The following is a 114300-nucleotide window of genomic DNA, read 5'->3' on the forward strand; positions in this document are numbered from 1 at the left end:
ACGTTCGCCGCCGTCGCGACCCGGCTGCTCCCCGACTACCGCGTCATCGGCCCCGATCTGCGCGGGCACGGGCTGTCGGACCGCGGTGGTGACTTCAGCCGGGAGGCGTTCGTACGGGATGTGGCCGATTTCATCCAGGAGCGCGAGCTGGCGCCGGCGCTGGTGATCGGGCATTCGCTCGGCGGCGTCACGGCGTACCAACTGGCCGCGCGCCATCCTGACCTCGTGCGGGCGGTGGTGGTCGAGGACATCGGCGCGGTCACCGACACGACGCAGGTCGAGCAGCCGGTCCTCGATGTGACCGGCTGGCCGCGCCGGTTCGTTCGTCGTGCCGACGCGATCGGGTTCTTCGCGGCGACCCCGGCACCCGAGTACTTCCTGGAGAGTGTGGCCGGCAACGGCGAACTGTTGTTCGACCTCGACGACATGATGGCCGTGCAGCACGGCAACGCCGGCAGCTGGTGGGACGACTGGCAGTCGGTCTCGTGCCCCGTCTTGTTGCTCAGGGCAGCCAACAGCTTCCTGCTCAGCACGGACCTGGCGGCGGAGATGGTCCGTCGCCGGCCGGGGACGGAGCTGGTCGCGTTCGCAGGGGCTGGGCACTGGATACACCGAGAAGCCCCGGACGACTATGCGGAGGTCGTCCGGGGCTTCTTCGCAAGGGTGTGACTACTTCGCGACGACCCGCAGGCTGAACTCGGCCTGACCGTCGCCGGTGGAGCGGGTGACGATACCGGCCGAGCGGAGCGCGGCCAGATCCTTGTCGGAGCTGAACCTCGGGCTCACCGCACCGACCGCGCCGAAGTCGACGTACCCGATCATGACGGCGCCCTTGGTGTCGGGCAGCGCCTGCTTGAAGTTGTCGGTCTGGCCGAGGTTGCCGCCCTTCAGCACCTGCTCGGCGTAGTCCTTGGTGGTCCCGAGGACGAGCGTGTCGTTGTCCTTCGCGCTCTCGATCGGGATGTTGGCCGAGCTGCGCTCGTGCAGCAGCGTGGTCAGCTTCTGCACCACCGGCTCCGCCTTCGCCGGGTCGGTCTCCATCCGGGCCGCGATCTTCGGGCCGTTCGAGGTGTCCTTGTCGATGGCGACCGCAAGGTTCTTGCCCAGCAGGCTCTTCAGGTCGTCCGGCAGGTTCAGGCCGGTCTCCTCGCTGATCTTGCCGGTCAGCTCCTTGATGTTGCCGCTGGCGGACTTCTCCAACTGCTTCCACATCGTGTCGACCAGGTTGTCGCCACCCGAGATCGCGACCGCACCCGCCGTACTGTCCGGCAGCTTGGTGATCAGGTCGGCGGCGTCGGCCGAGTCGACCTTGATGCTCTGGTCGCCCTGCGCGATGCCCTTCAGCTCGAGGTACGACGAGTCGAACCGCAGCGCCGCCGCCATACTCGCGTCGCTGACCCCGGCGATCGCGCCCGAGTCGACCCGGCCGGAGATCGAGGCGATGCCCTTCATGTCGGCCCAGCCGGACATGAAGCCCTGCTCGCCGAGCTTGTCCATGTCCGCGCTGAACTTGGCGTTCTTGGTCAGCGGGTTGTCCTTCGCGGTCGCGACGGCCGCGTCGACGGTGGCCTGGTCGTCGGACAGCAGCACGTAGCCGTTGCTGAACGCGCGGCCCGGCTTCTTGTCCTGGTTGGCCATCAGCTTGTCGAGGCCCTTGGTGGCCTCGCCCTCGTTCTTCACCTGGACGGCGAGGACGACGACCGGCTCCCGCTTGCCGTCAGCCGGCGGCAGCGCGGCGATACCGGCGCGATCACCCAGCCACGGCTTGATGTCCTTGTCGAAGTCGACGTCGGCCAGGTCGTCACCGGCGTACTTCTTGATCTGCTCGAACAGCTTCTGGCGCAGATCGTCCTTCTCGCCGGTCAGGCCGAGCCTGTCCTTGACGGTCGGGAACTTCAGCAGGAACCGGATCGCGGCGACCTTCTGGCCGGCCGACGGGTTCAGGTCGACGCGGGCGTAGGCGACGGCCGTGCCGGGCAGTACCGCGGCCGGCTGGTCACCGCCCTTGAGCTTGCCGTAGGCAAAGATTCCGCCGCCGGCGACGACGAGCACCATGGCGAACGCGGCGATCAGCGGGATCAGCTTGCCGCGCTTCTTCTTCGGCTCCGGCTGCCACTGCGGCTGCCCGTACCCGGGCGGGCCCTGCGGTGGCTGTCCGCCGACATGCATCTGCTCGTACGACGCCTGTCCGGCCTGCTGGCCGTACTGCGCCTGCCCCGGCTGACCGTACTGCGATCCACCCTGGGCGTACTGCGGCTGCTGCGGCCCGCCGTGCTGCGGTGCACCGCCGTATTGCTGACCCTGGTGCTGACCTTGCTGCGGGCCTTGCTGCTGGTAGCCGGGCTGCTGCTGTCCGGGGTGCTGACCAGGCTGCTGGCCGGCCTGCTGCTGCCCGGGCTGCGGCCACAGGTTCTGGCCTTGGCCTTGCGGTGGTCCCGCCGGCGGGCGCTGGCCCTGCTGGGGTCCGCCGTACTGGCCGTAGGGGTTCTGGGGCTGCTGGCCGCCGGGCGCACCAGGATGGCGCGGGGTGGGCGGCGTGTTCTGGTCGGACATAAGCTCCCTCGCTGGCTCCGATGGCCTCACCCACCGGACTGCCAAACGCTACTGCACCGGGGGCAACGGCTCAGACGCGGCAGGTTGCGATGTGGTTGCAACCGGTTCGGCGCGCCAGGTGGTGGCCGCGAGGATGGCGCTGGCGAGGGCCGCACCGATCAGCCAGGCCACCGCGGGAGTCCAGGTATGCAGCTCGAGCGGCGCCGAGATCAGGTCACCCGGCTTGGCCGCCTGGAGCCGCGGCTGGATCGGGTCGTGGCCGAGGAGCATGCCGACACCCCAGCAGATGCCGGAGCCGAGGCACGCGCCGAGCGTCACGATCGCCACCGACCACGGACCGTAGTTCCGCAGCCACCAGAACAGTGCACCACCGAGCAGGAGCGCGATCACGAACCCGATCGCGGTGAACGTCCCGTCCGGCCCGAAGATCCGGGTCATCTGCTCCTCGCCGAGGGCTCCCCCGTTCTCGTCCACCGTGTACTGCGCCAACGGCGAGAACTGCTGCCACGCCCACCCGGCCACCACACCGGCGACCAGAAACGCCACCACCGTCACCACAATCGCCTTCGCCCACGGCATCCCCGGCTCCGGCGCCACCGGCGCCCCCCACGGAACACCACCCGCAGGCGGCACATAAGGAGACGACGTCCCCCCACCAGAAGGCAAAGAAGGCTGCACAGGTTGACTCACGCCGCCAGTGTGCCGCATCCGATGAAACGACTATCAGCTGGCTAGGCAGGAGGGGCCTAGGAGGGCTTTTAGGTCGGCCATGAGGGATGAGGTGGGGGTTACCCGGAAGCGGTCGCCGATGCGCATGACGGTGGTCTTCTGGCGGGCCTGGAGGCGGAGGTGGACCTCGGTCATGCCGGGGTGGGACTGGAGGATGTCTCGGAGCTGGTCGACGACCGGTGGGGTGCAGCGGTTGACCGGCATCGTGAGGACGACCGGGCCGCTGGGGCCCTCGGTGAGGTCGGGGACGACTACCTCGTCGCCGCTCAGCTCGACGCGGTCCTCGCGACGACGGATCCGGCCCTTCATCAAGATGATCGCGTCGTTGCTGAGCAGGTGCGCGTGCAGCTGGTACGCCGAGGAGAACATCATCACCTCGATCGAACCTTCGAGGTCCTCGATGGTGACGATCGCGTAGATGTCGCCGCGCTTGTTCACCTTGCGCTGGACCGCGGTGACCAGACCACCGATCGTCACCCGGGTGCCGTCCGGCCGGTCCTCGTCCGCGAGCAGCTGACCGATCGTGCAGTCGGTGCCGTTGGTGAGCACGTGCTCGACCCCGAACAGCGGGTGGTCCGAGACGTACAGCCCCAGCATGTCCCGCTCGTGCGCGAGCTTGGTCGCCTTGTCCCACTCCTCGATCTCGGGGACCGTGACGGTGAGCCGACTGTTGCCCTCGCCCTCGTCCGCGTCGTCGTCACCCATCGAGAACAGGTCGAACTGACCGTGCGCCTCGTTCCGCTTCAGGTCGATCGCTTCGTCCACCGCCTGCTCGTGAACGGCGACGACCGCGCGCCGGGCGTGGTTCATCGAGTCGAACGAACCGGCCTTGGACAGCGACTCGATGACGCGCTTGTTGCAGACCGGCAGCGACACCTTGTCGATGAAGTCGACGAAGTCGGTGAACCGGCCCTTCTCCTCGCGGGCAGCGACGATCTCGGCCACCACGTTCACCCCGACGTTGCGGATCGCGGACAGACCGAAGCGGATGTCGGTGCCGACCGGAGTGAAGTTCGAGTCCGACTCGTTCACATCCGGCGGCAGCACCTTGATGCCCATCCGGCGGCACTCGTTCAGATAGATGGCCATCTTGTCCTTGTCGTCCTTCACGGACGTCAGGACGGCGGCCATGTACTCCGCCGGGAAGTTCGCCTTCAGGTACGCCGTCCAGTACGAAACCAGACCGTACGCCGCCGAGTGCGCCTTGTTGAACGCATAGTCGGAGAACGGGACCAGCACATCCCAGAGCGCCTTGATCGACTGCGCCGAGAAGCCGTTCTCCTTCATGCCCTCGGAGAAGCCGACGTACTCGGCGTCCAGCACCTCGCGCTTCTTCTTGCCCATCGCCCGGCGGAGCAGGTCCGCCTTGCCGAGCGTGTATCCGCCCAGCTGCTGGGCGATCGCCATCACCTGCTCCTGATAGACGATCAGACCGTAGGTCGTCCCCAGGATCGGTTCCAGCGCGACCGCGAGCTCGTCGTGCGGGTAGCTGATCTCCTGCTGCTTGTTCTTGCGCAGGGCGTAGTTGGTGTGGCTGTTCGCACCCATCGGGCCTGGCCGGTAGAGCGCACCCACAGCCGAGATGTCTTCGAAGTTGTCCGGCTTCATCAGCCGCAGCAGGGCCCGCATCGGGCCGCCGTCGAACTGGAACACGCCGAGCGTGTCACCGCGGCCGAGCAGCTCGAAGGTCGGGCCGTCGTCCAGGGTCTTGGCCAGCTCGTCCAGGTCGAGCGTGATGCCGCGGCTGGCCTCGACGTTCTTGACCGCGTCGTCCATGATCGTCAGGTTGCGCAGGCCCAGGAAGTCCATCTTGACCAGGCCGAGCGTCTCGCAGCTCGGGTAGTCGAACTGGGTGATGATCTGGCCGTCCTGCTCGCGGCGCATGATCGGGATCAGCTCGATCAGCGGCTCGCTGGACATGATCACGCCGGCCGCGTGCACACCCCACTGGCGCTTCAGGTTCTCCAGGCCGCGGGCGGTGTCGACGATCTTGCGGACGTCCTGGTCCGACTCGTACAGCTGGCGGAACTCGCCGGCCTCGGAGTAGCGCTTGTGCTGCGGGTCGAAGATGCCGGACAGCGGCACGTCCTTGCCCATCACCGCCGGCGGCATCGCCTTGGTGATCCGGTCGCCCATCGCGAACGGGTAGTCCAGCACCCGGCCGGCGTCCTTGATCGCCTGCTTGGCCTTGATCGTGCCGTAGGTGACGATCATCGCGACCCGGTCGTCGCCGTACTTCTCGGTGACGTAGCGGATCACCTCGGGGCGGCGGCGGTCGTCGAAGTCGATGTCGAAGTCGGGCATCGACATACGTTCCGGGTTCAGGAAGCGCTCGAAGATCAGGCCGTGCTGGAGCGGGTCCAGGTCGGTGATCCGCATCGCGTACGCGCACATCGAACCGGCACCGGAACCACGGCCGGGACCGACCCGGATGCCGTGCTCCTTGGCCCAGTTGATGAAGTCGGCGACGACCAGGAAGTAGCCGGCGTACCCCTTCGAGGTGATGACCTCGATCTCGTACTCCGCCTGCTTGCGGACGTGGTCGGGGACGCCGTCGGGGTAGCGCTTGTGCAGGCCGGTCTCGACCTCGGCGACGAACCAGGACTCCTCGTTGTGGCCGTCGGGGCAGGGGAAGCGCGGCATGAACCGGCCCTCGCCCTCGGTGAAGGTGACGTCGCACTGCTCGGCGATCAGCAGCGTGTTGTCACACGCCTCCGGGTAGTCCTTCCAGACCTCGCGCATCTCGGCCGCGGTCTTGACGTAGAACTCGTTCGCGTCGAACTTGAACCGGTTCGGGTCGGACAGCGTCGAGCCGGACTGGACGCACAGCAGCGCGGCGTGCGCGGTCGAGTCCTCGGGCTTGGTGTAGTGCAGGTCGTTGGTCGCGACCAGCGGCAGACCGAGCTCCTTGGCCAGCTTCAGCAGGTCGCCCTGGATGTTGCGCTCGATGCCGAGGCCGTGGTCCATCAGCTCGCAGTAGTAGTTCTCCCGGCCGAAGATGTCGCGGAACTCCGAGGCGGCCTCAACGGCCTCCTTGTACTGCCCGAGCCGGAGCCGGGTCTGCACCTCGCCGGACGGGCAGCCGGTGGTCGCGATCAGGCCCTGGCCGTAGGTGTTCAGCAGCTCGCGGTCCATCCGGGGCTTGAAGTAGTAGCCCTCGAGGCTGGCCAGCGAGCTCATCTTGAACAGGTTGTGCATGCCGGAGGTGTTCTTCGCCAGCAGCGTCATGTGGGTGTAGGCACCCGAACCGGAGACGTCGTCGCGGCCCGAGTTCGCGTCGCCCCACTTGACCCGCTTGCGCTCACTGCGGTGGGTGTGCGGCGTCAGGTACGCCTCCACGCCGATGATCGGCTTGACGTCGTACTTCTTCGCGGTCTTCCAGAACTCGTAGGCTCCGAAGACATAGCCGTGGTCGGTGGTCGCGATCGCCGGCATGCCCATCTCCTGGGCAGTCTTGAACAACTCGTCGATCCGCGCGGCGCCGTCCAGCATCGAGTACTCGGTGTGCACATGCAGGTGCACGAAACTGTCGCTGGACGCCATGTCGACGCAGACCTCCCAGGGCGTTGGTGAGCAAGACTGACACAGACTATGCGGGCCCCACCGACAGTTTTTGCAGACCCTCCGCCCGGCCGGTCAGCCCACCCGAAATCGCCCGATATCCGGTCGTTGACCAGACCACGATCACACCAGTTCGCGCCGATCCCCGTCGATCACGAGGGCCTGCCCGTCGCGCATCTTGAGGTGCGGTACGCCGGTCCGGTCGTACAGCTCGGCCACCTTCGCCAGCAGCTCGGTCTCGGGATGACCCGGCGAGTCGAGGTGCGGGACGATCGCATGATCGAGTACGCCGAGGCCGTCCCAGCGGACCTCCCCGTCCACCGCGCCGGCGTCGTCGCACAGCTCGAGCCCACGCAGGCTCGGGGCCAGGACGCACGGCCCGGCACTGTAACCGGCGTAGACCAGCTGCTCGGACCGGATCAGCTCCGGGAGGATCCGGTCGGCGCCGGAGCGAGCCATCGCGGCTCGCAGGACGAAGACGTTCCCGCCGCGTACCCACACCCCGTCGTACTCCGCGAGATCGGCGCGGAGGTCCGTGGTCTCACGGAGGTCGAGCTCACGTGGGTCGAGACCGAGGTCGGTCAACCAGGTGATCTCGTCGGCGACCTTCTCCCGGCGTACGGCGGGATCCTCGGTGTCGATCGAGTTGCAGATGACCGCCACCCGAGCCGCGGGCGGGAGGAGGGCGACGAGGTGTTCGGGGTGGTCGCCCAGGCGGAAGGACGACAGGTACAGCTTCATTGCGCGTCGGTCAGGAGGTCCAGGGCGTGGTCGAGGTCGTCCGGGTACTCCGAGGTGAATTCGACGTACTCGCCGGTGCCGGGGTGGGTGAAGCCGAGGCGCATGGCGTGGAGCCATTGGCGGGTGAGCCGGAGGCGTTCGGCGAGGACCGGGTCGGCGCCGTACGTCATGTCGCCGCAGCACGGGTGACCGATCGCGGACATGTGGACGCGGATCTGGTGGGTGCGGCCGGTCTCGAGGGTGATCTCGAGGAGTGTCGCGTACCGGAAGGCTTCGAGCGTCTCGTAGTGCGTGACGCTGGGCTTGCCGCCGGCCACCACGCCGAACTTGTAGTCGTGGTTCGGGTGCCGGTCGATCGGCGCGTCCACGGTGCCGGTGAACGGGTCGGGATGACCCTGGACCAGCGCGTGGTAGATCTTCTTGACCGTGCGCTCCTTGAAGGCGCGCTTGAGCACGGTGTACGCGTACTCCGTCTTCGCGACGACCATCAGGCCGGAGGTGCCGACGTCGAGCCGGTGCACGATGCCTTTGCGCTCGGCCGCGCCGCTGGTGGAGATGTTGAAGCCGGCTCCGGCGAGGTGGCCGATCACGGTCGGGCCGGTCCAGCCCGGTGACGGGTGCGCGGCGACGCCGACGGGTTTGTCGACCACGATGATCTCGTCGTCGTCGTACACGATCCGGAGGTTGTCGACGGTCTCGGGTACGACGGTCACTTCGGCCGGCGGAGGTGGTAGCTCGACGTCGAGCATCACGCCGGCGGTGACGCGGGACGACTTCGGTGCGGGCACGCCGTCGACCTGGACCAGGCCGGACTCGATCATCTCGGCGGCCTTGGTCCGGGAGACGCCGAACAGGCGGGACAGGGCGGCGTCGAGACGTTCACCCGCGAGGCCGTCCGGCACCATCACGGTCCGGGACGTCACTTGCGGATCTCCCGGGTGCCGTCGAGCCTGATCCCGCGGAGGGTCTGCAGCACGAGCAGGATGGCGGCAGACGTCACGGCCATGTCCGCGACGTTGAAGATCGCCCAGTGCGGGGTCTGCAGGAAGTCGACCACGTGGCCGTGGAAGGGCGAGGGGTCGCGGAAGATGCGGTCGATGATGTTGCCGACCGCGCCGCCGAAGAGGAAGCCGAAGGCGATCGCCCAGCCGACGGAACCTAGCTTCCGCGACAGGTAGACGACGCCGATCGCGACGGCGATCTGGATGGCGCTGATGTACGGCGTATACCCGGAGCCGAGGCTGAACGCGGCGCCCGAGTTCCGGATCAGGTTGAACTTCAGCAGGCTGCCGATCACATTCACCGGCTCCCCCGGCGTCAGATGCGCCAGAGCCAAAGCCTTCGTGAGCTGATCCAGCCCCAACACCACCAACCCCACCACCGCAAAAATCACCGTCCACTTCCAGGACTTCCCGGCCTCGCCGCCTCCGGCGACATCGGCCTCAGAAGAAGAGGAGGAGGAAGAAGAAGCAGTCTCATCCCCCACCCCGGGAGCGGCGGCTCCGCCGCCGGATGCACCCGAGTCGGTGGACGCAACCACCGCGGCGGCTCCGCCGGTTGTCAGCGTGATGCCCTCGTCCGACGAGGAGGCGGGCTCGGGGGGTGGGGACGACGGAGAACCGGCCGACTGGGGGTCGGCCGGTTCTGGCGTTGGGTCTGTGTCCCCTGCCGGGCGGGACGGGGTGTGGTTCAGCGGCGTTCTTCGCGTTCTTTGCATGACACGCACAGTGTCGCACGCGGGAATGCCTGCAACCGACCCTTGCCGATCGCGTTGCCACAGCTCTCGCAGACGCCGTACGTACCGTCGTCGATCTTCCCCAGCGCGCGCTCGATCTGGTCGAGCATGTCCCGGGCGTTGGCCGCCAGCGACATCTCGTGGTCGCGCTCCAGCGTCGTGGAGCCGACGTCGGCCTGGTCGTTGCCCGCGCCGTCACCACCGTCGCGGAGCAAGCCGACGATCTCCTGCTCGGCGTCGTGGATCTCCTTGCGCAGGTGCACCACGTCGGCCTCGAGCTCGCCGCGGAGCTCGGCCAGCTCGGCCGCGGTCCACGGGGTCTCGCCGGACTTCACCGTGAGGGTCTCTGCCTTGTGTGCTGCGGACTTCGCCGGCGCCGTTGCCGGGGCCCTGTTCTCATTCGTCTTCATGGCCACCCTCTTCGTCGGAGCTTGCTTGGCAGGGGATTTCTTGGCCGGAGCCTTCTTCGCCGCGGTCCCGCCGCCAGTGGTCCTGGCAGCCGATTTCTTCGCGGAAGTCTTCGTCGCCGGCGCCGTCTTCTTCGCCGGCGTCGACGTGCTGTGCTTCGTGGGCTCGGTCGATGTCGCGGCACTCTTCTTGGCCGCGGCGGTGCGTTGAGGGGCGGTCTTCTTGGGAGCCGATGTAGCCATTCGTCAGCTACCCCCTGCCTTCGTCGGAGACTGAAGCGGACTGGTCGCAAGACAGTAGGCCACGTGGTAACCACGTGCCAGTCCGACGCGCAGACCGTGGACATACGGTAGTCGGTTCTTCAAGCCCACTCGATGTTCCGCGCGTCACAGCCTCGTTGCAGCGGCTACGCTCCGTTAAGCGAACGTTTCAGCCGAACCCGCATCGTGCTCTCCTCCCCCTAGCCGGCCACCAGCCCGCGGCAGAATTCTCACGCCAGAATTCTCACCTGACCACCGATTAACGATTCGTAGTTGCCTGGTACTACGCCGTACACTGACAACCGCGATCCGCAAAGGCTGTGAAGGGGCTATCACCCCGGAGCCGCCGGAAGAACAGTCCGCAAAGACTTATTAGAACCGGCAGCGACGCGTTAAGGAAGTGGGTGACCGCACTCTGGGTCACCAAGGAGGGTGGTACCGCGCGGTAGCCGGGTGAGCATGCCCGGCGCTTCGTCCCTCGTCCCGGCAGCAGGACGCGCGACGAAGGACAGAACGATGGCGGCAGAAACCCCGGAAACTCCCTGGCGGCAGGTTCCCGCACAGGTCGACTTCCCCGCGCTCGAGCGGGAGGTGCTCACCCTCTGGGACGAGCACGACACGTTCGCCAAGAGCCTCGAACAGTCCGCCGGCGGCAAGCCGTGGACGTTCTTCGAAGGCCCGCCGACCGCGAACGGCATGCCCGGCACCCACCACATCGAGGCCCGCGTCTTCAAGGACGTGTTCCCGCGCTACCGGACCATGAAGGGCTTCTGGGTCGAGCGCAAGGCCGGCTGGGACTGCCACGGGCTCCCGGTCGAGGTCGCGGTGGAGAAGGAGCTCGGCTTCAACGGCAAGCCCGACATCGAGGCGTACGGCATCGCCGAGTTCAACGCCAAGTGCCGCGAGTCCGTCCTGCGCAACGTCGACGCGTTCAACGAGCTGACCGTGCGGATGGGCTACTGGGTCGACCTGGAGCACCCGTACAAGACGATGGACCCGCAGTACGTCCAGTCGGTGTGGTGGTCGCTCAAGCAGGTCCACGAGAAGGGCCTCCTGGTCGAGGACTACCGGATCACGCCGTACTGCCCGCGTTGTGGCACCGGTCTGTCCGACCACGAGCTCGCGCAGGGCTACGAGACGGTCGTCGACCCCTCGGTCTACGTCCGCTTCCCGCTGACCTCGGGGCCGCTCGCGGGCAAGGCGTCGCTCCTGGTCTGGACGACGACCCCGTGGACGCTCGTGTCGAACACCGCCGTCGCCGTGCACCCCGACGTCCAGTACGTCGTCGCCACCGACGGCAACGAGTCGCTCGTCGTCGCGGAGCCGCTGCTGGACCGGCTGGGCGAGGGCTGGACGGTTACCGGCACGTACGGCGGCCGCGAGATGGAGCGCTGGACCTACCAGCGGCCGTTCGAGCTGGTGGAGTTCCCCGAGCCGGCGCACTACGTCGTACTGGCCGAGTACGTCACCACCGAGGACGGCACCGGGCTGGTGCACCAATCCCCGGCGTTCGGCGCGGACGACCTGCTGGTGTCGCGTGCGTACAACCTGCCGGTGGTGAAGCCGGTGGAGACCAACGGGCACTTCTCCGCCGACGTCCCGCTGGTCGGTGGGCAGTTCTTCAAGAAGTCCGACGAGACCCTGGTCAAGGACCTGAAGGACCGCGGCCTGCTCTTCAAGCACGTGCCGTACGAGCACCCGTACCCGCACTGCTGGCGCTGCCACACCCCGGTCATGTACTACGCCCTCCCGTCCTGGTACATCCGCACCACCCAGGTCAAGGACGCCCTGCTCCGGGAGAACGAGAAGACCAACTGGTTCCCGGACTCGGTCAAGTGGGGCCGGTACGGCGACTGGCTGCGCAACAACATCGACTGGGCCGTGTCCCGCTCCCGCTACTGGGGTACGCCGCTGCCGATCTGGCGATGCGACGAGGACCACCAGGTCTGCGTCGGTTCGCTGGCCGAGCTCGGCGAACTGGCCGGTCGCGACCTGAGCGACTCCGACCCGCACCGACCGTACGTCGACGACATCACCTTCGACTGTGCGACCTGCGGCGCCGAGGCCCACCGGGTCCCCGAGGTGATCGATGCCTGGTACGACTCGGGCGCGATGCCGTTCGCGCAGTGGGGCTACCCGTGGGTGGAGGGCTCGAAGGAGAAGTTCGAGCAGGCCTACCCGGCCGACTACATCTGCGAGGCGATCGACCAGACGCGTGGCTGGTTCTACACGCTGATGGCGATCGGCACGCTGGTCTTCGACGAGTCGTCGTACCGCAACGTCGTCTGCCTCGGGCACATCCTGGCCGAGGACGGCCGGAAGATGTCCAAGCACCTGGGCAACATCCTCGAACCGCTTCCACTGATGGACAACCACAGCGCCGACGCGGTGCGCTGGTTCATGGCTGCCTCCGGGTCGCCGTGGAAGGCGCGTGGCATCGGGCCGAACGTGCTGAACGAGATCGTCCGGAAGGTGCTGCTCACCTACTGGAACACGGTCGCGTTCCACGCCCTGTACGCGCGGCTGGCCAACTGGTCACCCGCCGACGCTCCGGCGGTCGCCGACCGCTCGGTGCTGGACCGCTGGCTGGTGAGCGAGACGCACCGGCTGGTCCGCGACACCGACGAGGCGTACGCCGCGTTCGACACGCAGCGGCTCGGTCTGGTCGTCAACCAGTTCGTCGACGTGCTCTCGAACTGGTACGTACGGCGTTCCCGTCGCCGGTTCTGGGCCGGAGACGCCGGCGCGCTCGCGACCCTGCACGAGACCCTCGACGTGCTCACCCGGGTGACGGCACCGCTGATGCCGTTCGTCACCGAGCGGGTCTGGCAGGACGTGTTCCGCCCGGTCACGCCCGGCCTGGCGGAGTCGGTCCACCTGACCGAGTTCCCGACGTACGACGAGACGCTGATCGACGACGTACTCGCGCAGCACGTGTCGATGGCTCGCCGGGTCGTCGAGCTCGGCCGGTCCGCACGGTCGGAGGCGAAGGTGCGCACGCGCCAGCCGCTGTCCCGTGCCCTGGTCGGGTCGGCCGCGATCGCGGACCTGTCCGACGAGTTGCTGCGGGAGATCGCGGACGAGCTCAACGTGGGTTCGGTGGAGCCGCTCTCGTCCGCGGGTGCGGACCTGGTCGAGTTCTCTGCCAAGGGCAACTTCCGCGAGCTCGGCAAGCGGTTCGCCAAGCAGACGCCGGTGGTCGCCGCCGCGATCGCCGCGGCCGACGCCGCCGGCCTGGCGGCATCGCTGCGGTCGTCGGGAACGGCGACAGTCGTGGTCGACGGTGAGAACGTCGAGGTGAGCGAGTCCGAGGTACTGCTGTCGGAGCGGCCGAAGGAAGGCTGGTCGGTGGTGAACGAGCAGGGCGAGACCGTTGCCCTCGACCTCGAAGTCACCCCGGAACTTCGGCAGGCAGGTCTGGCCCGCGAGGTGGTCCGGACGTTGCAGGAGGCCCGGAAGAACGCCGGCCTCGAGGTGTCGGACCGGATCCGGGTCTGGCTCACCTCGACCGACGCCGAGCTGACCGATGCGCTGGGCAAGCACGCCGACGAGATCGGCCGCGAGGTCCTCGCCGTCGAGCTGACCCAGACGGCCCCGACTGAGTCCACGGACGTTGCCACCGGCACCGAAGAGGACCTGCAGCTGACCTACTGGCTGACCAAGGCCTAGAGGCTCAACGAGGAGGACGGACGGCGCGAGCCCGCAGTGCCGGGCTCGCGCCGAGCTGTTTGATCGCGTCGACCAGCAGCAACCGCGCCGCCTCGACCCGCTCGTCCCCCAGAGCTTCACGAAGCGCTGAATCGACCGCCGCCCGATGCCGGCGAGCCGCCGCGATCACGGCCTGCCCACGATCGGTCAGTACGACGTGACGCGCCCGCGCATCCTGTGGATCGGCGGTCCGCGCGACGTAGCCGCGCCCGTGCAGATCCGCGACCGTCTTCGACGCGGCCTGCTGCGTGACGCCGAGCCGCTCGGCGAGTGTGCTGATTGTCACCGGCCCACCGACCAGATGCTGGAACACCACACCGTCCGCGAACCGGGCGTCCTCGAAGCCGTCGGCCGCGAGCCGCCGCTGGACCTCGTCCGCGAGTGCCCAGCCGGTGAACAGCGAGGCGAGCGAGAGGTCGGCGTCGGCGGGATCGAATTCCATGCCCGAACTATATACAACCTTGGTTGTGTATCGGGTAATCTACAACTATGGTTGTGCAAAAGGAGTTCGTGGACAGGGCGCACCAGATCGTGTGGTGCAGCGTGGCGACAGTGGGGCGGGATCTACGGCCGAGGAGCCGCATCCTCCATCCACTCTGGGAACTGGAGGACGACGAGCTGACCGGCTGGATCGTCACCCGGGCAACGCCGGTGAAAGTGCGGCACCTGGAGTTCAGCCCGCATCTGAGCTGCAGCTACTGGGAGCCGGGCCACGAGGTGGCGATCGCGGACTGTGACGCCGAGTGGGTCGACGATGTCGCGACCCGGCAGCGAGTGTGGGAGCTCTATCGGGATGCTCCGGCACCACTCGGTTACGACTTCTGGAGTGTGTTCCCCGCCGGCCCGGCTGGGGAATCACCCTCACTTCTGCGGCTTACGCCGTACCGGCTGCGGTTGAGCGATGTGGAGACGCTCAGCGGCCGGAAGGCTCCTCGGGCCTGGCCCTGACACCCAGTCACCGGTCTGGGACCGTCTGTCAAACGGGCCCGGACATGACGAAGAGGCGGTGCTGCCGGAAGGCACCGCCTCTTCAGGGTCAAACCCAGCCGAGGTGTTTTGCTGGTTTAGACGCCGTGACCGTGAGCCTGGGCGCGGGCCTCCGGGCGGAAGCCGTTGCGCGGGCTGAGCGTGTCGTCGCCGTTGCCCAGCGCCTTGAGCTGCTCGGTGAAGTACGTCTTCAGCCGGCTGCGGTACTCGCGCTCGTAGGCGTGCAGGTCGTCGATCGTGCGCTCCAGCTGGCCCTTCTGCTTCTCCAGCGTGCCGAGCATCTGGGCCCGGCGCTCCGCGATCTCGCCGTCCAGCTTCTCGGCGCGGGCGCGAGCCTCGCCGGTCATCCGGTCGGCCTTGCCGCGAGCCTCGTTCTCCAACCGCTCGGCCTTGGCGCGGGCCTCACCGATGATCTTGTCGGCGGTGTCCTTCGCCTCCTGGACCAGGTCGTCGGAGTGCTTGGTGGCCATCTCCAGCAGCCGCACGGCGGAGCTGGAGGCGTCACCGACGGTCCCGGCTGCCGCAGCAGCCCCCGCAGCCGCTACCGCGGGCATCACCGGCGGCTTCTCCTCCGGCTTCTCGACCACGACCGGCGGCTTCGGCTGCTGCACGACCGGCGGCAGCGCGGCGGTCTGGTCGACCGGCCGCTCCTGCTGCTGGCCCGCACCAGCGCGCTGAGCCGCGGCCAGCTTGGCCCGCAGCTCCTCGTTCTCGGCGAGAAGTCGCTCGAGCTCGGCTTCCACCTCGTCGAGGAAGGAGTCGACCTCAGTGACGTCGTAGCCCTCCCGTAGTCGGACGGGCGTGAACTGCTTCGAGCGGACGTCATCCGGCGTCAGCGGCATCTTTCACCTCGTTTGTCTGTGTCTTGGCGGAGTCCCCGTGGTGCAACACCTCGGCGACTCAGTAGATCACGTTATCGCTTCGTTGTGTTCTAACGGAATCCGGGCGGGTGATAACGGCTCATACCCGTCGGAACGTCGGCAACGAATCGGCCCCGTTTCCAGGACTCTACCTACCCCGTCGCCGCGATTCCCACCCTCCGACTCACTGGCTGCTCTGCTGGTTCCGTGCTGATCACAACGAGCGCAACGCCGTCGAGTTGATCGACATCGCCACCGACACGATGACGAAGAGCATCAGCATGGACAGGTCGATCCGCACCCCGCCGGCCCCGATCGGGGGCAGGATCCGCCGCAGCGGCCGCAGCAGCGGGTCGGTGATCGAGTAGATCAGCTCGAAGAAGAGCAGCAGCGGCCCTTTCGGGTGCCACTGGGGCGCGAACATGACGATCAGACTGAGCACGAACCTCGCCACCAGAACCAGGAAGAAGGCGAGCAGCACCCAGCTGAGAACACTGAGGACGAGCGCTAGAGCAACCATGTCTCCATGAGTGTAGAAGACGGCGGAAGGCAGGCAGAGCGTCAGCTCTGGTTGTAGAACCCGTCCGCGGCGATCTTCTCCTTCTCCTCGGCGGCGACTGTGACGTTCGGCGGGCAGACCAGGAACACCTTGGTGGTGATCCGCTCGATCGAGCCACGGCAGCAGAAGATCAGCCCGGCGGCGAAATCGACCAGCCGCTTGGCGTCGGCGTGGTCCATCTCGGTCAGGTTCATGATGACGGGCGTGCCGTCGCGGAAGTGCTCACCGATGACTCGCGCCTCGTTGTAGCTGCGCGGGTGCACGGTGGTGATGCGGGCCAACTCGGTAACCTCCGGGGACGGTGCGACACCACGTCGATCTGGAAACTTGCTGACCGTCGCGCCCTGGTCCTCGCGGCCCGAGTGCGACGGCGACTCGGTGCGGGACTCACGGGACTCGCGGACCTCCCGGCCGGCAGCGACCGGCTCGGGCTCGTGGGACTCCCCGTCGACGGCTTCGTCCTCGTACTCGTCGTAGTCGTCGTACTCGTCGTCGTACCGCGCGTTGTAGCGCTCCCCGTCCTCGACCAAGCCGAGGTACACACCCATCTTGCGCAGCGCGCCGCTCATGGCCCTCCAGCCCCTCGATCCGGTTCGACGACAACGGTGAGCAGGAAGCAAAACCTGCTCGATGTCGACACTAACCGAGTGGAGGACGCGTACCGAGTAAGGCGCGCCCGAGCCGAACGTGTGTCGCTCCGTGCCTGATCGCCGCCTCGAGATCACCGGTCATCCCGGCCGAGATCCAATCCGCGCCAGGATGTTCGGAGCGTAACCGCGACGCTACGTCGAGCAGGCCCGCGAACGCCTCGTCCGGGTCGGATCCGAGCGGCGCCACCGCCATCACTCCCCCGAGCTCGAGACCATCGGCCGACGCCACCTCCGCAGCCAGTTCGAGTACGGCGTGAGGCTCGACACCACCGCGGGCAGCACCGGTCGCAGCGTCCGCGGTCCCGTACGACGCCAGACTCACCTGCAGGAGACACCGAAGGGTCTTCTCCTCGGCCACCGCAGCCTTGGACAGCGCCGACACGAGCGACGAACGGTCCACCGAATGCACGACCGACGCCGAGCGCACCACCGAGCGGGCCTTCTTCGACTGCAACTGCCCGACGAAGTGCCACGTCAGCTCAGGGCACTCCGGCCCCTTCTCCTTGAGCTCCTGCTCACGGTTCTCGCCGACGTCGTGTACGCCGAGGGCCGCCAGCGCCCGTACATCGCTGACTGGGAAGGTTTTGGTGATCGCGATGAGGTTTACCTCGTCGGGGCGCCTCCCGGCCGCCTGACAGGCCTTCTTGATCCGTTCTCGCGCCTGCTGGAGATTCTCCCGCAGCTCGTCCTCGCGACTCATCGCGCCGACAGCTTGACGAGCCCGGCCATCCGCCCGCTCACCGGACCTTCGCGCCGGTACGAGTAGAGGTCGTCGGACTCGATCGTGCAGCGGTTCGCGTCGAGCACCTCGACACCCAGTTCGTCCAGCTGGGCACGGACTCCGGCCGCCACGTCGATGGACGGCGTACCCCAACTGGTCTCGCCGTACGACGCGGGGACCTGCTCGGCCACCTCGGCGCGCATGGCCGCCGGGACCTCGTAACACTTCCCACACGCGGACGGCCCGAGTACGGCGGTGATCTGACGGGCACCGAGGTCACGCATCGCTTCCACAGTTGCCGGTACGACGCCGACGTACATTCCCTTGCGTCCCGAGTGGGCCGCACCGATCACGCCGTCACCGGCGAGCAACACCGGCAGACAGTCGGCGGCGCGGACGGCGAGCACGATGTCGTCGCGCGTTGTGACGAGCGCATCAGCCTTCGGCATCGGGGTCAGCGGCAGCTCGTCCTCGGCCCCGACGACCTGGACGTCGCGGCCGTGGACCTGGTTGACCCGGACCACGGCCTCCGGCTGCACGCCGAACTCGGCCGCGATCCGGCGGTAGTTCTCCCGGACCGCATCGGCGTCGTCGCCGACCGCGCTACCGAGGTTCAGTTCGCCGTACGGCGCTGTGCTCGCACCGCCGAAGCGATCAGTGACGGCGAAGCGGACAGACCCGAGAACCTCGTCGTAACTGAACACGCCTGAAGATTACCCAGCCACGACCGCGGCACCCAGCACTGTCCGCGCCTCGTCGGTCACACTTCGCCGGTCCGGATCCGAGGACAGCGTCAGGACGTGTTCGAGCGCGCTGCGGTAGGCGACGGTGAACGCGTCGGCGGCCGGCACCTCGACATCCGGAGTCACGCCCGTTCCTTCCCAGTTGGTGCCGGAGACCGGGTTCATCGCCCGCGCCACCGGGAGCGTCGCCTCCAGGTGCTGGTGCAGCTTGAATCCGCGCCGGGGATGGGCACCGCCCCGGGTCCGTTCGCCGACGATCTGCGCCCGCTTGAGTTGCTGCAGGTCGTAGGTCAGCTCCTCACCAGCCGAGAACGTCGACGCACTGGTCAGGACCCAGATCGGCTTGGTGGCGCCGAAGCGAGGCACGCCGACGTACGGCGTGGTCCAGTACTGCCGCACGGTCCCGTCGAACGGGGTGACCAGGTCGTTGAGATGCACGGGATCCGTTCCGAACAGATGACTGCAGACCAGTGCGACCTGCTCCGGCGATCCACCGAGGCAGCGCCGCAGGTCGATCAGCAGGGCATCGGTGCCGGCGACCATCGACAGCGCCGCGGTCATCGCGGCACCGGCGTGCGCCGGGTCGTAGAGCAGCGGCCGGAGCTCGAGCAGGCCGATGTTGCCGTCCAGCCGCTCGATCCGGCCGATACCGCCGGCGTCGAGCTCGGCCCGCCGCATCCAGTACGCCTCCTCGGCCGCCGGGTCCTTCTCGTCCGGAACCTCGCCGGCGTGGAACATCAGGCGCAGGTGCAGGTCGTTGTTGCCGACCTGCAGGTCGGCGGTGACGAGCTCGGACAACCGCTCAGGCGTGTCGAGTGCGTCGTACCGGCCAGACTCGGCGGCGGCGGTCAGGCGGGCGGCGACCTCGGCGCCGACCTCGGGAAAGACGTAGTGCTCGGCCACCAGGCCGGCCAGGTTGCGGACGACGGAGCGGATCTCCTCAGGATTCATGGGCAGGAGTGAAGCACGCGGATTGACAAAGCGTCAAGAATTCTCGACGCTTGATTCATGACGGAGATGCCCGATCGTTTCGAGGTGTCCAGTGCCGAGCACTTCAAGGCGCTCGGGCATCCACTGCGGCACCGGTTGCTGTTCGCGCTCGGCCAGGAGGCGGCGACGATCAGCCAGCTGGCGACCGCACTCGGGACGGCGAAGGGGAACGTCGCGCATCATCTCGGCGTACTGCGGGATGCGGGCATGGTGCGGCTCGCCGGGACGCGGCAGGTGCGGGGTGGGACCGAGCAGTACTACGAGCGGGCGGCCCGGATGTTCGACTTCGTCGGGGAAGGCGCACGGGCGAACGCCGCGGTCTCACTGCAGGCGGTCGGAGCCGAGCTCGCCACCGCGGACGCGGAGCCGTTGATCGTCCTCCGCAACATCCGGCTGACCCGGCAGCAGGCCGCCGAGCTGTCCGATCAGCTGGAGCAGATCGCCGACGGACTCACCGACGCCGGACCCGGGGAGTCCAGGTACGGCGTCGTCGTCTCGGTCTACCGCCCCCGCCAGACCTAGTGCGCCGTGTCGGACTGGCGGGTTACTTCAGGAAGTCCGGGATGTCGAGGTCCTCTTCCGGGTCCGGCTTACGGGTCGGCCGGGGCGGTGTGGACTGGGAGCCTCCGGTGGACGCGCCGGAACCAGGGTTCGAGCTGCTCGGTCCGTTGGTGGGCCAGGAGTGCGGCGTCGTCGGGCTGGCCGGGGTGTGCGGTGCGGGCTGGGCCGTCTGGGGGGACTGCTGGCCCGGCTGAACCGTGCGGACCGGGTCGCCGGACTGCGGACGCGCCGAGTGGGTCGTACCCACGCCCGGACGTCCCTCGGTCGGAGCCGGCACCGGCACGGTGTCGTCGGTCGGCGACGGCGGGTTCACCGGCTGCGCGGTGGCAGGCGGCTGGTTGTTCGTGGCCGGCGGCTGACCCGTCGAACCCTGCACAGGAGTCGAGGCAGGCTGGCCCGCCGGAGTGTTCTGCGCGGGCGGAGGCGTAGTGGACTGTGTGGTGGACGGCGTGGTCTGCTGACCAGGCGGCGGAGTCTGCGTCGTCGAGCCACCGCCCGACATCGGGGCCGAGTAGGACTCCGACCGGGACGACTGCGGACGTGCCTGGCTCATCGCCTGCTCGCGACGCTTCGGCATGCCGCCGTCGAAGCCGGCCGCGATCACGGTGACGCGGACCTCGTCGCCGAGGGCGTCGTCGATGACCGCACCGAAGATGATGTTCGCGTCGGTGTGGGCGGACTCCGAGACCAGCTGGGCCGCCTCGTTGATCTCGAACAGGCCCAGGTCGGAACCACCCGCGATCGAGAGCAGTACGCCGTGCGCACCCTCGATGCTTGCCTCAAGCAACGGTGAGGAGATGGCCGCCTCGGCCGCCGCCACCGCGCGGTCCTCGCCGCGGGACGAGCCGATGCCCATCAGCGCCGAGCCGGCGTTCGACATGACCGCCTTGACGTCGGCGAAGTCCACGTTGATCAGACCGGGGGTGGTGATCAGGTCGGTGATGCCGGAGACACCTTGCAGCAGCACCTGGTCGGCCTGCTTGAACGCATCCAGCACGGACACGGCACGGTCGGAGATCGTCAGCAGCCGGTCGTTCGGGATGACGATCAGGGTGTCGACCTCTTCACGGAGGGCGGCGATGCCGTCCTCCGCCTGGGTCGCGCGGCGCTTGCCCTCGAACGAGAACGGCCGGGTCACCACACCGATCGTCAGCGCACCGAGCGAGCGAGCGATCCGGGACACCACCGGCGCACCACCGGTGCCGGTGCCGCCGCCCTCGCCGGCGGTGACGAAGACCATGTCGGCGCCCTTCAGCGCCTCCTCGATCTCCTCGCCGTGGTCCTCGGCGGCCTTCTGCCCGATCGCCGGGTTCGCGCCGGCGCCGAGGCCCCGGGTCTCCTCCCGGCCGATGTCGAGCTTGACGTCCGCGTCGCTCATCAACAGCGCCTGGGCGTCGGTATTGATGGCGATGAACTCAACGCCCTTCAAGCCGTGCTCGATCATCCGGTTCACGGCGTTCACGCCGCCGCCGCCGATGCCTACGACCTTGATGAGTGCCAGGTAGTTCTGCGGTGCCGCCACGTCCGCGCCTCTCGCCTCGTTCGTTTCCCGTTGTCCAGCGAAAAGACTGAACCTCAACTGCATGCTTAGACTTATGTCAACTTTAGATTACGACGCACGGTACGGGACGCTTCCAGCCAAAGTCCACGCGCCTCGCCGCACACTCCCGTGATGTGACCGATCACCGCTTTTCCCCTTTGGTGACAGGGAGATCGGGCGCCGAGACGTCGTACACGCTCGCCTTGCGCTTCATCAGCACGCTGAGTACCTCCGCCTTGCGCTCGCTGTCATCGGAACTGCCCCAAACGACCCTCACGCCGGAGGAGAGGTTGAGGGTGATCGAGTCCGGTGACGCGGCCGAGATCGTCCCGACCTGCGAGCGCAGGGTGTCCGGCAGGGCGGCCGAAACCGTCACCACCGAACGGATCGTGACGTCGCGCCGGGTGCCGGTGATCTTGGCCTCCGGCAGTCCGGCCGGCCGGTCCGGCACCGTCTTGAAGGCCGCACCAGTCGCGTCCACCAGCTCGAACCGCGAACCGTCCGTCACGACCACCACCGGCACGCGTTCGGTGACGACGATCACGACTTTGCTCGGCCAGGCGCGGGTTACCTGCGCGTCCGCGACGGCCGGGATCGTCCGCACCCGGTCCGCGATCGAACGCAGGTCGACCTTCGCCAGCGGCGTACCGATCGGTGCCGCCGCCGCCTGCTCGATCGTTGCCACCGGCACCGTATCCGCACCACTCACCCGGACGCCGGAGACGGCGAACGCGGACGAGTAGTAGAACAACCAGACGATCAACCCGGCCAGGACGACCAGTGCGCCACCGATCGCCCACGGAAGCCAACTCCGCCAGCGCACCAGCCGTTGCCGGCGCGCGAACCGCTGTTGTGCCCGAGCCAGATCAGCGCTCTGGCTCATACGGTCGACCCCACCCGTTTACTCCACCACAGGTGTGAGCGCTGCCTCGGCAGACTCGCGGGCGGCGGCGCGTTCGGCCAGCAAACCAACAACTTCCGGCCCGATCAGCGTCACGTCACCGGCGCCCAGGGTCACGACCAGGTCGCCCGGCTCGGCCAGATCCGCCACCAGCTGCGGTACGGCGGACCACGACGGCTCGAACCGCACCTGCTCCGGCTTCAACGGCACGTGGTTGGCGAGCAGGGCACCGGTCACACCGGGCTCCGGGTCCTCGCGCGCCGCGAACACGTCCATCACGACGACCTCGTCGGCCAGCGCGAGCGCCTCGGAGAACTCCTTGGCGAAGATCCGGGTCCGGCTGAACAGATGCGGCTGGAAGCACGCGATCACGCGCCCCTCCCCCGCCACCTGGCGCGCCGCGGTCAGGTCCACGGCCAGCTCGGTCGGGTGGTGCGCGTACGAGTCGAACACCCGCACCCCGTCCTCGAGCCCCTTGAACTCGAACCGCCGCCCGGTCCCGGTGAACGACGCCAGCCCCTCGGCCAGATCAGCCGCCGAGAACCCGAGCCCAAGCCCGACCGTCATCGCAGCCGACGCGTTCAGCGCGTTGTGCTTGCCCGCTTGCTGCAACTGCACCATCGGGAGTTTGCGGCCGCGATACACCGGCACGAACGACTGCGTCGCCCCGGTCGCGGTGATCTCGGTGACGTGCAGGTCCGCGTCCTCGGCCTCGCCATATGTCCGTACGTCGATGCCCTGTTCGCGCGCGTACGACGCCAACCGGCGAGCGCCCGCGTCGTCATGGCAGATGACCATGAACCCACCGGGCAGGACCCGAGCGCAGAACTCCTCGAACGCCTTGCGGTAGCTGGCCTCGTCGCCGTAGTTGTCCAGGTGATCCGGCTCGACCGACGTGACGATCGACACCTCAGGTGTGTACGTCAGGAACGACTTGTCCGACTCATCAGCCTCGGCGACGAACAGGTCACCGGTGCCGTCGTGGGCATTCGAACCCGACTCGTTCAGGTTGCCGCCGATCGCGTACGACGGATCGGCCGCGCAGTGCTGCAGCGCCACGGTCAGCATCGACGTCGTGGTCGTCTTCCCGTGCGTTCCCGCGACGGCGATCGTCCGGCGGCCGACCATCACGGAGGCCAGCGCGGCGGCCCGCGGCAGGATCGGGATCCCGGCAGCCCGGGCCGCGACGACCTCGGGGTTGGTCTCGCGGATCGCGGTCGACACCACGACGGTGTCGGCCTCGGCGACATGCTCGGCGGCGTGACCGACCCAGCAGGTGGCGCCGAGCGCGCGCAGCGCGGCCAGCACCTTGCCGTCCTTGGCGTCGGAACCGGACACCTCGATGCCGCGGGACGCCATGATCCGGGCGATGCCGGACATGCCGGCGCCGCCGATTCCTACGAAGTGCACCCGGCCCAGCTTTTCCGCCGGGAGTGTGGTGTCAGGAGCGGTGACGATCACGAAGCAGACCTCACCACATCGAGGATGATCCGCGCCAATCGCTCGTCGGCATCCGTCCGGATCACACCGGTCGCTGCTGTGGACATGGCTGTCAGACGCTCGCGGTCGAGCAGAAGTTGCGGCACGTTCGCCCGGACCCAGTCCGCGGTCAGGTCGGCGTTGTCGATCAGCACACCACCACCCACGTCCACCACCGGCTTCGCGTTCAACCGCTGCTCACCGTTACCGATCGGGAGCGGAACGTAGATCGCGGGCAGGCCGACACCGGACACCTCGGTAACCGTGTTCGCGCCGGACCGGCAGACCACCAGGTCGGCGGCGGCGTACGCGAGATCCATCCGGTCGACGTAGTTCAGTACGACGTACGGATAGCGGCCCGTCTGCGGGACCTCGAGGGTGTTCTTCGGGCCGATCGCGTGCAGGACCTGGATCCCGGCCGCCTGCAGGTCCGCGGCCGCACCGGAGACGGCCTGGTTGATCTGCTGCGCCCCCTGCGAACCGCCGGTGACGAACAGCGTCGGTGCGTCCGGGTCGAGCCCGAAGAACTGCCGGGCCTCGGCGCGGAGCGCGGCCCGGTCCAGCTGGGAGATGGCGCGCCGGATCGGCAGGCCGACGTACTCGGCGTGCGGCAGCCCGGTGCCCGGGAACGACGTCTTCACGTGCTGGGTGCAGTAGCGGGCGGCGAACTTGTTCGCGATCCCCGGTACGGCGTTGCCCTCGTGCACCACGATCGGCGTCTTGCGGCGCCATGCGGCGACGTACGCGGGGGTGGAGACATACCCGCCGAAGCCGACCAGGACGTCCGCCTTGGCGTCGTCCAGGATGCGCCGGGCGGCGCTCACCGAGGCCAGCATCTTCCCCGGAACGGCGAGCAGCGCCGGGGTGGGTTTGCGCGGCAGCGGCACCGGTGGAATCAGCTCGAGCCGGTAGCCGGCCTCGGGGACGACCCGGGTCTCCAGACCGCGCTCGGTGCCGAGCGCGAGGATCTCGATGGTCGGATCGATCCGGCGCAGCGCGTCGGCGGTGGCGATCAGGGGTGAAGTATGGCCGGCGCTACCGCCACCGGCCAGGACGATGCTGGGCACAGCTTTCAACGCTCCCGCGGGTTCTCTCAGTCGTTCGCTCGCCGCGACGGCAACCATCCGAAACGCGGCCGCCGGGTCTCCTTCAGGGCAGCCTGCGCGCCGGGTTCGGCCTTCGCGAAGGACAGCAGCATGCCGATCGCGATCAGCGTCGGCAGCAGTGCGGAACCACCGTACGACAAAAGCGGGAGCGGAATCCCCACGATGGGTAGCAACCCGATCACGGCACCCAGGTTGACCAGCGTCTGGGCCATGATCCAGATCGTGATTCCGGCCGCCGCATAGCGGACGAACGGCTCGGTGTTCCGGGTCGCGATCCGCACTCCGGCGTACGCCAGGGTGAGGAACAGGGCGAGCACGGTGAGCGACCCGACCAGGCCGAGCTCCTCACCGATCACGGAGAAAATGAAGTCGGTGTGCGCCTCCGGCAGGTTGCCCCACTTCTGCCGGCTGTTGCCGATCCCGACGCCCCACCAGCCACCCGTCGAGAGTGCGTAGAACGAGTGGTACGCCTGCCAGCCGACCGCGGTCGGGTCGGCGAACGGGTCCAGGAACGACGTGACGCGCGCCATCCGGTACTTCTCCGCGTTGACGAAGTACGCCGCGGTCGCGCCGACCACCAGGATCGTCGCGACGAACAGCCGGGTCGGTGCGCCGACGATCCAGATCAGGCCGATCATCACGGCCATCAGGACGAGCGCCGTACCGAGGTCGTGCTGGCCGACGACGAGCGCGATCACCAGGCCGCTGACCGGGACCATCGGGACCAGGAGGTGCTTCCACTGGGTGAGCAGTTTCTCCTTGCGGGCATAGAGATCCGCGCACCACATCACCAGTGCGAGCTTGGCGAACTCACTCGGCTGGATCTGCAGCGGTCCACCGAGGTTCAGCCAGTTGGTGTTTCCGTTCACGCCGACGCCGAGTCCCGGGACGTAGGTGAGGACCAGGAGGAACACCGAGCCGAGCAGGGCGACGTACGAGAGCATGCGGAAGTGGCGCGGCGTCATCCGGGACGCGACGTACGCCATCGGCAGGCCGACGCCGACCCAGATCAGCTGGCGGATGAAGATCGTGTAGCTGTTCCCGTTCGCGCGCAGCGACAGGACACTCGATGCCGACAGCACCATCAGCAGCCCGAGCACCAGCAACAGACCGGTGGCTCCGAGCAGGATGTGGTACGACGTCAGCGGTCGGTCCAGCACCTCACGGATTGCCGCAAGCCACGGCCGTTCCTGAGTTTTGTCCTTCTGGTCCGGCTGGTCCGCGATCGACGTCACTCGATCACCCCCGGATCAGACACGGCCTCGCCGGTGCACGGCTTCGGCGAAGGCGTCCCCACGGGCTCCGTAGTTGGCGAACATGTCCCAGGATGCGCAGCCAGGCGCGAGCAGCACGGTGTCACCCACCTGTGCGAGCTTCGCTGCCTCCCCCACCACGATCTCCATGGCTCCAGTGTCCGTTGCCTCGATCACGATCCTCGGGACATCCGGTGCGTGTCGCTCGAGTGCTTCGGCGATCACGTCCTTGTCCTGGCCGAGCAGTACGACGGCACGCAATCGATCCCGTGCCGCGATCACCAGTTCGTCGAACGTCGCACCCTTGGCCTGCCCGCCCGCGATCCACACCACCGGGTCGTACGCGAGCAACGAAGCCTGGGCCGCGTGCGGGTTCGTCGCCTTCGAGTCGTCGACATAGTTGACCCCGGCAACCTCCGCGACGTGCGCGATCCGGTGCTTGTCCGGCCGGAACCCGCGCAGCGCGTCCCGGATCGCCGTCGCCGGTACGCCGAACGACCGGGCCAGTGCGGCCGCGGCCAACGCGTTCGCCACGTTGTGCGGCGCCGGCGGGTTGACGTCCTCGATCGTCGCGAGCTCCAGGGCCGACGTGGCGCGCTGCTCGACGAACGCCCGGTCCACCAGCAATTCGTCCACCAGGCCGACCATCGACGGTCCCGGCGTACCCAGGGTGAAGCCGATCGCGCGGCAGCCTTCGATCACGTCCGCGTCGACCACCAACTGCTCGGTGGCCGGGTCGGCGACGTTGTAGACGCAGGCGATCTGGCAGTTCTCGTAGATCCGGCCCTTGTCCTTGGCGTACGCCTCCATCGAGCCGTGCCAGTCGACATGGTCCGGCGCGAGATTCAGTACGGCGGCCGAGTGCGCGGACATCGAGTGAGTGAAGTGCAACTGGTAGCTCGACAGCTCGACCGCGATCACGTCGTACGGCTCGGGGTCCATCACGACCTCGAGCAGCGGCAGACCAACGTTGCCTGCAGCAACGGTCCGGTGACCGGCCGCGGCCAGCATCGCGGTCAGCATCTGTACGGTCGTGGTCTTGCCGTTGGTCCCGGTGATGCACAACCACGGCGCCGCGTTGGCCGGATCGCGCAACCGCCAGGCCAGCTCGATCTCACTCCAGATCGGCACATCCCGCTCGGCAGCCTGGGCCAGCAAAGGTGCATGCGGCGGTACGCCGGGCGACGTCACGACGACGTCGACTTCCTTGGGAAGTTCCGCCGTACTGCCCGGACCGAGCGTGATCGTGGCGCCGAGCGTTTCGAGGATCTGCGCCTTCTCGCGCAGCGCCGCGTTGTCCCGGTCATCGAGTACGACGACCTGCTCCGCGCCGGCCTGGATCAGCGAGTCGGCGCAGGCGTAACCCGCCGTACCGAATCCCAGCACGACGAACCGCGTCGTCGCCCAGCCGTCGTCCGTCCGTGTTTCCAGACTCATGTGGCCACCCATTCCGCGTAGAAGACCCCGAGTCCGATCACCACACACAGTCCCTGGATGATCCAGAACCGGATCACCACGTTGACCTGTTCCCAGCCGAGCATCTCGAAGTGGTGATGCAGCGGGGCCATTCGGAACAGCCGTTTGCCGTGCGTGATCTTGAAGTACCCGACCTGCAGGATGACCGACGCGGTGACGATGACGAACAGCCCGCCGAGCAGCAGCACGAGCAGTTCGGTCCGGGTCATCACCGCGAAGCCGGCCAGCGCACCGCCGAGCGACAGCGAACCGGTGTCGCCCATGAAGATCTTGGCCGGCGACGCGTTCCACCACAGGAACCCGAACAGCGCACCGGTCAGCGCGGCCGCCACCACCGCCAGGTCGTGCGGATCCCGGACCTCGTAACACCTGGCCTCGGGTGTGGTCGCACAGCTCTGGTTGAACTGCCAGATACAGATCAGCGTGTAGGCGCCGAAGACCATCATCGAGGCGCCGGTGGCCAGACCGTCCAGGCCGTCGACCAGGTTCACGCCGTTCGACATGCCCGCGATCAGCAGCAGGATCCAGATCACCACCAGGATCATCGGCAGCTCCAGCCAGCCGATGTCGCGGATGAACGAGATGAACGGCGACGCCGGCCGCTGCCCGCGGTCGTCCGGGAACTGCAGCGCGAGCACGGCGAAGATCACCGCGACCATGGTCTGGCCGGCCAGTTTCGCCTTGCTGCGCAGGCCCAGGCTGCGCTGCCGGAAGATCTTGATGAAGTCGTCCAAGAAGCCGACCGCGCCCATCCCGGCGAACAGGAACAGCACGAGCAGTGCCGAGGCGGTCGGCGCGCTGCCGTGGCCACCGATCATCGTGAACAGCTTCGCCGCGAAGTACCCGACGATGGTCGCGATGATGAAGACCGTGCCGCCCATGGTCGGCGTACCGCGCTTGGTGTGGTGCGAGGTCGGGCCGTCGTCGCGGATCTCCTGGCCGTAGCCACGCTTGGACAGCACCGCGATCGCCCACCGGGTGCCGATCAGCGTCAGCACCATCGAGACGGCGCCGGCGAACAGGATCGAGATCACTGCACGTCCTCCACAGACTTGGACAGCTCATCGCGCTCAGCAAACTTGGACAGCTCATCGCGTCCGGGTAGCAAGGCGTCGGCGAGGCTGCGCAGTTTCGCACCCTTCGAGGACTTCACCAGTACGACGTCACCCGGCCGCAACTCGGTGCGCAGCAGCTCGAGCGCCTCGGGAATGGTGTCCACGAACGCGGACTCGTTCCCCCACGACCCTTCGAGCGAGGCACCGAGGTGGATCGGTTTCGCGCCCGCACCGACCACGAGCAGCCGGTTCACATCCAGCCGCACCACCAGTCGCCCGATCGCGTCGTGCTCCTCGCCCGACCTGTCGCCGAGCTCGAGCATCTCGCCCAGCACCGCCCACGTCCGCGCACCGCGGGACCGGCCGATCGCGACCAGGGACTTCAGGGCCGCGCGGGTCGAGTCGGGGTTGGCGTTGAACGCGTCGTTGATGATCGTGACGCCGTCCGACCGCTCGGTCAGTTCCATCCGCGCCGCGGACACCCTGGTGGCGGAGTTCAGTCCGGCCGCGATCTGCTCGGCGGGCATGCCGATCGCCGCAGCCACGGCCGCGGCAGCCAGCGCGTTCGACACGTAGTGCTCGCCGATGAACCGCAGCTGCACGTCACCGCTGAAGTCACCGATGTGCAAGGTAAAGGCCGGGCGGCCCTCGGCGTCGAGCTTTACACCTTCCGCGCGGATGTCGGCCTCGGGCGCCTCCCCGAAGGTCAGCACCCGCTCCTGCGTCCGGGTCCGCATCGCGGCGACCCGATGATCGTCGGCGTTCAGGATCGCGATCCCGCCGGGGATCACCGCCTCGATCATCTCGCCCTTGGCGACCGCGATGTTGTCCTGGGTGCCGAACTCACCGATGTGCGAGGTGCCGACGTTCAGCACCAGGCCGACCTTCGGCGGGGTGATCCCGGTCAGGTAGACGATGTCGCCCTGGTGCCGCGCACCCATCTCCGCGATCAGGTACTGCGTGGTCCCGGTCGCGTGCAGCGCGGTCAGCGGGTGCCCGATCTCGTTGTTGAACGAGCCTTCCGGCGACACGGTCTCGCCGTACGGGCGGATCAGCTGGGCGATCAGGTCCTTGGTGCTGGTCTTGCCGGACGAGCCGGTCAGGCCGATCACAGTGAGGTCGGGCAGCCGGCCGATCACCAGGCGGGCCAGATCGCCGAGCGCCCTCTGCGAGTCGGCGACGACGATGCACGGGCTTCCCTCGATCGGCCGGGTGGTGAGAGAGGCTGTGACGCCTGCCGTGGTCGCCGTACCGACGTAGTCGTGGCCGTCGACGTTCTCGCCGGGGAGGGCGACGAACAGCCCACCTTGCCCCGCGGCCCGCGAGTCGATCACCACCGCGCCGTCGACGACGGCCGCTGGGTCGACACCGACCAGCTCTCCGCCGACGACGTCGGCGATCTCGCCGCAACTGACAGGGATCACCGGTCTGCCTCCAACAGCTCACGCACGGTTTCGCGGTCGTCGAACGGGTGGATCACACCGCCGACGTCCTGGCCTGTTTCATGGCCCTTGCCGAGTACGACGACGGTGTCGCCCGGACCGGCCAGCTCGATCGCGCTCGCGATGGCCTGCCGCCGGTCACCGATCTCATGCAGGTCGGCGCCGGGGACCGCTTCCCGCGCACCGGCGAGTGCGGCGGCGCGGATCGTGGCCGGGTCCTCGCTGCGGGGGTTGTCGTCGGTGACGATCACGACGTCCGCCGTCCGGGCCGCGGCCGCACCCATCGCGGGCCGCTTGCCGGGATCGCGGTCGCCGCCACAACCCACGACCGCGAACAACCGGCCCTTGGTCGCACTCCGCGCGGCCTGCAACGCCAGCTCGACCGCGTCCGGGGTGTGCGCGTAGTCGACGATGACCGCCAGGCCGTCCTGGCGGGTGAACGTCTCCATCCGGCCCGGGATCGTCGCGGTCCGCAGGCCGGTCGCGATCGCCTCCGCGGGTACGTCGAGCTGCCGCAGCATCGCGGTCGCCAGCAGCGCGTTCGCGACGTTGAAGTCACCGGGCAGCGCAATCTCGACGGTCAACGACTCGCCAGGACCCTGGATGTCCAAGACCGTCGTACCTTGCTCGGACTGGTGCCGGCTCGTGACCGTCCAGTCGGCGTCGCCCTTGGTGGAGACAGTGACGAGGGGTACGACGGTCTGCGCGGCCAGGCGGCGCCCGTACTCGTCGTCGATCATCACCACGGCGACATCACAGCGCTCCGGGGTGAACAGTGAGGCCTTTGCCGCGAAGTACTCCTCGAACGTGCGGTGGAAGTCCAGGTGGTCCTGCGTGAGGTTGGTGAACCCAGCGACCGCGAACCGAGCCCCGTCGACCCGGCCCATCGCCAGTGCGTGGCTCGACACCTCCATCGAGCACCACGCGACCGCCTGCTCCCGCATCACCGCGAAGAGCGCCTGCAGGTCGGTGGCTTCCGGAGTGGTCCGGACACTCTTGACCACCTCGGCACCGATCCGGGTCTGGATCGTCCCGATCATCGCGGCCGGTCCGAGCTCACGCAGTACGGCGTCCAGCAGGAAGCAGGTGGTGGTCTTGCCGTTCGTACCGGTGACCCCGAGCAGCCGCAGCTCACTCGTCGGCTCACCGTAGATCCGGGCCGCAACCGCCCCGAGAACGTCCCGGGGCTTGTCGACCACGAGCACCGGCAGACCAGCTGCCGTGGCTCGGTCCCCGCCGGTCGGGTCGGTCAGTACGGCGACAGCCCCGGACTGCTGGGCTTTCGCCACGAACTCGGCGCCATGCGTGACGGCACCGGGCAGAGCGGCGTACAGGTCGCCGGGCAGGACGGAACGCGAGTCGAGCGAGACGCCGGTGACGTCGACCGACCCAGCGGGGACCCGCGCGTTCGCGACACTCGCGACGTCGGCGAGGCTGACCGGCACGACGTGCCGTGGCCTGATCGCGGCTACGGCGCCGCCTGCGGCGGTAGGGGTGGACACGGGCCCTGAGGCTACCGCTCCGGGCACTGTGACTCCTACCTGACCCTGCGTCACCAGGCTCGGTGTCACGCGGTCCTGCGTCACCAGGTGATGGGCACGTTGGGCTGCTTGGCTCCCGTCGGGGGTACGACGTACTTCTGCAGCGCGTAGCTCATCACGTCTCGGAACACCGGTCCTCCTTGCAGGCCACCACCCCGAACACCGTCACTCGGGTCGTGCAGTACGACGTACGTAACGAAGCGCGGGTTGTCGGCCGGAGCGAATCCGGCGAAAGAAGTGGCCCACTTGCCGTACTTGCCGGTCTTCGGGTCGACCTCCTGGGCCGTACCGGTCTTGCCGGCGACCAGGTAGCCGTCGATCGCCGCCTGCGGTGCGGTGCCCTTCGTCGCGGTCACCGCCTCCATCATCGTGGTGACTTCCTTGGCGGCCTTGTCGCTGACCACCCGGTGCGGCGCGGCGGCCTGGTTCGGGGTCACGGTGCCGTTCGCGTCCACATAGTTGCGGACCAGCTTCGGCGGCACGTAGACGCCGCCGTTCGCGACCGTGTTCACCGCGGCGGCCATCTGCACGGCGTTCGCGGACAGACCTTGGCCGAAGGCGACGTTGGACCGGGTGATCTCGGGCCACTCGTCGCCCGCCATCAGCTTGCCCCGGCTCTCGCCCGGGAAGTTCAGCCCGGTCGGCTCGCCGAAGCCGAAGTCGTGCAGGTACTTCACGAACTGCGGGATCCGCATCTGCTGCGCGGCCATGATCGTGCCGACGTTCGACGACTTGGCGACGACACCGGCGATGGTCAGGTTCATCGGGCCGTGGTCCCAGTGGTCCTTGATCTTGTGCCGCTGCACCTCGATGCTGCCGGGCACCCGGAGCTTGGTGTTCAGGTCGATCAGGCCGGCGTCGGCGAGGGCGGCCATCGTGGCCACCTTCTGCACGCTGCCGGGCTCGTAGGTGCGCTCGAGGGCCGGGTTGTTCAGGTCGGACGGCTTGTACTTCTTGTTCGGGTCGAACGACGGGTAGTTCGCCATCGCCATCAGCTCGCCGGACTTCACGTCCATCACGATCACTGTGCCGGAGGTGGCCTTGTACTGCCGGACCGCCTGGGCGATCCGCTGTTCCGCGAAGTACTGCAGGTCGGTGTCGAGGGTCAGCTGCACGCTGACACCGGGCTTCGGCTCCTCGACGGTGTGGTTCGCGTTCGGGATCTTGTTGCCCCGGGTGTCGACCTCGTACATCGCCTTGCCGTCCTGGCCGGACAGCTTGTCGTTCAGGCCGTACTCGAGCCCGGACTGGCCCTTGCTGTCCGCACCGACCACACCGACGACGGTCGAGGCGACACTGCCGTTCGGGTGGCTGCGGATCGGGTCGTCCTCGGTATAGAGGCCGGCCAGCAGCGGAGCCTGCGGGCCGGTCGGGTCGGCCTTGTTCTGCTCGTTGATCGCGGCGTTCTTGTTCTTCATCGCGGCCTGGATGTCGCTCCAGACCTGCGGGCTGACCTGGTGCGCGAGCAGGGCGTACCGACCCTTGCCGGTCATCCCCGCGACGAGTTTCGCGTACGTCGTACTCGGAACCTTCGGCGCGATGATCGCGGCGAGCTGCTGGGCCACCGGCTTCGTCTGGGTCGGGTCCGCGGTGATCGCCACCGCTTCCTCGGAGACGGCCAGCTGGACACCGTTGCGATCCTCGATCGCACCACGGGAGGCAGGCAGGACGAACGGCCTGGTGTTCTCCTTAGTCGCCGCCTGGGCATAGCTGTCCGGGTCCACACCCTGCAGCAGCACGAGACGCCCGGCGAACAACGACAGTACGAACGCCATTACGCCGAACGTCACCCGCAACCGCAGCGCGGGACGGCCCAACCGGAGCATTCGCGGCGGCTTGCGGACCTTCCGCTTCTTGGGCCGAGGCTGTGGCCGATTCTGCGGCGGCCGCTTCTTCGCCGCGCCCTTCTTGACCGGAGTCCGCTTGACGGGAGCGCGCTTGGCCGGAGCCTTGCGCGGACCTCCAGAAGCAGGCGCCTTGCGCGCTCCACTGCCTTCGGGTGCTCGGCGAGGCGCAGCCTTCGGCGCGGGCCTGCCCTCGGCGCGCTTACGTGGCGCAGCCGCGCGCGCGCCGTCCGGCGGCGGACGCCGTCTCCCCTCACCCGCGGCGTCTGGCGGCGGACGCCGTCTGCCCTCACCTGAGGCGGGGCGGCGCGGAGCGCCACCTTCCTCTTCGCGCGCCTGGCGGAGGAGGCGTTCGCGGGTGGACTCGGGACGCTGCGGGGTGTTGCGGGTGCTGTCGGTGACGGACGGACGACGGGGTTGAGCCTTACGCGGCGGAGTGCCCCGCCGCGGTTCGGTGCCACGTTTACGTGGCGGCTCGTTTCCCCGTCGATCCGTCATCCGATCATCCCCCGGTGGTCGTCGTCCCTGGCTTCGTCGTCCCTGGCTTGGTAGTTCCTGGCTTGGTGGTTCCTGTTCCCGGCTTCACCGTGCCCGTCGCCGGTTTGACGGGGACCTTCGCGACCGGCGGCTTCGCGACCGGCGGCTTGACGACCGGCGGCTTGGTCGCCGTTCCGGTGGGCGTGTTCGGTCCGAACATCGCCGTACCCGTGCCGGCCTTGCCTTCGGCCGGGACCCCGAGCACCCGTCCGTCGGACAGTCGCAGGAAGACCGGGTTCGGGTTCGGCACCATGCCCATCTTCAGCGCCCGGTCGGCCAGGTTCTGCGGCGACTCGAGCGTGCGGACCTGCTTCTCCAGCCCTTCCTGCTGATCGCGCAGCTGGTTGGCCTGGTTGCTCAGGTTGGTGATGTCGAACGTGCCACGCTGCAGCTCGGTGTTGAGCAGCAGCAGGCCGACCAGGCCGGCCGCGAGCAGCGACACCACGAAGATGACGAACGGCATCCGCGGCGGCCGGAACGGCGCCCCGTACACCACGCGCAGTTTCGGCTCCGCGCGCTTCGCCGGCGCCGGTGTGACCCGCGCCTTCTGCGGGCTGAAGACAGTACTCATCAGGCCACCAGCCCTTTCTCCCGGATTCGTTCCCCAGCACGTACGCGAGCGGAGGCGGCCCGCGGGTTCACCGCGACCTCCTCCTCGGTCGGCCGTTCGGCACCTCGGGTCAGCAATTTCAGGTATGGCTCGTGCCCGGCCGGAATCACCGGCAGGTCGTCGGGTACGTCGCTCTTCGTCGCGGCGGCGAACGTCTGCTTGGTGATCCGGTCCTCGAGCGACTGGTAGCTCATCACCACGATCCGCCCGTGCAGCGCCAGCGCCTCGAGGGCAGCCGGCAACGCACGCCGCAGCACCTCGAGCTCACCGTTCACTTCGATCCGCAGCGCTTGGAACGTCCGCTTCGCCGGGTGTCCCCCGGTACGGCGTGCCGCCTGCGGGATCGCGTTGCGAACCAGCTCGGACAGCCGCGCGCTGTTCGTGAACGGCTCGGTCTCCCGCTCCCGGACGATCCGGTCCGCGATCCGGCGGGCGAACTTCTCCTCGCCGTACTGGAACAGGACCCGGGCCAGGTCGGCCGCGCTGTAGGTGTTCACGATGTCGGCCGCGGTGGTCGGGCCGGTGGAGTCCATCCGCATGTCCAGCGGCGCGTCCTGCGCGTAGGCGAAACCACGGTCGGCCTCGTCCAGCTGCATCGAGGACACCCCGAGGTCGAACAGGATCCCGTCGATGGCCGGCACCTCGAGCTCCGCGAGTACGCGCGGAAGTTCGTCGTACACGGCGTGCACGAGCGTGATGCGCTCCTGGTACGGCGTCAGCCGGTCACCGGCCAGCCGCAGCGCGGCGGGGTCACGGTCGAGCCCGATCAGCCGGGCCTGCGGGAACTGCTGGAGAAAGGCTTCGGAGTGACCGCCGAGCCCGAGGGTGGCGTCGACGAGGACGGCACCGGGATGCGCGAGTGCCGGCGCCAGCAGCGCGACCACGCGCTCCAGCATCACCGGCACATGCCGCTCCGCAGCGTCCATCCTCGACCCTTCCCGTCGCCGCGGGGAGCGAGCCTGCCCCCGCAGGTCTTGTGTGTGGTGCTCTTGGGGGCGGTCCGGATACAACACCGTCCGGTCAGATCACGAGTACGCCTTCCGGGGAAGTACCCCGTGGTCTTGGCGCCGGGGAAGTGGCGCCAACACGTGAGGTCGGAAGTCGGACTCGTGATCTCACCGGACGGCCGGTGTGCTCGCGGTACCGCTCGCCCACTGTTCAGCTGTAGTGCTCCAGAAACCGTGCAGTCTCTAGAAGATGCCGGGCAGTATTTCCTCGGAGAGATCGGCGAAGGCCTGCTCCTGCTCCTGGGAGTACCGGTTCCAGTTCTCCGTGTTCCAGATCTCCACCCGGTTCATCGCCCCGATGACGACGCAGTCGCGGTCCAGCCCCGCGTAGTCGCGCAGCATCGGTGGGATGGTGACCCGGCCCTGCTTGTCCGGCACCTCGTTGGAGGCTCCGGCGAACAACATCCGTAGGTAGTCCCGCGCACCCTTGTTGGTGATCGGGGCCTGCTTCAACTGCTCGGTCAGCTGGACGAACTCGCGCTCGGGCCACACGGACAGCGACCGCTCCTGTCCACGCGTGATCACCAGGCCGTCAGCAAGTTCGTCGCGGAACTTCGCCGGCAGGAACAGCCGTCCCTTGTCGTCGAGCTTGGGGAAGTGAGTTCCGAGGAACACGCTCCACCTCCCCGTTGCGGACTCTCCGTCTCAGGCGAGCTGTTTCCACCACTTCGGTTCCACTGCGCTCCACCTTACTCCACTTTGCACCACCGTCAACCAACTTCCGCCCCATTTGCACCCCGCGCCGCCTGATTACGCGACCGCTCTCCCGCGTGTCGCTGCGTGGTCAGCTGCTCCACTTCGCTCCACCAGGGGAACCTCCAACTGCTCCACCTCGCTCCACGAGATGAACCTTTCGGGCGAATCCGACGTGAACCTTCTGGGGGTTCGGTACGTCGTACGCCCCGCCTACTGCTTTGTCCGCCCGTACGCTTGGAGGGATGACTTCCCGACCCGCCGTGAGGGCGTGCGCCGATGAACACCGAAACACCAGGTAACGAAACCCCCGCTGGACTAGGCCCGACCCCTACAGCGGGTGAGAATGTGTCGGCCGTCAATGAAAGGGGAGGACTCAGGGTGAGCACCACCGCGACCAGCTCGGCGCTGGCAGGAGCCGGAGACTTCGACGAGCTGTCCGAGGTGGCAGCCCGGGTTCGCCGGGCCATGGAGCAGGTGATCGAGGGCAAACCCGACGTGGTCGAGGTCGCCATCACGGTCCTGCTGGCCGAAGGGCATCTCTTGATCGAGGACGTACCGGGCGTCGGTAAGACGATGCTGGCCAAGGCCTTGGCCAAGTCGATCGACTGCACCGTGCGCCGGATCCAGTTCACGCCCGACCTGCTGCCGTCCGACATCACCGGCGTCTCCGTGTTCAACCAGGAGATCCGCGACTTCGAGTTCAAGCCCGGCGCGGTGTTCGCGAACATCGTCGTCGGCGACGAGATCAACCGTGCCTCGCCGAAGACCCAGGCCGCACTGCTGGAGTCGATGGAGGAACGCCAGGTCACCGTCGACACCACGACGTACCACCTCGAGGCGCCGTTCATGGTCATCGCGACCCAGAACCCGATCGAGATGGAAGGCACCTACCCGCTGCCCGAGGCACAGCGCGACCGCTTCATGGCGCGCGTCTCGATGGGCTACCCGGAGCCGGCCGCCGAGCTGCGGATGCTCGACGGGCACGCCGCCGACGATCCACTGGCCAACCTGCAGCCCGTCACCGACGGTCAGCAGATCCTCCGCCTGGTGAAGACGGTGCAGTCGGTGCACGTGTCGGAGTCGGTCAAGGAGTACGCCGTTGCTCTGGTCGGCGCGACCCGCCGGTCGCAGGAGCTCCGGCTGGGTGCGAGCCCGCGGTCGACGCTGCACCTGATCCGAGCTGCCCGGGCGGCTGCGGCACTCGACGCCCGCGAGTTCGTCCTGCCGGACGACATCCAGGAGCTCGCGGTGCCGGTGCTGGCACACCGGGTGCTTCCGGCGGCTGAGGCGCATCTCGGTGGGCGCGGATCAGCCGACATCGTCTCCGGGCTGGTGGCCAGCGTGCCGCTGCCCCGTACTCGTCGGGACTGAGCATGCGGCAGGCACTGCGCGGGCTGACCACCAGAGGCCGGGCGTTCGTCGCGGCCGGTATCACTGCGTCGCTGTGCGCGCTGTTGCTCGGGCAGAAGGACCTGTTGCGGGTCGGCATCCTGCTGGTGGCGCTGCCGGTCGTCGCGGCACTCGTCGTCGGCCGGACCCGGCTGCGACTTCAGGTACGGCGCAGTCTCGCACCGGACCAGGTCGCGGTCGGGGCGCAGGCGACGGTGGAGCTTGCCCTCAGCAACCAGGGCCGGATGCCGGCCGGGTTGCTGCTGCTCGAGGACCGGATCCCTTATGTGCTGGGACACCGGCCGCGGTTCGTCGTCGACCGGGTCAGCCCGAACTGGCGTCGTACCGTCACCTATCCGGTCAAGTCCGACGTACGCGGGCTCTTCCAGGTCGGGCCGTTGATGCTGACGGTGGCCGACCCGTTCGGGTTGGTGGAGACCAGCCGGACGTTCACCCGCAGCCAGCATCTGCTGGTCACGCCGCGGGTCTACAAGCTGCCCGAGATCCGGCTCGGTGCCGACCGGGCCGGTTCGGGCGAGAACCGGCCGCGGGCGATCGCCTCGGCCGGTGAAGAGGATGCGACCGTCCGCGAGTACCGGGACGGCGACGATCTGCGCCGGGTGCACTGGCGCTCGACGGCCCGCCGCGGTGAGTTGATGGTCCGTCGGGAGGAGCAGCCCTGGCAGAGCCGGTGCGCGATCTTCCTGGACGCCCGGACGATCTCGCACCACGGGCACGGACCGTCGTCCAGCCTCGAATGGGCGGTCAGTGCGGCCGCATCGGCCGGGATCGACCGGCTGCGTCGCGGGTATGTCACCACGATGCTCGGCGGGCCGACGACGCTGACCGCGATCAGCCATCGCACGTCGGCCGCCGTCCACCAGCCGCTGACGGCACAGCAGTTGCTGACCGAGTGCGCGACCGTCGAGGAACACAAGTACGCCGAGATCGGTCCGCTGCTGACCGTGGACCGGCACGCCCAGGAACCGAGCCTGGTGATCGCGATCCTCGGCGCGTGCAGTTCCGATGACGTCGTCGCTCTGAACCGGTGGCGGACCAGCCAGGCGACCGGGGTCGCGCTGCTGCTGGACGCGGCCAGTTGGGCGGTCGGCGCCGAGGCGACCGAGAAGGCGGCCCGGCTGCGGGCGGCCACGGACGCCACCGAGAACGAACTGCGCCGGAACGGCTGGCGAGTCGCCAAGGTCCAGCGCGGAGATCACCTACCCACCGTGTGGTCCGCCCTAGGACTACGGAGCGGAAGGATCGCATGACTCTATTAATTGCCGAGCCTCCGGCACGGCGGGTCACGGTGACCCCATGACTGGTCATGCCAGGATTTCTGTTGCTGCTTGGGGCGCGACCATTCTTGGGTCGCTTGTTCTGACTCCGGTGTTCTCGGGGCCGTTCCTGATCGTCAGTGCGATCTTGTGTGCGGCGATCACCGGTGTCGGTGTCGGGCTGCAGAACCTGCGCACCCCGCGGGTCGTCGTACCGCTGGTTCAGCTGGTGGTGCTGATCGAGCTGCTCTCGCTCTTCTTCCTGCAGGACACGCTGAAGTTCGGGCTGATCCCGGTGAAGGCGACCGCGCTCGAGTTCAACACCCAGATGGTCAGCGCGATGGACTCGATCAACCGGTTCAGCGCGCCGTTGCCGCCGGACTCGCATCTGACCTTGTTCGCGGTCTCGGTGATCTCGGCGACCGGGTTGCTCGTCCACGTCATCGCCGTACAACTCAAGCAGGCCGCGTGGGCCGGGCTGCTCTTGCTGATCATGTACACGGTGCCGGCCGCGACTGTGCACGGTGGCTTGCCTGCGTTGCTGTTCATCCCGCCGGCGCTCGGCTACATCCTGCTGCTGTCGGCAGAGGGCCGGAGTCGCCTGAGTCGCTGGGGCCGCCGGATCTCCGGTGTCTCGCATCTGGACGCAGCTGAACCGGTCGAGGCGTCCGCCCTCGGTCAGGCCGGCCGTCGCATCGGTCTGTCCGTGGTTGCCCTGGCCGCGCTCCTGCCCATGCTGCTGCCGGCCCTGCCGGAAGGTGTCATCGGCAACGGCCTGGCCGGCAGCGGTCCCGGCGGCGGGCTCGGTGCGTCGATCTCGTCGACCGACCCGATGCTCGACATGGGCAAGAACCTGAAGCGCGGCGACAACGTGGTCGCCATGACCTACAAGGGCGGCGCGAACGGCGGCACGTACCTACGGCTGACCGCCCTCGACCTCTTCGACGGCAACACCTGGCGGATCGGCCCCCGGCCCGAGGGCCACAAGATCAACGACGAGCTGACCCCACCGCCGGGCTTCATCGGCGATCTGGGCAAGGTCCCGCAGAACAAGATGGAGATCGACGTCACCCGGGCCTTCCGGTCCCAGTTCGTGCCGGTCCCGTACCCGTTGCACTCGATCTCCCTGAAGCGGGACTGGCGGTACGACAGCAGCACGCTCGACGTCGTGTCCTCGAACGGCCAAGTGATCGCGGGCAAGAAGTACAACGTGACGTCGTACGACGTGCAGCCGACGCCGGACCTGTTGGCGAGCGCGACCGACACGGGCGCACCGGACGCGAACACCACTGTCGTCCCGGCCAACACGCCGGCGGACATCAAGGCGAAGACCGAAGAGATCGTCGCGGGTGCCAAGGGCAACCATTTCCGTGAGGCCTCGGCGCTGCAGCAGTGGTTCCGCAGCGGCGGCAGCTTCACCTACAGCACCGCCACCCAGCGCGGCAGCGGAATGAAGGCGCTGCACGACTTCCTCCTCGACAACAAGACCGGGTACTGCGAGCAGTTCGCGACCGGGATGGCGCTGATGGCGCGCATCCTCGGCATCCCGTCCCGGGTCGGGATCGGCTTCCTGCCGGGGACGTCCGGCAAGGACGGTCAGTACACCGTGCGGATGCACGACATGCACGCCTGGCCGGAGCTGTACTTCCAGGGCACCGGCTGGGTCCGCTTCGAGCCGACGCCGGCCGCCCGGGTGGCGAGTGCGCCGACCTGGACGATCGCCACCACGCCGGATCCGACCAACCCGACCACCGAGCCGAGCACCGCGCCGGTCAGCCCGGGTGCGACCGACGACCCGGAGATCGACCGGCCGAACGCCGACCGCAACCTCCCGGCCGACGGCGGGCTCGCGGCCACCGGGGGCGGCAACTGGTTCAGCAACGGCGGCGGCAAGCTGATCGGGATCGTCGGCGGCGTACTCCTGCTGCTCTGCATTCCGTGGCTGATCCGCAGCCTGACCCGGCGTCGCAGGTTCCTCCGGGAACCGGGCCGTGCGTCGGCCGAAGGACTGTGGGCAGAGATCCGGGACACCTCCCGCGATCTCGGGCTGGACTGGTCCGATATCTCCACGCCTCGGCAGTCGGGTGAATGGCTCGTCTCGAAACTTCCGGCCGAGACACAGCCGCAGGCGTTGCGGTTGGCGCGAGGCATCGAGGCACTCCGGTACGCCGGCGACGCGAATCCGGCGGTGGACCTGAGGTCCGAGGCTGCCGCCGTACGGAAGGCGCTGTGGGTGCAGGCACGGCAGGTCCGCCGGTGGCGGGCGCGGCTGCTGCCACCGTCGTGGCGCTGGTACCTGAACCGGGGCAGCAACGAGGCGTCCGATCTGCTGGACGAGTTCGACCTGCTGCTGGCTCGGCTCCGCTCGCTGTTCCTGCGGCGCGGGCACGCCAACAACTAGCCCGGACGACACCGGCCGCGGACTCCTACCCGGAGTCCGCGGCCGTTCTCATACCCCCTGGCTGCGACCAGGGCAGGTGAGCAGCGGGCTGGGTGGTCCGGGGGCAGCCGGGCGGGCGAGCCGGGCAGCGGGCAGCGGGCAGCGGGCAGCGGGCAGCGGGCAGCGGGCAGCGGGCATAAAACAACCACACCCGCTCCACCAGGGCACGGGTGTGGTTGAAGGACTGGGCTACGCGCTCACTCCGCTTGGCAGCGGCGGCGCGGACAGGCCGTCAGAGATCTTCGTCGCGGCGACGCCGCCAACGATCCTCCATGCGCTCCATGAAGCTACCGGACGAGTCGTGTTTGGTCCGGTGCCGCTTGGTCGGCGGAGGCGGCGGGATGTCGTCGGACTCCCCCGCGTTGCTGATTCGCTTCATGCTGAGCGCCGCGACGTACAGGCAGGCGACCATCACGATGAAGCCGATAACCCCGATGATGGTGTTGGGGATGATCGCGCCGGCCATGAGCACCGCGATGCCCAGCACGAATCCGACGCCGGCAAGCACTGCCCGGCGCTTGTAGTACAAGCGCACGTTGGTCCCACGCATGGCGGAAACGAACTTCGGGTCTTCCGCAGCAAGGGCACGTTCGAGTTGCTCGAACTGGCGCTGCTCTTCTTCCGAGAGGGGCACCGTCGATCCCTCCATGATGAGCACGATCTCTATAGGCCGCTCCCAGTCTAGGCCGCGCGTGCCTCACACGAAACCCTGACCGCCTGTCCAGCGCGTCACGGTCCCGCAACTGCCCCTACCGCACCGGTCTCAAACCGGCCCGTTCCGGCGTGTCGTTGACCGCTTGCCGGCAGTTTCCTGGCACTGGAAAGCCTTCGCCGCCGACACGTCACCCCACGATCACCGTCCGTGGCCGGTGTGATCTGGGCCACCCGCCGCGGTCAGCGGGTGGCGAGAATGTGCAGCTGGGTAGCGAGTGCGCGGAACGCCGGGTGCTGGCTGGCGGCACGCTCGAGCTCGCCCAAGGACTCCGCGGCGCCCGGCTCGGAGTCGACGAAGGCGGACGGGACCAGATCGGCGAACGTCCGTACGCCGTGCACCGTGTGCACCATGAATCCGGCATCGGCCAGTTGCGCGATGATCCCGGTCTCGTCGAACCGGCGCGGCATCGGGTCGTTCGGACCCCACCGGCCATCCGGATCCTGCAGCGCGACGCGCGCGTCGGCCAGGTGACCGGCGAGCGCGCGAGCCAGGACGACAGCGTTGCGCTGGGCAACAAGCAGACTCAGTACGCCGCCCTCACGGAGAACTGACGACATCGCCTGCAATGCCTGCACCGGATCGTCTACGACCTCCAGCACGCCATGGCACAGTACGGCGTCCGCACTCGACTCACCGGCGAGTCCTTGGAGCTCGCCCGCGTCGCCTTGCACGCCACGGACGAGATCGCTCACGCCTTCGTCTCGGGCACGCCGTTCGAGTGAGGCCAGCGCGTCGGGGCTCGGGTCGACGACCGTGACCCGATGTCCTTCGACAGCCAGTGGAACCGCGAACCCGCCGGTTCCACCTCCGAGGTCGACGATGTCCAGCCCGGCTCCCGGATCGGTCCGCGCGCGGCCGGCCAACGCAACCCGCAAAGCCTCACCTACCAGCGCGGTCCGCACACCACGCCGCCGCCGATCCACCATCAACAACCCTCCAAGCCATCCCCAACCACCCCACCGCGCCACACCCTACTTCCACCCCACCCCCGGCCTCGGCAACGGCCGCCGGAACAGCGGCCGTAAGGAAGCGGTAATCCACGGAGCCTGTCGGCCCAGGTCGGGCCGGACCATCGTCAGCAGCGCACGCGTCGATTGGACGTCCCGGTCACGGGGCGGTGCGTCCAATGACGTACAGCCGTTGGGTGGTCTCCTGCCGGGTGGTGATCGGACCGCGGAGGTACCACTCGATGTCGACCAGGCCGGCGGCCTCGAGCACGCTGACCACGGACGTCGCGTCGTACAGCACGTAGTCGAGGTCGACCTCTTGGCCGAAGAACGCATCGACGTGTCGAATCTCGGCACCGGCATGCAGCGCGAGGACGAGCCAGCCGCCCGGATCGAGCGGGCGGACCAGTGCCCCGATGGCGTCGGGAAGCTCAGCGGCCGCGAGGTGGATCAGCGAGTACCAGGCCAGCACCGCAGCCCAGCCGGAACTCGTCGGCGGGCGGCCGAGCCGTCGCAGATCCCCCACCTCGAAGCTCCGGTCAGGGAAGCGTCGACGGGCCTCCTCCACCATCGCGGGCGAGAAGTCGACACCGGTCGCGTCGGCCCCGCGATCAGCCAGGTAGTTGGTGATGTGCCCCGGCCCCGACCCGACCTCGACGACAGGACTCCCGTTGGCCTGGGCGACCACCCGATCCAGCAACCACGTCTCGAACGGCAACCCGTCCAGCTCATCCACCAGGTTGTCGGCGTACGTCTCGGCAACAGCGTCGTACGACGAGCGCACGCGGTCGTCACGCGCTTCGGCGCCGTCGGCGATCACCGCGTCCCGGTCGACGGCCGCGGCGGCGACCTGCTCGGCCTGCTCCGGGATCGGTCCGAGGAGATGGATCCAGCGGCGGTCGTGTTGTCCGGCTTGCCGTTCGAGCTCGCGGACCAAGGGCTCGGGACGGGCGGCCATCCGGCGCAGGCAGGCTTCGACGTCGGCGCGGTCCTCGAAGGGGTGGAGTCGCTCGGTACGAGTCCGCAACTCCCCCGGCGCCTGCGCACCTCGCAGTAGGAGGACCGTCAGCAGTGCACGCTCGTCGGCTTCCAGCCCGAGGCGCTCGTCGAGGGTCTGGTGATATTTGAGCGTCCGTCGACCTGTGTCGACCCAGACGATCCGCAGCAGTTCGCGATCTCGCAGCGATCGCGCCACCCGCTCAACCGTCCCCTGGTCGTAATCCACCACGGGATCCCGGTTACTCGTCTGATTGCAGGCCGTCCGCAACGCGTTGGCCGTCAGCGGATACGAAGCAGGCACGGTCGTCTGCTTCTCCATCAGACTCCCCAACACCCGCTGATCCTCAACCTCAAGCACAGGAAGATCACTCACGCCCCCGACCCTAAAGCCCCAAAGGCCAACCCACCCCCGATCCCAACATCCAAGCCCAATCAGCCACGAGCCGCGGGATCCCCCAGTTGACGGATCATCGCGGCAGCCGGGTCAGCCAGGGTGGCCAGCTGGCCGGGTGGGGACAGCCGGTTCATGTGATGTGAGCTCAGCCGGTCTACGCGCCGCGGGGCTCAGCCTGTTCACGTGCTCCGGGGTCAGGCTGGGGTTAGCCGGGTTGGTAGGTGGTGGGGTCTGTTAGGGCTATGGGTTCGAAGGCGGTGCCGTTGCAGCGGGGGCAGAGGGCGTCGGCGTGGATGCCGGAGCCGGCGCATTGGGTGCAGAGGCCGTCGTGCCAGGACTCGCCGGTCAGGGAATGGTGGGGACGTGGGAAGTGGGTGTCGGGCAGGTAGCACTCGATGCCGGTGATGGCATGGACTCTGCCGCAGATGTCTTTGCCGCTGCCTCTGCTGAGTTCAGACAAGGTCGTGCGCTCCTGCATCGTCGGGATGGATGAGCCAACCGGGTCAGCTGGCTTGCATCCAGGGTTGCGTCAGAACGGACTGGGGATCCGTGGTTGCCGTCAGGACCGGAGTGGTCGAGAGACGAAGGCTCGCCTCCACCTGGGTGTAGAACGTGTCGACGGCGCGGATCAGATCGTCGGCCTCGCGGACCGTGACCGCGCGCTCGAGACCCGCCTCGGCGGCCGCACGCTGGGTGGCCCCGGCGGCGAAGAACGTGGCCCACTCGCCGAACTCAGGCGCAACCTCGGCCAACAGCACCCACGCGTTGCGCTGGACCCGGCGACGGCTGCTCGAGCGCACCGGGCGGGCGCGAACGGCGAGCACCGCTGCCGCGACCCGCAGCGCCGCGACGTGCGCGCTCGAGTAGCGGATCAGGTGGTCGCTCGTATCCGTTGCCTCGGCCAGCGCGGCACGCGCGCGGGACAACTCACGGCTGGCCGCGCCTGCGGCCACCGGGGACACCGGTGAAACTGTCATCGGTCCGTCACCCTCTCCAATTGCCAACGACCGGAATCCGGGTCGTGCGCGAGATCGAACAACTCCCGCCGACCGTGCCGGCCACAACCTGCTTCCACGCGGAACACCGCTCGCCGCGGGCCCCACTCCGCATCCAGTACGCCGACCGCCGCGGAACTCTCCGCGACACCACTGGTCGTGCACGGCACCAACGCTTCCTGGTCCGCGCCGACGCCGACCAGGGCGTCGCGGTCCGCGCGCGTGCCGATGATGCCGCGCTCCCACCAGGCCGCGGTCTCGGTCCAGTGCGACCGGACCGAGCAGACCCGCCAGAGGCGGCCGCGCCACAGGAACTGGTCCGGGGTGTCGATCCCGTCCACGTCCGCCGAATGGACGTCGACGGCCTGGTCGAACTCCCACATGTTCATCGCCTCCTGTGTGCGTTGCTTCCCCTGGTCGGAGGCCCGGCGGGTAGGCACGAGGTGGGGGTCGAGGTCCACCCCGGTGCCCGGCCCGCCGGGACCACCGGTTTCCGATGCGGCCGCAACTCCGCACCGGAGCCGTCCAGCTGTCCGGCTCACCTCCGAATGCCTGGATCGCTCATCGCGTCCTGGCGCCCAGCCTCCCGACGAAGCCGGGTCGGAGGTAATCGAACATCTGTTCGAACACTGGAAGCGTATCGCCGTCCGCCGACAATCGTCAACGGCCCGTAAGCCCGGCGCGCCGCCGCGGCACCGCCCTGGCCCCGAGACTGGGACCAGGCGCACCGCAAACAGGAGCGCCGGAACCAGGCCGGCCGGGCGCAGGCCGACGGAAGGGACGACCGTGAAGGTCCGGACAGCAGGAATCACCGCGGCGGCGGTCGCCGTCGTGGCGCTCGCGGTCGCGTTACCGCTCTTCCAGCCGTGGCGGCTCTTCACCGACAAGGTTGTCGACGAAGCGCTCCCCGGCACTGTTCCGATCTCCACACAGACATCGTCGACGACGCCACCGACAGTTTTTGTCAAGCCCCCAAAAGCCCCTGAGCCGACAAAGATCCTGCTGACCGGACAGCTGATCACGCACGAACACGAGACGTCCGGCACAGTCGCCGTACTGCGTCTCCCCGACGGCAGCCGTGTGCTCAGAATCGAGAACCTCGAGACTTCGGACGGGCCTGATCTCAAGGTCTGGCTGAGCGACGCCAAGGTGGTCGACGGCCGCACGGGCTGGCACATCTTCGACGACGGCAAGTACCGCGACCTGGGCAGCCTGAAGGGCAATCACGGGAACCAGAACTACGCCATTCCGGCCGGCGTGAAGCTCGATGATTTCCGCAGTGTGGCGATCTGGTGTGATCGGTTTAACGTGTCGTTCGGTGCTGCCCGGCTCGCATAAGGTTCGAAGTGTGAGCAGTCATCCCAATGTGCAGAAGGTGGCCGACGCGCTGGCGGCGGCCGGAGCCACCGGCGAGATCGTGATCCTGGACGAGGCGGTCCCGACGGCCGCGGCCGCGGCGGCCGAGCTCGGTTGCGAGGTCGGCGCGATCGCGAACAGCCTGATCTTCGACGGCGACGGCACCCCGGTGCTGATCCTGACCTCAGGCGCGCACCGCGTCGACACGGCCAAGGTCGCCGCCGAGCTCGGCCTCGGCAAGCTCCGCCGCGCCACCCCCGAGTTCGTCAAGGAGCACACCGGCCAGTCGATCGGTGGCGTCGCCCCGGTCGGCCACCCCGGCCAGGTCCCGACGTACATCGACACCGCCCTCGAGCAGTACGACGTCATCTGGGCCGCGGCGGGTATCCCCCACTCGGTCTTTCCCACCACCTACCCCGAGCTCCTCACCCTCACCAACGGCACGCCGATCACGGTCAACTGACGTGTAGACGATCGGCCAGTGACGTCTGGCCGTTGGTCGACGACTTCGAGCCATTCGGTGCTAGCGCCCTAGGAATCTTCGACGGAAGCCTGGACCTCAACAACCAGGAACGTCGGAGATGAGGATCCATGAGCAGCCCCCGGAGCACCGGGCATCGAGTCGTCGCACTTGCCGTCGCCGCAACGCTGATCGCAGGTGGAACAGCGGGCCTGAGCACCCAGCATGGCCACCACCACCCCCTGACCGTGCTCACCTCCGGCATCGCCATCGTCGCGGGCCTGGCCTTCCTCCGCCAGGCCCGCAAGGGTCGATGAGGCCGCGGGGCAATCGGGCGCTGTTGACCGTCCTGGTTGTGGGTGTCTGCCTGGGTGTCGTCGCCATCGGCGGGATCACCTGGCTGAACCACAGAGGGTCCACCACGGACCACGGCGCGAACCCGGGCGCGGCACCGCCACCCACTACTGCCGTGCCCGCTCGCAAGAAGCTGTACGGCAAGCCACCGAGTGCCTGCTCGCTGGTGAGCCCGCCGGCGCTGGAATCGCTCTACCCCGGAGCCAAGGGTGAGGAGGACGACGTGGACACACCCGCACTGGAGAACGACTACTACTCGCACGAATGTCGTTTCTCCAGCGGCGGCAGCGGGGACTTCGGGATCCGCTTCATGAGCGTTCGCGTGTACGTCCTGACCGGACAGCATGCGCTACAGACCAACCGGGGCACGTATGTCGACGATGTGGCGCATCTGTCCAGGAGCGTCAACATCCGAACCGTCGAGGGCCAGAAGGCCGTACGCGGCTATGGCGAGGAAGCGCACCTGATCTACGGCCTCGACTCCGAGAACTGCCGTACGGCGTTCCTCCTGGTCCGGACGCAGAACGCGGAGCTCACCCTGAAGTACGGCGGATGCAACAGCCCCGGCGGCATGGATCTCGAACCCGTCGATCGGACCACCGCGCTGAACGGCTTGTACACCGAGACCCACGAGGTCCTGACCAACCTGGCCACGATCAAGTGAGCACCCGGGGAATCGCAGTTCGCACGAACTGGCGCGCCAGCACCGCGCGACGGTGGCGCCAGAACGGCGACGGGCGGCCGGGCGATCCGTACCGGCGGCGGGCGATGTCGGCGACCACACCCGCCGGCGCGTCCAGCGACGGCAGCACGTCGAGGGCGGCGCGTTTGGTGATCAGCTCCCCCGTGGTGAGCGTGACGTGGGCGCGGGCGATCGTGACGAAGCTGAGGTCGACCCAGATGTCGGCGTACCAGTTGGTGCGCCGGGCGACGGCGGGGAGCCAGAACTCCTGGAGGTCCTGGCGGATGAAGTCGGTGAGCTCGGCGTCGGTGGTTGCGGGCAGCAAGGAAGAGGGCGGTGGGCCGAACAGGGAGAGGTTGCTCAAGGCAAGTTCCCGGCGGGTCACCGGCGTGACCGGGCGATCGAAGTACCGCTCCTGGGCGAAGGTCACATGCTGGATGGACGCGTCGGTCAACTGATCGGCACGCATGTAGGAGCAGTGGAGTTTGCCGGCCAGTGGTGACTCCCGCATCAGCCGGCGGTGCACGTCGGCGACGGCGTCCGGTACGGGCGAGGACACCACCGCGACCAGGTCCAGGTCGCTGCGTCCGAGTTGGTAGTCCCCCAGCGCCAGTGAGCCGTGCAGCCAGATCGCTTCGACCGCGGCGACCTGGCGTACTGACGTGACGAAGCCGTCCAACAGATGCTGGACGGCTTCGTCGATCACATCATCCAATCTAGAAGGCTGGGCGGATGTCTACGTCGGCTGCCCGTACGTACGCCATCCGGTGGCCGAACCAGATCTGGTAGTAGCGGTCCTTACCGAGGACCTGGACGTGGTCGGTCGGGGGCTGGCCTGCGAACGTGACGGCCCGGTAGTAGTCCGTCTCGATGTTCAGGTCACCCACTGGGTACGCCTGGCCGGCGCCGATCGAGTACTGCAACGGCGTGACCGTCTGGTACGGAATACCCGTCGGGTACGCCGCCTGCTCGGGGTACGCCCGTCCGTAGACCGGCACCGACGTCTTACCCGGCTTCGGCTTCACCACGAGACCCGGCTTGGCGAACGCGTCCGGGGTCTTGGCCGGGCTCTTGAACCAGCCCATCGCGCCGAGGTACCAGACCGCGACCCAGTCGCCCTGACGCTTCGCCACGACGTACTGCGAACCCGCAGCGGCCCGTGAGCCCATGTCGGAGACGTCAGTGGTCCCGTCGATCCCGGTCGGGTGCAGTCCGATGTCCTTGACCAGCGGAGCGTTGTCGTCCGGCGACTGGCGCAGGTAGACGAAGTTCGTTGCCTGCGGCGTGCAGGTGGTGTTCGGCGCGTCGCAGTTCGTCACGACCTGGACGTTGCCCTGGAAGCCAGGCTTGATCGAGACGATCGAGCCGGGCCGCACCGGGAAGATCGAGTGCCCGTAGATCGGGGCACCCAGCAGGTCCATGTAGTGCTCCCAGTCCCAGTACGGTCCCGGGTCCCAGTGCATGCCGGAGACCGTCGACGGGATCGTGCCCGGCACCTGGTCGTGGCCGATGATGTGGGCCCGGTCGATCGGGATGTTGTTCTTGGCGGCCAGGTACTTCACCAGCTTGGCCGAGTTGCGGTACATCGCCTCGGTGAACCAGGTCGCACCCTGCGGGGCGAAGCCCTCGTGCTCGATGCCGATGCTGTGCATGTTCACGTACCAGTTGCCGGCGTGCCAGGCGACGTCGTTCGCCTTGACGTGCTGCCAGGTGTGGCCGTCGGACGACCGCATCGTGTACTGCCAGCTCACGTACGTCGGGTCCTGCACCAGGTTCAGCACACCCTGCCAGGTGCCTTCGGTGTCGTGGATGACGATGTAGTCGATCTTCCCGGTCTTCGGCCGGTTCGCCAGGTCGTGGTTGCCGTAGTCACCGGCCGTGCCGAACTCCGAGTACGGCGCGGGCAGCCACTCGCAACCGAGGGTCGGCGGGCACTCCACGTTGGACGTGGCGGGCTTGACCCCGGTGGGCAGCGACAGCTTGTGCACCTGGGCCTTGTCCGGCGTGACCGCCGTGGCCGGCATGACGACCTGCTGGCCGGTGTTGGTCAGCCGGGCCGCGCCCTTCGCCATGATCGAGTACACGTCGTCGGCGAAACCGGAGGCGGCCACCTTGTCGCCGGCTTCGGCGTACGACGCCACTGCGCCGTACCACTCGGCCGGGGAGGTGCCGGCTCCGACCTGCAGTCCGAGCGAGCGCTGATACGACGCGAGCAGCGCGGCGCCGCCGTTGATGTTGGCGGTCGTGTCGGTGCGCAAGGCAGCCGGGTCCAGACCGGTCAGGTCGGACGCCTTGTACAGCGTCCGCAGCGACTCTGCCTTGGCGACCTTCTGCTTGCCGGACAGGTCCGCGACCTCACTGGGGTCCAGTGCGGTCAGGTGCATCGGGCCGTAGCCGCCCGACGTACTGGGCGACCCCTTGTGGTCGTCCCAGCGCGACTCCGCGTAGGACACGGCCAGCAGGACGGACTCCGGTACGCCGTACTTCGCAGCGGCAGCGTGGTACGCGGTAGCCGCGACCGTAGCGGGTGCCGGCGGTGGCGCAGCGGCGGCCGGTGGTCCTCCTGACGACACGCCGGTCAAGGTGATGGGCAGCGCTACCGCAGCCAGTGCGGCGAGAATCTTCGAACGACGCAGCATGTTCTTCTCCTGAACCCAAGGGCGGGGTGCCAGTCACAAAGACTGGCAGGCTTGCTCACAATGAGTCGAGGCGACCCGGATGTCAACGGTTAACCAAAACTCACACCGACGGGTTCGATAGTGACGAAAACGTGTCGCGCGCGGAACGGCGACTGAGGGTTACGGAGCACGACGATGGAAGCGTTGCCGTTGGCGTTCACGACGGGCTGGGCGAGTGGCATCAATGCCTATGCCTGCGTGCTGATTCTCGGTCTGCTCGGCCGTTTCGCCGGGGCCGACGACGTACCGACCGCGCTGACCAGCAACGGCGTTCTGATCGCAGCGGGTGTTCTTTTCCTGTTCGAATTCGTCGCCGACAAGATCCCGTACATCGACTCGGCCTGGGACGCGATCTCGACAGTGATCCGCCCGACCATCGGCGCGATCCTGGCCGCGCTGCTGTCCGGTGAGGCGAGCACGCTGCACCAGGCGATCATCGCCACCACGGGCGGTCTGGTCGCGCTGCTTTCGCACGCGGTGAAGTCGAGCTTGCGGCTCGCGATCAACACCTCCCCTGAGCCGGTCACCAACATCGCCGCGTCTTCCGGTGAGGACGTCGCCGTCGCGGGTGTGGTCTCGCTGGCCGCGTTCCACCCGGAGGCCGCGCTGATCATCGCCGCCGTCCTGCTGGTGCTCGGCCTGATCGGGGTGTACTTCGCCTTCCGCTTCATCCGGCGTGGCTATCGCCGGTTCCAGGCCTGGCGAGAGAAACGAAGCAATCCTGCAACGGGGAGTAGTGCCGTCTGATGTCTGAAGTGATCGTGGTCGGGGCCGGCCTAGCCGGTCTCGCCAGTGCAGTCCGCCTGGCCAAGCTCGGCCACCAGGTCACCGTTTGCGAACGTGATGAGCACCTTGGCGGAGTGCTGGGCCGCATCGAGGCAGACGGCTTCAGCTGGGACGCAGGAGCGGCCAGTACGACGCTCCCGGCCGCGCTGCGCGACCTGTTCCGCAAGAGTGGTCGCCCGATCGAGAATCTGGTCCAACTGGACCCGGTGACCGAGCCACGACGACACATGTTCGCTGACGGGTCCGTATTGGACCTACCGGTCGGCGACCGCGGTGCACAGCAGGACGCCTGGACCGATCTGGCTGACGCAAAGGTCGCCGAGCGGTGGACCGCGCTGGTCGACGGGTACGGCGAGACCTGGCAGATCCTGCGGAAGACGTCCCTGGAGCCACCCCTGCAGGACAAGCTGCCGCTCAAGACCATCCGTACCCTCAAGCCTTGGCACTCCCTGGAGAAGGTCGCACAGAGCGAGCTGACCGACGAGAGATCCCGCGCGGTACTGCGGCACTTCGCAGCGCAAGGTGGATCCGACGCGAAGCTCACCCCGGGATACGTCGGGGTCTGGTCGTACCTGGAGCGCACCTTCGGCCGCTGGACCATCGACGGCGGCTTCGGCGCGCTGGCGGACGCACTGGTCCAGCGGGCCAGCGAGCGGAAGGTCACCGTCCGCACCAGCACCGAGGTGGTCGGAATCACCACGACCGACGGCGGTGTGACCGGCGTACGGCTGACTGACGGCACTGAGCTGGCCGCGGATATCGTCGTGAGTGACATCGATCCGCGCGAGCTCTACGGGCAGCTGGTGGACGACCCCGCGGCCAAGAAGGTGCGCAAGCGGGTCCTCTCGACCCACCAGGCCCAGGCCGCGTACGTCGTACACCTCGGGCTGAAGGATCCGGTCCCGGACCTCCCGTTCGAGACCGTCCTGCACGGTACGCCGACAGTTGTCGTGCGGACCGGTGGACAGGCACCGGCCGGCCACCAGGCGTGGTCGGTCCTGGTACACGGCTACCCGACGGACGACGTACTGGACCTGCTGGTGGCCCGTGGGCTGCACGTCCGGGACAAGGTGGTGTCGCGGCAGACGTCGCCGTCCTGGTGGGCCGGGGTCGCGTGGGAGGGCTACAGGACCGCCCGCCGCCGGGCGTCGAACGTCTCCCCGATCAAGGGTCTGTACTGCGTCGGCGCGGGGGCTCACCCCGGTTCCGGCGTACCCGCGACCACGCTCGGAGCGGCCATCGTGGCCGACGCGATCGGGAAGGCCTGAGACCGGGCTGGGGTTAGGAATCTGGGCACACTAAGATTGATCGTTCCTGTGTTCCGTGTCGGGGCAGGTGACCGGCAGTAGAGAGGACCTCGGTGGATCAAACCCCCACGTCGGCCGATCACGAGAACGTCGAGCTGGCTGAGCTGGCGGCTGAACAACTTCATGTCGACCGGGTCTACGACCGGGTCGCGGCGGCCAGCCGATCGGCGTCACGGATCGCGGTCGAAGGGCACCAGCGCGCACAGGCGCAGAACGTCGGCCGCGTCCGCGACGAAGAGCAGACCGGTCTGTACGAGCGCGACGTCCTGGTGTTCGCCGCGGCCCGGCGGATCGCTGAGCTCGACGCCGAGCACGAAGGCCTGGTCTTCGGCCGGCTCGATTCCGACACCGGCGACGACCAGCCGGCCGCCACGGCGGCCGCTGACCTCGAGAAGCTGTACGTCGGCCGGATCGGCGTCCGCGACGCCGAGTACGAGCCACTGGTGATCGACTGGCGCGCCCCGGCCGCCGAGCCGTTCTACCGCGCCACCTCGACGGACCGGCAGAAGGTCGTCCGCCGCCGCGTCCTGCGGAACAAGGGCCCCCGCATCGTCGGGCTCGAGGACGACCTGCTGGCGCCGGAGCGCGCGCCCGAGGACCTGCCCGTGATGGGTGAGGGCGCGCTGATGGCGTCCCTGTCGCGGGCCCGCGGTCACACGATGCGCGACATCGTCGCCACCATCCAGGCCGAGCAGGACGAGGCGATCCGGGCGCCTGCCCGTGGTGTCACCGTCATCGGTGGTGGGCCGGGCACGGGCAAGACCGTGGTCGCTCTGCACCGGGCGGCGTACCTGCTCTACAGCGACCGCAGGCGGTTCGAGCGTGGCGGCGTACTGGTCGTTGGGCCGTCCGCCGCGTTCATGGCCTACATCGAGCGCGTACTGCCGAGCCTCGGCGAGAACACGGTGTCCCTGCGAGCCGTGGGCGAGCTGGTGGACGGCGTCAAGGCCACTGCGGTGGACGAGGCCGATGTGGCCGCGATCAAGGGTTCGCTGCGGATGCGCGGCGTACTCTCGCGGGCTGCCCGCGACCGCGTGCCGACTGCCCCGGCCACCCTGCGCGTGTTCATCGGCGGCGCCACGATCGAGCTGGACGCCAACCGGCTGGACAACGTACGCCGGAACGCGCTGCGCCGGACGCCGCGCAACAAGGCCGCTGCGGAGGCTCGCAAGGGTCTGGTGGCCGCACTGTGGCAGCAGTTCCCCGAGGACCTGCGGACCGGCGTCCTTGGTGACCGTGAGGCCTTCGGCGACCGTGTCGGCGACACTCCGGCGTTCAGGACGTTCTTCAGCCAGTGGTGGCCGGTGCTGACGCCCGAAGCGGTGCTGCGCTGGCTCGGAGACCCGCGGCGGCTGCAGCGCTGGGCGCGGAACGAGCTGACGCCCAGAGAGGTCGATGTACTCGCCAAGGCGATCCGCGGCACCGACGAGTTCACCATCGCGGACGTGGCGTTGCTGGACGAGCTGAGCACGTTCCTGGGCCGCGCCCCGATCATGGAGGGCAAGGACGACGAGTTCGACTGGCTGGAGGGCCTGAGCGACGGCGTCAACGAGGTGCTCACCACCTCGGAGCGCCGGGCCCGGGCCGCGGCCGCCCGCGAGGCGGACGAGCCCGAGGAGTACGCGCACGTGCTGGTGGACGAGGCGCAGGACCTCTCCCCCATGCAGTGGCGGATGGTGACGCGACGCGGTCCGCAGGCGAGCTGGACGATCGTCGGTGACCCGGCGCAGAGCTCGTGGCCGGACCCGGACGAGGCCCGGGCGGCGATGGACTCGATGCTGTCGCACCTGCAGCGGCACACGTTCCGGCTGTCCACCAACTACCGGAACTCGGCCGAGATCTACGCGTTCGCCGGCGAGGTGATCCGGCGTACGCTCCCGGACGCCGACCTGCCGAACGCGGTCCGCAGCACGGGTGTCGAACCCGAGCACCGGGTCGTTGACGACGGCAAGGTCGCCGCGACCGCGGGTGACGCGGCGGTCGAGCTGCTCCAGCTGGTGGAGGGCACGGTCGGCGTGATCGTGCCGCCGAAGCTGCGTCCGATCGTCGACCCGGTCCTGGCCGAGCTCGGCGATCCACGGGTCGTCGCGGTCAGTCCCCTGGATTCCAAGGGTCTGGAGTACGACGCGGTCGTGGTGGTCGAGCCGGACCGGATCGTCAGCGACACGCTAGGCGGCGTACGAGCGTTGTACGTCGTCCTGACCCGAGCCACTCAACGCATGATCACCGTCAACAGCACCACCAACTGGTTGCCCTAGCCGCGCGGAATCACGTATTCGACCAGATCCGCGTCGTTCGGGCCCAGGTCCGACCAGCGGCAGGTGAGGTGGAGGACGGTGAGCCCCGAGGTCGGGTACTTCTGGGTGAGTTCGGTGCGTTCGGGGCTGGTGCCGTCGAGGGCGAGTTCGTCGGCGAGCCACGGGACGCCGGGTGCGTGGCCGACCAGGACGACGGTGCGTGCTTCGGACGGCGCTTCGCGGACGACGTCGAGGAGCTCCTCGGTGTCGGCGTTGTAGATCCGGCGGTCGTACCAGACGTCGGTCGCGATCGCACCGGCCTCGGCGGCGTACTGCCAGGTCTCCCGGGTGCGCTGCGACGGCGAGCACATGACCAGGTCCGCCTCGATGCCTTGGGCAACGAGATGGCGACCGGCCGCGGCGGCGTCGGCCCGGCCCCGGTCGGCCAGCGGGCGCTGCAGGTCCGGCATCGACTCGGGCGGGACCGCCTTCGAGTGCCGGAGCAGGACGAGCGTGCGGTCGATCAAGAGATCCGACGGGTCAGCCATCGCGTCAGGATACGACCGATGAAGTGAGGTTGAGGAAGACCTGGCGGGTCGCGGTCGAGCGGTTCAGGGTGATGAAGTGGATGCCGGGCGCTCCGCCGGCCAGCAGCTGCTCGCACAGTTCGGTGGCGATCTCGATGCCGACCTCGCGAACCGCGGCCGGATCGTCCTCGACGGCCAGCAGCCGGTCGGTGACCGCCGTCGGCAGCGCCATCCCGGTCAGCTCCGCCATCCGCTGGATCTGCTTGATGTTCGTGACCGGCATGATGCCCGGCAGCACCGGCATCTCCGAGCCCAGCGCCGCGGCCCGCTCGATCAGGCGGAAGTAGTCGTCCGCGCCGAAGAACATCTGCGTGATCGCGTAGTCGGCCCCGGCGGCAGCCTTCGCCGCGAGCACCTGCGCGTCTGCCTCGAGCGAGGTCGCTTCCGGATGCTTGTCCGGGAACGCCGCCACTCCGACACAGAAGTCGCCGAGCGAACGGATCAGCTCGACCAGCTCGACCGCGTGGTTCAGCCCCTCGGGATGCGCGACCCACGGCTGGTTCGGCCCGCCCTTCGGGTCGCCCCGCAAGGCGAGCATGTTCCGTACGCCGGCACCCGCATAGGCACCGATCACCGACCGCAGCTCGTCCCGCGAGTGCGCGACGCAGGTCAGGTGACCCAGTGGCGTCAGCGACGTGTCCTGCGCGACCCGCTCGGTGACCCGGATGGTGCCGTCCCGGGTCGTCCCACCGGCGCCGTACGTGATCGAGACGAAGGTCGGGTGCAGCTGCTCGATCTCGCGGATCGAGCGCCAGAGCACCTCCTCGGCCTCGGGCGTCTTCGGTGGGAAGAACTCGAACGAGAACGAACGCTCACCACTCGACAGCAGCTCGCGGATCGTCGGCGTGCTGCCGGGGAGCCTCGAGGGAAGTCCGTTCGCCATGGCGACAGGTTACCCGCGGTGTCTACCGTTTCGCCGGTACGGACTACGCTCCGAGACGTGTATGGCGATGTGGACATCCCGGCCGAGATCCAGCGCGCGCTGACCGGTTTCCTCGACCTCCAGGAGCAGCGGCTGACCGCGATCGGGCCCGAGCTGACCGAGCAGGTGCAGGCCGCCCGGGACGCGACCAGCGGCGGCAAGCGGCTGCGTCCGTCCTTCTGCTACTGGGGTTTCCGGGCTGCCGGCGGTGACCCGGTCCAGCCGATCCTGACGGCCGCGGCGAGCCTGGAGATGCTGCACGTCAGCGCGCTGGTACACGACGACGTGATGGATTCCTCCGACGTACGACGGGGTGCGCCGGCGGCCCATCGCCGGTTCGAGGCCCTGCAGCGGGCGCGGTCCGAGGCCTCTGGTCGCGGTGGTGACCCAGTGAGCTTCGGGATCGGCGCTGCGATCCTGCTCGGGGATCTGTGCCTGATCTGGGCCGACGAGTTGCTGCACACCTCCGGCTTCGACGCGGCCGCACTGGCCCGGGCGTCGCGGTTCTTCGACGCGGTCCGGGTCGAGGTGACGGCCGGGCAGTACCTGGACCTGGTCGCGCAGGCGAGTGGCGAGTCCGAGATGGACCTGGCGTTGCGCGTGCTGCGCTACAAGTCCGCGACGTACACGGTTGAGCGGCCGCTGCACGTCGGCGCTGCGCTGGCCGGTGGGAACCAGCAGTTGATCGAATCGTTGTCGGCGTACGGACTGCCGGTGGGTGAGGCGTTCCAGCTGCGCGACGATCTGCTCGGGGTGTTCGGCGATCCGGCGCTGACCGGGAAGCCGGCCGGGGACGATCTTCGCGAGGGCAAGCGGACCGTGCTGGTCGCGTATGCGGTCGACCACGCGTCGGAGGTCCAGCTGGCCGAGTTCGACCGGCTGTTCGGGCGGGCCGATCTGGATGACGACGAGATCCAGCTGCTGCGCGAGATCCTGCAGGACTCGCGGGCGGTTCAGGCCTGCGAGGACCTGATCACCGAACGCACCGAGGACGCCCTCGACGCACTGGAGCGCGCTCCCCTGGCCGACGACACGGCCCGCAAGGCCCTGACCGACCTCGCGATCGCGGCAACGTCCCGTCAGCTCTGAGACGTCAGCTTTGGGGCGCCGTCATCAGGTCGATCAGCCGGAGTAGCTCGGCGGTCGGCGCGAGGTCGCCGAGGATGATCACCTTCAGTACGGCGCGATCCTCGTCGTACACGGTCTCGACCCGGAGCCGGCCGATCCCGCTCTGATTGAGCGAACCGACCACGTGCGTGCTGATCCGGTCGGCGCCGGCGCGGTCGATGGCGTCGATGTGCACGATGCTCGACGCCTCCACGTTCCGCTGCGCCTCGTCGACCTCGAGCGCGGCCGCGGTGGTGCCGGTGAACGCCTCCAGGTCCGCGCGGGCGATCCGGTACTGCTTGCCGATCCGCACCGCCTTCAGCCGGCCGTCGCGCACATAGTTCCGGATCGTGCGGACGTGCAGGCCGAGCCGGTTCGCCACCTGCTCGACCGAGTACAACTCCTGGGGCATCCTGACAGCCTACGGCAGCTTCCTTAGAATTCCCTATAAATCGTCAGATAGAGCTATTTAGGGTATTTTTAGGTCCATGGTGAAGGAGCTGAGTGGGGTTCGAGTGTTCGTGGCCGACGGCGCGGTGGGTGATGACCGCGACGCCGTGCAGCTCATCGCCGATGCGCACTACGGGCATCAGGCGGTGTGGATCGCATTGCCCGCGGAGAAGCTGGGCGACGACTTCTTCGAGCTGCGGAGTGGGCGCGCGGGGGCGATCGCGCAGAAGTTCGTGGACTACCACATGCGCCTGGCCGTGATCGGGGACATCACCAGCAGGGTCGCGGCGAGCACGTCGCTGGCCGACTGGGTGCGGGAGAGCAACCGCGGGAAGAACCTGTGGTTCGTGCCGGACCTGGAGACACTGGCGGAGCGGCTACAAGACGGGCAGTGAGCTCAGCAGGTGCGGCGTCTTGGTGGTCTTCGGTTCGAGGATCAGGACGCGGAGCTGGCCGGAGTTCGTGATGTCCTCGGTGAAGATCTGCAGGGCCACGTCGACCGTGTCGTGATCGTGGTCGAGCAGGTGCCGCAGACCCGCCCAGAGGACGATCTCCGGTTCGCCGGTGGAGCGATCGCTGAGCGAATCGGCCAGCGCGTCCCAGTTCCGGCCGAACCACCGGGGCAGGTCGAACGCGGTCGCACAGAGGTCGAGGAACCCGGACTTGTCGTGGATCTCGGTGGTGTCGAGCAGCACGAAGTCCCACCCCGCCGCCTCGACCTCACGCCGCACCTGGTCCGGCGTCTGATCCGACCGCCACCGGTAAACCCCAGGCCGAAGGCCATCAGCCAACAGCGCGCGCAAATCGGTCATGAGGTGCCCCCGTCTTCCGCTATTCGGCGGAAGGATTTGTAGTGGTCGTCCGTGTAGTAACGCTCGTCGGCGCTACCGGTCACGATCCGGCGGGCACCACGGTCCTTCTCGCCCGGCGTCTTGACGGTGAACTCGTGGTAGTAGCCACGGTCGTGCTTCGGCAGGATCTTCTCCAGATTGCCGAACACCACGCCGTCGCGGCTGTACGGATACGGTCCGCCCTTGTCGATCAGCTTGAGCGTGTCCTGCGCCTCCTTCGGCAGGTCGGCGAACGCGACAACCTGCAGACCGCTGGCGGGATCGGTGCTGCCGGCCGCGGACGGCTTCGCCGCGGAACAGCCGAACAGCGACGCCGCCAGCGTGATCACCAGCATCGCGATCACGACGGCCGCGATGATCCGCGCGGCCTTCGGGTTGTTGATCACCCGGCCTCCCGCAACCGCCGGCTGAACTCCGCAGCCGCCGCCGCGGGGTCGTCCGCGTCGGTGATCGCCCGTACGACGACCACGCGGTCGGCACCCGCGTCGATCACCTGGTCCAGCCGCTCGAGATCGATACCACCGATCGCGAACCACGGCTTGGACTGCTGGCGGCTGGCGGCGTACGAGACGAGCTCCAGACCGGCGGCCTGCCGACCGGGCTTCGTCGGGGTCTCCCAGGTCGGGCCGACGCAGAAGTAGTCCGAGCCCTTCTCGGTCACCACGGCGTTCACCTGGCTGAAGGTGTGGGTCGAGCGACCGATGATCGGCTGCGGACCGGTGATGGCCCGGGCCGCGTGCACCGGCAGGTCGCGCTGACCAAGATGCAGTACGTCGGCCCCTGCGGCGAAGGCGATGTCCGCACGGTCGTTGACGGCCAGCAGCTTGCCGTGGCGCTTGCACACCGCGGCGAACACCTCCAGCGCGGCCAGCTCGTCCGCAGCCTCCATCTCCTTCTGCCGGAGCTGCACGATGTCCACACCACCGGTCAGTGCGGCGTCCAGGAACTGTTCGAGGTCGCCCTGCTTCTCGCGCGCATCCGTGCACAGGTACAGGCGTGCGTCGTTGAGTCGGTCGGTGTGCTCAGTCACACCCCAAAGCCTGCCATGTCCGGCCAGAAGTAGGCTTACGGCATGCCTGAGCAGACGTCCGATGTGGTGGTGGTCGGGGCCGGGCTGATCGGTCTGGCGACTGCCTGGCGACTCGCTGCAGACGGTATCCAGGTGACGGTATGTGACCCGACTCCAGGCGCCCAGACCTCCACGGTCGCCGCCGGCATGCTCGCGCCGGTCACCGAGGTGGAGTACGGCGAGGACGACCTGCTGGCCCTGAACCTGGCCGGCGTCAACGCTTGGCCCAGCTTCGCGGCCGAGCTGGAAGAGCTGACCGGACTGTCCGCAGGACTGCACCAGACCGGCACCCTGTCGGTCGCGTACGACGTGGACGACGCAGCCGCACTCCGCCGGCTCGCTGACTACCAACGGCGGCTCGGACTGGAGGTCGAGGAGCTGTCCGGCCGCGACGCCCGTCGACGCGAACCCCTGCTCGCGACTGGCGTCTCCGGCGGCGTGTGGGTGCCAGGCGACCACTCGGTCGACAACAGGCAAGCAGTCGCCACCCTCCTCCGGGCTGTCGAGCTCTCTGGCGTGATGTTGATCCGTCAGCACGTGGCTCGTGTGATCACCTCTGGTACGACGGCAATCGGCGTACAGCTCGACAACGGGGACACTGTGCACGCCGGGCACGTGATTGGCGCCGCTGGGCCGTGGTCGTCGCAACTGGACGGTGTGCCCGAGGAGCTGCGGCCACCGGTCCGACCGGTGAAGGGTGAGGTGCTGCGACTGCGGGTGCCGGAGGCGTACCGCCCGGCGTTGCGGCACACCGTGCGCGCGACTGCCCGAGGCTTCTCGGTCTACCTGGTGCCGCGACCCGGTGGCGAGCTCGTAGTAGGTGCCACGAGCACCGAATTGGGTTACGACACCAGAGTGCTTGCCGGCGGCGTGTTCTCGTTGTTGCGCGATGCAAGGACCGTGCTGCCGGTCCTGGACGAGCTGGAGCTCGTGGAGACGATCGCCGGCCTCCGCCCGGCCACGCCGGACAATGCTCCGATCCTCGGACCGTCCGGGCTGGACCGGTTGCTCTGGGCAACTGGACACTACCGGAACGGCGTCCTGCTGACTCCGATCACCGCACAGATCCTCGCCGAGACCGTGCGTACCGGCGTCCTGCCCGAGCTCGGAAAACCCTTCCTCGGCAGCAGGTTCGGCCACTCCGGCCACTGAGGACCCGCGGTTGCCCAGAGCAACGGCAACTTGTGAACGACAAGCATGTAGTTCAGCCTTGAATTGTCACCATTGAGTTACAGGCGTAACAAACACCCCATGTACCCCTGTTGTCACATCCGTACCAGCACTTACGGTCGAGCAACAGTCACACGGGGAGTTGGACTGCATGCGAAACGTCATACGAGTACTGACCGGGATCGCCGTACCAGTGCTGACCGCCGCCGTGATCACCGCCGGATCACCTGGATTCGGGGCCTACAAGGTCAAGGACGGCGACACTCTCAGCCACATCGCGGACCGCTATGGGACCACCGTCCGGGCGCTGGTCGCGCTGAACAAGCTGCCCGGCAACGGCAACGCGATCTACGCCGGTGAGGTGCTGAAACTCCCCGGCAAGGGAGCGTCGACCAAGACCTCCACCGCCGCCAAGCCGGCCAAGCGGTCACAGCTCGGCCGCGTCACGTACGTCGTGAAGCCCGGCGACACCGTCTCCAAGATCGCCAAGCGCTTCAAGTGCTCCCAGGCGAACCTGCTCGCCGCCAACGGACTGCGCTCGAGCAACCGCATCTACGCCGGCAAGACGCTGCTGATCCCGGTCAAGATCCACCCGAAGCCGAAGCCGGTCAAGAAGAAGAACAACACCTTCGCCGGGCGCACGTACGCCGACCACATCGTCGCGCAGGCCGATCGCAACCGGGCGATCCTGAAGAAGCGCAAGCTGCCGACCCGGACCCAGATGCGCAGCCTGATCACCAGTACGTCGAAGAAGTACGGCGTCGACCCGGAGCTGGCGCTCGCGGTGAGCTGGCAGGAGTCCGGCTGGAAGCAGCGGGTGGTCTCCCCCGCCAACGCGATCGGCGCGATGCAGGTGATCCCCTCGACCGGCCGGTTCGCCTCCAGCATCGTCGGCCGCGATCTCGACCTGCTCAGAGCGCAGGACAACGTCACCGCCGGAGTGGTGCTGCTGAGCCGCCTGACCGGCGCCGCGAAGCTGGATGTCGCGATCGCGGGCTACTACCAGGGCCTCGGCGGGGTGAAGAAGAACGGCATGTATCCGGACACGAAGCTGTACGTCAAGAACGTGCTCCGTATCAAGGCAGCGCTCGAGAAGGGCTGGAGCCCGCTCTAGGACGTCTGCGGTGCGCCTGGCGCGGTCACGCTCTGCCGTTATCTACACTCTCTGAGGGAACGGTTTGGAGAGGCGGCTCACCGCAAGTGACGGACGACGTGGACACGCAGGTCAGCGACCGCCTCGTCGGGCGTGTGCTCGACGGTCGCTACCGCGTGGGAGCGCGTGTCGCGAAGGGCGGGATGGCAACCGTCTACCAGGCCCACGACCTGCGGCTCGACCGGACCGTCGCGGTCAAGGTGATGCACGACGGGCTCGGCGACGACGCCCAGTTCGCCCGCCGGTTCGTGGCCGAGGCACGGGCCGCTGCCCGCCTGTCGCACCACAACGTAGTGGCCGTCTTCGACCAGGGTGACGACGACGGCACGCTGTTCCTGGCGATGGAGTACATCCCCGGCCGGACGCTCCGCGACGTGATCCGCGACGAGGCGCCGCTGTCCCCCGCCCGCTCGCTGGACCTGCTCACCCCGATCCTGTCCGCGCTCTCGGCGGCCCACGACGCCGGCATCGTCCACCGCGACATCAAGCCCGAGAACGTGCTGATCTCCGACAAGGGCGAGGTCAAGGTCGCCGACTTCGGTCTGGCCCGCGCGGTCAGCACGACCGGCAACACCGCGACCCAGGGCCTGCTGATGGGCACCGTGTCGTACCTCGCTCCGGAGCTCGTCACTGACGGTAGTGCGGACGCCCGCTCGGATGTCTACTCCGCCGGGATCCTGCTCTACGAAATGCTCACCGGCAATAAGCCACACTCCGGTGACACCCCGATCCAGGTCGCCTACGCACACGTCCACGCCGACGTGCCCGCACCGTCACTGGAGCAGCCGGGCATCCCGCCGTACGTCGATGCGCTCGTGCAGCGGGCGACCGCCCGGGAGCGCGACCTGCGGCCCGCGGATGCGCGCGTACTGAGCCGGCAGGTCCGCCGGGTCCGCAGTGCACTCGACGAAGGCCTTCCGGACGACCCGGAGCTCACCGGCGACCTGACCATCCCGATCCAGCAGATCCGGCAGGACAGCGGGTACGACGACGGTTACACGCGCGGCGCGCCCGAGCCGGGGCACGAACCGGTGCTGCGGCAGGACACGATCGTCGTACCGATGGACAAGGGCCGACCCGCGGTCAAGGCACCCACCCCCACCCAGACGCGTCGCGGCCGCGGACCCATCGCACTACTCGTCATCCTGCTCGCCGCGATCGCGATCGGTACGGCGGCCTGGTACTACGGGATCCACCGGTACACGACCACACCGAACCTGGTGGCGATGGCCCCCGCGGCTGCCGCCACCGAGGCCGGGAACGCCGGATTGCGGACCAACCTGGCCAATCAGGACTTCTCCGAGGACGTGCCCAAGGGCTTCGTGATGAAGACCGACCCATCCTCGGGTGATCGGATCCGGAAGAACGGTGAGATCCTCCTCACCGTCTCCAAGGGCCCGGAGCGGTACAGAGTGCCGCAACTGGTCGGACTGGACCTGGAAGCGGCCCAACAGGCGCTCGCTCCGATCAAGCTGAACACCGGTCAGGTCAACGAGCAGTACAGCGAGACCGTGCCGCAGGGCCGGGTGATGGCGATCAGCCCGAAGTTCAACACGGTCGTCAAGCCGGGCAGCTCGGTCAACTTCGCGGTCAGCAAGGGAAAGAAGCCGATCGGCGTCCCGGACTTCACCGGTAAGAGCTACAAGGACGCGAACAAGGCACTGCGCAAGCTGGGCTTCACCGTCGGCCGCACCGAGCAGTTCGACGCGAAGGTGGCCGAAGGCAAGGTCATCAGCCAGAACCCCAACAGCGGCACGTTGTTCGCCAAGGACAAGGTGCAACTGGTGGTCTCGAAGGGACCACCGCTGGTGGAGGTACCGGACGTGAAGCGGAAGAGCACCGCGGAGGCGCAGCAGATCCTCACCACCGCGGGCTTCGTCGTGAAGGTGGAGAAGGCGCCGTTCAACCTCGGGCTGAACATCGTCGCCGCGCAGAACCCGGGCGCCAAGAGGATGGCCCAGCCCGGCACGACGGTCACGATCACCGTGCTCTGAATCACGCTTTTTGGTTCCACCGCAGGGTCTCTGATGAGATGTCCGGCGTGAACCACCCCCGTGTCGCCGTCCTCGCTCTGCTCGCGGTCGCGGCGGCGTGGGGATCGACGTTCTTCCTGACCAAGGACCTGCTCACCAGGATGGACGTCGCCGACTACCTGGCGTTGCGGTTCCTGATCGCGTCGGTCGCACTCGTCCTGATCCACCCGCCGGCGATCGCCAAGCTGAGCCGCCTCGACCGCGGCCGGGCCGTTGCCCTCGGCATCACCTACGGCATCGCCCAGCTGGTCCAGACCGAAGGGCTACGGCACACGTCGGCCAGCGTCTCCGGGTTCGTCACCGGTATGTACGTCGTCTTCACGCCGTTGCTGGCGGCGGTGATCCTGCGCCACAAGATCGGTCGCTGGGCCTGGGTGGCCGTAGGCCTTGCCACTGTCGGCCTCGGCGTACTGTCGTTGCGCGGTCTGAGCATGGGCACCGGCGAACTGCTCACGCTGGCGTCCGCGGGTCTCTACGCGCTGCACATCATCGGTCTGGGCGCCTGGTCGACACCGCAGAACGCCTTCGGTCTTTCCGCGCTGCAGATGGTCGTGATCACCCTCGTCTGCGCGATCGGCGCGCTGCCCGGCGGCTTCAACGTCCCGTCCACCGGCGGCGACTGGGTGAGCGTCATCTACATGGCCCTGATCGCCGGGGCGCTCGCGCTGATCGTGCAAACCTGGGCGCAGGCACACCTCACGCCGACAAGGGCGGCGATAGCCATAACAATGGAACCGGTGTTCGCGTCGGGCTTCGCGGTGGTGTTCGGGACCGAGAGCGTCACCTGGAGGATGCTGGTCGGTGGCGCCCTGGTGCTGTCGGCGATGTACCTGGTGGAGCTGGCACCGCGACGCAAGTTCGAGGCCGAGGTCCAGCACCTCGCACAATAGGCGCCACAGGAGGGGATATGCGGGAGCGCGACGGTGGGCGGGGCCGGTGGTTTCCGGCTGTCGTCATCGCCGTCCTGCTCGCGATCCTGGCCGCCGGTACGGCGCGCAATCTCGTCCGTTTCCCGCAGCCCCAGCTCGTCGCCGACGGTCCGTCCGTCCAGCACACAAGCTCGTCACTGGGCGGGGCCGAACAGTACGAAGGTCTGATCCGGCACGCGCTCTCCGACCTGGACACCCTGACTCTCCCCAACGGCGCGACGCTGGCCGGTCAGGACGGCCCATGGCGCTACGTCTGGCCGCGCGACGCGTCGTTCGTCGCCGCGGCCCGCTGCGCGATCGGCCAGTACGACGAAGCCTTCCAAGTGCTCAGCTTCCTCAACAGCGTGCGACCGCCCACCGGCCGCTGGGAAGCCCGGTACGCCGAGACCGGCAAGCTGGTCGGGGACCGGCGTCAACCGCAACTGGACGGCTCCGGATGGGTGCTCTGGGCAACATGGTTCTGCCGGGCCGGCGACAGGTACTGGGAGCTGGTCCGCGAGTCCGCCGAGCAGATCGTCACCGAGCTCGGCCCGAACGGCCTGCCCGGACCGTCGTCCGACTACTGGGAGCGGCCCGAGAAGCGAGTGACGCTCGGCACCGTCGCTCCCCTGCTGACCGGTCTTCGCGCCGCGATCCTGATCGCCACCGAACAGCACCACCCGGCCGAGGCCGGCCGCTGGCGATCCGCGCTGGACAAGTTGTCCGCGGCAACTGACCGCGTGTTCGGGCCGGCCTATCCCCGCACGCCGGCCCGGGCGACGAGTTTCCTCGAGCCAGGGATCGACCCGATCTCGCTCGACGGTGGTGCCGACGCGATCGTCACGGTCCTGGGCCCGCCCTTCGCTCCGGCCCGGGCCGTTGTGTCCACGGCGATCGACCGGACCCTCGGCGTACTCACTCAGCCCAACGGTGGCGTCACACCCGGGGAGGATTGGCGCGCGGACGGCGTCTCCTGGACACCCCAGACGGCCCTGTTTGCCTTGAGTGCTGCCGCTCGAGGAGACCACGAGACCGCAGACAGGCTCCTCACCTGGCTCGACCGCCACCGGACCACCAACGGCGCCCTCCCGGAGAAGGTCAACCGCGATGTAAAGCCGGCCGGCGAGGCCCCCCTCAGCTGGACCGCAGCCTTGGTAGTCCTCGCCGGCACGGCACTACAGAATCCGTTGCCGATCCCCGACCTGGGCTAGCAGATCTCCATGACGTCGTGGGTGGGCGCTTCCGGTCGCGTCGTACTGGTCTTGGCCGAGTAGAAGAACGCGGTCGAGGCGATGTCGTCCTGGAGGGGGAGGTAGCGGCCGCCGGAGCGCCAGCCGAGGGCCTGGACGTCGACGCGGAGCTTCTCCTTGAACCGGATCGGGTCTGGCAGGTGGAAGCGGTACATGCCGAACCGCTGCTGGCTCGCGTACTGCCCGTCCGGCCGGATCACCTGCGGCATCCCGAGGTACGGCGTACTGAACTCGGTGTAGCCGCCCAGGTGAGGTACGTCGAAGTTCCACGCGCCACCGAAGTAGTCCTCGGTCCCGGTGCCGCAGATGGTCGGGTACTCGTCGTCGCCGTCGAGGTAGAACTTCACCTCGCCCTCGCCCCACCACCCGGTGCTGTTGACGCCCCAAGCGACGTACGTGCCGACGAAGTGACCCGGGCCCTCCACACCGTCCAGCAGGGTGTGCACGGTCTTCGACTGCAGCGGGTTGCTCCGCCGCCACTGCGCATGCAGGTACGCCGACTTGTCCGGTACGGCGCCGAGCCAGTAGTCGACCTGGAAGTACACGACGACCTTCTCGTCGTGCGTGTTCTCCAGCGTGAGCTTGGCCTGCTCGGTGAACGGCATCTCCCAGTAGCTGTTGAAGCCACCGTTCGGGTTCACCGCGACCGGGAGCGAGTTCACCTGGGCGAACTTGCCCCAGCCGGAGCAGAAGAAGTCGCCGACCGGCGTCTCGATCGCAGGCGCCTCGTCGCCGTCCCAGAACGCCCGCAGCACCAGCTTGCGCCAGTTGTCGACGTGCGTGGTCAGCCAGATGTGCGTGATGCAGCCGGAGCCGGCGATGTCCGCGAGGGTCGCGGTCTCCCCCGGCCCGATCTCGATCGACGGCGAGACCTTCCAGCCCTGACCGAGATCCCGGGCCGCGTTCGCACCGGTCCCCTCGGTCCGCCGCCCACCCTGACCGGGCTCGCCGGTCGGGTTCTCCGCACTGATGGACCGCGACTCGACGTCGGCGAGCGCGCTGATCCCGGACAGATTCCCAAGAGTCATACCCGCGACCTTAGGCCCGGGGTGGGTCGATGAGAAATCGATTGCCCAGAAAGTGGGACTCAGCAGATCGACCCTTAGCGTCGTCTGTACTGGTGTAGGCCGGTCGGTTGAGGGAGACGATGTGACATTTGACGAGTGGACCCGTACGGGTCTGACGCCGCTGCTGCGGTTCGCCACGGTGCTCTGTGGCTCCGGGCACCAGGCCGAGGACGTCGTACAGGACGTCGCGATCAAGGCGCAGCGGAACTGGGCGCGGATCGAGGCGGCCACCAGCCCGGACGCGTACCTGCGCCGGATGGTGGTCAACGAGTACCTGGCCTGGCGCCGCAAGTGGTCCCGGTACGTGCCACGGGCCGAGATCATCCCGTCCGAACACGTTGCGGACCATGCCGATCTCACCGCGGACCGCGACCAACTGCTCGGGGAACTCGCCAAACTTCCCCGCCGCCAGCGCGCCGTCCTGGTCCTGCGCTACTACGGCGGCCTGACCGACCACGAGATCGCCGAAACCATCGGTTGCTCCGACGGCACCGTCCGAGCACACGCTTCCCGAGCCCTCGCTGCCCTGCGGATCGAGCTGAAAAGCTCCCCTTTGACTGAGGAAGTCCACCATGCGCACTGAAGAAGACCTCCGAGACGCCTTCGACCACCTGGCCTCGACCGCCCCAACCTCGGTCGAGCTACGCACCCAGGAGCCGGTACGACGCCGCCGTACCGGACCGATCATCGCCACCGCACTCGCCACCGCCACCGCAGCGGTCGCGGCGGTCGTCGTACCCCACGTCATCTCCCACGACGGGACAGATCCCGCGGGTCAGGACAAGCGCAACACCGCGTGGTCGCGATGGGTCGACCTGAACCTGCCGAAGAACATCGAGGCGGTCGGTCAGCGATTCACCGCCAACCGCCAGGACTACGAGCTGTACGACGTCGTCCAGCTGACCTGGCCGACGTACTGCCAGCTCCAGCTGCACCGGAACGGCGACTTCAACCCGTCGACGATCCCGGCCGGCAGCCCGACGGTCACCATCGGCGGGCACAAAGCACGAGTGGTCACGTCGACCAACAAGAAGCCGTTCCTGCCGGCGCCGCAGGGCTACCGCTTCCCAGCGCTCGCCACGGTGCACAAAACCTTGACCTGGCAACCGGTCGACGGAGTCTGGGCACTGCTCAACTGCGAGTCGCAGCGTCAGATGGGAACGGTGCAGCTGCCGACGATCGACGGTCCCTTCGAGGCCAACCTGGGGCTCGAGACCAGCCTTGCCAAGTCGTTCTCACCGCCGACCCGCAGCCTTGGCTCGCCGGTCAAGTTCAGCGAGCGACCGAACGGCGCCTCGCCGCGGGAGATCAGGTACCAACCCTTCGAGAAGGGGATCCCGGGGTCGGGCGAGTCCTTCACGGTGCTGCTGAGCGACGGCAACCCGGCCACCGGCTACATCCCGCCGGCGCCGAGGCCGAAGGCCCCGGTGGGAGGAAACGTCTGGGATGCGGCCCGTGGTGACGACCTGTCGATCAGGTACGACACCAGCAAGTTCTGGGATCAGATGACCCGGATCCCGGGCAGCAAGCCGGACGCCGTCATCCACGGCATGAAGGCCTACTACACCCGCGAGAAGATCACCTACTCGAAGACAGATCCGTCGAAGGTCTCGTTCTCCGGGGAGCTGAACACCCTTCACCTCGAAGGCAACGGCGTCGGGGTCGTGATCACGTCGTACGCCGCGAAGCCGTCCAAGCAGGAGCTGCTGCGGGTGGCCGAGTCCCTGGAGCTGACGAAGAACCCGAAGAACCCCGGTGCCTGGTTCGACGCGGCTGTCGCGATCCCGTAGAAGGTTATATGCCTGATGGGTTATATTGCCTGGATGGACAGTCGTCGTGGGAGCGTGTTCGAGACTGACGACGGGCGGGTGGCCCTCCGGTTCGTGCGGTTGGTTCCGCACGAACCGGAGACGGTGTGGCGGGCGATCACTGATCCCGCGCACCTGCGGGCGTGGTTCCCGGCCGTGGTGGAGCTGGATCGGCCGGCCGGGAGTTCGCTGTACTTCGGGGTGACGGACGAGCAGCGGCGGCGGTACGGGATGGCGGACGATCCGGATCACGTGCCGAACGGGCGGATGCTGCGGAACGAGCCGCCGTCGGTGCTCGAGTACGAGTGGTCCGGGGAGATCCTGACCTGGGAGATCACCGGTACGGCGGAAGGCAGCCGGCTCGTGTTCACGAACGTACTGTCGGATCCCTCCTCCGCCCGCCCTGCGGCCGCCGGATGGGAAGCCGGACTCGAGGTGGTCGAGGCCCAACTGGCCGGCAAGCCCATCGACTGGAACCCGCTGGACCGCGCCGAGGAGCTCGCTCTGCGTACCGAAGAACAGGACGTATAGGTGTAGTAGACGGCCGGCTCAGGCGTGAGCGCTGGTCCAGCGGGGTGGTCCGACCGACTACTACCTGTTCTTCGGTACGCCTCAGCAGGCGCGGACCTTGGCGTCGAGGCCGTGGGTGAAGGAGATGCAGGCTCTGGGCCGGCCCTCATCGGGCTTGGCGCGGACGATGAGCGGGAACGCGTCCGCGCCGCGAACCTCCGGCGCACGGTCGGTCTTCAGCGAGCCGACCGCCCCACCGCGAGCCGTCACGGCCGCCTTCACGTCGTCGACCGAGACGGTGCTGCTGGCCTTCTTGGTGGCCGCGTTCTTCGCGTCCGTGGCGACGGCGAGGGCGAAGTCGACCTCCGGCGGGGTTGACCAGGTCGTCGACGTGACCGGGATGACCAGCCCGAACATCAGCAGACCGATCCCGGTGATGGCTTGCCGGAACACCCGGCTCTGGTCGGCCAGCAGCAACGCCGCACAGCACAACGCGACGATCAGCACGAGCCCGCGCAGGATCCAGTGCCGATCGAGCCGCCCGTCCACCGCCACCGCCGCTCCGATCGCGATCAACACGCAGACGACAGCAGCAGCGAGCGCCTTGACTCGCGGAGACACAGATCGCATGCGCAGACGATAAACGCTCTGCCGTTCGTCGCACGTGAGAGGCCGTTCGGCGCGCGGCGCGCCGGTCAGGATCGTGCTGTGAAAACGGTGCTGGCAGATTCAGTGAGGTCCCATCGCCCCTAGGGATTGGAATTCATTGTGTCTCAGGAAACTCCTGGCCCGTGGAGCATCTCCCGGCGCCGCGCACTGCAACTGACCGGCGGACTGGCTGCGGTCGGCGGTGCTCAGATCTCCACCGCGCAAGCCACGACTGTTCAGCAGGCTTCGCTGTCCGAAGGCACCAACTTCATGGTCGCCGTCTCGCCGGACGGGAAATGGCTCGCGTTCGACCTGATCACAGCGATCTGGGTGACGCCGGCCGGCGGTGGTGACTCGCGCCGGCTGACCGATGACCTCCAGGACGCGACCCGGCCGCGCTGGTCCCCGGACGGCCGGCGGATCGTGTTCCAGTCGTACCGCGACGGCAATTTCCACCTCTGGTCGATCAACCCGGACGGCGGCGGTCTCCGGCAACTGACCACCGGCCGCTACGACCACCGCGAGCCGCACTTCACGCCGGACGGCCGGTCGATCGTGTTCTCTTCGGACCGCGGTGGCAGCGGCAGCTACGGCATCCACCGACTCAGCCTGGCCAACGGCGAGATCGTCGCGCTGACCGACGACCCCACCGAGGAGGCCGAACCGGCCGTCTCCCCGGACGGCACGAAGATCGCGTTCACCGTCGACACCACGTCGATCATCGAGCTCGATCTCACCACCGGCGCTCGCAAGACCGTCGTCGCCACCCAGACCGGGATCAGCCTCTTCGGCCCGTCATACTCCCCCACCGGCCGGCTGGCGTACGTGCGGCTGACCGGCCCGACCTGCGATCTGATCGTCGATGGTCAGAAGGTCACCGACGGAAAGGACGTCTTCGCGGTTCCACCGTCGTGGGCCTCCGGGACCGAGGTCTTCTACACAGCGGACGGGCACGTCCTGCGCCATCAGGTCGGCGGCGCGCACACCGTCGTACCGTTCGCCGCAACCGTTCCGATCACGTCGAAGCGACCGCGGCCGAAGGTGCCGGACCTGGAGTCGACCGCGCCCCGGCCGGTGCTCGGGATCGCCGGACCGACGGTGTCGCCGGACGGCGAGTGGATCGCGTTCCGGGCCCTGAACGCGTTGTGGCTAGCGGCAACGAGTGGCCACGGAAAACCACGCAAGCTGGTTGCCGACGGCTACTTCAACTCCGATCCGGACTTCTCCCCCGACGGCATGAAGTTGCTCTACGCAAGCGATCGTGACGGCACCGCCGATCTCTGGCTGCACGACCTGGCGACCGGGGCCGACAGCAAGCTCTCGGGCCTGCCCGGCGCGCAGACCGCACCACGGTTCTCCCCGGACGGCCGGCAGATCGCGTACCAGGACCAGGACGGTATCGCCTGGGTTCTCGATCTCGCCTCCAGCCAGGTCCGTCAGCTGACCCCGACGCTCTTCCAGCCTGGCCGCGTCAGCTGGTCGGCCGACGGGAAGACGATCGTGCTCGCGGCGGTCAAACCGTTCTCGAAGCGCTTCCGCGAAGGCACGAGCCAGCTCCTGTACGTCGACGTCGCCACCACCGCCCTCGAGTACGTCGAGCCGATGCCGTTCCGCTCCCTCGCGGCTCGCGGTGACGACGGCCCGGTCTTCTCCCCTGACGGGCGACACCTCGCGTTCGTCGTCGAAAGCCTCCTGTACGTCGTTCCGGTCGACAAACGCGGTCGCTTCACCGCCAAGCCGAAGGCGATCACCGACGAGGTCACGGACTCGCCCGCCTGGCAGGACAACCGGACGTTGCTGTACCTCCACAACGGACGGTTGCGCCGGACAACGATCGCTGGATCCCGGCCGCAGACCGTCAAGCTCGACCTTCAGTGGCGCAGGGCAACGATCAACCAGCACGTGACAATCCAAGCCGGCGCGCTGTGGGACGGCCGGGCCACCACGCTCCGCCGCGACGTCGACGTCGTACTCGACGGGTCGCGGATTGCCGCCGTACGTCCGCATCAGGGGCAGGCGGACATCGACGCGTCGGCGTCGACGGTGATGCCTGGTCTGGTTGACGCACACAATCATTGGCATCTGCGTGGACGGGCGTGGGGTGCGCGGCAAGGCAACGTGTGGCTCGCGTACGGGATCACGACCACGCGGTCGCCGGGTGATCCGGTGTATCAGATGCAGGAGACGCGCGAGGCGCTCGCGCACGGTTCGCTGATCGGGCCGCGGTACTTCGCGACCGGTGAGGCGATCGACGGGTCGCGGATCTACTACAACTTCATGCGACCGACGCTGTCGGTGCGGCAGCTCGGTTTGGAACTCGACCGGGTCGAGGGTCTTGCGTACGACCTGGTGAAGACGTACGTGCGGCTGCCGATCGACTACCAACGTCGCGCGATCGCCGCCGTACACCGGCTGGGACTCCAGCTGTCGTCGCATTACCTCTACCCGGCCGAGCACCTCGGCATGGATGGGATGGAGCATACCGGCGCGACGAACCGGCTGGGATACTCACACACGGTCAGCCGGCTGGGCCGCGCGTACGCCGATGTCGTCACGCTCTTCACCCGAGCCGGGTTGTCGGTCACGCCGACCCTGTTCAACTCGACGATGGCGCATGTCGACGATCCGTCGCTGCTGACGGATCGCCGTACGACCACGCTGTACCCGTTCTGGGAGTACGACTTCCTGCAGGCCGAGGTGAACACGGCGAAGGGCCCGGCCGGCGTGACCACGCGCGAACTCCTGCGCGGCAACGTCGACATGGTGCTCCGGATCCACCGCGGCGGCGGGTTCGTCATCTCGGGCACGGACACCCCATTGGACAACGCCGCGATCTCGCTGCACGCCAATCTCCGGTCGATGGTGGCCGGCGGCTTCACGCCGTACGAAGCCCTCACCACGGCGACGCGGAATCCGGCGAAGTGGCTCAACCTTGAGGACAAACTCGGCGTCATCAAACCAGGCGCCCAGGCCGACCTGTCCTTCGTCACCGGAGACCCACTGGCCGACATCCGCGTCGCAGCCGCCGTTGACCGGGTGATGGTCGCAGGCCGCCTGCACACCGTGGACGACCTCCTCAGGCCGTACGCCGGAAGCGCGACAACCGAGCCGGCCGTCCGGGTCGCCGACGCTCCGCAACCCCTCACCCGAGCCCAAGCCCACTCCCACGACACCGCCTATTGGTGGCACGAACCCGAATGGCTGCACCGCGTGTGCTGCGAAGGCTGACTCTGGCCCCAGCAGGGTTGTAGAAAGGAGGAGTGTCAGCGCCTGATGACCTCCAGCGGCGGATTCCTGCCTTGCTGGACAAGCATCAGCTGCAAGGTATGGCGATCGGGATCTGCGATCCGACGTCAGTGCTGTGGTCGGCCGGCTTCGGAACCACCCGGGCCGGTGGAGCCGAGCCGGTCACGCCGAGACGATGTTCGGCGTGCAGTCGTGCTCGAAGATGTACACCGCGACTGCGGTCCTGCTCGCCGTACAGCAGGGTCTGGTCGAGTTGGATGTCCCGATCACTCGCTACCTGCCGGAGTTCCGGGTCAACAGCACGTTCGAGGATCACCCTGAACGCCTCATCACCTTGCGGCACCTGCTCAGTCACACCGCGGGATTCACACACGAGGCGCCGGTCGGCTCCAACTATCTGGTCGGCCGGGAATCCTTCCAGGCGCACTGCGAAAGCATCGCCGACACGTGGCTGCGCTTCCCCGTCGGGCACCACTTCCAGTACTCCAACCTGGGCGTCGACCTGGCCGGATACGTCCTGCAGCGGTGTAGCGGTCAGCCGTTCCACGAGTTCGTACGACGGGAGTTGCTCGCGCCGCTCGAGATGACGCGGACGACGTTCAACCCGCGCGAGATCCTGCGCGAGCCCAGCCGGGCGATCGGTCACGCGGCCGGCACGGCCCGGGTGCCGGTCCGGGTCCCGATGGTTGCCGCCGGCGGCCTGTACACGAGCGTCAACGACGCCTGCAGGTACCTGCAGTTCCACCTCAACCAGGGTGCGTCGTTGCTGGATCCCGCATTGCTCGCGGAGATGTACCAGGTGCCCGGCGCGACGGACCGCGAGCAGGGATACGGCCTCGGTATTGCGCTGGCCCGAGCCGGGGACATCCCGGTCCGAGGTCACGGCGGAGGCGGCTTCGGGTTCCTGTCCGACATCTACTGGGCGCCGGACGCGGAGCTCGGGGTCGTCGTACTGACGAACTCGACCAACCACCCGTTGCAATGGAAGCTTGCCAGTGACATCTTCCGCGACCTCATCCCAACCCGCCCGCACGCACCGACCGCTTCGCCCGTCACAGTCTCCGCACCGTCCATGGTTGGTCTGGCCGGGGACTACACCGGGCGCGGCGACGACACGTTCACCTTCGCGGTTGACGGCGATGACGGCGTTCTCACCCGCGACGACACCAGGCACGTGGTCGAGTTCATCGGACCCAACGAGTTCCGGGCCGGGCAAGCGCAGTACCGATTCCGCGACCTCGATGACGCGGGTCGCCCGACGTACCTCGAATCCACGAGCGACGGTTTCGTCTTCTACCGCAACGAGGTCCCCGAGCCCAGTCCCGCCGAGCCAGAAGGCCCGTGGAACCGCGACTACGTCATCCGGGTCAACGGCGTACCGGACGGAACGGCCAGACTGCGCAAGGAGAACGGGATCCCGCTCTTCGACCACCCGGCCGGCGGAACCCTTCGCCTGCGCGAACACGTCCCCGGCGTGTACGTCGCAGCAACCGGCGAAGTCCTCGACCTCACCCGAACACCACCGACCTACGCCAACGTCAGGCTCCACCCGACCAGCGACTGATCCGCGTGCTCCCTCGGGTCGGATAGTTTCGGCGGCATGAGCGTTGTCGAGCATGTCGTCCTGATTCACGGCACCTGGGGCCGCGGGAACCACTTCCACGAGGCCCGCGCCGCGTTCGAAGCCCGTGGGTTCGTCGTCCATACGCCGACGCTGCGCCACCACGAACTTCCGCTGGAGGAAGGTTCGGCACAGATCGCGACGCTCAGCCTGACCGACTACGTCGACGATCTGGTCAAGGTGTGCGAGTCACTGGATTCACCGCCGCTGATCCTCGGACACTCCCTGGGCGGGTTGCTGGCCCAGCTGGTCGCAGCCCGGACCCCACACGCCGGCCTGATCGCCGTGTGCCCAGCCCCGGCGGCCGGGATCTTCGCCATGTACCCGTCCATGAGCCGCCTGTTCCTCAGCCACTACCTCCAGCCACGCCCCTGGACCAAGCCGCTGCGGCCGACCTGGAAGAAGTTCCACGTCGGCGGCCGCATCACGCAAACCCCCGAAGATTCCCGAGCCCTGTACGAGGACCTGGTCTGCGAGTCAGGCCGCGCGTACTGCGAGATGGCGTTCCCCCAACTCGACCGCCGCAAAGCATCCCGCGTCGACTATGCGAACATCTCCGGCCCGGTCCTGATCTTCGCCGGCACCGAGGACCTCACCGTCGTCCCGGCAGTCTGTCGCGCCGCGGCTGCCAAGTACCCCAACGCCACCTATCAAGAGATCCTCAACGCCGACCACATGCTCCTGTTCGGCAACGTCCTCCAAACCACCATGACCCACATCGACGACTGGCTGGTCGCCAACCACCTCAACTCCCCCGCCACGACGCCCTAGAACGTGGTCGTGAGCTCCTGGGTCTGACCGGTCGCGGCGGCCCGGTACGCGGACTCGATGATGTCGATCACGTGCCGCGCGTGCTCGGCGGTGACGACCGACGGCTTGCCTTCGCGGACCCAATCGACCAGCTGCATCACGTCCTCGTACACGTGCTGCTCTTCGATCTCGCGATGTGCGCCGGTCACGTGCGGAAGCAGCGCCTGGTTGCCCGGCCCACGAGGCGAGAGCTCAGCCGGGTCGCGGTCAGGAAAGTCGAACGGTTCGTCGTTGAGCAGCAGCCCATCGATCGTCCCCTTGGTCCCGTAGTACGTGCCGCTAAACCCGCCTCGCATCCCTCCGGCCGCCGTCCCGGTCGCAACGCAGAACAGGTTGTCCCCGAAGTCGATCAGCACGATGGTGTTGTCGTCGGCTTCCGTGCGTACCTCGGCCCCTCCGCTCGTCCGGAACGGCACCCGTACGCCGGACATCGCCGTCACCCGCTTGGCCGGTCCAAGGATCCCCGTCACCGAGTGCAGCGCGTACACCGTCATGTCGTACATCGGCCCGCCACCCGGCTTCCGGAAGTACCACGACGGATCGATATTCGTCAGTACGTCGCTTCCCGCCCGCACAGCCTCGTCCTCGTGATAGGTCCCGAACGCCGCCCCACAACTGACCCAGGACAACGTCCCGATGGCACCCTCGGCAATCAGCTCCCGCGTCCGCACATGATGCGGCCGCAACATCTCCCCCGGCGAAGCAACAATCCGCAGATCGTTGCCCGCAGCAAGCTCAATCAACTCAGTGGCCTCGGCAACGGTCACCGTCATCGTCTTGTTGAAGTGCACATGCTTTCCCGCCTCCAACGCCAACTTCCCCTGCGCATAATGCAACCCGATCGGCGAAGCGATCGTCACCGCATCAACGTCCCCCCGCTCCAGCAACTCCTCGTACTCCACAAACGCCCGCTCCACCCCAAACCTCTCAGCCGCCGCCTCCGCCCGCCCCACCACCGGATCACAAACAGCAGCCAACCTCACCCGATCCCGCAAATCCGCCTCCCCCAAATGAGGCAAAATCCCCCGAACCGAAATACTCCCCGCCCCCACCACACCCACCCGCACAACATCCGCCATACAAGAATCCTCCCACGCGGTCGGCGGCACGGTCTGCGTTGATAGTCCGCTGTGAGGCGTAGCGCTCGTGGTGACTGTGTGTCACTCTGACCGGAAGGGGTGGATGCGGGCGTAGGCCTGTGGCCGCGATACCCCGGGGGGCTTCATGGTCATCGATCGTGCTGTCGTCGAGAGGTGAATCGGCGACGGCTACTGCTAGTTCGCGACGCGAACGTGGCATGCATTGGCGAGCCGTCGTACGGCTCGTGCTCCCGCACCGGTGCCTGTGTCGAGTGAAGGGGAACTCAAGTGCGTACGTTGATTGTCGAGGTGTTCGACGGGCCCGACGGAGAGAGTTCGTCCGACGGCCGAGTCCGAGACCACGGAGATGCCAGCGAGCTTGCCGAGATCAGGCTGTGGCTTGACGACGAGCAACTCGAACCGGTCGATCGGATTGATGGCACGTGCCTCTTCGAGTTTCCTGACCGGACCGACCTGAGCCGCCTGCGCCTGGCGAGCGGCGGAACACGAGTATCCCTGCCGCAAGGACTTCAGGAGTCGATCGAAGATCCCAGTCAGAGCGCGCGTCTCTTCATCACCCGCCCGGTCACGGATGTCCCGTACGCCTCGCCGTTCGAACCCCGGGTCTGCGCGGAGTCGGCCAAGCAGATGCCTCCACCTGCAACAGCGGGAGTGCCGGGTGACGGCCAAATGCCTCTGAGCGGGGTCGCGACCAAGCAACTGGTGAACTACATAACGCCCGCGCTCGAGCTACGCCCAGAGAACGACTGGTGCCCTGGCTACCTGTACGAGCTCGAGTCGAACTGGGAGCCACTCGGCTGGGGACTTGATGAGTGGGTGGCCACTGTGCCGATGGCTCCCTATGAGGACACCGTGATCGCGGAAGCTGAAATCTCCTCCACGTCATCCGCTCTGACCGGATTCAAAGACAACCGGATCGAGCGGCGCGACGCCTTCAGCCAGGGAGTCGCGGGCAGTCGCGAAGACACCCTGATCCAGGCCAAGGAGCAGGGAACACTGCGTGGATTCACTGCCGGGCTGGGAAAGACCTCCGCGTCGACGGGATCGATCACGCTGGCCGATCCGCTCACCGCGTTGGTTCAGACCGTGACCGGTGCCGTCCAACTCGGGTACGCCACCAACAGCTCACAAACCGAATCCTCAGCCGCGGGGACCTTGTCTCGCGACGTACGTAATGCAGTGGAGGAGAGCACCCGCATCGACAGGATCCGGGCCGCACAGGATCTCGCGGAATCGGCCGGTAGTTTCGCCGACCGGCGCCGGCTTCGAGCAATCCGCAACTCTGCCGGACCGCGCACGCTCAATCTCGGCCTGTTCTCAGTCGTACGACACTGGCTCGTCACGACCGTTCAGTCACGTGTGCGCCCGATCGTCTTTGTTAGAGCGGAATGTGTAGACCGCGCTTTCACACACGAAGACGTGTTCCTACAGCGCTCGGCTCTCAAGGCCTCGCTTCTGGATCAGACGCTCTCCGGCGTGCTCGATGCAGCGGCTGACTCCTATGCGCCGGCCGAGCCCAGCAGCGGCGCCAGCACAGAGAGCATCATCAAGACTGTCCACCTTCAGGCGGACGTCGACGACCCTGCCGCCGGCAAGGGATCGACGATCAGGTTCGGGGCAATCTTCGCCGGCCACCAGGACGAGCTGGCCTACGAAATGGGCGTGACCGCAGACGTCGAGGGCGGCCGAATCACCTGCGACGTAACCGTGGACCGCCCTCTGCGGCAGTTGTCCGGATGGCGGATCACGTTCGTCAACCCAGGTCAGGTTATGGACGACTTCGCGAAACTGACCGACGTGACAGTCACGATGAAGGTCGCCAACACACCGGAACAGGAAGCCGTCACGCACACCGTTCCGCTGCAGCGAACGGTGCGACTGCATGCCAACCGTGCCATCCGATTCGGTCGCCTGGTGCCACGAGAAATGCCGCCGCGATCATCATCGCCCACGCCGGACCTGCTCAGATTGCTTGCCCACCTCGAAGCCCACCGGGCGTACTACCGCCTCGCGATCGATCTCTTGACCGACCCCGCAACCCGCTTCGAGCGGTTGTCCAGACGCGTTGGCAACTCCTGTATGCCCAGCGATATGAAGCCGGTTGGCGTTACAGGTGTCCATCTGGCGTTTCTCACCGAGTCCGCTGGGCGCATGCCTGACAGGCTTCACGAGCCACTTCGTCAACTGGTGGCAACACCAGCCGGCGGGACCTTCGCCGAGGCGATGCCCGGACGTGAACTCGCGGACCAAGAACCAAAGGTTCCGTTCGAGGCCCCACGCATCGCCGGGACGCTGACCTGGCCCGAGCTCAAACCCCCAGCAGCGCAGCCGATCAAGTCGATCGAGGATAAAGACAGCGAGCTGACACCAGCCAAGTCACCAGAGCCAGGGGCGAGTGAGCTGGGCACACAGCTGACCGACGCGAGAGCCGCACTGACCAAGGCTCTCGAGGCGGTGCAGAAGGCCCAAGACGCGTTACCCAAGACCATCCCAGCCAAGCCTGATGCACCGTCAGCCGGTGCCTCCAGCAACGAATCCACGGAGGAGCCGAGCGCCGAGGGCAGTGATAAGAGCAAGTCTTCGGACGGCAAATAGCGGGCGGGCCAGGTCTGCGTGCCTTCGGTGACGGGTCGGCCCTTCGCTTGGTGGCGCCGTACCGGGCGGATAAAGTCTGTGTGTGACCGCAGGGTTCGACTCGTCCATCGATCTGCGATTGTTGCCGTCGTTTCTGGTTCTGGCAGATGAGCTTCATTTCGGGCGGGCAGCGCAGCGGTTGCATATCGCTCAGCCCGCCCTGAGCCAACAGATCGCCAGGCTCGAACGGCAGATCGGCGTACGGCTGTTCGACCGTCCGCCGCAGCCGGTCGCTCTGACTGAGGCTGGTCGTGCGCTGCGTGACCGCGTTGCCCCGGCCCTCCTACTGGTGGAGCAGGGAATCGCCGAGAGCGCAGCGATTGCAGGCGAGCAGCCCGCAACGCTCAGCGTTGGCCACCTGAGCTCCTTCGCGGGCCACCTGATCCCCCTGATTGTTGCCGCAATGCGCGCCAAACACCCGCAACTCACGCTGACCCTTCACGAGGCGGGTCTCTCCAATCAGCTCGCAGCGCTGCGGCAGAGCCGGATCCAGATCGGGCTGGTCCACACGAACCCCGATCTGCCCCTGACCGTGCCGGACCTGCGAACTATCACGATCGCAACCGGTCCACGCACGATCGTCCTGCCCACGCAGCATCCGTTGGCGTCGAAGGACGCTGTGGTGCTGTCCGATGCTGCGTCGGAGCCCTTCGTTCTTCCGTCGGGCGATGCGCGGTCGGGTGCTCGCTCCGGGGTAGTCGGTGCCTGTCAGAGGTACGGCTTCACGCCGCTGGCCGCGGCGCAGGCCAACGACACGGGTGTCATGCTCAACCTGGTTGCCGCGGGGGCGGGTGTCGCGTTGATGCCCTGGATCGTCACCGCCGTACTGCCCCCTGGCGTGATTGCCCGGCCACTCGTCGACGAGCAGTGCGAGCTGGTCGCACTCACCGCGCCAGACTCACCCCGTCTGTTGAGCACGCTCGTTACCGCTGCTCGCGAGGCAGTACGGCGGTTGACCACCACGAACAACTGAGGCCCGGTCGCACGCCGATGCACCGACGTTATCGACCATGCGTAACCAGTATTTGATGCCGGATCACCCGCCGAGCACCCTTGCCACATGACATCTCTGACCGATCTCGAAGGCAGGCTGAGCCCGGCATTGCCGCCAGCCGATATCAAGACCGCGAACGCCAACGATGTACGTCGTTTCGTCTACACCTGGTTCACGCTGTTCGAGCACCGTGCACAGGCTGACCAGCTGACGGCATATCTGACCACCAACGAACCGCTGAGCCTGGCCGTCGGCGGCGCCGAGACGATGCGCGACGTCCAGCAGTTCGCCGACTGGTACGAGCAGTTGCTCGCCAACACGCTGTGGAACTTCCACGAACTGTCGCATCTCACGGTCGACCTCGCCGACGAAGGCCATTACGACGTCGCAATCGACATCGACTGGCAAGGGGCCGTCACCGACGAGTCGGAGTGGCCCACGAACCTACCTGAGCGCATGTTCCGCTTCGAGGTACGTCAGGTCTGGCGGCTTGCGATCGAGCCGGGCAACGCGCTCGACAACCCGTTCTCGATCGTCAGCATCGACACCACGTTCAGATAGCGGTCCGGCGCGAGCGATGCCGCGCGGGCATCACCCCGAGCCCGTCAACACAGCTGCTCGACCCGCGGACGGCTGCTAAGCAGTCGACGCGGGCGGCAGCCCGCAGATGCCCGCGGCAGCGGGCCATCCGGCGATGAGCCGGGGGTGGGTGGGAGCGCGCGTAGCGGGGGCGTTGAGGAGCGGAGCGACGAAGTAGCGCCTGCGTCGCACGCGTGGGCTGGACCCAATGCTTCTAGAAGGGGAGTTTGGGTTGGGGGGGTGCGTGGGTGGGGTCTACGCCGTCGAAGAGGCTGCTTACTGATTCGCCGTCGTGGATTCGTTTGATGGCTTCCGCGAACAAACCGGCGACGGTGCTTACCTGGAGTTCGGGGAAGCCGTCCGGGCGGGGGACGGTGTCGGTGCTGATGACCTCGGTGATCGACGGGTGGGAGCGGAGCCGCTCGACCGCGGGCCCAGCGAACAGGCCGTGGGTGGTGGCGACCGCGGCCTGGGTGCAGCCGCGGTCTTTCAACCGGTCCAGGAGTTCGACGATGGAGCCGCCGGTGGCGATTTCGTCGTCGAGGATGATGGCTCGTTTGCCGGCGACGTCGCCGACGATGGCGTCGATGATGACGCGGTCGTCGGCGAGGCGTTGCTTGCTGCCGGCGGCGACCGGGAGGCCGAGGAGGCGGGCGAACTGGGTGGCGGTCTTCGCGTTCCCGAGGTCGGGGCTGACCACGACGGTGTCGGACAGATCGCGGCCGCGGAAGTGATCCGCGAGTACGCCGATTGCTGTCAGGTGATCGACCGGCACCGAGAAGAAGCCGTGGACCTGGGGTGCGTGCAGGGCCATCGTGAGGACCCGGTCGACGCCCGCCGTGACGAGGAGGTCCGCGACCAGGCGGCCGCCGATCGAGATGCGGGACGCGTCCTTCTTGTCCGACCGTGCGTACGCGTAGTGCGGCATCACCGCGGTGATCTGCTGCGCCGACGCACCACGGGCCGCGTCGATCATCAGCAGCAGCTCCATCAGGTGCTCCTGCGTCGGCGGCACCAGTGGTTGCACGATGTACACGTCTCGCTGCCGACAGTTCTCCTGCAGTTGCACCTGCAGGCAGTCGTTGCTGAAACGATGGATCTCCACCGGTGCGAGCGGTACGCCGAGATCGGCACAGATCCGCTCCGCCAAACCAGTGTGGGCACTTCCGCTGAACACGACGATCTCTCGCACGGCTCTCCCCGAACGCTGCGACCCCGACACCCGCAGCTTATCTCGAAGTTCCGCTCCGAAACTCAACAACTGGCGGGGGTCGTGACATCTCTGAGGAGGTGGGCCACCTGGCCCGCCACTCTCCCGTCCCCCGAGGAGCTACTCAGTGCACATCAGACCCGGTCCGCGGTGGATCGCCGCCGTGGTTCTCACCCTCTCCGCCGGGCTGATCACCCAGCATCCTGCCGGCCCCGCCCACGCCTCTCCCACGAAGAACACCCAGGACCGGGGCGTGACCCTGATCACCGGCGACCGCGTCGTCTTGGTCGGCGGCGACGTGACCAAGCCGCGGATCGAGCCCGGTCCGGGGCGCCGGAACATCCCATACCGGACGCTGTACGCCAACGGCGGTCTCACGGTCATCCCCGCCGACGTGGCCGCCGACGTCGCAGCCGGCACACTCGACCGCCGGCTCTTCGAGATCGGCACCTTGCTCGACGACCACTACGACGATGCGAGTACGCCGTCGATCCCACTGATCGTCACGTACGCCGGTCGCGCCGCCGCGCACCCGGCCCTGTCCAAGGCCACCACGACCCACGAACTGCCATCGGTCAACGGACGAGCCGTCAAGGTGACGAAGAAGGACGCCGGCGCGTTCCTGGCCGGCCTCCGAACTGCCCGCTCTTCCGGACCGGCGAAGATCTGGCTCGACGGCAAACGCAAGGTGTCCCTCGACCAGTCGGTCCCGCAGATCGGTGCTCCGGAGGCGTGGAAGGCGGGCTACACCGGTAAGGGGGTCAAGATCGCCGTCCTCGACACGGGGGTCGACAGTACTCACCCGGACCTTTCCACACAGGTCGCCGAGACGAGGAACTTCACCGACGGTCCGCCGGAGGACCAGATCGGCCACGGCACCCATGTCGCCTCGACGATCGCCGGAACGGGCGCAGCGTCCGGAGGCAAGTACCGCGGCGTCGCCCCCGACGCCAGGCTGTACGCCGGCAAGGTCTGTATCGCCGACTGTCTCGAATCCTCGATTCTCGCCGGGATGGAATGGGCAGCCACCGAAGTCCACGCCACGGCGGTGAACTTGAGCCTCGGCGGCCCGAACGCCCCGGAGACGGATCCGCTCGAGGAGGCCGTCAGCCGGCTCACGGCGGAGACCGGGACGCTGTTCGTGATCGCGGCCGGCAATTCCGGTCCCCGTGCCGGGACGGTCGAGTCGCCGGGCAGCGCGGAGGCGGCACTGACGGTCGGTGCGGTGGACAAGCAGGACCGCTTGGCCGACTTCTCCAGCCGGGGACCCGGGCTTGGAGACGGCGCGATCAAGCCCGACGTCACCGCGCCGGGCGTGGCCATCACCGCGGCCCGACCGCTGAACAAGGGTGTGCCGCCGTACCAGTCCATGTCGGGCACATCGATGGCGACGCCGCACACTGCCGGCGCAATCGCGCTGCTAGCCCAGGAGCACCCGGACTGGCGGGCCGCTGAACTCAAGGCCGCACTCATGACCTCGGCCAAGCAGTTGCCCGGGCTGACTCCGTTCGAGCAGGGCGCCGGCCGGATCGATGTCGGCCAGGCGACACGACAGACCCTGATCGCTGCTCCGGCCACCGTCTCGTTCGGCACCGCGGTCTGGCCGCATCAGGACGACGCTCCGGTCACCAAGACGGTGACGTATCGCAACACGGCTACGCAGCCCGTCACGCTCCAGCTCACCACGACCTTCACCGGGCCGGACGGTCGGTCGGCACCCGCCGACGCCCTCCGGGTCAGCGCGAGCACACTGACGGTTCCAGCGGGCGGTACGGCGAGTGTCGAGCTCACCTCGGACACCCGGCACAACGGTCCCGACGGTGCGTACAGCGGAAGCCTGGCCGCCACCAGCCCGAGCGGGACGGTGACCTCCCTACTCACTCTCAACAAAGAGGTCGAGAGCTACGACCTGACCGTTCACTCGGTCGGCCCGAGCGGCCAGCAGGCCGACAGCTACTCGGCCATCTACGGCATAGACACCGGTCAGTTCGAAGTGGCCGCGATCCCCGGGGGCACCTTGACCCGGCGCCTGCCCAAAGGGCGATACCTGATCGACAACTATCAGTACTACCCACAGCCGGACGGCCGGACCCCGGTGTACCTGATGCTCAGTCCGAATACCGCGGTGACCGCCGCGACAGCGGTCACCTTCGACGCCCGGACCTCGAAGCCGTACGACGTCACCGTGCCTGAGCCCGAAGCCGCACCGCTGTTCGCCGAGGTCCACTACGAGATCACGAGGCCCAACACGGCGGCGGCAAGCATCATTACCTACCGGCCGGACGACCTGTACACAGCGCAGGTCGGCACCCCGTCTCCGGCCGGCGAGCTCAGATCCTGGCTGGCCAGTTCCTGGGTCAAGTTCGATGCGTTCGGCCACTACGACGAAACACCGTTCCTGTATCACACGATGGATCCGACACTGTCCGGGTTCCCGACCGGGCTCGCCCGGACGGTCCGTCCCGGCGACCTGGCGGTCATCGACCAGGAGGTGTACCGCGCGTCCTCCGACCAGGACGCGGTCACACTGCTCGGCAGCGTCGCCGGCAGCCGCTTCTGGACAGCCGAGCAGGTTCCACCCATCTACACGGTGCCCGCCAAGCGGAAGGTGTACGTCGACACCGGACAGGCAGTCTGGTCGACGGTAGTGGACGAACTGAGGGCACCGTGGGCGGGCAGCGTCGTCAGTCCCGCGACGGCCTACGGCGCCGGGAACAGCTATCGGCAACCTCTCGATGTCGCTGTGTTCGCACCCGCTCCGGACACTGCGACCCGATCCGGCGACACGTTGAACATCGTGGTCGATCCGACCAGCGATGCCACCGGAGCTGCGGGTACGACGATGGCCGATACCGAGTCAACCCTGCTCTTCAAGGACGGGCAGAAGGTCGCAAGCTCGCCGACGTTCGGCAGCCTCAAGGTAGTTGGGCTTGCGGCCGGCAACGCACAGTACGTGGTCGAAGCGGCGCTGACGAGACCGACCTACTCCAGCTACTCGACTCGCATCAGCGGGCGGTGGAGTTTCAGCTCGTCGGCCGCGCAGGAGGTCCTTCCTGTCCTTGGGATTCGGTACCAGCCTCCCGTCGACGTCAACAACACGGTGGCTCGCACCCCGGTCACGCGGTTCCCGGTGGTCGTCGTACCGCAGCATGGTGTCAGCTTGCCGGGGTTGAGTGACGTGACGGTTCAGTACTCGGCAGATGACGGGACGACGTGGCAAGCCGCGACGCTTCGGTCCACCGGGAGCGGTCGCTACGAGGCGACCTTCCCGACGCCGAAGGACGGAGATGCTGTCTCGCTCAAGACCAAGGTCACCGACCGAAACGGGAACACGTCAGAGCTGACGACGATCGCCGCCTACTTCTACCGCTGATCAGCTGATGATCGACGCGAGGACTGCCGCAGCTCTGCGGCAGTCCTCCGCGGCCGCGTCCAAGTGGGTGACGACGCGGAGCTGGGTGGCGCCGACGCCGCTGATGAGGACGCCGGCCTCGCGAGCAGCCGCGACGACGTCGGCGACGGACTTGCCGGTTGAGGACAGGTCTACGACCACGATGTTCGTCTCGACCTGGTCGGGCTTGACCGAGCCGGGGGCGGCATCCGCGAGTACCTCGGCGATCACGCGGGCGTTGGCGTGGTCTTCGGCCAGGCGGTCGATGTTGTGTTCGAGGGCGTAGAGGCCGGCAGCCGCTAGTACGCCGGCTTGGCGCCAGCCAGCGCCCAACCGCTTGCGCCATACGCGGGCCTCGGCGATCAGGTCGGCCGAGCCGACGAGAACCGAGCCGACCGGTGCGCCCAGGCCTTTGGAGAGGCAGACGCTCGCTGCGGCCGCACGGGAGGCGTACGCCGAAGCGGGACGGCCGGTGGCCACGGACGCGTTCCACAGGCGGGCGCCGTCGAGGTGCAGCGGGATGCCGCGGGTATCCAGTTCGTCGGCGAGAGCGTCGTACGCGTGCTGGATCGCGCCGCCGCCGAAGTTGTGGGTGTTCTCGACCGAGACGGCGGCCGTCTGGACGAAGTACGGGCCGAGGTCCGGGGCGATCAGCGCCCGGATCTGCTCCAGATCGATCAGCCCGGATGCCGACCACGTCCGCGTGGTGACCCCACTCGCTGCCGCGTGTGAGCCGAGCTCGGCCCGCACGATGTGCGCGCTCGCCTCGCACAGGACCTCGCCGCCGCGTGGGACGAGTGACATCACGCCCAACACGTTGGCCAACGAGCCGGTGACGGTGAACAGGCCGGCCTCGTGCCCGAGCAGGCCGGCGACCGTCTCCTCGAGCTGGTTGACCGTCGGGTCCTCGCCGTACACGTCGTCGCCGAGAGGTGCTGACGTCATCGCTGTCAGCATGCCCGCGGACGGCTTCGTGACCGTGTCCGACCGCAGGTCGATCATGATTGGGCGCCGCGCAGCCGTTCGGCCACGAGGAAGGCGAGCTCGAGCGACTGGTGCCGGTTCAGGCGCGGGTCGCAGGCGGTCTCGTAGCGGTTCACGAGGTCCTCCGCGACGAGCTCCTCACCGCCGCCGAGGCACTCGGTCACGTCGTCGCCGGTGAGCTCCATGTGCACACCGCCCGGCCACGTCCCGACCTGCTCGTGCGCGTCGAAGAAGCCCTGCACCTCGTCCATCACGTCGTCGAAGTTGCGGGTCTTGTACCCGTTCGGCGTCTCGTAGGTGTTCCCGTGCATCGGGTCGCACACCCACGCGATCGGCGAACCGTGGTCGCGGACCGCCTCCAGCAGCGGCGGCAGCCCCGAGCGGATCTTGCCCGCGCCCATCCGGGTGATGAACGTGAGCCGGCCCTCGATGCCCTTCGGGTTCAGCTTGTCGATCAGGGTCCGGATGTACTCCGGAGTCGTGGTCGGACCGATCTTCACCCCGAGCGGGTTGCTGAGGGAGGCCAGGAACTCGACATGCGCACCGTCGAGCTGGCGGGTCCGCTCCCCCACCCAGAGCAGGTGGCCGGAGACGTCGTACGGGAGCTCGGTGCGCGAGTCGATCCGGGTCATCGCGTGTTCGTACTCGAGGATCAGGGCCTCGTGGGACGCGTAGAAGTCGACGGTCTTGAACTCGTCAGCGGTCGCTCCGCAGGCGCGCATGAAGGCGAGGGCGCGCTCGATCTCGGAGGCGAGTTGTTCGTAGCGCCGGCCTACCGGGGACGACTTCACGAAGTCGGTGTTCCAGGCGTGCACCTGGTGCAGGTCGGCGTACCCACCGGTGGTGAAGGCGCGGGTCAGGTTGAGGGTCGCGGCGGCCGCGTTGTAGACGCCGCGGAGGCGCTGCGGGTCCGGGATCCGGGACTCGGGGGTGAACTCGAAGCCGTTGACCGCGTCACCGCGGTACGACGGGAGCGTGACGCCGTCGCGGGTCTCCTCGCCGGAGCTGCGGGGCTTGGCGTACTGGCCGGCGATGCGGCCGATCTTCACGACGGGGACGCTGGCGGCGTACTGGAGTACGACGGACATCTGCAGGAGGACCCGTAGCTTGGCGCGGATATTCTCCGCGGTCACGCCGTCGAAGGTCTCGGCGCAGTCGCCGCCCTGCAGGATGAACGCCTCGCCGCGGGCGACCGCGCCGATCTTGGTGGTCAGGTCGTCGCACTCACCGGCGAACACCAGCGGCGGGAGCTTCCGGAGCTCACGCATCACCTGATCTACCGCGGCCCCATCAGGCCACTCCGGCTGCTGCAGCGGCTTCAGCGCCCGCAACTCATCCAGACTCGGAACACCCGGAACTTCCCCCACACCCAACGTCGCGAATTGCATGCCCCCAACCTTAGGGCAGCCCCCAGAACCCTCCGTCACCATCTCACCCATCCCGCCGGGCGCACGAGTCCGGGTGGGGAGGTTCGTCCTCCCGATCCGGGGCTAAATCCTCCCCACACCGGATATCCACAAGCGACGAAGAGGACGGAGGTGTGGGGGTGGAACGACGGCATGTTGTAGGTGAAGGAAGGAGGATGGATGGGGAGGACGACTGACGGGGAGGTCGCGGAGTTCGTGGAACTGCGCCGTCGGCAGGCTGGAGCGTTCAGTCGGGCCCAGGCCAAAGCGCACAGGATCACGGACAAGGTGCTTCAGCGGCGGTGCCGGGCGCGGCAGATACAGCGGGTCCACAGCGGGGTGTACGTCGACTTCACCGGGCCATTGCCGTGGGAGACGAGGATGTGGGCCGCTTGGCTTGCCTGTGGACCAGAGACAGCGCTGACGGGTGAAACGGCCCTGCGGCGGTACGGCGTCACCGGCGACTGGCGAGACGATCGGATCCAGCTCGCGCTCCCCCATTCCAGGAGGGTTGATCCGCGTCCTGGCGTGGCCATCAGCCGGCACCGCGACCTCGCCTCACTCCTGCACGGGTCGCGTGAGCCGCGGATGGTGAGATTGGACGTCGCGTTGCTGGTCACCGCCAGCGCCGATCCAGATGTGGCCGGGCGGGCCGCCGTGCTGCTCGACGCCTGCCGGCAGCGCCGTACGACGCCGGCTCGGCTGCTGGCGGAGCTGGACTCGTTCACGCAGCTCCCTGGGCGACGGATGCTCCGTCAGATTCTGGGCGATGCGGCCGAAGGCGTTCACTCGTTCCTCGAACAGGCCTACCTGCGACGGGTCGAACGAGCTCACGGTCTACCGAAGGCAGGACGCCAGGTTCGCGCGTCGACCACAGCAGGAGTCGTCTATCGAGACGTCGAGTATCCGTCGTACGGCGTCGTCGTCGAGCTCGACGGGCAAGCCGGGCACGCCGACTCGATCAGCCGCTGGCGCGACATGACCAGGGACAACGCCGCTGCGACGAGCGGCAAGCTGACCCTGCGGTTCGGCTATCAGCTGGTCAGTCAGCCGTGCGAGACCGCATTCCAGGTAGCTGCCGCCCTCCACTACCGCGGTTGGCGCGGCTCACCCCGCCCGTGCTCCCCGACCTGCCTCGTCGTCACCCCTTCATTCCACCGAGGTGGGGAGGATTTCATCCCGAATAGGTAGCAACATCCTCCCCAACCCTTGCAGGTGAGGGAGGCGCTCAGGTGAGGGAGGCGGTTAGGTGAGGGAGCTGGGGTCGGTGGGGACGTCTACGGCGTGTTGGCGGAGGACGGCTAGGGGGATGGTGTCTAGGGAGCGGGCGTGGGTGGAGGCTAGTACGACGGGAGCCGCGGCGCCGGCGTGGTAGGACTGGAGCCAGCGGGCGGCGACCACGCACCAGCGGTCGCCGGGCTTGAGACCAGCGAAGCCGAACTCGGGGCGTGGGGTGACCAGGTCGTTCCCGACCGAGGTCTGGTGGGCGAGGAACTCCGTCGTCACGACCGCGCAGACGGTGTGACTGCCCAGGTCCTCCGGCCCGCTCGTACAGCAGCCGTCGCGGTAGAAGCCCGTGACCGGATCGGTCCCGCACTCCTGCAGCGGCTCACCGAGAACGTTCAGGTCGCTGTCCATGGCCGACATCCTGACCCGAGCGAGGGGCGAACTACGTCAGCTGGCCTTGGTGTCGCCGAGCCGGAGGTGCTCGTCGACCGACTCACCGGCCTTGATGAGCTCCTTGGCCTTGTCGGCGTACATGTCGACGTACTCCTGGCCGGACAGCTCCATCATCGCGTACATGATCTCGTCCGTGACCGACCGGAGGACGAAGCGGTCCCGCTCCATGCCTTCGTACCGGGAGAAGTCCAGCGGCTTGCCGATCGCGACACCCGGGCGGACCAGCCGCGGCAGGCGGCGACCCGGCTCGCGGATCAGCCATTGCGGCCAGATCGTGCCCGGCGGCTGCAGCTTCTCGGTGTCGATCATCGCGACCGGGATGACCGGCACACCGGCCACGATCGCCATCCGGGCCACGCCGGTCTTGCCCTTGTAGAGCCGGCCGTCGGGTGAGCGCGTGCCCTCGGGGTAGATCCCGAACAGCTCGCCCTTCTTCAGGATGTCCAGCCCGGTGTTCAGCGCGGCCAGCGAGGCCCGCCCGCCGGAGCGGTCGATCGGGATCTGACCCACCGACCGGAAGAACGTCGCGACCAGCTTCCCCTTCAGCCCGGGCGCGGTGAAGTACTCCGATTTCGCCGGGAAGACGATCTGCCGCGGGACGGCGACCGGCAGGAAGATCGAGTCGCAGAACGCCAGGTGGTTGCTGACGAGCAGCGCGGGCCCTTCGTCCGGGATGTTCTCCAGTCCGCTCACCTTGGGGCGGAACAGCAGTTTCACCAACGGTGCGACGAAGAACCGTCTGAGGAACAGGTACAGCATCGCCTTACCTCCGTCACTCGTCCGCTCGTCCACCGCCGTTCCGGCCGGCTTTCAGACCCAGTACCCAGTGTCCGCCGGTTGCGACGGTCGCGACAGCTCTGACGCCGACCATCGGCAGGACCCTACGTTCCAGCTTCCCTCTCAGGCAATGTCACCGCCAGGAATGTGGGGATTGCTCACCGTGTTGTCACCTGGATGCAGACTGGATGGTGCCCAGATGGGACCATTGGGAGGCTGCTTGGGTCGGGCTGTGACTCGGGCGCTTGTGAGGAACTGACCGGCGAGGAGTCGATGTGCCAGTGCAAGGCCATGCGGAGGAATACCGCAGTCCCGGGAGCGGTGAGAACGCAGCCACCGGAGTCCTGCTCAGCCACGGATTCACCGGTTCACCGAAGTCGCTGCGCCCGTTCGCCGAGCACCTGGCCGCCGAGGGGTACGGCGTCGCCGTACCGCGCCTGCCTGGTCACGGCACCAACTGGCAGGAGATGAACAAGACCGGCTGGCCGGACTGGTACGCCGTACTGGACAACGAACTGGACCGGCTGCGCAAGGAGCACGACCGGGTGGTCCTGGCCGGGCTGTCGATGGGCGGCTGCCTGGTGCTGCGACTGGCTGAGCTGCACGGCGGAGACGTTTCCGGTCTGGTCCTGATCAACCCGTCGGTGCGGACCGATGACAAGCGCCTCGTGCTGCTTCCGGTGCTGTCCAAGCTGCTCCCGTCGTTCCCGGGCATCTCGAACGACATCAAGAAGCCGGGTGTCGACGAGGGCGCCTACGACCGGATGCCGTTGCGTGCCCTGCAATCGTTGTCCCAGCTCTGGCAGCTCACCCGCGACGATCTCGCCAAAGTCACACAGCCGGTGCTGATGTTCCGCAGTACTGTCGATCATGTGGTGGAACCGAGCTCGGGGCGGACGGTACTGGCCTCGATCTCGTCCCGCGATGTGACCGAGACCCTGCTCGAGGACAGCTATCACGTGGCAACTCTGGACAACGACGCACCGCGGATCTTCGCGGACTCGACAACCTTCATCCGCCGGGTCTGCGCAGATGCGTGACAACGGCCTGACCGCCGAGGCGTACACCTCCCTCGGCGCGATCGATCCCCAGATCGCCGAGCCCGTCCTGACCGCGCTGGCCGACGCCGGGATCGCAGCGTACTGCGAGTCCCAGAGCGAGGCGCGGACGCCCGAGGACGCGGATGAGCCGGTCCGGATTCCGGTCGGGTACGACGAGATCTTCGTCGACGCCGAGGCCGTGGAGAAGGCGCGGCCGGTGATCGAGCGGAGCACCGAGGACGCGGAGTGGAAGTCGCTGATCGAGCAGTTCAACGCGCCGTCCGCACCCGGTCACGAGTCCGGTGAGTCGCCGGTGCCGCGGTGGCCGGCCAGTGAGGATGTCGAGGAGAAGTACGAGCCGCTGATCGACGTACCGGCCGGTCTGATCATCGACGACAAGTCGGGCTCTTCCGACGATGATGACGACGACGAGGACGTGCCGGCCCGGAAGGCCGACGATCCGCACGACCATTTCGTCCCGCCGGAGCCGCCGCGCGGCCCGAAGCTGGACTGGATCAGCCGGGTCGCCTGGCTCGGCCTGCTCGGCGGCCCACTGCTGCTGATCCTGGCCGCGGTCCTCGACTTCGGCACCGGCCGGATCACCACGCTCGCCGTGGTCGGGTTCATCGGCGGCTTCCTCACGTTGGTCATCCGGATGAAAGACCGGTTACCACCTGATGACACCCCCGATGACGGAGCAGTCGTCTGAGCTAGAGTGCGGATCGTCGGACAATCTGACGACCCGAGGAGGTACCCGTGCAGGTCACCGAGACCGTTGAGATCACCGGCCACTTGATGGACTCCGGACTGCTGTCCCGGGTCCTCGACGACATTCGCGGCTACGGCGGTGAGTACACGCTGGACAAGTTCGACCTCGGGTACGACAAGGACGACCCGTCCACGGTCCGGATGACGGTCGGCGCCGACGACGAGGAGTCGCTGCAGCGGCTGCTGATGCGGATCCAGACCAAGGGCGCGAACCTGGTCGACCCCGGTACGCCGGAGATCAGCGAGGTCTCGCAGGACGGGGTGTTCCCGGACGGGTTCTACTCGACCACGAACCTGCCGACGAGTGTCCGGCTCGGTGGTCACTGGGTGCTGGTGCAGAACCCGGAGATGGACTGCGGTCTGATCGTCGAGGGTGAGACAGTGCGGACGATCCCCATGTCCGACGTACGCGCCGGGATGAAGATCATCACGAGCGCGCAGGGTGTCCGCGTCACTCCCCCGATCGTCGTGAACAGCGAAGAGGGCTTCGGGTTCATGGAGTCCGACGTGTCCAGCGAGAAGCCGCAGCGGGTGTTGGTGAAGCAGGTCGCGGACGGTATGCGCGAGGCGAAGGCGAACGGCCAGAAGGTGCTGTGGGTCGGCGGTCCGGGCATCGTCCACACCGGCGCGGCGCCGGCGATGGTGGCGCTGGTCGAGGCCGGGTTCGTCGACGTCCTGTTCGCCGGGAACGCGCTGGCCACGCACGACATCGAGTCGTCGCTCTACGGTACGTCGCTGGGCGTCGACCTCTCCCGCGGTCGCGGGGTGGAGCACGGGCACGAGCACCACATCCGCGCGATCAACACGATCCGCAAGGCTGGGTCCATCGCGGCCGCGGTCGACCAAGGCGTGCTCACGTCTGGGGTCATGCACGCGTTGGTGAAGATGGGGAAGACGTTCGTCCTGGTCGGCTCGGTGCGCGATGACGGGCCGTTGCCGGACGTCTATACCGACGTACTCGACGGTCAGCGGGCGATGCGGGCCGAGCTGGACGGGGTCGGGTACTGCCTGATGGCGGCGACGATGCTGCACTCGGTTGCTACCGGCAACATCCTGCCGGCGTCGATCCCGCTCACCTGCGTGGACATCAACCCGGCGACCGTGACCAAGCTCGCCGACCGTGGGTCGTCGCAGGCTCGTGGGATCGTGACGGACGTCGGTCTGTTCATCGAACATCTCGCCCGGGAGCTCGCTCCGGACTACGACGAGGCGAAGCAGTAACCGTTTGCCACTGACCCTGTCGGCGGGTGAGGCTGGAGTTCCGCTTCTGGACAGGAGACAGACCTGATGAGCTTCGAATCGTTCTTGCACCGGTTCGAGGAGGCCAACACCGCGTTCATCAACGGTGACCCGTCGCTGTGGATGCCGCTGGTGTCGCACAGCGCCCGTACGACGATCTTCGGCGGCTTCGGCGGACACGAGTCCGGGTGGTCGCTGATCGGGCCGCGGTACGAATGGGCGTCGGCGCAGTTCGCGGCCAGCGGGGCGAAGGTCGAGTTCGAGTACCTGGAGAAGTTCGCGGGGGCCGATACGGCGTACACGGTGGCGATCGAGCGATGCACGGTCGCGTACGTCGACCGCCCGGGCGAGCACCAGCACGAACTCCGCGTCACGATGGTCTTCGCACTGGAAGACGACGGGTGGAAGATCGTCCACCGCCACGCGGACCCTCTCAGCCCCACGGCCTCCCCGTCAGGCCCCTGATTCTCCGGTTGTGCGGCTGATTACACCCGTCGTTGCCCCGGGGGTGTTGGATGGGCCCATGAGCGAACTCGTGCATCTCGGCATCTTGGACGGCGTTGCGACTATTTTGCTGGATTCGCCGGGGAACAAGAATGCGTTGTCCCAGCAGCTGACCGGGGAACTGCTGGAGCGGCTGGAGACTGCCGGGGCCGATGAAAGCATCCGGGTGATCGTGATCCAGTCGGCGCTCGATGTGTTCTGTTCGGGGGCTGATCTGTCGGAGGCCACGACCGTCGGGATGGGCGTGGGGGCTCAGCGGATGGTCGACGTACAGCGGGCCATCGTCGCCAATCCGAAGCCCGTGGTCGCGCGAGTCGCCGGGCCGGTCAGAGCCGGCGGGATCGGGATCGTGGCCGCTGCTGACATCAGCATCGCTGGGGCGGAGTCGAGTTTCGCGTTGACCGAAGTGCGGCTGGGGCTGGCGGCCGCGACGATCTCGTTGACGGTGCTTCCCCGACTGACGGACCGGGCTGCGGCGTACACGTTCCTGACCGGCAACGGGTTCGACGGGCTGGAGGCGGCGCGGTTCGGGCTGGTGACGCTGACCGTGCCGGATGCGGAACTGGATACCGCGGTCGCCACCGTGCTGGAGTCGTTGCTCAAGGGGGCTCCGCAGGGATTGCGGGAGACCAAGAAGCTGCTCAACCGGGAACTTCTCGCCGATATAGATGCCCGGGGCAAGGATCTTGCCGAGCTGTCCGCGAGCCTGTTCAGCTCCCCCGCCGCCCAGGAAGCCATGCTCGCCTTCCTCGACCGCAGGAAGAACTAATTCGTTTGCCCAACGGCAGCATCCGCTGATCCACTGGCCAGGTGCCGATCAGCGATACCCAACGCGTGCAGTTCCGGGAGCAGGGGTACGTCGTCATCCCTGCAGTCCTGACCGACGAGCGAGTCACGACCGGGCGGAAGCTGGTCGCGAAGGAGCTCGAGAAGGAGCCGCCCGCGCCTGGGCACGTCGGCTTCCATTTCGCCTGGCCGAGGTTCGAGGACGGGACGCATCCGTTGCTCGACTACTACCGGGACACCGTCGCAGAACTCGCCGCAGAGCTCGTCCGGCCGGAGTACGGCGTCGACGAGCCGGACTTCGCCCAGATCGCCACCACGATTCCGCCCTGGTCACATCGGCCGGGCGGCCCACACGTCGACGGCGTGAGTCCGCTTGCGCCGGACGGTACGCCGTACACATTCTCGATGCTCGCCGGAGTTTGGCTCAGCGATCAAGAGGAGCAGTACCACGGCAACCTGCATGTCTGGCCAGGCACACATCTGCGGTTCGGCGAGTATCTGGCGGCGCGCGGCGCCGACGCGCTGGCCGAGTTGAGCAAGGACACGACCGGAGCGCCGTACCCGAAGATCGAGCTCGGTGAGCAGATCCAAGCCACCGGCCCGGCCGGGAGCATCCTGTTCGCGCACTACCTGCTCGGCCACAACATCGGTGGCAACACCGGCCCCGAGCGCCGCGAGACGATCTACTACCGCCTCCACGCCCACGGACACCGCGACCGCTGGCGCGACGTGGTCGCCGACCCGCTGCTCGAGTTCAGGCAGTGAGCTCGATCAGCGGTAATCCACCAAAGTAGTAGTGGTCACCGCGATCGCAGTGACCACGCACCGAGGTTCGGCTCTCGGGCAAGTTCATCAACGCTGGGGATGGGCATCAAGCCACCTCACGAATTGACTCCACCGGCCAGGGGAGCGCGTGCTCTTCTGCACGAGCGATCTCACCATCGGCTCGCTCCCATGCTTCCTCGGTGCACACCCACACGACCACAAAGTCGCGCCCTCTGACAGGAGGCGTCAAGGCACGCATCCACTCGCGGTCTCCGCTTGCAGTGACTGCCTCGACGCGCTGACCGGGTTCGATTGCCATAGTTCGATCATGTCCGTTGCCATAAGTATTCGGAAGGATTATCTACAAGGCAGTTGCTTATGGCATGGCCTTGTGGCAAGCTTCTGGCAAGCGCTCGAGGCCCTGCCAAAGGAGGCTGGATGACGGAGTCGTCTAACGTCGGCTTCAAGCCGCCGTATATGTCGTTTCAGACGTTCTGGAACTTCTTGAGTGAGCTGGCGTCAAAGCCTCTTCCCCCGAAGCTGGACAGGTCGATCATGACCTCGAAGAGCGGGACGGATCAGAACAACATCATGTCCGCACTGGAGGTGTTCGACTTCGTCGACGAGTCGGGTGCCGTCTTGCCAAAGCTTCAAGGGTTCGTGACGGCCGACGCAGACGAGCGCAAAGCCGTACTGCGGAGTCTGCTAAGCCGAACATATGCGCCGGCGTTCAAGGTTAGTGATGCGAATGGAACACCGAACGACCTGAAGGAGGTGTTCCGCGACGCGTATGACGTCTCGGGCGATACGCAGCGCAAAGCGATCACGTTCTTCCTTCACGCTGCCCGCGAGGCTGGCTTTGAACTGAGTCCGCACTTCCCGAAGACACGATCCGGCTCGGGCGCACCGGGCACCCCTAAAGTCAAGAGGGCGCCTGCGCGCAGGAAATCTGAGAAGCCGCGGCAGCAAGGGCCGACCGACTCCCTCGTCAACGGGAATGCCGCCGGTCACACTCAGACCGTCCAACTCCGATCCGGCGGAACGATCACGCTCTCCTATGACGTGAACATGTTCGAGGTAACGGATGAGGACGAGCAGTTCGTCCTGGGACTCATCAAGAGCCTGCGTGACTATAAGTCCGCCGCTCCTGCCCAGGACGTTGACGATTCGGAGGGCGGTGTGTCATGAGGAGGGAGTAAGCCCCCGCCGTAAGTGCCCACGATGACGGGAACGGCGGGGGCCAAGTGGAGAGCCGGTTCGTGGCGTGGCAGCGCCTCACCGGCTCTCTACGCCTTACTCTATCGCTTGTCATCAATTCGAGTCGTCGAATTTGCGGCTCAGTTCAGACGAGCATGCGGCCTCCCGCAGAGATGGTCTGACGTGTGCACCGGGTACTGGCCATAGACCTCACGACGGCAATCGAGCTCGAAATTCACCTAGGCCTATCAACCTCCCAAGTGAACTGGTCGAGTTCAGGCAGTGAGCTCGATCAGCATCGGCAGATGATCTGAAGCCGCGGCCATATCTTCCGAGGCGGCCGGGATCTTCAGCATGCGGCCGGCCAGATTCGGCGTCACATGGGCGCCGTCGATGCGTTTGTGCGGATTGGTCGAACTGAAGGTCGGCCCGGCGTCGGCGCCCAGGTCGGTGAGGCCCTCCTCGGCGAGCTGTTTCCAGACCGGGCCGTCGGGTTCTTCGTTGAGGTCGCCGGCCAGGAGGTACGGCGTACCGAACGAGCGGCAGCCCTTCAGGACCTGCTCGAGCTCGTGCTGGCGACCGCGGATGTGGAGGCCCAGATGGCAGACGACCAGGGCCAGGCGCGTCGTGCCGAGCGTGATCTGACCGCCGACGGCGCCGCCGGGGAGTTGGGTCGCGATGAAGTTGAGGCGGCGGCGGACGAACGGGCGCCAGATCCGCCAGTGCAGCGGTTCGGTCAGATCGGTGCCGTCGGCAACCAGGATCGCGTTGCGGGCGGAGCCGACGACGTACCGCATCCCGAAGCTCGCCGCCATCGCGCGCCGCTTCCGCCTGGTCCCCCACCAGGTCGGCGCTTCCTGCACGAGCATCACGTCCGGCGCGCACGCCTGCACCACCCGGGCAAGCGCCGTACGGTCGTCACCCCAGCGATGCACGTTGTACGACAGGACTCTCAGCACCGCCTCACCACCAGGCGGCCCGATACTCATGCTTCAGGGTCGCCGTTCAGGTCGACCGGGTGCAGGTCGTCGTCGAAGGCCGCCGCGCGCATTCCGGTACGACGACTGGCCGACTTGCGGGCCGCTCTTTCGAGGCGGGTCGAGCGGCTCCGGGCGGCCGCGGTCTTCGCGGTGACCGCAGTCGTCTTGACCCGGACGCGACGCAACCAGGTGGCCTCTTCGCGAGCCAGGTCGGCCGCACCGACGAGACCCGCCTCCGGACCGAGGACCGCGCGGACGATCCGTGCTTCCGGGCGGAATCCACGGCCCGTCAGCGTTCGCTTGAATGCCTCGCGGGCCGGCGCCAGCAGCAGCTCACCCGCATCGGAGACACCGCCGCCGATCACGAACGTGCCGGGGTCGAGCGCGGCGGCGAGGTTGGCGAGGCCGATGCCGAGCCAGCGGCCGACGTCCTCGAGCAGCTCGACCGCGACCGGGTCGCCGTCCTTGGCGAGCTCGGTCACCATCGGGCCGTTGATCTTGCGCGGGTCGCCGCCGGCCGCGCGGAGCAGGTTGTGGGCGACGGGAGACCCGGACAACGCGAGCTCGCGCGCCTCCCGGGTCAATGCGTTGCCGGAGGCGTACTGCTCCCAGCAGCCGCGGTTGCCGCACTCGCAGCGGTGACCGCCGGGCACGACCTGCATGTGCCCGAACTCCCCCGCGATACCGAACTTCCCGCGCTGCAGGGAGCCGTCGTTCAGGATGGCGCCGCCGATGCCGGTGCCGAGCGTCACGCAGACCAGGTGGCTCTCGCCCTGACCGCCGCCGAACCGCCACTCCGACCATGCGGCCGCGTTCGCGTCGTTCTCGACGACGACCGGCAGGCCGAGCCGGCGCTCGACCGCGTCGCGCAGCGGCTCGTGCCGCCAGGCGAGGTGTGGCGCGAACAGGACCGACGAGCGGGTCCCGTCGACGAATCCGGCGGCACCGATGCCGACCGCGATCACGTCGTGCCGGGACTCGAGGTCGCGGACGATCTCCGCGATCGCGTCCTCGGTCTCCTTCGGATCGGTCGTCGGCGTGTCCCGCCGTACCCGGTCCAGGATGTTGGCCTCCGGGTCGACCACCCCGGCGGCGACCTTGGTCCCGCCGATGTCGATCCCGATCGTCAAAGCCTGCGTCAGAGCCATCGGACGACCCTCCTCGTCGTACCCCCGACCCCCGCCGGACTACCTCCAGTATCCCGCGCCGGTGGACAACCCCGACGGAATGCCGCTCTGGAGAGGTCTGGCGAGGCGCCGCTCACCTCGTCTTCTCCGGAGCGGGCGCCGGGCGGCGGGCCAGGTCGGCGGCGCCGATGAGGCCGGCGTCGTTGCCCAGCTCGGCCAGGCCGAAGGTCGGGTGCGGACGGTTGGCCTTGGCCGGAAGATTCTTCTCGAACGCGACCTGGGCCGACTTCATCAGCAGGTCCTTCGCCGCGCTCACTCCGCCGCCGATGACGATCGTGGTCGGGTCGAACATGGTCGCGAGACTCGCCAGCCCCTCGCCCAACCAACGCCCGAGGTCCTCGAGCAACTCCACCGCACAGGGATCTCCACCAGCGGCCGCGGAGGTGATCATCGGACCGGTCAACTCGGCCGGGTCGGAGATCCCGCACACCGTCAGCATCTGCATCGCCGCGAGCGAACCGGACTCCGCTTGCGCGCGCCCTTCCCGCACCAGCGCACGCCCGGACGCGTACTGCTCCAGACAGCCGCGCGCCCCACAACCACACCGATGCCCACCCGGTACGACGCGCATGTGGCCCAGCTCGGCCGCGACACCATGTGCACCCCGCAGCAGGTCGCCGTCGATGACGACTCCACCGCCGATCCCGGTGCCGATGGTCAGGCAGAGCATGTGCTCGACATCCTTGGCCGCGCCGAACGCGAACTCGCCCCAGGCCGCCGCGTTCGCGTCGTTCTCCACGACCACGGGGATATTGAGCTTCTCCGCGACCCGCGCGCCCAGCGGCTCGTCCCGCCAGGCCAGGTTCGGCGCGAACAGCACGGTCGACCGGTCCGACGAGACGAATCCGGCGGCGCCGATCCCGACCGCCTCCACGTCGTGCGCGGCGATCAGCTCGGCGGCCGCGTCACAGATCGCGTCCGCGGTCGCGTCGACCGAGTCCGCCGGGGTGTCGCGATGCGTGCGGGCCCCGATGGTCCCGTCCGGGTCGACCACCCCGGCCGCGATCTTCGTTCCGCCGACATCGATGCCGATCGTCAGTCCCATGGCTCGGGGTCCTCACTCACGTCGATCCGGTCCACCCGGGACCGGACCGGCCCATCTTCCTCAGGCACGGTTTCGTTCGCCGCGGGCCGCGACGCTGCGTCCTCCCGCGTCTGCCGGGCAGCCTCGGCGGCCGCTTCCAGCAATGATCTGACCGAGCCCAGGACATGCGCGGCAGCGGTCGACAGCTGCTCGATCGTCTCCGGGCTCGTGTTCCGCACCTTGTTGATCAGCTGACAGACCGGGCACCACACACAGTCCGGCCCAAGCCGGTCGTCATGCGTGTGCTCGTGCGCCTCAGGTCTTGCCTCCGCCTCAGGTGCCGAACCGGCCGGCGGCGTACGCGTGGTGTCGGCCGCCTGCTGCAGTACGGCGAACAGCTTCGCCGCCTCCTCCGCGACGGAGCCGACCGGGTCCTTGCTCAACGGCCCTCCCCGATGGCGGCCTCGTGTCCGTGGTGCGCCAGGTGGTACTCGGCCGTCAGGCCCTGCGCCAGCTCCTGCGCGGACTCCAGCGGCCCACTCCCACTCGGCAGTTCAGAACTCACCGGCCGCGCGGTCTCCCGCGGCGCGAACCGCACCTGCAGCCGTCCGTCGTCGAGCCGCGCACCCGCGACCACACCCCGCGCCAGTGCCGCCGGCAACGGCAGCACGCGCCGGTACGACCCGACCGTGATGATCAGCTCGTCACCGTGCCGCGCCAGCTCCAGCTCACTCGCGGATGCCAACGGCAACGGCATCGTCAACGTGTAGGTCCGGCCATCGGTATCGATGTGCCGATCCACCCACAGCGACGTCTCGTCGGTGGCCCGGGCGAACGGATCGTCGCCGCCGTACATCTCGACCGCGAAGGCGGCGAGCTCCTCGACGCCGACCGGCTCACAGGCCCGGTACGGCGACTCCCAGATCGGCAGCGGCCGGAACGAGTCGGCCACGTCCTCGAGGATCCCGCGCTGGGCCGCGACCCACTGACGCCGCCAGTTGTCCGCGCCCGCGGCCGGGAACACCCGGTTCGCGACCACGCCGTCGACGCGATAGCCGTACAGCGAAAGTGTGGTCAGCGACCGTCGTGCCTCGGCGACCACGACGGCCTCCGGCGTCAGCACCAGCCGCACGGATGCGTCCGGTCCGGCCAGCAGCGTGCGAATGTCCGACAGGTCGCTCTGCAGTCGCCGGAGCGCGTCGAAGACCGTGTCGTCCGGCATCGGGATGCCCGGCGTACGGCTGAGGAACGGACGGAAGGTCCGCATCACCTTGCGCTCGGCGTTGAAGATCCGGTCGAGGTACCAGTTCAGTGCCTCGGGCAGCGCGAGCAGCCGCAGTGTCTCCGCGGTCGGCGCGCAGTCCACCACGATCACGTCCCAGCGCCCGGACCGGAAATGGTCGCGCACCTCGAGCAGCGCGAGCACCTCCTCGGCACCCGGCAGCACGGTCAGCTCCTCGGCCTCGATCGGGTCGACCCCGACCATGTGCAGCACCGATCGCAGGTACGTCTGGATGTCACCCCACGACCGCTCGAACCGTCGCTGCGCGTCGATCTGCTGGACGAACAGCAGGTCGTCGATCTCGGTCGGCTCCTGGCCGACCTCGGAGTCGAACGCGTCCGACAGCGAGTGCGCGGCATCGGTCGACAGCACCAGCGTGCGCAACCCGCGCAACGCGGCGAGCGTGGCGGTCCCCGCGGCGGAGGTCGTCTTGCCTACGCCGCCCTTACCTGTGTACAGCAGAACCCGAGTCACTGGATCAGGACTCGACGCGCTTCTTCAGCCCTTTGAGGGCTGTGTCGATGATGACCTTCTCCGCCTTGCGTTTGAGCATCCCGATCATCGGGATGGCAATGTCGACAGCCAGCCGGTACGTCACCTCGGTCCCCTCGCCGCCGCCCAGGTCGCGCAGTACATAGGCGCCGTCCATCCCCTTCACCATCTTGGCCTCGACCAGCGTCCAGGTCACCTCGTTGCGGGACCAGTGGTAGTCCAGCGTGTACTCGTCGGAGATCGCGCCGGCGTCGACCTTGAACCGGACCTGCTTCGGCCGGCCCGCCTCGTCGGTGGACAGCACCTCGGTCTCCCGCATCGAGTCGGCCCATTCCGGGTACGCCGGGAAGTCCGCGATCACCGCCATGATTTCTTTGGGGGTCGCGTTCACCACGATGGTCGAGGTGGTCTGTTCCGCCATCGATTCACCTCTTCGTTGTGGAACGGGTCGAACTGGGCTCGCCGACTGCCTTGCCGGACGCCGGTTCGGTGTCCTCCCCGGAGACTATCGCGGGTTCGGATCCAGGACGTTGCTCGCCCGCCGGACGACCCGCTTCGGCTTCGTCCTTGAACCGCCACAGGTGTTCCCGGTAGGACTCGACGTACCGCTCCTTCAGCCTGGCCAGCGCCCGGCCGCGGACCCGGCCGGCCGGGTCGACGCGCAGATACCAATGCACCACGACCCCGTCGCGGACCGGCTCCAGCCACCACTCCGCCGTACCGATGGCGGCGCCGGTGACGTTCCAGCGGACGCCCTCGAGGCCGCGCCGCTCGGCCGGGGTCAGGGTCAGCTCCGGCCACCACTCGCGCCACAGGGTGTCCGAGCCGAGCCGCTCGGCGACGTAGGCTGGATCAGCAACGACCAAGTCGTCGCAACTGATGTCGAGCGTGGGCATGGCTTGAACCTAGTTCCCTGGGTCACATAAACCTGGCTACTTGTGGGTAGGTGACTGTACCGTGCGCCGGAAGCCGACAACTCGTGACCGACCGAGGAGACGCGGATGCGTGAGTACACCGTTCCTGCTGTGACCGAGCCACCCACCGGAAGTCTGAGCGACCCCGTGTGGGCGAACGCGTCCTCCCATCCTGACACTGCCGTGTTCAGCCGGCGTACCGGCACCGGCTGGCTCGACGTCTCCGCGGCCGAGTTCGCCCGCGAGGTGACCGCGGTCGCGAAGGGCCTGATCGCGGCCGGCGTGAAGCACGGCGAGCGGGTCGCCCTGCTCAGCGCGACCCGCTACGAGTGGACCCTGATCGACTACGCGATCTGGAGCATCGGCGCGGTCACGGTGCCGATCTACGAGACCTCGTCGGCGTCCCAGATCCAGTGGATCCTGACCGACTCCGAGGCGGTCGTCGCGATCGCCGAGAACGCCGCCCTCGGCGCGGTGATCGAGTCGGCCCGGTCGGAGGCGCCGTCCCTGCAGGAGATCTGGCAGATCGAGGCCGGCGCGGTCGAGCAGCTGACCGTCCTCGGTCAGGAGGTCAGCGACGCGCAGTTCGACAAGCGCCGCGGCGCGGTCGTCCCCAGCGACATGGCCACGCTGATCTACACATCGGGTACGACGGGACGCCCGAAGGGCTGCCGGCTGAACCACTCGAGCTTCCTCGACGAGCTCACGCCGGCGGTGAAGATCCTCGACGAACTGTTCGACACCAGCGGCGCGAGCACACTGTTGTTCCTGCCGCTGGCGCACGTGTTCGCCCGGATCATCCAGGTCGGCTGCGTGATGCAGCGGGTCAAGATCGGCCACACGGCCGACGTGAAGAACCTGGTCGCCGACCTCGGCGAGTTCAAGCCGACCTTCATCCTGAGCGTGCCGCGGGTGTTCGAGAAGGTGTTCAACTCCGCCAGCCAGAAGGCGCACGCCGACGGCAAGGGCAAGATCTTCGACGCCGCGGCCGACACCGCGATCGCGTACTCGCGGGCGCAGGACAAGGGTGGCGCGTCGTTCGGCCTGAAGGCCAAGCACGCACTGTTCGACCGCCTCGTCTACGGCAAGCTCCGCAACGTCCTCGGCGGTCAGGTCAAGTACGCCGTCTCCGGCGGCGCACCGCTCGGTGACCGGCTCGGGCATTTCTTCCGCGGCATCGGCGTACCGGTCCTGGAGGGCTACGGCCTGACCGAGACCACCGCGGCCGTCGCGGTGAACCTGCCCGACGACATCCGCATCGGCACCGTCGGCCGGCCGCTTCCTGGGGTGTCGGTCGGCGTCGCGGAGGACGGCGAGCTGCTGTTCAAGGGCGGCCAGGTGATGCAGGGCTACTGGAAGAACGACGAGGCGACCGCGGCCGCGATCGACGCGGACGGCTGGTTCCACACCGGCGACCTGGGCGAGTTCGACGTCGACGGGTTCATCAAGATCACCGGCCGGAAGAAGGAGATCCTGGTCACCGCCGGTGGCAAGAACGTCCAGCCGGCCGCGCTCGAGGACCAGATCCGCCTGCACCCGCTGGTCAGCCAGTGCATGGTGGTCGGCGACGGCAAGCCGTTCATCGCCGCACTGATCACGCTCGACGCGGAGAACGTCGTACCGTGGGCGACCGAGCGTGGGAAGCCCACCGAGATCGCGGAGCTGACCGAGGACCCGGACCTGATCGCGGAGATCCAGAAGGCCGTCAACGAGGCCAACGACTCGGTGTCGCACGCCGAGTCGATCAAGAAGTTCTCGATCCTGGCGACCGACTGGACCCAGGAGTCCGGCGAGCTGTCCCTGAAGCTCTCGCTGCGCCGCCACATCGTGATGAAGAACCACGAGTCCGACGTCGAGGCGCTCTACGCGAAGTAAACGCTCCGGATAAGGTAACGAACGCATAAAGGTGGGTATAGGTCAGGACATGGATTCAGCAAGTCCGCCCTTTGTCTGCAAGTGGAGTGCCGTCGGAGATTGCGCGATCGTGCGCGTCAACGGTGATGTCGACGTCGTCGCCGTACCCACGCTCGAGACCGAGCTCCGGCATGTGATCACCACCAAGCTGCCCAAGCTGGTGGTGGATCTGCGTCGCGTGAAGGTGATGGAGCCGGCCGGAATCGCCGTCCTCGCCAGCGCTCATCAGCTGGCCGTCGAGCACGGTGGCTGGCTGCGGACATCGGGTGCCGCGAGGTGGCTGATGGACCTGATACCCAACCCCTACGGGAGCCTCGCCGAGGCGCTCCCGGCGTACCGGCCCAGCTGAGGTTGTACTGGGCTGAGGTTGTACTGGGCTGAAGTTGTACTGGCGCATCAGCCAGATGGATGATGCCCGGTCGAGCTTCCCGGGCGATGTGGGACGAGGGCCCGCTCCGCGAAGCTCTTGGTATGAGCAAAGCTGTTGTCGAAGTCAGTGACCTGCGCAAGTCGTACGGCGGCCGGACGGTCGTCGACGGTGTGTCGTTCAGCGTCGAAGAGGGCGAGATCTTCGGGATCCTCGGCCCGAACGGCGCCGGCAAGACCACCACCGTCGAGAGCATCGAGGGCCTGCGCGTCCCCGACGCCGGCCGGATCCGGGTCGCCGGTCTGGATCCGATCGCCGATCATGCCGCGGTCACCCAGGTGCTGGGCGCCCAGCTGCAGGAGAGCGAGCTCCAGGCCAAACTCACCGTGCGTGAGGCGCTCGAGCTGTACGCCGCCCTCTACCCCAACCCGGCCGACTGGCGCCCGCTCGCCGAGCGCCTCGGCATCACCGGCCAGCTGAACAGCCGGTTCGGCACCCTCAGCGGCGGCCAGAAGCAGCGCCTGTTCATCGCGCTCGCACTGATCGGCAACCCCAAGGTCGTCGTCCTCGACGAGCTGACCACCGGCCTCGACCCGCGCGCCCGCCGCGACACCTGGGAGATCGTCGAGGACGTCCGCGCCCGCGGCGTCACCGTCCTCCTGGTCACGCACTTCATGGAGGAAGCGCAGCGGCTCTGCGACCGGATCGCCCTGATCGACAACGGCCGCATCACCGCACTCGACACACCCCACGGCCTGATCAGCCGTACGGCGGGATCCACCGTCATCTCGTTCACGCCGTCGGAACCCCTCGACGACGAGGAGTTGGCCGCACTGCCGGCGCTCGCGTCCGTCGAGCACAAGGACGGCCGGATCACCCTCGGCGGCACCGACGACACCGTCAACGCGGTCCTCTCGCTGCTCGCCCGCCGCCGCATCACCGCGCACCAGCTCCGGGTCACCGACGCCACGCTGGACGACGCCTTCCTCGACCTGACCGGAGCCAAGTAAATGACCACCGTTGCCACTGCCCCCAACCGCACCTCACCCTTCGCCGCCGTCGTGCGCACCGAAGCCAAGCTGTTCCGCCGCGAACCCGGCATCCTCTTCTGGACCCTCGGCTTCCCGCCGGTGCTGCTGGTGATCCTGGGTTCGATCCCGGCGTTCCGGAAGGCCGACGCCGGCCTCGGCGGACTTCGGCTGATCGACCTGTACGTGCCCGTGCTGGTGCTCGTCGCGCTGATCATCACCGGCCTGCAGACGATGCCGCCGGTCATCACCGGGTACCGCGAACGCGGCATCCTACGCCGGATGTCGGCGACCCCGGTCCGTCCCTCCGCCCTGCTGATCGCGCAGATGGGACTGAACGGCGCCACCGCCCTGGTGTCGGTGCTGGTCTGCCTCACCATCGGCCGGCTCGCCTTCGACGTGAAGCTGCCTTCGCAAGGCTTCGGCTACGTGCTGGCACTCCTGCTCACGGCAACCGTCGCGCTCTCCTTGGGTGCGCTGGTGACTGCCCTGGCCCGTACGGCGAAGATCGCCAGCGCGATCGGATCCGCGGTGTTCTTCCCGAGCATGTTCTGCGCCGGGGTCTGGCTGCCGGTGCAGTCGATGCCGGATGTCCTGCGGCACATCGTCGAGTTCACCCCCTTCGGTGCGGCGGCCCGGGCGCTCGGTCAGGCCGCGGCCGGAGACTGGCCGGCCTGGTCCCACCTCGGCGTACTCGCGGCCTGGGCGATCGTCCTGTCCGTGGCGGCCACACGCTGGTTCCGCTGGGAGTAGGAGACCGGTCGTGCAGACTGGGTGGGTGACCACGGCGGACGCGGACCTGGAGCGACGGCAGAAGGCTTTCCGGAGATGGCAGCCGTACGGCCTGCTCCTCGTGGGCACCGTACTCTCGGCAGCCACCGCCGGGCTGGTCATGCCGACTGCCGAACGGCGGATCACCGCCGCCGCTCTGGTCGCCGCGGCACTCGTGCTCCAGGTCTGGTGGAGTTGGACCGATCGCACCAGCCGGGGCCCGAGCCGCATCTCGGTGGCGTACTTCGCCGTCCGCTGGGCGATCGGCCTCGCGCTCACCCTGGCGAACCCGTTCTTCGCGTTCTATGCCGTCGCCGGCTACTTCGACGCGGAGGAGCTGATCCCTGGCAAGCGCTGGCGCCGGTTCGCCTGGTTCGCCTGTTCCATCCCGGTCGCGGGTGCGCAGACCAGCGGGATACCGGTCGGCGACACGATGCGGTGGGTCGTGTTCGGCTGCCTGCTGCTGGCCAACAACGTGATCCTGACGCTCGTCACCCACTTCTCCGAGCAGGAGGAGGAACGGTCCCGTGCCCGGGCCACCACGATCATCGAGCTCGAGCAGGCCCGGGACGAGAACGCGGCTCTGCACGCCCAACTCCTGGTCCAGGCACGCGAAGCCGGTATCGCCGACGAACGCCGGCGCCTGGCCGCGGAGATCCACGACACCATCGCGCAAGGCCTGACCGGCATCATCGCCCAGCTTCAAGCCGTCACGAGTACCTCCGACCCGGCCACCGCCGAGCAGCACGTCAGCCGTGCCACCGACCTGGCCCGGCACAGCCTGAGCGAAGCCCGCCGGTCGGTCCACAACCTCGCACCGATCGGCCTCTCGAACGACGGCCTTCCCGAGGCCCTGCAGAAGACGGTCGACCAGTGGGCCGAGCGGACCGGCGTACGCGCCGAGTTCACCCTCACGGGGACGGCGCAGCATCTGCATGGGGAGGTGTCGGCAACTATTCTGCGCATCACGCAAGAAGCGCTGGCGAACGTGGCCAAGCACGCGTCCGCCACGCGCGTCGGCGTCACCCTCAGCTTCATGGACAGTGAGGTCACCTTGGACATCCGCGACGACGGCAAGGGTTTCGACCCGTTGACCGTTCCCCAACGCACCGGCACCGGCGGCTTCGGCCTGGACGGGATGCGAGCCCGCGCCGAGCGCATCGCCGGCTCCCTCACCGTCGAAGCCGAACCAGGCTCCGGTACAGCGGTGTCGGCACGCGTACCGTTGGTGCTCCATGAATGAGATCTCACTGCTGCTCGTCGACGACCACCCGGTCGTCCGCGACGGCCTCCGCGGAATGTTCGAGTCGGTGCCCGGTTTCACCGTGCTCGCCGAGGCGTCCAACGGCGTCGAGGCGGTCGCGCTGGCCGCCGAGCACGACCCCGACGTGATCCTGATGGACCTGCGGATGCCCGGTGGCGGTGGGGTCGAGGCGATCACCGAGCTGACCCGTCTTGGGGCCCGCGCGAAGATCCTGGTGCTGACCACCTGGGACACCGACACCGATACGTTGCCTGCGATCGAGGCCGGCGCGACGGGCTACCTGCTCAAGGACGCACCGAAGGACGAGTTGTTCAACGGAGTGCGCGAGGCAGCCGAAGGCCGGACGGTCCTCTCCCCCGCCGTCGCCTCCCGAGTGGTCTCCGCCGTCCGTACGCCGGCGCCGAGTCCCCTGGCCGCCCGGGAGCGCCAGGTCCTGGCGTTGGTTGCCAAGGGCACCTCGAACCGCGACATCGCCAGAGAGCTGTTCATCAGCGAGGCCACGGTGAAGACGCACCTCAGCCACCTCTTCACCAAGCTCGCCGTCAACGACCGTGCCGCCGCAGTTGCCAAGGGCTACGAACTGGGCATCCTCGGCCGCGACTGATCACTTGCCGCCGCTGAACGTGATGCCGTTGGTGATCTGCTTCTGGGCGACGAAGAAGATGACCAGGCACGGGATCGTGATCAGGACTGAGGTTGCCATCAGCAACGGGGTGTCGGTGCCGTTGACGGACTGGAAGCCGGCCAGCGCGAGCGGGAGCGTCTTCCACTGGTCGGAGTTGATGTAGATGGCCGGGCCGAGGAAGTTGTTCCAGTAGCCCATGAACAGCAGGATCGAGACGGCGACAACCGCCGGCCGGGCCAGCGGCAGGTACACGAGCCAGAACGTCTTGAACCAGCCGCAGCCGTCCACCACCGCGGCATCGGCGAGCTCCGACGGCATCCGGGAGAAGAACTGCCGGAACAGGAAGATGTAGAACGGCGACCCGAAGAACGCCGGCAGGATCAGCGGGTACAGCGTGTCGACCATGCCGAGGTTGTTGAAGAGCATGAACTGCGGCACCATCGTCACCTCCCCCGGCAGCAGCATGGTCGCGAGGACGACACCGAACAGCAGCCCGGAGAACCGCACCCGCAACCGCGCGAACGCGAAGCCCGCGAGCGAGCACGAGAAGACGGTGCCGATGATCGGGATCAGGGTGGTCAGGACCGAGTTGAGCGCGTACCGCCAGAACGGGAACGACGTGACCGCCCGGGTGTAGTTGCCCCACAGGAACTCGTGCGGCCACACACTCGCGCCCGAGCTTCCGACGCCGGCGAGTGACCGCAGCGAGGTCGCGATCATCCACAGGAACGGGTAGACGAAGACCAGTGACCCGAGGGCCAGGACGACGTACAAGCTGATGCTTCGCCTCATCGAGCTCTTCTCCTCCTACGGGTGGACTGCTCGGTCTCGTAGTACACGGCGAAGGCACTTCCGCGCAGGGTGACCGCGGTCAGGGCGAGGATGACGACGAACAGGATCCAGGCCAGCGCGGACGCGTACCCCATCCGGAAGTTCTTGAAGGCGTTGTCGTAGAGGTAGTAGACGAAGAACAGCAAGGAGTCCTTCGGACCGCCGTTCGTGATGAAGCCCTGGGTGAAGACCTGCAGTGACCCGATGATGCCGGTCAGCGCGTTGAAGAGGATGATCGGCGACAACTGCGGCAGCGTCACGTGCCAGAACAGCCGCAGCGGTCCGGCGCCGTCGAGTGCCGCCGCTTCGTACAGGTTGGCCGGCACGTCCTTCAGCCCGGCCAGGTAGATCACCATCGCCCCGCCGACCGTCCACAGACTCATCAGGATCACCGTCGGCAGGGCCCAGGACGCGTCGTAGAGCCATGCCGGCCCGTCGATCCCGATCCGGCCGAGTACGTCGTTCGCGAGTCCGTACTGCGGGTTGAACACCCAGAGGAACAAGACCATCTGGGCCACGCCGGACACCAGGCTCGGCAGGTACCAGACGGTCCGGAAGAACCGCATCCCGGGCAGATCGGTGTTCAGCAGCAACGCGACCACGAAGGCCAGGACGGTCTGCAGTGGCACGCTGATCACGGCGTACAGCAGGGTCACCTTCAGCGCCTGACCGACCCGCGGGTCCTGGAACGCCTCGGTGTAGTTGGCCAGGCCAACGAACTTCGGCGGCGTGATCAGGTCCCACGAAGTCAGGCTGACGTAGATCGACGACGCCATCGGACCGACCGTGAACAGCGCGAAGCCGATCAGCCACGGTGACACGAACAGCCAGAACGCGATCGTCTTGTCGGCCCGCGGCCACTTCCGCCGCGCCCCGTACGCCGCCAGTCCGATGACGGCGTACAGGACGATCAGCAGGAGCAGGAACGGGACCAGCGGCACGAGTGCCGTCGGGACGCCCCAGGATTCCGCGAGGGTGCGGATCCAGCCGATGGTGGGATTCACTTCTTCAGGGCCTGCGTGCACTTGGCGGCGAGCTGGGGCAGGATCTTGGCGACGTCGTCCTTGCCGGTGCCCAGCGGGGTGTAGCTGGTCATGCCTTTGTCCGCGTCACCGGACAGCTGCGCCTCACGCGCGACGGAAACGCCGACGAGACCGCTCTTCAGCGCGGTGGTGAAGGCGGCCAGGTTGCGATCGGCCGGCAGCACCTTCTCCAGCGTCGGCGTCGAGGCCGCGATGATCGGTACGCCGAGCGCCGTGTTCCCCTGGATCAGCTTGTCCTGAGCGACCTGCTGCGTACTGGCGAACTCGACGAACTTCTTCGCGGTCTCGAGTTGCTTGCCACCGGCCTTCTTCGAGATCCCGAGCCCGTCGACCTCCATCGGGAATCCCTTGCCCGGCACCGGGACCAGCGTCCAGTTCGGCTTGCTGATCTTGGCGAAGTCCGCGACCGTCCACGGCCCGAAGTCGCTGAAGGTCGCCAGCCGCCCGGCCGCGAACCACTGCGCCTGGTCCTGGCCCTCGACGTCCACCGACGTCGGCGCCGTACGGTCCTTCTGCAGGTCGACGACGTACTGCGCGGTCCTGACCCCGGTCTCGTCGCCGAAGGTGCACTCGGTGGCGTCGGCGTTGTAGTAGCCACCGCCGGCCGCGGTCAGCCAGCCCCGGTACCAGAGGTTGCTCGAGCCGAAGACGCGAGCCTTGCCGTCACCGTGCGACAGCTTCGCCGCGGTCGCCTTGAACTCGTCCAGCGTCATCGGTGTCGTTGCGCTGGGCAACGGTACGCCTGCGGCCTTGAAGGCGTCGACGTTGACCGCCATCACCTTGGGCTTGGCCGCGAACGGCATCGCGTAGTACTTGCCCTCGAACTGCAGCGCGGACGAGATGTTCGGCTGCACGTACTTGCCCGGGTCAACGGACTGTTCGGCGAAACTGGGCGCGAACCCGGCCAGGCTGGTGTTGCTGATCTCCATCACCGTCGACTGGGTCCCGGCCGCGATCGAGGTCTGCAGCTTCTGCTCGTAGTCGGCCTGGATCCAGTTCGTGGTCACCTTCGCGCCCGGGTTGGCCTGCTCGAACGCGGCCGCGATCGCCTTCAGCGAAGCGGCCTCGGAGTTCGTTCCCCAGAACGAGAAGCTGATGTCGGCGGACCCGCCGTCGCCACCGGTGTTGGCGGCGGGCTGGTTTCCGGTGGCACAACCGGCGGCCAGGAGGAGCGCGGCCGCGGCGGGGAGGAGGCGGTAGGAATGCTTCATGAGGCGTCCTTCGTCGGAGTGGTGACCCGGGCGGTCCGACCGGGCTCGATGATTTCGGTGCGGTCATTGACCGTCACCGCGAGCGGACCCGGTCCGCTGTTCACGGTGACTTCGGTCGTGTGCCGGCCTTCTTGGCTGATGCGCAGGTCCCAGCCGCCGACCGGGAGGTGGTCGACGGTGAGTGCGTCGATCTCGGCGGGCAGGTGGGATTCGATGCTCAGGGCCGCCGACGCCGCGTCCGGTTGCAGCCCGAGCAGTCCGGCGACCAGGTGCCGGACCACGGTGAAGGAGATCTCCGGGTAGTCGTCCCGGCTGTCGATCAGGTGCTTGGTCCAGCGCCACGCGGACTCGTCCCGACCGTGCTGGAAGAACACCTCGGGGTAGTAGCTGAACGACTCGATGTTCAACGGCGGCGCGATCTCCAGCTGCGCTTCCAGGTAGTCCAGGAACCGTTCGTTCCGCTCGCCGGTCCCGCTCAGGCCGAACAGTGGGACCAGAGTGTGCGACTCCAGGCCCCAGCCGAAGTCCAGTCCCTCCTTGGTGATCCCGCGAGCGAAAGACTCACCGTTCCACCACTCGTTGTACGTCGCCTGGATCCGGTCGGCCTGGTCGTGGTGGCCGAGTTTGCGGAGTACGGCGTACTGGGACGCGAGACCGTCGCCGGCGAGGATGAGCGGCGCCTCGCCCTGTTCGTTGTAGGTGGCGGTGCCGAGGAAGATGTCGCCGGTCCCGCCTGCCTCCGGTAGGCCGTCGCCGTCGGAGTCGTGCGCGGCGACGAACTCGCCGATCGTGTGCCGGTAGTACCCGGCCAGGTCGGGGTCGTCGATCCATTGCCGGTCGCCGGTCCAGTCGTACTGTTCCAGCGCCCGGTAGGCCAGGTCGAACACCGCGGGGATCTCCCGGACGAAGTGTTCGTCGTGGTGGTAGTCGAGGGCGGCGATGCGCCCGTCGAAGTGGAAGGCCCAGATCGGGAACCACTTCCGCGCCGGCGTGGCCGAACGGGCGAAGTGCCGGAACATCGCGAAGTTCTCCGTGTCCAGGCCGAGCAGGTGCGCACCGGTCGCCTGGTGGCAGACGTCGCGCGAGTAGAACATCTCCCGGGACGGATAGCCGGCCCAGTACGACGGCAGATTGCCGGGCGCCGCGTCCGTCCGGACCCAGTCCAGCGCTCGCTTGCGGGCCCACGCGAAGGCGTCCTCGACGTAGGCGTCGGCCGAGTTCACTGTCAGCACACGGACTCCCGGAGAAAGCGGATATTAGCGCTAAAACTAGAGACCTAGAACAATTCGGTCAATACCTTCTGGCCGTCGAGTTTTACCGCTATAGTCCACCGCGTGACGACTTTCGAGATCCGCTCACCCGACGGCCGCACGCGCACCGGGACACTCACAGGCACCGCCACGATTGCCGAGCGGAAGGCAACCGAGCCAGGCGTGCTGCGGTACGACGTAGCCGCGGACGGACCGGTCACCCTGCGCTGGATGTGGCCGGCCGAGACCGCGGTGACGCTTTGGCGGGCCGAGCAGGGATCGCGGCGCGAACTGCCGACCGACTGGGGCTCGCATCGTGACGTCCGGTCGGTCCGCTCGGCGCCGGTCGCGGCACTGATCGACGCGCAGGACCGCAACTTGTCGACAATCTCCTTGTCGGCAAGTGTCCGGGGCTGCGACTTCGCGGTCGGGGTGAACGAGGAGAGCGCCGAGCAGCTGATCGAGCTCACCGTGCACGACACCGAGGCTCAGCGCTTCACCCTGCGGATCGATCTGCGCGACCTGCACTTCGCCGAGGCTCTCCGCGGTGTGACGGCGGAATGGACCGCGAAGCTGGGTGACCG

At 67.9% G+C, this 114300-nt stretch carries 106 protein-coding genes and 1 pseudogene (2 of these 107 cut by a window edge); 47 read left to right on the top strand and 60 right to left on the bottom strand.

Features of this window, described 5'->3' with window-relative positions:
- A protein-coding gene (locus tag AB0L70_RS12015; protein WP_363682896.1) for an alpha/beta hydrolase crosses the window boundary here: on the top strand, positions 1–669 show its 3' portion. It extends 75 nt beyond the left edge of the window; only the last 669 of its 744 coding nucleotides appear in the window; its start codon lies off the left edge, out of view; its stop codon occupies positions 667–669.
- On the opposite strand, the gene AB0L70_RS12020 is transcribed toward AB0L70_RS12015, so the two are convergent.
- The 7 genes from AB0L70_RS12020 to AB0L70_RS12050 all read right to left on the bottom strand — a co-directional run bounded on the left by AB0L70_RS12020 (position 670) and on the right by AB0L70_RS12050 (position 9729).
- The gene (locus tag AB0L70_RS12020; protein WP_363682898.1) at positions 670–2553 is read right to left on the bottom strand and encodes a DUF3352 domain-containing protein; all 1884 of its coding nucleotides are present in this window, start codon (positions 2551–2553) and stop codon (positions 670–672) included.
- 48 nt (positions 2554–2601) lie between these two features.
- Entirely contained in the window at positions 2602–3150 is a 549-nt protein-coding gene (locus tag AB0L70_RS12025; RefSeq protein WP_363682900.1) for a hypothetical protein, read from the bottom strand.
- 126 nt (positions 3151–3276) lie between these two features.
- Positions 3277–6825, bottom strand: a complete 3549-nt coding sequence (gene dnaE, locus AB0L70_RS12030) for a DNA polymerase III subunit alpha (protein ID WP_363682902.1) — start codon at positions 6823–6825, stop codon at positions 3277–3279.
- A 141-nt stretch (positions 6826–6966) separates the two neighbouring features.
- Positions 6967–7584, bottom strand: a complete 618-nt coding sequence (locus AB0L70_RS12035) for a Type 1 glutamine amidotransferase-like domain-containing protein (RefSeq protein WP_363682904.1) — start codon at positions 7582–7584, stop codon at positions 6967–6969.
- Positions 7581–8489, bottom strand: a complete 909-nt coding sequence (locus tag AB0L70_RS12040) for an RluA family pseudouridine synthase (protein WP_363683391.1) — start codon at positions 8487–8489, stop codon at positions 7581–7583. Before AB0L70_RS12040 ends, AB0L70_RS12035 begins: the two co-directional genes overlap by 4 nt.
- Before the next feature lie 14 nt (positions 8490–8503).
- Positions 8504–9301, bottom strand: coding sequence for a signal peptidase II (lspA, locus tag AB0L70_RS12045; protein ID WP_363682906.1), 798 nt, complete (start codon positions 9299–9301; stop codon positions 8504–8506).
- Positions 9274–9729, bottom strand: a complete 456-nt coding sequence (locus tag AB0L70_RS12050; protein ID WP_363682908.1) for a TraR/DksA family transcriptional regulator — start codon at positions 9727–9729, stop codon at positions 9274–9276. The genes lspA and AB0L70_RS12050 overlap by 28 nt, the downstream gene beginning before the upstream one ends.
- A gap of 25 nt (positions 9730–9754) precedes the next feature.
- Between AB0L70_RS12050 and AB0L70_RS12055 the strand changes: the two genes are divergently transcribed.
- Both AB0L70_RS12055 and ileS read left to right on the top strand, forming a co-directional pair.
- Positions 9755–9937, top strand: coding sequence for a hypothetical protein (locus AB0L70_RS12055; RefSeq protein WP_363682910.1), 183 nt, complete (start codon positions 9755–9757; stop codon positions 9935–9937).
- 566 nt (positions 9938–10503) lie between these two features.
- Positions 10504–13656 carry an isoleucine--tRNA ligase gene (ileS, locus tag AB0L70_RS12060; protein WP_363682912.1) on the top strand — a complete coding sequence of 1051 codons (3153 nt, stop codon included), beginning with the start codon at positions 10504–10506 and terminating at the stop codon, positions 13654–13656.
- Between the two features lie 4 nt (positions 13657–13660).
- On the opposite strand, the gene AB0L70_RS12065 is transcribed toward ileS, so the two are convergent.
- Entirely contained in the window at positions 13661–14137 is a 477-nt protein-coding gene (locus tag AB0L70_RS12065) for a MarR family transcriptional regulator (RefSeq protein WP_363682914.1), read from the bottom strand.
- A gap of 47 nt (positions 14138–14184) precedes the next feature.
- On the opposite strand from AB0L70_RS12065, the gene AB0L70_RS12070 reads away from it, so the two are divergent.
- Positions 14185–14643, top strand: coding sequence for a pyridoxamine 5'-phosphate oxidase family protein (locus AB0L70_RS12070; RefSeq protein ID WP_363682916.1), 459 nt, complete (start codon positions 14185–14187; stop codon positions 14641–14643).
- 116 nt (positions 14644–14759) lie between these two features.
- Here the strand turns inward: AB0L70_RS12070 and AB0L70_RS12075 are convergent, their stop codons facing one another.
- The 6 genes from AB0L70_RS12075 to AB0L70_RS12100 form a co-directional block, all read right to left on the bottom strand.
- Entirely contained in the window at positions 14760–15524 is a 765-nt protein-coding gene (locus tag AB0L70_RS12075) for a DivIVA domain-containing protein (protein ID WP_363682918.1), read from the bottom strand.
- Positions 15525–15756: 232 nt separating this feature from the next.
- Positions 15757–16062: a YggT family protein gene (locus tag AB0L70_RS12080; protein WP_363682920.1), complete on the bottom strand. Its 306-nt coding sequence runs from the start codon at positions 16060–16062 to the stop codon at positions 15757–15759.
- Positions 16063–16103: 41 nt separating this feature from the next.
- The gene (gene sepF, locus AB0L70_RS12085; RefSeq protein WP_363682922.1) at positions 16104–16670 is read right to left on the bottom strand and encodes a cell division protein SepF; all 567 of its coding nucleotides are present in this window, start codon (positions 16668–16670) and stop codon (positions 16104–16106) included.
- 70 nt (positions 16671–16740) lie between these two features.
- A complete protein-coding gene (locus AB0L70_RS12090; protein WP_363682924.1) occupies positions 16741–17451 on the bottom strand; it encodes a YggS family pyridoxal phosphate-dependent enzyme in 711 nt (236 codons plus the stop codon).
- Complete coding sequence (gene pgeF / locus AB0L70_RS12095; protein ID WP_363682926.1) at positions 17448–18176, bottom strand: peptidoglycan editing factor PgeF; 729 nt, start codon at positions 18174–18176, stop codon at positions 17448–17450. Before pgeF ends, AB0L70_RS12090 begins: the two co-directional genes overlap by 4 nt.
- A 9-nt stretch (positions 18177–18185) precedes the next feature.
- The gene (locus tag AB0L70_RS12100) at positions 18186–19166 is read right to left on the bottom strand and encodes a S41 family peptidase (RefSeq protein WP_363682928.1); all 981 of its coding nucleotides are present in this window, start codon (positions 19164–19166) and stop codon (positions 18186–18188) included.
- Positions 19167–19223: 57 nt separating this feature from the next.
- On the opposite strand from AB0L70_RS12100, the gene AB0L70_RS12105 reads away from it, so the two are divergent.
- Positions 19224–19727, top strand: a complete 504-nt coding sequence (locus tag AB0L70_RS12105; RefSeq protein WP_363682930.1) for a helix-turn-helix domain-containing protein — start codon at positions 19224–19226, stop codon at positions 19725–19727.
- 298 nt (positions 19728–20025) lie between these two features.
- Here the strand turns inward: AB0L70_RS12105 and ftsZ are convergent.
- From ftsZ to mraZ, 13 genes and pseudogenes are all read right to left on the bottom strand, one after another.
- A pseudogene (gene ftsZ / locus AB0L70_RS12110) lies at positions 20026–21351 on the bottom strand (cell division protein FtsZ); the annotation flags it as partial.
- A 97-nt stretch (positions 21352–21448) separates the two neighbouring features.
- Positions 21449–22189 (bottom strand): FtsQ-type POTRA domain-containing protein, encoded by a 741-nt coding sequence (locus AB0L70_RS12115; RefSeq protein ID WP_363682932.1) that lies wholly within the window; start codon positions 22187–22189, stop codon positions 21449–21451.
- 18 nt (positions 22190–22207) lie between these two features.
- Positions 22208–23668, bottom strand: coding sequence for a UDP-N-acetylmuramate--L-alanine ligase (gene murC / locus AB0L70_RS12120; RefSeq protein WP_363682934.1), 1461 nt, complete (start codon positions 23666–23668; stop codon positions 22208–22210).
- A complete protein-coding gene (gene murG / locus AB0L70_RS12125) occupies positions 23665–24753 on the bottom strand; it encodes an undecaprenyldiphospho-muramoylpentapeptide beta-N-acetylglucosaminyltransferase (RefSeq protein WP_363682936.1) in 1089 nt (362 codons plus the stop codon). The genes murC and murG overlap by 4 nt, the downstream gene beginning before the upstream one ends.
- Positions 24754–24779: 26 nt before the next feature.
- On the bottom strand, positions 24780–26027 hold the full coding sequence (gene ftsW / locus AB0L70_RS12130; RefSeq protein WP_363682938.1) for a putative lipid II flippase FtsW: 1248 nt from the start codon (positions 26025–26027) through the stop codon (positions 24780–24782).
- Between the two features lie 15 nt (positions 26028–26042).
- On the bottom strand, positions 26043–27482 hold the full coding sequence (murD, locus tag AB0L70_RS12135) for a UDP-N-acetylmuramoyl-L-alanine--D-glutamate ligase (protein WP_363682940.1): 1440 nt from the start codon (positions 27480–27482) through the stop codon (positions 26043–26045).
- On the bottom strand, positions 27479–28555 hold the full coding sequence (gene mraY, locus AB0L70_RS12140; RefSeq protein ID WP_363682942.1) for a phospho-N-acetylmuramoyl-pentapeptide-transferase: 1077 nt from the start codon (positions 28553–28555) through the stop codon (positions 27479–27481). Before mraY ends, murD begins: the two co-directional genes overlap by 4 nt.
- A complete protein-coding gene (gene murF, locus AB0L70_RS12145) occupies positions 28552–30000 on the bottom strand; it encodes a UDP-N-acetylmuramoyl-tripeptide--D-alanyl-D-alanine ligase (protein ID WP_363682944.1) in 1449 nt (482 codons plus the stop codon). Before murF ends, mraY begins: the two co-directional genes overlap by 4 nt.
- Positions 29997–31520, bottom strand: coding sequence for a UDP-N-acetylmuramoyl-L-alanyl-D-glutamate--2,6-diaminopimelate ligase (locus tag AB0L70_RS12150; protein ID WP_363682946.1), 1524 nt, complete (start codon positions 31518–31520; stop codon positions 29997–29999). Before AB0L70_RS12150 ends, murF begins: the two co-directional genes overlap by 4 nt.
- An 80-nt stretch (positions 31521–31600) precedes the next feature.
- A complete protein-coding gene (locus AB0L70_RS12155) occupies positions 31601–33901 on the bottom strand; it encodes a penicillin-binding transpeptidase domain-containing protein (RefSeq protein ID WP_363682948.1) in 2301 nt (766 codons plus the stop codon).
- A gap of 4 nt (positions 33902–33905) precedes the next feature.
- A complete protein-coding gene (locus tag AB0L70_RS12160) occupies positions 33906–34511 on the bottom strand; it encodes a hypothetical protein (RefSeq protein ID WP_363682950.1) in 606 nt (201 codons plus the stop codon).
- Positions 34511–35476, bottom strand: a complete 966-nt coding sequence (rsmH, locus tag AB0L70_RS12165; RefSeq protein ID WP_363682951.1) for a 16S rRNA (cytosine(1402)-N(4))-methyltransferase RsmH — start codon at positions 35474–35476, stop codon at positions 34511–34513. Before rsmH ends, AB0L70_RS12160 begins: the two co-directional genes overlap by 1 nt.
- A 264-nt stretch (positions 35477–35740) precedes the next feature.
- Entirely contained in the window at positions 35741–36172 is a 432-nt protein-coding gene (mraZ, locus tag AB0L70_RS12170; protein WP_363682952.1) for a division/cell wall cluster transcriptional repressor MraZ, read from the bottom strand.
- A gap of 546 nt (positions 36173–36718) precedes the next feature.
- On the opposite strand from mraZ, the gene AB0L70_RS12175 reads away from it, so the two are divergent.
- From AB0L70_RS12175 to AB0L70_RS12185, 3 genes are read left to right on the top strand one after another with little or no spacing between them, the layout of a single operon-like run.
- Positions 36719–37624: an AAA family ATPase gene (locus AB0L70_RS12175; RefSeq protein ID WP_363683393.1), complete on the top strand. Its 906-nt coding sequence runs from the start codon at positions 36719–36721 to the stop codon at positions 37622–37624.
- Between the two features lie 2 nt (positions 37625–37626).
- Positions 37627–38913 carry a DUF58 domain-containing protein gene (locus AB0L70_RS12180; protein WP_363682953.1) on the top strand — a complete coding sequence of 429 codons (1287 nt, stop codon included), beginning with the start codon at positions 37627–37629 and terminating at the stop codon, positions 38911–38913.
- Between the two features lie 46 nt (positions 38914–38959).
- The gene (locus tag AB0L70_RS12185; protein WP_363682955.1) at positions 38960–41320 is read left to right on the top strand and encodes a DUF3488 and transglutaminase-like domain-containing protein; all 2361 of its coding nucleotides are present in this window, start codon (positions 38960–38962) and stop codon (positions 41318–41320) included.
- A gap of 271 nt (positions 41321–41591) precedes the next feature.
- Here the strand turns inward: AB0L70_RS12185 and AB0L70_RS12190 are convergent, their stop codons facing one another.
- The 6 genes from AB0L70_RS12190 to AB0L70_RS12215 form a co-directional block, all read right to left on the bottom strand.
- Complete coding sequence (locus AB0L70_RS12190) at positions 41592–42008, bottom strand: DUF3040 domain-containing protein (RefSeq protein WP_363682957.1); 417 nt, start codon at positions 42006–42008, stop codon at positions 41592–41594.
- Positions 42009–42253: 245 nt separating this feature from the next.
- Entirely contained in the window at positions 42254–43000 is a 747-nt protein-coding gene (locus tag AB0L70_RS12195) for a methyltransferase domain-containing protein (protein WP_363682959.1), read from the bottom strand.
- A 181-nt stretch (positions 43001–43181) separates the two neighbouring features.
- Positions 43182–44393, bottom strand: a complete 1212-nt coding sequence (locus tag AB0L70_RS12200; protein ID WP_363682961.1) for a DUF480 domain-containing protein — start codon at positions 44391–44393, stop codon at positions 43182–43184.
- A gap of 226 nt (positions 44394–44619) precedes the next feature.
- Entirely contained in the window at positions 44620–44874 is a 255-nt protein-coding gene (locus AB0L70_RS12205) for a hypothetical protein (RefSeq protein WP_363682963.1), read from the bottom strand.
- A gap of 43 nt (positions 44875–44917) precedes the next feature.
- Positions 44918–45391: an SAV_6107 family HEPN domain-containing protein gene (locus AB0L70_RS12210; RefSeq protein WP_363682965.1), complete on the bottom strand. Its 474-nt coding sequence runs from the start codon at positions 45389–45391 to the stop codon at positions 44918–44920.
- Positions 45388–45951: a DUF6504 family protein gene (locus AB0L70_RS12215; RefSeq protein ID WP_363682967.1), complete on the bottom strand. Its 564-nt coding sequence runs from the start codon at positions 45949–45951 to the stop codon at positions 45388–45390. Before AB0L70_RS12215 ends, AB0L70_RS12210 begins: the two co-directional genes overlap by 4 nt.
- A 289-nt stretch (positions 45952–46240) precedes the next feature.
- Here AB0L70_RS12215 and AB0L70_RS12220 point away from each other — a divergent pair, with 289 nt between their 5' ends.
- The 4 genes from AB0L70_RS12220 to AB0L70_RS12235 all read left to right on the top strand — a co-directional run bounded on the left by AB0L70_RS12220 (position 46241) and on the right by AB0L70_RS12235 (position 48243).
- Positions 46241–46747: a DM13 domain-containing protein gene (locus tag AB0L70_RS12220; protein ID WP_363682969.1), complete on the top strand. Its 507-nt coding sequence runs from the start codon at positions 46241–46243 to the stop codon at positions 46745–46747.
- 10 nt (positions 46748–46757) lie between these two features.
- Positions 46758–47228, top strand: coding sequence for a YbaK/EbsC family protein (locus AB0L70_RS12225; protein WP_363682971.1), 471 nt, complete (start codon positions 46758–46760; stop codon positions 47226–47228).
- Between the two features lie 128 nt (positions 47229–47356).
- A complete protein-coding gene (locus tag AB0L70_RS12230; protein WP_363682973.1) occupies positions 47357–47542 on the top strand; it encodes a hypothetical protein in 186 nt (61 codons plus the stop codon).
- On the top strand, positions 47539–48243 hold the full coding sequence (locus tag AB0L70_RS12235) for a hypothetical protein (protein WP_363682975.1): 705 nt from the start codon (positions 47539–47541) through the stop codon (positions 48241–48243). The genes AB0L70_RS12230 and AB0L70_RS12235 overlap by 4 nt, the downstream gene beginning before the upstream one ends.
- Here the strand turns inward: AB0L70_RS12235 and AB0L70_RS12240 are convergent.
- Entirely contained in the window at positions 48236–48967 is a 732-nt protein-coding gene (locus AB0L70_RS12240) for a nucleotidyltransferase domain-containing protein (RefSeq protein ID WP_363682977.1), read from the bottom strand. The genes AB0L70_RS12235 and AB0L70_RS12240 overlap by 8 nt on opposite strands.
- A gap of 10 nt (positions 48968–48977) precedes the next feature.
- Positions 48978–50900, bottom strand: coding sequence for an N-acetylmuramoyl-L-alanine amidase (locus AB0L70_RS12245; RefSeq protein ID WP_363682979.1), 1923 nt, complete (start codon positions 50898–50900; stop codon positions 48978–48980).
- Between the two features lie 174 nt (positions 50901–51074).
- On the opposite strand from AB0L70_RS12245, the gene AB0L70_RS12250 reads away from it, so the two are divergent.
- The 3 genes from AB0L70_RS12250 (at position 51075) to AB0L70_RS12260 (ending at position 55290) form a co-directional block, all read left to right on the top strand.
- Positions 51075–51686 (top strand): DUF4126 domain-containing protein, encoded by a 612-nt coding sequence (locus AB0L70_RS12250; RefSeq protein WP_363682981.1) that lies wholly within the window; start codon positions 51075–51077, stop codon positions 51684–51686.
- Complete coding sequence (locus AB0L70_RS12255; RefSeq protein WP_363682983.1) at positions 51686–52993, top strand: NAD(P)/FAD-dependent oxidoreductase; 1308 nt, start codon at positions 51686–51688, stop codon at positions 52991–52993. The genes AB0L70_RS12250 and AB0L70_RS12255 overlap by 1 nt, the downstream gene beginning before the upstream one ends.
- A 92-nt stretch (positions 52994–53085) precedes the next feature.
- Complete coding sequence (locus tag AB0L70_RS12260) at positions 53086–55290, top strand: UvrD-helicase domain-containing protein (protein ID WP_363682985.1); 2205 nt, start codon at positions 53086–53088, stop codon at positions 55288–55290.
- On the opposite strand, the gene AB0L70_RS12265 is transcribed toward AB0L70_RS12260, so the two are convergent.
- Together AB0L70_RS12265 and metF are read right to left on the bottom strand one after the other, a co-directional pair.
- Complete coding sequence (locus AB0L70_RS12265) at positions 55287–55817, bottom strand: histidine phosphatase family protein (protein ID WP_363682987.1); 531 nt, start codon at positions 55815–55817, stop codon at positions 55287–55289. The genes AB0L70_RS12260 and AB0L70_RS12265 overlap by 4 nt on opposite strands.
- A gap of 4 nt (positions 55818–55821) precedes the next feature.
- The gene (gene metF, locus AB0L70_RS12270; RefSeq protein WP_363682989.1) at positions 55822–56739 is read right to left on the bottom strand and encodes a methylenetetrahydrofolate reductase [NAD(P)H]; all 918 of its coding nucleotides are present in this window, start codon (positions 56737–56739) and stop codon (positions 55822–55824) included.
- Between the two features lie 57 nt (positions 56740–56796).
- On the opposite strand from metF, the gene AB0L70_RS12275 reads away from it, so the two are divergent.
- On the top strand, positions 56797–57867 hold the full coding sequence (locus tag AB0L70_RS12275; protein WP_363682991.1) for a polyprenyl synthetase family protein: 1071 nt from the start codon (positions 56797–56799) through the stop codon (positions 57865–57867).
- A gap of 4 nt (positions 57868–57871) precedes the next feature.
- Here the strand turns inward: AB0L70_RS12275 and AB0L70_RS12280 are convergent, their stop codons facing one another.
- Positions 57872–58297 (bottom strand): helix-turn-helix domain-containing protein, encoded by a 426-nt coding sequence (locus AB0L70_RS12280; protein ID WP_363682993.1) that lies wholly within the window; start codon positions 58295–58297, stop codon positions 57872–57874.
- Between the two features lie 76 nt (positions 58298–58373).
- Here AB0L70_RS12280 and AB0L70_RS12285 point away from each other — a divergent pair, with 76 nt between their 5' ends.
- Positions 58374–58730, top strand: a complete 357-nt coding sequence (locus AB0L70_RS12285) for a DUF4180 domain-containing protein (RefSeq protein ID WP_363682995.1) — start codon at positions 58374–58376, stop codon at positions 58728–58730.
- Here AB0L70_RS12285 and AB0L70_RS12290 read toward each other — a convergent pair.
- Genes AB0L70_RS12290 through thiE form a run of 3 tightly spaced genes read right to left on the bottom strand, consistent with a single transcriptional unit; the run spans position 58713 to position 60216 of the window.
- Complete coding sequence (locus AB0L70_RS12290) at positions 58713–59147, bottom strand: barstar family protein (protein WP_363682997.1); 435 nt, start codon at positions 59145–59147, stop codon at positions 58713–58715. The genes AB0L70_RS12285 and AB0L70_RS12290 overlap by 18 nt on opposite strands.
- Positions 59144–59572, bottom strand: a complete 429-nt coding sequence (locus AB0L70_RS12295) for a ribonuclease (RefSeq protein WP_363682999.1) — start codon at positions 59570–59572, stop codon at positions 59144–59146. Before AB0L70_RS12295 ends, AB0L70_RS12290 begins: the two co-directional genes overlap by 4 nt.
- Positions 59569–60216: a thiamine phosphate synthase gene (gene thiE, locus AB0L70_RS12300; RefSeq protein WP_363683001.1), complete on the bottom strand. Its 648-nt coding sequence runs from the start codon at positions 60214–60216 to the stop codon at positions 59569–59571. The genes AB0L70_RS12295 and thiE overlap by 4 nt, the downstream gene beginning before the upstream one ends.
- Positions 60217–60258: 42 nt before the next feature.
- Between thiE and thiO the strand changes: the two genes are divergently transcribed.
- The 5 genes from thiO (at position 60259) to AB0L70_RS12325 (ending at position 66730) form a co-directional block, all read left to right on the top strand.
- Complete coding sequence (thiO, locus tag AB0L70_RS12305; RefSeq protein WP_363683003.1) at positions 60259–61407, top strand: glycine oxidase ThiO; 1149 nt, start codon at positions 60259–60261, stop codon at positions 61405–61407.
- A gap of 169 nt (positions 61408–61576) precedes the next feature.
- Positions 61577–62539, top strand: a complete 963-nt coding sequence (locus tag AB0L70_RS12310) for a LysM peptidoglycan-binding domain-containing protein (protein ID WP_363683005.1) — start codon at positions 61577–61579, stop codon at positions 62537–62539.
- Positions 62540–62625: 86 nt separating this feature from the next.
- Positions 62626–64572 carry a Stk1 family PASTA domain-containing Ser/Thr kinase gene (gene pknB, locus AB0L70_RS12315; RefSeq protein WP_363683007.1) on the top strand — a complete coding sequence of 649 codons (1947 nt, stop codon included), beginning with the start codon at positions 62626–62628 and terminating at the stop codon, positions 64570–64572.
- A 38-nt stretch (positions 64573–64610) separates the two neighbouring features.
- On the top strand, positions 64611–65501 hold the full coding sequence (locus AB0L70_RS12320) for a DMT family transporter (protein ID WP_363683009.1): 891 nt from the start codon (positions 64611–64613) through the stop codon (positions 65499–65501).
- 17 nt (positions 65502–65518) lie between these two features.
- Positions 65519–66730 carry a glucoamylase gene (locus AB0L70_RS12325; protein ID WP_363683011.1) on the top strand — a complete coding sequence of 404 codons (1212 nt, stop codon included), beginning with the start codon at positions 65519–65521 and terminating at the stop codon, positions 66728–66730.
- Here AB0L70_RS12325 and AB0L70_RS12330 read toward each other — a convergent pair.
- Positions 66727–67797: a glycoside hydrolase family 172 protein gene (locus tag AB0L70_RS12330; RefSeq protein WP_363683013.1), complete on the bottom strand. Its 1071-nt coding sequence runs from the start codon at positions 67795–67797 to the stop codon at positions 66727–66729. The two genes, AB0L70_RS12325 and AB0L70_RS12330, sit on opposite strands and share 4 nt — an antisense overlap.
- Before the next feature lie 121 nt (positions 67798–67918).
- Here AB0L70_RS12330 and AB0L70_RS12335 point away from each other — a divergent pair, with 121 nt between their 5' ends.
- Genes AB0L70_RS12335 through AB0L70_RS12345 form a run of 3 tightly spaced genes read left to right on the top strand, consistent with a single transcriptional unit; the run spans position 67919 to position 70175 of the window.
- On the top strand, positions 67919–68419 hold the full coding sequence (locus tag AB0L70_RS12335; RefSeq protein WP_363683015.1) for a SigE family RNA polymerase sigma factor: 501 nt from the start codon (positions 67919–67921) through the stop codon (positions 68417–68419).
- Entirely contained in the window at positions 68409–69626 is a 1218-nt protein-coding gene (locus AB0L70_RS12340; protein WP_363683017.1) for a hypothetical protein, read from the top strand. Before AB0L70_RS12335 ends, AB0L70_RS12340 begins: the two co-directional genes overlap by 11 nt.
- A 33-nt stretch (positions 69627–69659) precedes the next feature.
- Positions 69660–70175: an SRPBCC domain-containing protein gene (locus AB0L70_RS12345; protein ID WP_363683019.1), complete on the top strand. Its 516-nt coding sequence runs from the start codon at positions 69660–69662 to the stop codon at positions 70173–70175.
- A gap of 81 nt (positions 70176–70256) precedes the next feature.
- Here the strand turns inward: AB0L70_RS12345 and AB0L70_RS12350 are convergent, their stop codons facing one another.
- Positions 70257–70784: a hypothetical protein gene (locus AB0L70_RS12350; protein ID WP_363683021.1), complete on the bottom strand. Its 528-nt coding sequence runs from the start codon at positions 70782–70784 to the stop codon at positions 70257–70259.
- A gap of 138 nt (positions 70785–70922) precedes the next feature.
- Between AB0L70_RS12350 and AB0L70_RS12355 the strand changes: the two genes are divergently transcribed.
- The 3 genes from AB0L70_RS12355 to AB0L70_RS12365 all read left to right on the top strand — a co-directional run bounded on the left by AB0L70_RS12355 (position 70923) and on the right by AB0L70_RS12365 (position 76440).
- The gene (locus tag AB0L70_RS12355) at positions 70923–74030 is read left to right on the top strand and encodes a DPP IV N-terminal domain-containing protein (RefSeq protein WP_363683023.1); all 3108 of its coding nucleotides are present in this window, start codon (positions 70923–70925) and stop codon (positions 74028–74030) included.
- Between the two features lie 133 nt (positions 74031–74163).
- On the top strand, positions 74164–75612 hold the full coding sequence (locus tag AB0L70_RS12360; protein ID WP_363683025.1) for a serine hydrolase domain-containing protein: 1449 nt from the start codon (positions 74164–74166) through the stop codon (positions 75610–75612).
- A 36-nt stretch (positions 75613–75648) separates the two neighbouring features.
- The gene (locus tag AB0L70_RS12365) at positions 75649–76440 is read left to right on the top strand and encodes an alpha/beta fold hydrolase (protein WP_363683027.1); all 792 of its coding nucleotides are present in this window, start codon (positions 75649–75651) and stop codon (positions 76438–76440) included.
- Here AB0L70_RS12365 and AB0L70_RS12370 read toward each other — a convergent pair.
- The gene (locus AB0L70_RS12370) at positions 76437–77558 is read right to left on the bottom strand and encodes a Gfo/Idh/MocA family oxidoreductase (RefSeq protein ID WP_363683029.1); all 1122 of its coding nucleotides are present in this window, start codon (positions 77556–77558) and stop codon (positions 76437–76439) included. The genes AB0L70_RS12365 and AB0L70_RS12370 overlap by 4 nt on opposite strands.
- Before the next feature lie 288 nt (positions 77559–77846).
- On the opposite strand from AB0L70_RS12370, the gene AB0L70_RS12375 reads away from it, so the two are divergent.
- From AB0L70_RS12375 to AB0L70_RS12385, 3 genes are all read left to right on the top strand, one after another.
- Positions 77847–80174 (top strand): hypothetical protein, encoded by a 2328-nt coding sequence (locus tag AB0L70_RS12375; protein WP_363683031.1) that lies wholly within the window; start codon positions 77847–77849, stop codon positions 80172–80174.
- An 82-nt stretch (positions 80175–80256) separates the two neighbouring features.
- A complete protein-coding gene (locus AB0L70_RS12380; protein WP_363683033.1) occupies positions 80257–81186 on the top strand; it encodes a LysR substrate-binding domain-containing protein in 930 nt (309 codons plus the stop codon).
- Between the two features lie 87 nt (positions 81187–81273).
- Positions 81274–81768 carry a hypothetical protein gene (locus tag AB0L70_RS12385; RefSeq protein WP_363683035.1) on the top strand — a complete coding sequence of 165 codons (495 nt, stop codon included), beginning with the start codon at positions 81274–81276 and terminating at the stop codon, positions 81766–81768.
- Between the two features lie 232 nt (positions 81769–82000).
- Here AB0L70_RS12385 and AB0L70_RS12390 read toward each other — a convergent pair whose 3' ends face one another.
- On the bottom strand, positions 82001–82978 hold the full coding sequence (locus AB0L70_RS12390; protein WP_363683037.1) for a ribose-phosphate pyrophosphokinase: 978 nt from the start codon (positions 82976–82978) through the stop codon (positions 82001–82003).
- Positions 82979–83123: 145 nt separating this feature from the next.
- Between AB0L70_RS12390 and AB0L70_RS12395 the strand changes: the two genes are divergently transcribed.
- A complete protein-coding gene (locus AB0L70_RS12395) occupies positions 83124–86369 on the top strand; it encodes a S8 family serine peptidase (RefSeq protein WP_363683039.1) in 3246 nt (1081 codons plus the stop codon).
- Here the strand turns inward: AB0L70_RS12395 and AB0L70_RS12400 are convergent, their stop codons facing one another.
- Both AB0L70_RS12400 and AB0L70_RS12405 read right to left on the bottom strand, forming a co-directional pair.
- On the bottom strand, positions 86370–87389 hold the full coding sequence (locus AB0L70_RS12400) for a GntG family PLP-dependent aldolase (protein WP_363683041.1): 1020 nt from the start codon (positions 87387–87389) through the stop codon (positions 86370–86372).
- Entirely contained in the window at positions 87386–88759 is a 1374-nt protein-coding gene (locus AB0L70_RS12405) for a class II 3-deoxy-7-phosphoheptulonate synthase (RefSeq protein ID WP_363683043.1), read from the bottom strand. Before AB0L70_RS12405 ends, AB0L70_RS12400 begins: the two co-directional genes overlap by 4 nt.
- Before the next feature lie 198 nt (positions 88760–88957).
- Here AB0L70_RS12405 and AB0L70_RS12410 point away from each other — a divergent pair, with 198 nt between their 5' ends.
- On the top strand, positions 88958–89968 hold the full coding sequence (locus AB0L70_RS12410) for a hypothetical protein (RefSeq protein WP_363683045.1): 1011 nt from the start codon (positions 88958–88960) through the stop codon (positions 89966–89968).
- A gap of 54 nt (positions 89969–90022) precedes the next feature.
- Here the strand turns inward: AB0L70_RS12410 and AB0L70_RS12415 are convergent, their stop codons facing one another.
- Entirely contained in the window at positions 90023–90415 is a 393-nt protein-coding gene (locus AB0L70_RS12415; protein ID WP_363683047.1) for a DUF2237 domain-containing protein, read from the bottom strand.
- 36 nt (positions 90416–90451) lie between these two features.
- The gene (locus AB0L70_RS12420) at positions 90452–91216 is read right to left on the bottom strand and encodes a lysophospholipid acyltransferase family protein (protein WP_363683395.1); all 765 of its coding nucleotides are present in this window, start codon (positions 91214–91216) and stop codon (positions 90452–90454) included.
- A 293-nt stretch (positions 91217–91509) separates the two neighbouring features.
- On the opposite strand from AB0L70_RS12420, the gene AB0L70_RS12425 reads away from it, so the two are divergent.
- From AB0L70_RS12425 to AB0L70_RS12455, 7 genes are all read left to right on the top strand, one after another.
- Positions 91510–92274: an alpha/beta fold hydrolase gene (locus AB0L70_RS12425; protein WP_363683049.1), complete on the top strand. Its 765-nt coding sequence runs from the start codon at positions 91510–91512 to the stop codon at positions 92272–92274.
- Positions 92267–92983 (top strand): hypothetical protein, encoded by a 717-nt coding sequence (locus AB0L70_RS12430; RefSeq protein ID WP_363683051.1) that lies wholly within the window; start codon positions 92267–92269, stop codon positions 92981–92983. Before AB0L70_RS12425 ends, AB0L70_RS12430 begins: the two co-directional genes overlap by 8 nt.
- 47 nt (positions 92984–93030) lie before the next feature.
- Complete coding sequence (locus tag AB0L70_RS12435) at positions 93031–94263, top strand: TIGR00300 family protein (protein WP_363683053.1); 1233 nt, start codon at positions 93031–93033, stop codon at positions 94261–94263.
- Positions 94264–94329: 66 nt separating this feature from the next.
- The gene (locus tag AB0L70_RS12440; RefSeq protein ID WP_363683055.1) at positions 94330–94746 is read left to right on the top strand and encodes a nuclear transport factor 2 family protein; all 417 of its coding nucleotides are present in this window, start codon (positions 94330–94332) and stop codon (positions 94744–94746) included.
- A gap of 58 nt (positions 94747–94804) precedes the next feature.
- Positions 94805–95554, top strand: a complete 750-nt coding sequence (locus AB0L70_RS12445; RefSeq protein ID WP_363683057.1) for an enoyl-CoA hydratase-related protein — start codon at positions 94805–94807, stop codon at positions 95552–95554.
- 41 nt (positions 95555–95595) lie between these two features.
- Positions 95596–96336 (top strand): phytanoyl-CoA dioxygenase family protein, encoded by a 741-nt coding sequence (locus tag AB0L70_RS12450; RefSeq protein WP_363683059.1) that lies wholly within the window; start codon positions 95596–95598, stop codon positions 96334–96336.
- 438 nt (positions 96337–96774) lie between these two features.
- The gene (locus AB0L70_RS12455; protein ID WP_363683061.1) at positions 96775–97524 is read left to right on the top strand and encodes a DUF5343 domain-containing protein; all 750 of its coding nucleotides are present in this window, start codon (positions 96775–96777) and stop codon (positions 97522–97524) included.
- A 284-nt stretch (positions 97525–97808) separates the two neighbouring features.
- Here the strand turns inward: AB0L70_RS12455 and AB0L70_RS12460 are convergent, their stop codons facing one another.
- The 7 genes from AB0L70_RS12460 to AB0L70_RS12490 form a co-directional block, all read right to left on the bottom strand.
- Complete coding sequence (locus tag AB0L70_RS12460) at positions 97809–98522, bottom strand: endonuclease/exonuclease/phosphatase family protein (protein WP_363683063.1); 714 nt, start codon at positions 98520–98522, stop codon at positions 97809–97811.
- Positions 98519–99661, bottom strand: coding sequence for an ROK family glucokinase (locus tag AB0L70_RS12465; protein ID WP_363683065.1), 1143 nt, complete (start codon positions 99659–99661; stop codon positions 98519–98521). Before AB0L70_RS12465 ends, AB0L70_RS12460 begins: the two co-directional genes overlap by 4 nt.
- Positions 99662–99773: 112 nt before the next feature.
- Complete coding sequence (locus AB0L70_RS12470; protein ID WP_363683067.1) at positions 99774–100745, bottom strand: ROK family glucokinase; 972 nt, start codon at positions 100743–100745, stop codon at positions 99774–99776.
- Positions 100736–101167 (bottom strand): hypothetical protein, encoded by a 432-nt coding sequence (locus AB0L70_RS12475; RefSeq protein ID WP_363683069.1) that lies wholly within the window; start codon positions 101165–101167, stop codon positions 100736–100738. Before AB0L70_RS12475 ends, AB0L70_RS12470 begins: the two co-directional genes overlap by 10 nt.
- Positions 101164–102480, bottom strand: coding sequence for an ArsA family ATPase (locus tag AB0L70_RS12480; RefSeq protein WP_363683071.1), 1317 nt, complete (start codon positions 102478–102480; stop codon positions 101164–101166). Before AB0L70_RS12480 ends, AB0L70_RS12475 begins: the two co-directional genes overlap by 4 nt.
- 4 nt (positions 102481–102484) lie before the next feature.
- The gene (locus AB0L70_RS12485) at positions 102485–102919 is read right to left on the bottom strand and encodes an SRPBCC family protein (protein WP_363683073.1); all 435 of its coding nucleotides are present in this window, start codon (positions 102917–102919) and stop codon (positions 102485–102487) included.
- A 4-nt stretch (positions 102920–102923) separates the two neighbouring features.
- On the bottom strand, positions 102924–103394 hold the full coding sequence (locus AB0L70_RS12490) for a polyketide cyclase / dehydrase and lipid transport (RefSeq protein WP_363683075.1): 471 nt from the start codon (positions 103392–103394) through the stop codon (positions 102924–102926).
- 105 nt (positions 103395–103499) lie between these two features.
- On the opposite strand from AB0L70_RS12490, the gene AB0L70_RS12495 reads away from it, so the two are divergent.
- From AB0L70_RS12495 to AB0L70_RS12520, 6 genes are all read left to right on the top strand, one after another.
- Positions 103500–105287 (top strand): AMP-binding protein, encoded by a 1788-nt coding sequence (locus tag AB0L70_RS12495; protein ID WP_363683077.1) that lies wholly within the window; start codon positions 103500–103502, stop codon positions 105285–105287.
- A gap of 49 nt (positions 105288–105336) precedes the next feature.
- On the top strand, positions 105337–105675 hold the full coding sequence (locus AB0L70_RS12500; protein ID WP_363683079.1) for an STAS domain-containing protein: 339 nt from the start codon (positions 105337–105339) through the stop codon (positions 105673–105675).
- Between the two features lie 122 nt (positions 105676–105797).
- Complete coding sequence (locus AB0L70_RS12505) at positions 105798–106703, top strand: ABC transporter ATP-binding protein (RefSeq protein ID WP_363683081.1); 906 nt, start codon at positions 105798–105800, stop codon at positions 106701–106703.
- Positions 106704–107474 carry an ABC transporter permease gene (locus AB0L70_RS12510; RefSeq protein ID WP_363683083.1) on the top strand — a complete coding sequence of 257 codons (771 nt, stop codon included), beginning with the start codon at positions 106704–106706 and terminating at the stop codon, positions 107472–107474.
- Positions 107475–107499: 25 nt separating this feature from the next.
- Positions 107500–108735 carry a sensor histidine kinase gene (locus AB0L70_RS12515; protein WP_363683085.1) on the top strand — a complete coding sequence of 412 codons (1236 nt, stop codon included), beginning with the start codon at positions 107500–107502 and terminating at the stop codon, positions 108733–108735.
- Positions 108728–109360 carry a response regulator transcription factor gene (locus tag AB0L70_RS12520; protein ID WP_363683087.1) on the top strand — a complete coding sequence of 211 codons (633 nt, stop codon included), beginning with the start codon at positions 108728–108730 and terminating at the stop codon, positions 109358–109360. The genes AB0L70_RS12515 and AB0L70_RS12520 overlap by 8 nt, the downstream gene beginning before the upstream one ends.
- On the opposite strand, the gene AB0L70_RS12525 is transcribed toward AB0L70_RS12520, so the two are convergent.
- From AB0L70_RS12525 to AB0L70_RS12540, 4 genes are read right to left on the bottom strand one after another with little or no spacing between them, the layout of a single operon-like run.
- A complete protein-coding gene (locus AB0L70_RS12525) occupies positions 109361–110173 on the bottom strand; it encodes a carbohydrate ABC transporter permease (protein WP_363683089.1) in 813 nt (270 codons plus the stop codon).
- On the bottom strand, positions 110170–111216 hold the full coding sequence (locus tag AB0L70_RS12530) for a sugar ABC transporter permease (protein WP_363683091.1): 1047 nt from the start codon (positions 111214–111216) through the stop codon (positions 110170–110172). The genes AB0L70_RS12525 and AB0L70_RS12530 overlap by 4 nt, the downstream gene beginning before the upstream one ends.
- A complete protein-coding gene (locus AB0L70_RS12535) occupies positions 111213–112466 on the bottom strand; it encodes an extracellular solute-binding protein (RefSeq protein WP_363683093.1) in 1254 nt (417 codons plus the stop codon). Before AB0L70_RS12535 ends, AB0L70_RS12530 begins: the two co-directional genes overlap by 4 nt.
- Complete coding sequence (locus tag AB0L70_RS12540) at positions 112463–113698, bottom strand: hypothetical protein (RefSeq protein WP_363683095.1); 1236 nt, start codon at positions 113696–113698, stop codon at positions 112463–112465. Before AB0L70_RS12540 ends, AB0L70_RS12535 begins: the two co-directional genes overlap by 4 nt.
- Before the next feature lie 102 nt (positions 113699–113800).
- Between AB0L70_RS12540 and AB0L70_RS12545 the strand changes: the two genes are divergently transcribed.
- Positions 113801–114300, top strand: the beginning of a protein-coding gene (locus AB0L70_RS12545; RefSeq protein ID WP_363683097.1) for a glycoside hydrolase family 36 protein. 1234 nt of this gene lie beyond the right edge of the window; only the first 500 of its 1734 coding nucleotides appear in the window; the start codon lies at positions 113801–113803; the stop codon falls past the right edge of the window.

It is taken from the genome of Kribbella sp. NPDC051952, from assembly GCF_040680855.1.
Classification (GTDB): domain Bacteria; phylum Actinomycetota; class Actinomycetes; order Propionibacteriales; family Kribbellaceae; genus Kribbella.

Bases quoted from the DNA above. Each gene is read 5' to 3' on its own strand.
- AB0L70_RS12525 (WP_363683089.1), bottom strand. From the start codon at position 110,173: ATGAGGCGAAGCATCAGCTTGTACGTCGTCCTGGCCCTCGGGTCACTG.
- AB0L70_RS12290 (WP_363682997.1), bottom strand. From the start codon at position 59,147: ATGACCGATTTGCGCGCGCTGTTGGCTGATGGCCTTCGGCCTGGGGTT.
- metF (WP_363682989.1), bottom strand. From the start codon at position 56,739: ATGGCGAACGGACTTCCCTCGAGGCTCCCCGGCAGCACGCCGACGATC.
- AB0L70_RS12490 (WP_363683075.1), bottom strand. From the start codon at position 103,394: ATGCCCACGCTCGACATCAGTTGCGACGACTTGGTCGTTGCTGATCCA.
- sepF (WP_363682922.1), bottom strand. From the start codon at position 16,670: ATGAGCGGCGCGCTGCGCAAGATGGGTGTGTACCTCGGCTTGGTCGAG.
- AB0L70_RS12230 (WP_363682973.1), top strand. From the start codon at position 47,357: ATGAGCAGCCCCCGGAGCACCGGGCATCGAGTCGTCGCACTTGCCGTC.
- AB0L70_RS12500 (WP_363683079.1), top strand. From the start codon at position 105,337: ATGGATTCAGCAAGTCCGCCCTTTGTCTGCAAGTGGAGTGCCGTCGGA.
- AB0L70_RS12195 (WP_363682959.1), bottom strand. From the start codon at position 43,000: ATGGTGGATCGGCGGCGGCGTGGTGTGCGGACCGCGCTGGTAGGTGAG.
- AB0L70_RS12365 (WP_363683027.1), top strand. From the start codon at position 75,649: ATGAGCGTTGTCGAGCATGTCGTCCTGATTCACGGCACCTGGGGCCGC.
- AB0L70_RS12280 (WP_363682993.1), bottom strand. From the start codon at position 58,297: ATGCCCCAGGAGTTGTACTCGGTCGAGCAGGTGGCGAACCGGCTCGGC.
- AB0L70_RS12410 (WP_363683045.1), top strand. From the start codon at position 88,958: ATGGGGAGGACGACTGACGGGGAGGTCGCGGAGTTCGTGGAACTGCGC.
- AB0L70_RS12420 (WP_363683395.1), bottom strand. From the start codon at position 91,216: ATGCTGTACCTGTTCCTCAGACGGTTCTTCGTCGCACCGTTGGTGAAA.
- AB0L70_RS12180 (WP_363682953.1), top strand. From the start codon at position 37,627: ATGCGGCAGGCACTGCGCGGGCTGACCACCAGAGGCCGGGCGTTCGTC.
- AB0L70_RS12310 (WP_363683005.1), top strand. From the start codon at position 61,577: ATGCGAAACGTCATACGAGTACTGACCGGGATCGCCGTACCAGTGCTG.
- AB0L70_RS12160 (WP_363682950.1), bottom strand. From the start codon at position 34,511: ATGAGTACTGTCTTCAGCCCGCAGAAGGCGCGGGTCACACCGGCGCCG.
- AB0L70_RS12250 (WP_363682981.1), top strand. From the start codon at position 51,075: ATGGAAGCGTTGCCGTTGGCGTTCACGACGGGCTGGGCGAGTGGCATC.
- AB0L70_RS12485 (WP_363683073.1), bottom strand. From the start codon at position 102,919: ATGGCGGAACAGACCACCTCGACCATCGTGGTGAACGCGACCCCCAAA.
- AB0L70_RS12340 (WP_363683017.1), top strand. From the start codon at position 68,409: ATGCGCACTGAAGAAGACCTCCGAGACGCCTTCGACCACCTGGCCTCG.
- AB0L70_RS12190 (WP_363682957.1), bottom strand. From the start codon at position 42,008: ATGGAGGGATCGACGGTGCCCCTCTCGGAAGAAGAGCAGCGCCAGTTC.
- AB0L70_RS12210 (WP_363682965.1), bottom strand. From the start codon at position 45,391: ATGACAGTTTCACCGGTGTCCCCGGTGGCCGCAGGCGCGGCCAGCCGT.
- AB0L70_RS12115 (WP_363682932.1), bottom strand. From the start codon at position 22,189: ATGAGCCAGAGCGCTGATCTGGCTCGGGCACAACAGCGGTTCGCGCGC.
- AB0L70_RS12255 (WP_363682983.1), top strand. From the start codon at position 51,686: ATGTCTGAAGTGATCGTGGTCGGGGCCGGCCTAGCCGGTCTCGCCAGT.
- AB0L70_RS12185 (WP_363682955.1), top strand. From the start codon at position 38,960: ATGACTGGTCATGCCAGGATTTCTGTTGCTGCTTGGGGCGCGACCATT.
- AB0L70_RS12080 (WP_363682920.1), bottom strand. From the start codon at position 16,062: ATGGTTGCTCTAGCGCTCGTCCTCAGTGTTCTCAGCTGGGTGCTGCTC.
- AB0L70_RS12510 (WP_363683083.1), top strand. From the start codon at position 106,704: ATGACCACCGTTGCCACTGCCCCCAACCGCACCTCACCCTTCGCCGCC.
- AB0L70_RS12385 (WP_363683035.1), top strand. From the start codon at position 81,274: ATGACATCTCTGACCGATCTCGAAGGCAGGCTGAGCCCGGCATTGCCG.
- AB0L70_RS12470 (WP_363683067.1), bottom strand. From the start codon at position 100,745: ATGGGACTGACGATCGGCATCGATGTCGGCGGAACGAAGATCGCGGCC.
- AB0L70_RS12035 (WP_363682904.1), bottom strand. From the start codon at position 7,584: ATGAAGCTGTACCTGTCGTCCTTCCGCCTGGGCGACCACCCCGAACAC.
- ileS (WP_363682912.1), top strand. From the start codon at position 10,504: ATGGCGGCAGAAACCCCGGAAACTCCCTGGCGGCAGGTTCCCGCACAG.
- AB0L70_RS12175 (WP_363683393.1), top strand. From the start codon at position 36,719: ATGGAGCAGGTGATCGAGGGCAAACCCGACGTGGTCGAGGTCGCCATC.
- AB0L70_RS12020 (WP_363682898.1), bottom strand. From the start codon at position 2,553: ATGTCCGACCAGAACACGCCGCCCACCCCGCGCCATCCTGGTGCGCCC.
- AB0L70_RS12455 (WP_363683061.1), top strand. From the start codon at position 96,775: ATGACGGAGTCGTCTAACGTCGGCTTCAAGCCGCCGTATATGTCGTTT.
- AB0L70_RS12040 (WP_363683391.1), bottom strand. From the start codon at position 8,489: ATGGTGCCGGACGGCCTCGCGGGTGAACGTCTCGACGCCGCCCTGTCC.
- AB0L70_RS12265 (WP_363682987.1), bottom strand. From the start codon at position 55,817: ATGGCTGACCCGTCGGATCTCTTGATCGACCGCACGCTCGTCCTGCTC.
- AB0L70_RS12445 (WP_363683057.1), top strand. From the start codon at position 94,805: ATGAGCGAACTCGTGCATCTCGGCATCTTGGACGGCGTTGCGACTATT.
- AB0L70_RS12460 (WP_363683063.1), bottom strand. From the start codon at position 98,522: ATGAGTATCGGGCCGCCTGGTGGTGAGGCGGTGCTGAGAGTCCTGTCG.
- AB0L70_RS12090 (WP_363682924.1), bottom strand. From the start codon at position 17,451: ATGAGTCGCGAGGACGAGCTGCGGGAGAATCTCCAGCAGGCGCGAGAA.
- AB0L70_RS12070 (WP_363682916.1), top strand. From the start codon at position 14,185: ATGGTTGTGCAAAAGGAGTTCGTGGACAGGGCGCACCAGATCGTGTGG.
- AB0L70_RS12105 (WP_363682930.1), top strand. From the start codon at position 19,224: ATGACGGAGATGCCCGATCGTTTCGAGGTGTCCAGTGCCGAGCACTTC.
- rsmH (WP_363682951.1), bottom strand. From the start codon at position 35,476: ATGGACGCTGCGGAGCGGCATGTGCCGGTGATGCTGGAGCGCGTGGTC.
- AB0L70_RS12075 (WP_363682918.1), bottom strand. From the start codon at position 15,524: ATGCCGCTGACGCCGGATGACGTCCGCTCGAAGCAGTTCACGCCCGTC.
- AB0L70_RS12235 (WP_363682975.1), top strand. From the start codon at position 47,539: ATGAGGCCGCGGGGCAATCGGGCGCTGTTGACCGTCCTGGTTGTGGGT.
- lspA (WP_363682906.1), bottom strand. From the start codon at position 9,301: ATGCAAAGAACGCGAAGAACGCCGCTGAACCACACCCCGTCCCGCCCG.
- AB0L70_RS12370 (WP_363683029.1), bottom strand. From the start codon at position 77,558: ATGGCGGATGTTGTGCGGGTGGGTGTGGTGGGGGCGGGGAGTATTTCG.
- murD (WP_363682940.1), bottom strand. From the start codon at position 27,482: ATGAGTCTGGAAACACGGACGGACGACGGCTGGGCGACGACGCGGTTC.
- dnaE (WP_363682902.1), bottom strand. From the start codon at position 6,825: ATGGCGTCCAGCGACAGTTTCGTGCACCTGCATGTGCACACCGAGTAC.
- AB0L70_RS12465 (WP_363683065.1), bottom strand. From the start codon at position 99,661: ATGGCTCTGACGCAGGCTTTGACGATCGGGATCGACATCGGCGGGACC.
- AB0L70_RS12430 (WP_363683051.1), top strand. From the start codon at position 92,267: ATGCGTGACAACGGCCTGACCGCCGAGGCGTACACCTCCCTCGGCGCG.
- AB0L70_RS12405 (WP_363683043.1), bottom strand. From the start codon at position 88,759: ATGCAATTCGCGACGTTGGGTGTGGGGGAAGTTCCGGGTGTTCCGAGT.
- AB0L70_RS12350 (WP_363683021.1), bottom strand. From the start codon at position 70,784: ATGCGATCTGTGTCTCCGCGAGTCAAGGCGCTCGCTGCTGCTGTCGTC.
- AB0L70_RS12440 (WP_363683055.1), top strand. From the start codon at position 94,330: ATGAGCTTCGAATCGTTCTTGCACCGGTTCGAGGAGGCCAACACCGCG.
- AB0L70_RS12505 (WP_363683081.1), top strand. From the start codon at position 105,798: ATGAGCAAAGCTGTTGTCGAAGTCAGTGACCTGCGCAAGTCGTACGGC.
- AB0L70_RS12535 (WP_363683093.1), bottom strand. From the start codon at position 112,466: ATGAAGCATTCCTACCGCCTCCTCCCCGCCGCGGCCGCGCTCCTCCTG.
- AB0L70_RS12320 (WP_363683009.1), top strand. From the start codon at position 64,611: ATGTCCGGCGTGAACCACCCCCGTGTCGCCGTCCTCGCTCTGCTCGCG.
- AB0L70_RS12155 (WP_363682948.1), bottom strand. From the start codon at position 33,901: ATGACGGATCGACGGGGAAACGAGCCGCCACGTAAACGTGGCACCGAA.
- AB0L70_RS12065 (WP_363682914.1), bottom strand. From the start codon at position 14,137: ATGGAATTCGATCCCGCCGACGCCGACCTCTCGCTCGCCTCGCTGTTC.
- AB0L70_RS12400 (WP_363683041.1), bottom strand. From the start codon at position 87,389: ATGATCGACCTGCGGTCGGACACGGTCACGAAGCCGTCCGCGGGCATG.
- AB0L70_RS12520 (WP_363683087.1), top strand. From the start codon at position 108,728: ATGAATGAGATCTCACTGCTGCTCGTCGACGACCACCCGGTCGTCCGC.
- AB0L70_RS12345 (WP_363683019.1), top strand. From the start codon at position 69,660: ATGGACAGTCGTCGTGGGAGCGTGTTCGAGACTGACGACGGGCGGGTG.
- thiO (WP_363683003.1), top strand. From the start codon at position 60,259: ATGCCTGAGCAGACGTCCGATGTGGTGGTGGTCGGGGCCGGGCTGATC.
- AB0L70_RS12245 (WP_363682979.1), bottom strand. From the start codon at position 50,900: ATGCTGCGTCGTTCGAAGATTCTCGCCGCACTGGCTGCGGTAGCGCTG.
- AB0L70_RS12285 (WP_363682995.1), top strand. From the start codon at position 58,374: ATGGTGAAGGAGCTGAGTGGGGTTCGAGTGTTCGTGGCCGACGGCGCG.
- AB0L70_RS12050 (WP_363682908.1), bottom strand. From the start codon at position 9,729: ATGAAGACGAATGAGAACAGGGCCCCGGCAACGGCGCCGGCGAAGTCC.
- AB0L70_RS12495 (WP_363683077.1), top strand. From the start codon at position 103,500: ATGCGTGAGTACACCGTTCCTGCTGTGACCGAGCCACCCACCGGAAGT.
- AB0L70_RS12330 (WP_363683013.1), bottom strand. From the start codon at position 67,797: ATGACTCTTGGGAATCTGTCCGGGATCAGCGCGCTCGCCGACGTCGAG.
- AB0L70_RS12415 (WP_363683047.1), bottom strand. From the start codon at position 90,415: ATGGACAGCGACCTGAACGTTCTCGGTGAGCCGCTGCAGGAGTGCGGG.
- AB0L70_RS12325 (WP_363683011.1), top strand. From the start codon at position 65,519: ATGCGGGAGCGCGACGGTGGGCGGGGCCGGTGGTTTCCGGCTGTCGTC.
- AB0L70_RS12100 (WP_363682928.1), bottom strand. From the start codon at position 19,166: ATGAATCCTGAGGAGATCCGCTCCGTCGTCCGCAACCTGGCCGGCCTG.